This is a genomic window from Cobetia amphilecti, from assembly GCF_032923285.1.
In the GTDB taxonomy this organism is placed as follows: Bacteria; Pseudomonadota; Gammaproteobacteria; order Pseudomonadales; family Halomonadaceae; genus Cobetia; species Cobetia amphilecti.
Map to the genome: position 1 here is coordinate 3399258 of NZ_CP136695.1, position 115343 is coordinate 3514600.

Consider the following 115343-nt stretch of genomic DNA (forward strand, 5'->3'; position numbering starts at 1 on the left):
CTGATCACCCGCGCTGACATCCTGCACCGACAGCTTCATCAGATAGCGCAGCTCGGTCGGGTCCAGACGCGTTTCGCCGCTGTAACGGATATCGCTGGCGACCACTGGCGGCTGACCGGTGCCGTTGTCGATGGTCAGGGTGTCCAGCACGATCTTGTCGTCCTGGCGGAAGTCATTGTCCGCCCCGCGATAGATGCCGTTTAGACTCAGGGTGCCGACGCTGACCTTCTCGGCGCCATTGGTGATATCGAACGGCGTGATCTCGCCATCCACGGTAATTTCCGGCGTGTCACCGCCATCGTGGGAGGCCAGCAGCTCGCCGCCCTGGAAGTCGATGCGCGTGCCGCTCTCCGGGTCCTGCCAGTCGAAGGCCGGCAAGGTCAGGGTGGTGTCGCTGGCGCCGCTGAAGTTGTCGACGCTGCCATCGAAGGCGATCGCCTTGCCATCGCCGAGCACTTCGGCGAAGACGTCGCGTGACGGCGTACCGTACAGCACCTTGACGTTGCCCTGCATGGTGGTCGACAGCAGGCCGTGGCCGGCTTCATAGGGCAATACGATGCGCATGGGACCTTCACCGTCCCCGGTGGCGAGTTCCATCTCTACCCGGCCCGTGGAGCCGAACCAGCCGCTGTCGACATCCTCACGGGTCGCCTTGATGTCGGAGCTCCTGTCGAGCTCTGCCACCATGCGGGCCATCTCATCTTCAAAGCGCTGGCTTGAGTAAGCCACGCCGCCGACATAGCCGGCTGCCCCGATGACGACCACTGCCGTCGCGGTTACCAGTCCCTTGCCCATCGCATTAACCCTTGTCCGTTATTGGAGCATCACACCGTCTGCGCGGTGCCTCTTGTCGCATCTGCTTCCATCAGTGAAACACGTGCGTGAGCCTCGCCGCCAAGGCAGCGAAGCGTCAGTGCAACCACAGCCACAGATGCATCGTCGACCAGGCATAGATACCGGCGAAGACGTCATCCAGCATGATGCCGAAGCCACCGGCAACCCGGCGGTCGGCCCAGCGAATCGGCCATGGCTTGAGAATATCGAAGACCCGGAAGACCACGAAGCCCCATAGCGCTGCCTGCCAAGAGAATGGCACGGCGGCCATCGTGATCCAATAGCCGACGAATTCGTCCCAGACGATCCCGGAGTGATCATGCACACCGAGATCGCGCGAGGTGCGATCACAGATCCAGATCCCGACCAGCGACGCGACCAGCACGATGGCCAGATACGGCCACAGCGTGAGGTTGGTCATCAGCCAGTAGAACGGGATTGCCGCGAGAGTACCGAAGGTGCCCGGTGCAAAGGGCGCGGTACCACTGCCCAGCCCGAAGGCCAGGAAGTGGACGGGGCGCCGCCAGACACTGGCGGGAGCGCGATTCATGGTGCCACCCCGTTCGCGTTGCTTGACGACGCATCGCCGCCGGAGCCGTCTGGCCCAGAGGCCTGCGTGGCAGAGACCTGTGTGTCAGAGCCCTGTGTGACTGAGCCCTGTGTGACAGAAGCCTGCGAGGCAGAGAAATGCTGCCAGCTCTGGCCCGTCGCTGCCTGTTCAACGCCATTGTCCATCAGCATCACGCGCGGCGCATCGCTGCCCGCCGCCTGCATGCGACCGATGACATTCATGGACAGGTTGAGTGAGCGCAGGGCGAGCCTGGCCGCCTCGAGGTTCTCTTCGGGCAGCGTGAGCAACAGCTCGTAATCGTCGCCGCCATTGAGGACCGCCTCGCGGGCGCCCTGCTCACCCAGCGCCGTGACCAGCTCCGGCGCCAGCGGCAGTTCGCCAAGCTCCAGCGCCGCCGACAGCTGACTGGCACGACAGATGTGTGCCAGGTCGCCCATCACGCCATCGGAGACATCCAAGCCCGCACTGGCCAGCTCACGCAGCGCTAGCCCCGCATCGACCCGCGGCTCTGGTCGCAGGTAGGCCGCCAGGCAAGGATTCAGCACGTCGCGTACGCCTTCCTGCCAGGCCTTGAGGCCAGCATGCGCCAGCCCCGGCAGGCCGGTGACCGCGATGAGATCCCCCTCGCGGGCACCATCACGCCGCAGAATCGGGCGGGTCACGCTGTCGGCCTGCTGGGCAGGCTCGAGCACGCACGGCAACTCGCCATGCACGGTGATCGTGATGGAGAGCGGGCCGCGCGTGACGTCGCCGCCCACCAGCGCGATGCCATAGCGATCCGCCAGCGCGTGGAAACCGGCCGCAAAACCATGCAGCCAGTCTTCATCCACGTCCGGCAACGTCAGAGCCAGCAACGCCCAGCGCGGGGTCGCGCCCATCGCCGCCAGATCAGACAGATTGACGGCCAGGGCGCGATGGCCAATGGACGCCGCAGGCGCATCCGGCGGGAAGTGCACCCCCGCCACCGAGGTATCGACACTGACCGCCATCTGCATGCCATCACTGGCGGCAAGAAGTGCACAGTCGTCACCCGGCCCCAGCAACACGCCCGGTGCCCCGGACAGATCGCGCTGGAAGTAGCGGGCAATCAGCTCGAATTCACCTGGCATGTCAGCGCAGGCGGGCCTGGGTCACCTCGGCACTGCGCAGCTTGACTGCCAGCTTGTCGAGGATCCCGTTGACGTACTTGTGCCCGTCGGTGGCACCGAAGGTCTTGGCCAGCTCGACCCCTTCGTTGATCGCCACGCGATACGGCACTTCCATGCGCTTGGACAGCTCGTAGGCGCCCAGACGCAGGATGGCCAGCTCGATCTCGTCGAGATCCTGCAGGCGACGGTCGAGCAGCGGGCTGATGCTGGCATCCAGTTCTTTCTGGAAGCGCGGCACGTTGTGCAGCAGCTCGTGGAACAGGGCCTGGTCGGCGATGCGCATCACCTCGACCCAGTTTTCGTGCAGCTCGACGTCATCGTCGACCTTTTGACCACGGAACTCGGCTTCGATGGTGGTCATGTTCTTGCCGGTCATCTGCCACTGGTAGATGCCCTGCACGGCCAGCTCGCGAGCGGCGCGACGCGCCTGCTGCTGCTTGGACGGCTCGCGCTCGGTACGTTCCTTGCGTTCGCTCACGCGTCACCTCCCATGGCCTTGAGCAGGGAGACCATTTCCATCGCCGCCATGGCCGCTTCGGTACCCTTGTTGCCAGCCTTGGTGCCGGCACGCTCGATGGCCTGCTCGATGGAGTTCACCGTCAGCACGCCATTGGCGACCGGGGTGTCGAATTCGAGCTGCAGACGCGACAGCGCGGAGTTGCACTCACCGGCGACATATTCGAAGTGCGGCGTACCACCGCGGATCACCGCGCCCAGCGTGATGACGGCGTGCGGCTTGACCTTGGCCAGCACGGCCTTGACGGCCAGCGGAATTTCCCAGGCACCCGGCACGTGGATCAGGTCGATGTTTTCCTCATCGACGCCGTGGCGTACGAGAGAATCGACCGCGCCTTCCACCAGGCTGTCGACGACATGGTGGTTGAAACGCCCGACGACGATGACGTAACGGCCATCGACATTGGTGAAAGTGCCTTCGAGTTGAGCAATCGGTTGCATGGTCAGTCCACAATGCTAGCGCCCCGGAGAACCGGGGCGGGGATATCAATCATACCGGGGAAGGCCGCCAGAAGTGCGCGACCTCCCCCGCCATTTGGGGTGCCGAAGCGCTTACGCGCCTGCGGCGTCTGCGCCTGTCTCGCCTGCCGTGTCATCACTGCCGACCAGTTCGACCACTTCGAGGCCAAACCCGGACAGGGCAGAGAATTTCCACGGCGAGCTGAGCAGACGCATCCGGCCGACACCGAGATCCCGAAGGATCTGGGCACCGGTACCGGTGGTCAGATAATTGCCCGCACCATCGGATTCGTTGGTGCGCGGCGTACGACGTCGTCCGAGGAAGACATCGAGACGATCCTTGTAATCCATCGCGTCGCTGCCGGTGTCCAGCAGTACCAGCACGCCGGCATCGGCGGCGGCGACTTCGGCGAGCGCATCATTGAGCGCCCAGCTGCTGCTGCCCGGCTGACGCAGGGTCAGCAGGTCGCGCATCGGGTCCTGCACGTGCACACGCACGGTGGTCAGAGACTCGGCGTCCGGCGTGCCCTTGACCAGCGCCAGGTGGTGACGGCCCTGGATGCGATCGCTGAAGCAATGCAGCGTCAGCTCGCCGAAGGCGGTCTCGACCTGCTCGCTGTCCAGCACTTCCACGGTCTGCTCATTGTGGATGCGATATTCGATCAGGTCCGCAATGGTGCCGACCTTGAGGTCGTGCTCGGCGGCGAAGCGCTCGAGCTCTTCACGACGCGCCATGCTGCCGTCGTCGTTCATGACCTCACAGATCACGCCGGTCGCGCCAAAGCCCGCCATGGACGCCAGGTCACAGGCTGCCTCGGTATGGCCGGCACGACGCAGCACGCCACCCGGCTCCGCCATCAGCGGGAAGATGTGCCCCGGCTGGACGATGTCCTGCGGGCGCGCATTGCGCGCGGCGGCAGCCTGCACGGTACGGGCGCGGTCAGCCGCCGAGATGCCGGTGGTGACGCCTTCGGTGGCCTCGATGGAGAGCGTGAACTTGGTGCCGAAGCCGGAACCGTTGGCCTGAACCATCAGTGGCAGCTGGAGCTGTTCGCAATGCTCACGCGACATCGGCATGCAGATCAAGCCACGCGCGTGGCGTGCCATGAAGTTGATGTGCTCGGCTGTCACGGCTTCCGCGGCGATGATGATGTCGCCTTCATTCTCACGATCCTCGTCATCCATGAGGATGACCATCTTGCCTTGCCGGATATCCTCGACGAGTGCTGCGATGCCTGATAGCGCCATGCTTGCTCCACTTTACGGGCTGCGCCGGCCCATGCCGGACCCACGCGTATTATCAAAAAGTCGGGCGTCAGGGTACCCCGCCACCCCGTTTTGCGCCAGCACCCAGCGACGCCGCTGTCGCCAGACGGCGGCAAGTGCTTGCGTGACAAGAAGAAATCAGTCGCCGCTCTCCTGCGGGTCTGGCGATGCCAACGGCACTGCGGTGATGCGCCAATCACGCCCCACCGCCCGGATATCGCGAATCTCGACCCGGCGCTGCTGCGCCATGTGATCCAGCCCCGGCAGCGCCAGCAGCGGGCGAGCCTCGCCCCCCAGCAGCGTCGGGGCCATGAAGAGCTGCATCTCATCGACCAGCCCCGCATTAATCATGGCCCCGGCCAGTACCGCGCCGGTTTCCAGCAGTACCTCGTTGGCCTGCTCGTGCTCGGCCAGATAACGCAGCAGGGCCTCGAGGTCCACGCGGCCATCTTCGCCGGCCGGCAGCGCCAGCACCTTGGCACCGGCCGCCTCCAACAAGGTACGTCGCTCAGCCTGCGCCGCTGTCTCATCCGCGACACATACCAGCAGCGTACGACCGGATTGCGCCAGAATGCGCGCCGCCAGCGGCAGACGCAGATGGCTGTCCACCACCACGCGCAACGGCTGACGCGCCACCAGCGCCTTGAGCCCCAGCGGATGGTCTTCGAGCCCGAGCTGGTCGGCGCGCACATTGAGACGCGAATCATCGAAGATGACCGACTCGATGCCGCTCATCACCACGCTGGAGCGCGCGCGCAGACGCTGCACGGCACTGCGCGCTTCGGGGCCGGTGATCCACTGGGATTCGCCGGAAGCCATCGCCGTGCGCCCGTCCAGACTCATGGCCTGCTTGAGGCGCACGAAGGGCCGACCGCGCTCCATGCGTGACAGGAAGCCGGGATTGAGCGCTCGCGCCTCCTGCTCCATCACCCCGACCGTCACCGCGATGCCCGCGCCCTGCAGCAGCGCGATGCCGCGCCCGGCGACCTGCGGATTCGGATCACGCATCGCGATCACCACCCGCGAGACGCCCGCCGCGATCAGCGCCAGTGAGCAAGGGCCGGTACGCCCGGTGTGGGAGCAGGGCTCCAGCGTCACATAGGCCACGCAGCCCAGCGCGCGCTCACCCGCCTCTGCCAGCGCATTGACCTCGGCATGCCCTTCCCCGGCACGCACATGAAAGCCGCTCGCGATCACCTCGTCAGTCTCGGCCTCTACCAGCACACAGCCGACACGCGGATTGGGCTGCGTCGTGTAGCTGCCCAGTCGCGCCAGGCGCAGGGCGTGGGCCATGTGGCGCGCATCACGCGCCGAGGGAGCACTGCGGTCGCGAGAGTGGCTGTCACGGTGAGCACGAGAAGCACGGGGAGAAAGAGACATGCGATACCTTGGCGTGAAACGAGAGAAGGTCAGGCATTGCCCAGGCGGCGGCCAATACTTCGATGCCTGAGGCCTGGGCCCAAGATCCAAGGCCGAAGCCACACAGTGTGACGCGACAGAGCCAGCAGACACAGGCCTCGAGGTCATCTGCAAGGATGACCGTGTCGAGACATCAGGGCCGCGCGTCTTCCTCGCCCGGCAGGAAGCTGGGCTCCTGGGCGAGACGGTCGATCTCGGCGCGGAACTCATCAAGATCCTGGAAGCGACGATAGACCGAAGCGAAGCGGATATAGGCGACCTGATCCAGCCGCTTGAGCTGCTGCATGACCTCATCCCCGATGCGCCGCGCCTCGATCTCACGCTCGCCGGTGGCACGCAGACGCTGACGAATGCGCTCTACCGCGGCCTCGATCAGCTCGGAGGATACCGGGCGTTTTTCCAGCGCGCGCAGCATGCCAGCACGCAGCTTGTGCTCATCGAAGCTCTCACGCGAACCGTCACCCTTGACCACGCGCGGCATGACCAGCTCCGCCGTTTCGTAGGTCGTGAAACGCTCACCGCAGGCCGCGCACTGGCGACGCCGCCGCACCTGGTCACCCTCGACCACCAGTCGGGAATCCGTGACCTTGGTTTCATGAGTTCCACAGAAGGGACAGTGCATGTTGGAGAGCCTGCTTGGGTGCGAGGTGGCTGCGGCCCCGCGCGAAGCACAGCGAGGAAGTGGCGCAGCGCAGCCGAATGACAGCGAATGGCGGGTATTGTAACCGTTAAGGCCCCGCCACGGGAGCCTATGTCAGCACCGACCTATCTGAACTAGCCTTGGGGAGCGACCAAGGGGCGACAGGAGTTTCCTGCACTGTCGCCCCGGGGGGCGGACACCGCGGCGAAAGCGTCCATCAACCTGCCCGGCAGGCTTGAAATCCCCGCCCGATAACCGAAAGATGACATCAGGGTGCAGCGCCTCACAAGGACGCTTCCCCGAGCCGTGAAATCCTTTCACGACTGGCGGCGAATGATCTCTGCCGCGAGATTGATCACGATGACGCAAGGAGCTGCGACATGGGAATCATTGCATGGATCATATTCGGTCTTATTGCCGGCATCATCGCCAAGGTGATCGTGCCCGGCAAGGACCCGGGTGGCATCATCGTCACCAGCATCATCGGCATCCTGGGGGCCGTGGTCGGTGGCTGGGTCGGCACCCTGATGGGCTTCGGTGAAGTGACGGGATTCAATCTGGCCAGCTTTGTCATCGCCGTGCTCGGCGCCGTCATTCTGCTGATTCTGTATCGCGTGCTGCGCAAGTAAAGCATGTCATGAAGCGCAGTGGCGTCAGCTGGCCGCAGGCCACATGACGCCAGACAGGACGGCCAGCCGGCACATGCAGGCTGGCCGTCTTGCCTTGCAGGCTTGACGAATCTGGCCCAAGGCGTGCATGACTCATGAGTAAAGGCACCAGGCCGTCACCCACGGGCGCCGCTGAGCCGATGCGCCATTCAGGCATTTCACCAAGCGACGGCCAGCCGACTTCATCTGATATGTGATTTCCAGTCTTGCCACCGGCCCCGCAGGATTGCGCCGGCGGGCTTCTCGAAGATCACCCGCGACACGCTCTGCCCATTGCGGCTCACGAGGCAGAGTCTGACCGCTTTTGCTGCCACGAGGATTGCCCATGTCCGATACGTCATCTCCCGATCACTCGACATCCACTGCCTCCGACCCTGCGCCGAGCGAGGGCAGCGCCAGAGTCTCTCTCGCCAGACGCCTCTCGCAGGCTGACTTCCAGGCGCACGCCACACGCCTGCTCGCCGAGATCTACCCACAGCGTCATGAAGAAGTCCTCAGACGCCTGGAGACGGTGCTGGATTTCCATCGCACGCGCCTCAACCCCCGCGTACCGGAAGGCGAGCCGCTCTGGAGCGAGCGCGACCAGTGGCTGATCACCTACGGCGACAGCCTGCAGCAGGAAGGCGAGGCGCCACTGGCGACCCTGCACGACTTCCTCGCCAGCCGACTGGACGACAGCCTGTCCGGTGTCCACGTACTGCCCTTCTTCCCATGGAGCAGCGATGACGGCTTCAGCGTCATCCACTATCGCGAGGTCAATCCGGTCCTCGGCGACTGGCAGGACATCCGGCGCCTGAGCGAGCAGCGCGACCTGATGGCAGACCTGGTCATCAATCACTGCTCGCGCGAGTCACTGTGGTTCGCCGATTATCTGGCCGGCGTGCAGCCCGGCCGCGACTACTTCATCGAGATGGACCCCGACACCGATGTCTCCGAGGTCGTGCGCCCGCGCCCGTCTGCCCTGCTCACGCCGGTGCATACCCGCCGTGGCCTGCGCCATCTTTGGGCAACCTTCTCCGATGACCAGATCGACCTGAACTTCGCCAATCCCGATGTGCTGCTCGAATTCATCGGCATCCTGCTTTATTACCTCGAGCAGGGCGCGGGCATCATCCGCCTCGATGCAGTGGCCTTCCTGTGGAAACGCCAGGGCACCTCCTGCATCCACCTGCCGGAGACACACGCCGTGGTGCGCCTGCTGCGCGCCATCGTCGACCATCTAGCGCCGGGCAGCCTGTTGATCACCGAGACCAACGTGCCCCACGCCGAGAACATGTCCTACTTCGGGCTCGATCGCCTGTCACAGCACGACCTCACCGCCATCGAGGGCAGCGCCCAGGCCGATGAAGCGCACCTGATCTATCAGTTCACGCTGCCGCCGCTGACGCTGCACACCCTGACCTCCGGCGATGCCAGCGCCCTGACCCAGTGGGCCACCAGCCTGCCGTCCCTGCCTTCCGGCTGCAGCTACTTCAACTTCACCGCCAGTCACGACGGTATCGGCGTTCGCGCCCTTGAGGGCCTGCTGCCCGACCACGAGCGCGACACTCTGGTGCGGCTGGTGCATGACTTCGGTGGCTACGTCAGCATGCGCGCCAACCCCGGGCGCGCCGACACCCCCTATGAGCTCAACATCAGCTACTTCGATGCGCTCAAGGGCACGCGGCGCGGCCAGGACCCGTGGCAGATCGAGCGCTTCATCGCCAGTCAGACCCTGATGCTGAGCCTGCAGGGCATCCCGGGGCTGTACATCCACTCGCTGACCGCGACCCCCAACCACCAGGAAGGCGTCGAGCGCGATGGCCATCTGCGCGCCATCAACCGCCGCAAATGGCAGCGCGATGAACTGGAAGCGCTGCTGGCAAGCCCCAACACCGCGACCCATGAGGTCTTCCACGCCCTCAAGCGCCGCATGGCACTGCGCCGCAACGAACCCTGCTTCCACCCGGATGCCGACCAGAATGTCTTCGATGTCGGCCCGGATTTCTTCGTCTTCGAGCGCGTCACCCATGAAGGGCGTCGCCTGCTGTTCGCCCTCAATGTCACCGATCAGCCGCGCGTGCTGCCGCTGCCGGCAAGCTGGCAAGGCGTCGCGCTGACCGACCACCTGTGCCACGACAAGGCCTACGATCCCACCATGGCCCGCCGTCCCTATCAGGCGGCCTGGCTGATGGAGCAAACCGTGCGCCCGCCGGCCATCGAGGTCGTCTGACGCCCGCGCTTTCCCTTCCTCCAACGACAACGGGGCTGCCAGTGGCAGCCCCGTTGTCGTTGGTCTTGCTGTTTCCCGCCGCGAGCCTTACTGGTTGTCCAGCTCCACCGCTTCGTGCATGCGCTCGAGCAGGTCCGGCACGGCTGACTGCACCCGGTTCCAGCTCGGAATGAAGGGCTTGTCGCGTGGATTGTCGAGGAAGGCGCTGCCGGCATCCATGATGTTGGAGGCGAACAGCTCCACCGCCGCTTCCTCGCTGTGGCGGTCCACCGTCAGACCATTCATGACGGCATCGTTGTAGTAGGTCTCGATCAGGTCCAGCGCGATGCGGTAGTAGGTGGCCTTGATGGTGCGGAAGGTCTCGCCGTGCATCTCGACGCCCAGCGTGGCCAGCTTGCGATACATGGCCTTGGCGATGTCCAGACTCATGCGATTCAAGCCGCCCAGCGCATCTTCCTCGGACAGCGGCTGGTGCTTGTGATCGTAGGCATCGGCGATGTCCACCTGACACAGACGCTTGGTGGAATAGTTGCGATGGACCTCGGACAGCACGCCGATCTCCAGCCCCCAGTCACTGGGGATGCGGATGTCCGCCAGCACGTCGGTGCGCATCGAGAACTCGCCGGACAGCGGATAGCGATAGCTGTCGAGATAATCCAGGTACGGCAGCGGGCCATAGACCTTCTTGAGCGCACGGATCAGCGGCGTGACCATCAGGCGCGCCACGCGGCCGTTCAGCTTGCCCTGGGCGATGCGCGAGTAGTAACCCTTGCAGAACTCGTAGTTGAACTGCGGATGGGCCACCGGGTAGATCAGGCGCGCCAAAAGGCCGCGGTCATAGGTGACGATATCGCAGTCATGCAGTGCCACCGCCTCGGCGATGCCCGAGGCCTGCACGTAGCCGGAGCAGTACCAGACATTGCGCCCCTTGCCGGCCTCCATCGGCGCCAGGCCATGCTCGGTCAGCTCCTCATCCAGCGCCCGCAGACGCGGGCCGTCGTTCCACAGGATGCGGTGATGCTGCGGCAGATGTGAGAAGAACTCCTTGGCATGCTCGAACTGGTCACGGTCGGCGCGGTCCAGCCCGATCACGATCTCGCTGAGGTAGGGCACCTGGGCCAGCTCCTCGACGATATGCTTGAGGGCGGGGCCTTCCAGCTCGGAATACAGCGACGGCAGAATCAGGCTCATCGGTCGCTTGCGGGAGAAGCGCATCAGGTCCGCTTCGAGATCTTCCACCGGACGATCGGTCAGGTTATGGAAGTTGGTGATGATGCCATTCTGGTAAAAATCGCTCATGTCAGCTCCTTGTCATGCCGAAGACACGCATCAGGCAGGCGTCAGGCGCCCAGACCTCTGGATGTCCATTCTTCCGGCTGGCCATTGGCCAGCCAGTGACGCAATCCCTCGACCCATCCCTGCGGTCCGGGGAGATTGGCGCGAAAACAGCGGCGTTCATCCGCCAGTTGCGGATAGTCGGCAAGCTCCCGATCACGCTGAGAGGTATCACCGACGCCGGGAATCAGCACAGCGTTGTCGACGGCGGCCAGCAGCGGCAGGTCATTGGCGCCATCGCCGAAGCCCAGCGTCCAGGGACGCACCCGCTCGCAGAGCCGGTAGCGGGCGATCAGATAGCGTGCTGCCACGCCCTTGTCGCTGTCCCCGGTCACATGATGGAAGCGCCCACCACGTGTCAGCTTGAGGCCATGGCCGGCCAGGCGCATGCGAAAGTCCTCGAGACGCTCCGGCGCGTCGCGCCACACCAGCGGTTCACTGGCATCACGCTGTCCCGCCAGGACCGCGTCGCCCTCCCCCAGCCCCGTCAGCTCGCTGATTCTCGCCACCGGCATCGAGGCGAAGCCCTCGAAGGCGAACTCCCCGCTCAGCTCCTCCAGCACCGCGAGAATTCTGTCGCGGGGCATCGCCACCGCGATACGACACAGGCCGTGTGCGTCCGGGGCGCTGGCCTCCTCCAGCGGGTAGGCGCTCAGCCAATCGGCCGGCAGGGCCACCACGCCGCCGTTCTCGGCGATCCACGGCTGGCCCGCCAAGCCCAGCGAGTCCATCAGCGGTGCCAGTTCGGCCGCTGTCTTGGAGGTGTTGGGGACGATCCAGGCACCGCGCGCGCGCAGGCGGGTCAACCAGCTGCGCGCCGGGCCCGGCGAGTAATCGTGGTGATCCAGCAGCGAGCCATCCAGATCGGTCAGCAACAACAGCGGTGCTTGAGTCTCTGACATGTGAACTCTCCTCGTGAAGTGCTGCAGCGTGTCAGGGGTCACCTCGACAGGATCTCGTGGCACCGGACAGGCATTGCAAGAGCATTGCAGGGAATGTGCCAAGATGGTGCAGCTACCATGACCACCTACCCCTTCTCACCGTGGCTGTGTTTGTGCGCCCGCTCATTTGCACCATAAAAGAGCACAAAGCCTGCCTTGCATGATGCCTCGCCACACGACGGCGCAAATCTTTCGTCACCAACGACGACGCCCTCGCATCTGCGAGGGCGTCGAGTCTTGGGCAAGCGGGCAACGTCTGTAGAGCCTAGACCAGCCACAACGACAGTTGCGGCCACAGCAGCAACATCGCCAGCACGCACAGCTGGATGGCGATGAACGGCAGCAGCGAGACGAAGATATCCTTGAGACTGATGCCTTCCGGTGCCACGCCTTTCAGATAGAAGGCGGCAGGCCCGAAGGGTGGCGACAGGAAGGACACCTGCATGTTGACCGCGAACAGCACACCGAACCATACCGGGTCGTAGCCGAGCTGAACGATGATCGGCACGAAGATCGGCAGGGTCAGCATCGCGATGCCGATCCAGTCGAGGAACAGCCCCAGCAGCAGCAGGATCGCCATCATCACCATGATGATCGCCAGCGGCGGGATATCCAGGCCGAGAATCATGCTCGACACGAAGCGGTTGCCGCCCATCAAGTTGTAGACCCCGACCAGCGCCGCCGCGCCGATACCGATCCAGATGATCATGCCGCAGGTGTTCATGGTCTGGGACAGCGCACGCTGCATCAGGGTGATGGAGAACTCGCCGCGCAGCATCACCGCCACCAGCACGCCGAAGCTGCCCATCGCCGCGGCTTCGGTCACCGAGGCCACGCCACCGTAGATGGAGCCCAGCACCAGCCCCGCGATGACCGCCGGCACGCCGATGGCCTTGAGCAGCTCACGCTTGCTCTGGAAGCTGGCGCGGCGCTCCTCCTCGGGCATCACCGGCCCCAGTGAAGGGTTGCGCAGACAGCGGATCAGCACGTAGATGATATAGCTTGCCATCAGCACGATGGCCGGGGTGATCGCCGCGGTGAACAGGTCCGCGATCGACTGGTTGGCGATCAGGCCATAGATGATCAGCACGATGGAGGGCGGCATCATGGTGCCCAGCGAGCCACCGGCACACACCACGCCGATGGCGATGTGCTTGTCATAGCCGAGTCTGAGCATCTGCGGCAGCGCCAGAATCCCCAGCAGCACGATCTCGCCGCCGATGATGCCGGACATCGCGGCGAGGAAGAACGCCACCACGATGGTCTGGATCGCCACGCCGCCGGGCAGTCGCCCTGCCATCACGCGCATGGCATTGAACAGGTCCTTGGCGATCCCCGAGCGATCGAGCAGCGAGGCCATCAGCACGAACATCGGCACCGCCACCAGCGAATACTCGGTGACGAAGCCATAGACACGACTGGTGACCAGCGGCAGCGCCATCGGGCCGAACCAGCCGAAGGTGTAGGCCAGCGCGACCAGGCCGGTGACGAAGGCCAGCGGCAGGCCGGTGACCAGCAGCGCGAAGATGCCACCGACCAGCAGCATCGTAGCCGTTGCGATATCCATCAGCGCGGCTCCTTGTGGTCAGCTGTGGCGTCGGGAGCGGCATCGGAAGTGGCGTCGGATGCGCCACTTCCCTCACTGCCGCCCTCGGGCGGACGGGGCGAGAAGAATGTCTGATAGAGATGCCACAGCGCCTGCAGGGTCATCACCGCCAGCGCGAACAGGATCACGCCCTTGGTCAGTGCCGGAAACGGCGGATTCCATGAGGTGCCGGAACGCTCCAGCTGCCACTCGCCCAGCGGACTGTGCGAGGCACGCCAGAACATCACCCAGCCCGCATAGCTCATCGCCAGACAGAAGACGAACGTCATCACGTCATTGAAGCAGTCCAGCACGTAGCGAAAGCGCGTGCCGACCAGGTCGTAGAGCACGCGCACGCGAATATGACGATTGTTGGCCAGGGCCGCCGGGCCGCCCAGCGCGAAGCTGGTCGCGACCAAAAAGATCACCGTCTCGTGCACCCAGGAGGTCGGCGAATCGAGGCCATAGCGCATCACCACCTCGAACACGCTGATCGCCATCGCCAGCAATACCAGCCACGCCGCGGCGCGCGTGCCCTTGCCCACCAGGCGGTCCAGCGGTGTCCGCGTGCCCAGATTCGGGTCGTGGTCATCCGACGCCTCGGGTAGCCCCGGCGACGCCACATCATGTTCTGCCATATCGAATTCCTTGCTGACTCGCTGCCTCAAGGAGAATCGGCGCGCCCAGTGAGCACGCCGACCTTGATCTCCCGCGTCGTTATCGTTCTGCGATCGGTCGCCAAAAACGTGGCTAGCTGCCTCTTGCCACACGGCGGCTGGCGCCCATCCCGCGCGCCAGCGGGCTCACATCAGGTTGCGGTCGGTCAGGAAGCTGACCACGGACTCGTAGACCTTGCCGGTCAGCTCATTCTTCTCAGCCCACACCTTCCACTCCTGCTGCGCGATGCGACGGAACTTGGCGCGTTCTTCCGGCGCCATGTCGATCACCTCGATATCCGGATTGGCACGCGCCGCGCTCACCGCCTTGATGTCACGCGCCTTGAGGGTGAAGACCATGTCGTAGGCCATCGCATCGGTGGCGCTCTCCATGATCGCCTTGAGATCCGCCGGCAGGCCGTCCCAGATGCCCTTGTTCATCGACACCGCCACCATCGGCAAGGAGTGGAAGCCCGGGTAGGACGGGTACTTGGCGAAGCTGTGCAGGCCCTGGTCATCATTGGTGGCGAAGACGGTGTAATCCGCCGCGTCGATCACGCCCTTCTCCAGGCCGGTGTAGACCTCAGAGCCCGGCAGGTTGACGGGCGCCGCGCCGGCCTTCTGGAAGATGTTGTAGACCATGCCTTCCGGGGCACGCACCTTGAGGCCCTTGAGGTCATCGACGGTACGCACCGGCTTCTTGGAGACGAAGGACTCAAGCCCGGTGGCGCCCGCGCCGATCAAGTGCACGCCGTAGGGCTCGACCAGCTCGTTGTAGAGCTCCTCACCGCCGCCGTGCTGCATGTACTCGAGATATTCCAGCGGGTCACCCCAGGCACCCACCAGATTGCCCAGCATGCCGAAGGCCGGATTCTGGCCCGAGAAGTAGGATGGATCGGTCAGGTGGCCCTGCAGGATGCCGGCGCTGACGGCGTCCAGCGTCTGGTTGGCCTGCACCACGGCATTGACCGGCAGGATCTCGATGGCGATGCGGCCATCCGACATGGTCTTGATGCTGTCGGCCCAGGCCTTCTTGACCTCGAACTGCGGCTCCCCGGCCGTCTCGGAGGTCTGGAAGGTCCATTCGTACTCGGCGGCCCAGCTCGGTGTGGCGATCAGCGTGGCGGCCACGGCGGTGGACAGGGCCAGCGCCTTGAGCGTGACACGGGCGGGAGCGGCAGTGGTGAGCGGCGAGGTAGTGGTGAGCGACGAGATAGTGGAACGCGGCATGGTGAAACTCCTGGCTTGTTGTTATGACGTTCTAGGGTCGGTGGAAGACGTGCTGGCACTCCCCGGCGTGGCGAAACGCCGCGAGGTGCCGTTCACTCGCTTGATAGCGGTGCAGACAGGCTGGGCAGCTGGCCGAAGCGGCGCAGCAGCTCCAGCGGTTCCTGGGCGCGCCCGGCGGGATGGCTGCCTTCAGAGGCCGCAGGCATGGCAAGCCCGAGGTCCTGACCGGTGCGGTCCAGCACATGCAGGGTCGCGGCGTGGGCGGCATCGGGCTGGCGCAGACGAATCGCCTCCATCACCGCGCGGTGGCGGCCGAGGCTGTCACCCAGCTCCGAGGCATTGTGATTGGAAGTCGCCACCAGCAGGCTGATCGACGGCTTGAGCACATGGCCAAGCTGCGCCCAGATGACGTTGTGGGTCGCGGCGAAGATGGCGTCGTGGAAGGCGATATCGGCGCGGTCGAACTCCTCCATGGCGCTGCCGCCATGCACCGCTGCGGCCATGCCGTCGTAGGCCTGCTCGATGGCGGACAGGTCCTGGGCGGTGGCCTCGGTGGCCGCCAGGGCGGCGACGAAGGGTTCGATGGAGATGCGGAAAGCGTAGATGTCCCGTGCCAGCTGCGGATGCGGCATCGCGTAGCGCGTCATCCAGCCGGTGACGCGCGGATCGAGCAGATGCCACTCGCTGAGCGGATTGACGCGGGTGCCCTGGCCGGTGGTGCGGGTGAGAATCCCGGCATTGACCAGGCTCTGGATCGCGGTGCGCACGGTGGCGCGGCTCTGGGCGTGCTGATCGCACAGGTCCAGCTCACGAGGAATCAGGCTGCCCGGCGGGTAGCGATTCTCGAAGATGGCCTGTGCCAGCCATTCGGCGACATCGACACGCGCGGTCGCGGTGTCGCCAGCTGAGGCAGACGTTCCAGAAGAAGCATTGGCGCGCGGGCTGTCGCCAGCGGCACTCGTGGGAGGCGTGGTCATGATCGAACGTTCCTTGATGGCGTGGCGCGTCATTTGTTGCTCGCGCACATCCTTCATGGGATGCATCGCGGCGCGCTCTTGTCCGTCAAGGAATAGCCCATGTCAGACATGCCAACAAGACACCCTAGACCAAGGGTGAGACCCGACTTTGGTCACACCTTTACGCAACTCCCTGTTGCGAAAGGGCTATTCAGGCACTGGCAATTTCCCCGTGTGCTGGCATCAGGCCGTGAATCGCACGCGGCCGATCGACACCGTACGCTCGGCACCGCTGTCCGCCACCACCGTTCTCAGCGCTTCCTCGCCTGCCGGGCCGAAGCTTGCCGACAGCTCGATCTGGCTGACGCCCTGGGCGACCAGCTCACTGACCAGCCGCTCGGCGGCTCTCAGCGTCCCCAGCGTGGCGACGGAAATGCGGACCTCGCCGCTGCCCTGACTGCTCAGTGAGGTATTGCCGCTGTTCTCGACCAGGATCAGAAAGGCATGGTGCTGCATGACGGCCATGAGAGCCTCCTTGCACGAAGATGAGCAGAGTGTGTCCGGCATCGAGAATAGCGTAGCGCGTCCGCTCCCAGGCACAGGCTGATCTTTCTGAGCGCTGGTTGACCACTCTCCCACCCCGCTGTGCATCACGCCACTCGGCCTCGGCTGGCCGTGGTGCGGGCACAAAAAAACGCCTGCCGCTTGCGCGACAGGCGTTTCTTGTCTGGTGCATGACAGCGTTACGCCACTGTCAGCACTGCTGCGGTGAGGGCCAGCCGAGCTGGCACCTCGTCACGCCTCAGGCGTAGACCGGCAGACGTGCACAGACGGCGGAGACCTTGGCCTGCACCTCGGCTTCGGCAGCGGCGGAATCGCCAGCGACCATCGCATCGAGGATATCGCAGATCCAGCCGGCCAGTTCCAGACACTCCTGCTCCTGGAAGCCACGCGTGGTGACGGCCGGGGTACCGATGCGCAGACCGGAGGTGACGAACGGCGACTGCGGGTCACCCGGTACGGCGTTCTTGTTGACGGTGATGTGGGCACGGCCCAGCGCAGCGTCAGCGTCCTTGCCGGTCAGGCCCTGCTTGACCAGAGACAGCAGGAACAGGTGGTCTTCGGTGCCGCCGGAGACGACTTCGAAGCCGCGCTCCAGGAACACGGACGCCATCGCCTTGGCGTTCTTGACCACTTGCTTCTGGTAAGTGGTGAAGGCCGGGTCCATCGCTTCCTTGAAGCAGACCGCCTTGGCCGCGATGACGTGCATCAGCGGGCCGCCCTGGCCACCCGGGAAGACAGCGGAGTTCAGCTTCTTCTCGATGTCGGCATTGCCTTCGGCGGACAGGATCAGGCCGCCACGCGGACCGCGCAGGGTCTTGTGCGTGGTGGTGGTGACGACGTGGGCGTGGGGCAGCGGGCTCGGGTAGACGCCAGCGGCGACCAGACCGGCCACGTGGGCCATGTCGACCAGCAGGTAGGCACCCACTTCGTCGGCGATCTTGCGGAACTCGGCCCAGTCGATGATCTGGGAGTAGGCGGAGAAGCCGGCGATGATCATCTTCGGCTTGTGCTCACGCGCCAGACGCGCGACTTCGGCGTAGTCGATCAGGCCGTTCTCGCCCAGACCGTACTGCACGGCGTTGTAGTGCTTGCCGGAGAAGTTCGGACGTGCACCGTGAGTCAGGTGGCCACCCGCGTCCAGGCTCATGCCCAGAATGGTGTCACCCGGCGAGACCAGCGCCTGGAAGACGGCACTGTTGGCCTGGGAACCGGCGTGCGGCTGAACGTTGGCGTAGGTAGCACCGAACAGTTCGCAGGCACGATCGATGGCCAGCTGCTCGACCTTGTCGACGAACTCGCAACCGCCGTAGTAACGCTTGCCCGGGTAGCCTTCCGCGTACTTGTTGGTCAGCTGGGAGCCTTGCGCCTGGATGACGCGGGGGCTGGCGTAGTTCTCGGAGGCGATCAGCTCGATGTGAGCTTCCTGGCGAACGACTTCGTCGTCCATGGCGCTCAGGAGCGCATCATCAAAACCGGCAATCTGCATGTCACGGGTGAACATCGGGTGTCCTCGCCTGAAGGGTGATGACGACAGCGAATTCCGGCGCGGCCGGCTCGCCATCTGGGGGTAAGATCAGGACCAGCATGATACCTCAGCCAGCGGTCCGATTCACATGAATCAGCATCATTGTTAACGCAAGACGGCCCCATGACCGAGACAACGATCATGAGGCCGCAGGTTGACGTCGTCAGGCGTCATCATCCAGCGCTGCGATGACGAGGCCTGATGGCGCTCACTGCAGGGCGCGCAGCCCCGCCATCGGCGGCTGACGCCTCACTTCTCTCGACAGCCAGAAGCCCAGCCCGCCGATCAGCACGCCACCCGCCAGCGGCAGCAGCACCCACAGCCACGGATGCAGCACCACCGGCAGCCCCAGCCAGCCGGAATAGAGTCCGACCGCCGCGCCTTCGGCGAGCATCGCCGCCAGCAGCCCACTGAGCAGACCCAGCAGCACGAACTCAGCGGCCTGCAGGCGTGCCAGCAGGCCCTGACCGGCGCCGAACACCTTGTACAGCGCGCCTTCGTGCTCACGTGCCGGACGACTGGCTACCAGCGCCGCGTAGAGCACGCTGGCCCCCGCCAGCAGCACCAGCCCCAGAATCAGCTCCACCGCACGCGACACCTGGGCGATCAGCTCCTGCACGCGGGTCAGGATGGCGTCGATATTGATCAACGATACGCTGGGGTAGTCGCGCACCAGCGGCGCCAGCTTGCGCTCGTCCTCGAGATGAAACGCCGTCATGTAGCTGTGGGCGAAGCCCTCGAGCGCGCCGGGCGGGAAGATGACGTAGAAGTTGGGCAGGAAGCTGTCCCAGTCGACATGGCGCAGATTGACCACTTGCGCCTTGACGGTCTCGCTGCCGATGGTGAACGACAGGCTGTCACCGATGACCAGCCCCATGCGCTCGGCTAGCTCCTCCTCCATCGACACCGGCACGCCCTGCGCGGCGGCGAGGCGGCTGCGCGCCTCGCTGTCTGCATCGGCGAAGTCACTGATCGGCGCCCACTCACCCGCCGACAGGCGGTTGTGGCCCGGCAGATCACGATGCCAGGTCAGGTTCAGCTCACGCTGCGGGACGCCCTGCTGCTCGCCGTCTCCCTCGTCGCTGCGTCCTTCCTGCATGCCGCCTGCCGCCGGCTGATCCGACTGGGCTGTCTGCAGGCGCTGCTGAGTGCGTCCCAGCAGGGATTCGCCCTTGAGCGCCGTGATGCGTCCACGCACCATCGGGTAGAGCTCGCTCTGGCTGTCGCCGGCCTGCTCATCCACCATCGCGGTCAGCTGCTCGCCGAAGGCCTGCTGCTCTCCGGGCTGGATATTGATCGCGAAGTGATTGGGCGCATTGGTCGGAATCTGCGCCTGCCAGCGGGTGATCAGGTCACCGCGTACCAGCGCGATCAACGCCATCGCCGCGAAGGTCACGGCAAAGGCGACCAGCTGACCGAGGCTGGCACCGCGCCGCCTGGCCAGCATGCCGCCGGCGAGGCGAATCGGCCGGCTCCAGCCGCCCTGACCGCGCATGCGTGCCACCACCTTGAGCATCAGCGACAGCAGCAGTTGCCCCACCACCATCAGCAGGCCCAGCGCGATGATGCCACCGACCAGCAGGCCGGCCGCCAGCATGAGGTCACCCGAGTAGAGCCACATCAGGGCGCCGAACACCAGACTGGCGATCGCCACCACCACCCACGCCGAGGCAGGCAGCGGGGCCAGTTCACGCCGCAGCACCTTGAGCGCGCTGACCTGACGCAGACGCAGCAGCATCGGGCCGGCGAAGCCGACCAGCACCGCCAGCGCCGTCAGGATTCCCAACGCCAGCGGCAGCGGCCCCGGTGCGGGCAACTCCAGCGGCAGGAAGCGCTCCAGCAGCGCCACCAGTCCCATCTGCCCCAGCAGGCCCAGCACCGCACCCCCGGTACTCGCCAGCAGGGCCAGCCAGCCAAGCTGGGCCGCGAACAGCCGTGACAACTGACGCTGAGAGGCACCGAAGCAGCGCCACAGCGCGGCGCTATCCAGATGACGCTCCACATAGCGGCGCGTCGACATCGCCACCGCGACTCCGGCCAGCAGCACCGCCACCAGCCCGGCCAGACTCAGGTACTTGTCGGCACGCTCCAGTGAGCGCCCCAGACGCGGGCGGTCTTCGCGCACGTCCTTGAGCCGCACCTCGGCGTTGTCGGCACTCGCCAGCAGCGGCGCGATGGCATCACGTGCCTGCTGCACCGCCGCCGGATCGCCCGCCGCCAGCAGGCGATATTCCATCCGCGAGCCGGGCTGGATCAGACCGGTGGCGTCGAGGTCTTGCATGTTGAACATCAGGCGCGGACTGAACTCGGAAAAGCCGCCCTGCTGATCAGGCTCACGCGTGATCAGGCCACTGATGGTGAGCTGCTTGCGCCCGACCGTCAGGGTATCGCCGACCTCGGCCGACAGCGCCATGGCCAGGCGCGGCACGATCCACGCCTCACCCGGCGGCGGAATCTCCGCGCGCGAGCTGGTGTCTGGCGCCTGCGCCTCCTCTCCCGTGGCATCCGACTCCAGCTCCACCCCGCCGGCGAGCGGATAGCCCGGCGACACCGCCTTGAGACTCGAGAGCACGAAGCTGTCGCCGTGCGAGGCCATCGAGACCATGCCCAGCTGCGGCGACATCTCAAGCCCCGCTGCGCGGAAGGCTTCGGCGAAGCGCGGGTCGAGCGGGTTGCTGGACTCCAGCACCAGGTCTCCGCCGAGCAGCTGGCTCGCCTGGCGATTGAGTCCACGGTCCAGACGGTCAAGAAAGAAGCCGATCATGGTGGTCGCGGCGACCGCCAGCATCAGCGCCAGAAAGAGGGCGCGCACATCACTGGCGCGCAGGTCGCGCAGCAGGCCGCGCAGCGCCAGCGGCAGGCGCGCCGCACGCGGGCGCTGCGTATTGGCGGAAGATGTCGCCGCGCGGTCAGACACCCGGGACTCAGACATCGTCGCCTCCTTGTGGCGTCGCCACGGCCGGCGCACTCGCCTCATCCTTCCACTCCACCAGCTTGCCGGCCTCGAGATTCAGGCAGCGATCACAGCGCCTGGCCAGCGTCAGATCATGGGTGACCAGAATCAGCGTGGTGCCCCGCTCGCGGTTGAGGGTGAACAGCAGCTCCGCGATGCGCTCGCCGGTGGCGGTATCCAGATTGCCGGTCGGCTCATCGGCGAACACCAGCCCCGGCCCTGCGACGAAGGCGCGCGCGATGGCCACGCGCTGCTGCTCGCCGCCGGACAGATGACGCGGCAGGTGGTCGAGTCGCTCCGCCAGCCCGACCCGCGCCAGCCAGTCACGCGCCTGCGCCTCGATATCGCCCTGCGGGGCCAGCTCCAGCGGCATCAGCACGTTCTCCAGCGCCGTCAGCGTCGGCAGCAGCTGGAAGTTCTGGAACACGAAGCCGACCTGTCCCGCGCGCAGCGCCGCACGGCCATCCTCGTCAAGACCCGCAAGCGAGCTTCCGAACAGGCGAATATCGCCCTCGCTCGGGCTGTCCAGCCCCGCCAGCAGGCCCAGCAGCGTCGACTTGCCGGAACCACTGGCCCCGATGATGGCGACGCTCTCCCCGGCCTGCACGGCAAGCTCCAGATCCTCGAGGATGGTCAGGCGCCCTTCGCCACTGGTCACCCGCTGCGCCAGCCCGCTCACTTCCAGCACCGGCGCAGGCGTTGCGCTGGCCTGCGCGTCTGACGAGGTTTGATCCGACGCAGGGGTCACGTCGTTAATGGAGGCGTTATGTGACATCGTGTCTGCTCGCTTATGGTAGAGAACGGGGTGGGCACGAACTCCAGACCCCGAAACGGGTATGAATAGTGTGCAGATGATGGAGATGATGAATGCAGAAATGGCTAGTGAATCGCCGTGACACCCAGTGCCTGGCGAGCGGTGGCAAAGCCCCCGGCACGCCGGGACTCAAGCGGCTGCGCAATGCCCTCGCCAGTACGGCACTGAGCATCGTGGCCGTGCTGACGCCCCAGGTGACGCTGGCCGATGCGCCGGCCCCGTGGCTGGTGGTCGGTGACTCCATCTCGGCCGGCTACGGCATCGACAGCAGCCAGGGCTGGGTCGCGCTGCTCGACGAGCGCCTCGAGGACAGCCTGGGCAGCGATGCGCCTGAGGTCATCAATGCCAGCATCAGCGGCGACACGACCGAAGGCGGCCTCAACCGTCTGCCGGCCCTGCTCGAGCGACACGACCCTTCACTGGTGATGATCGAACTGGGCGGCAACGACGGCCTGCGTGGCCTGCCACCCGCCCGCATGCAGGCCAATCTGGCCAGCATGATCGAGGCCGTGGAGGACGCCGATGCCCAGCCCGTGCTGCTCGGCATCGAGATTCCGCCCAATTACGGCCCGTCCTACACCGATGCCTTCCGTCAGGTCTACCGGGACCTGGCCGACGAATATTCCGTGCCGCTGGTGCCCTTCATCCTCGAAGGCATCGCCACGGCCCCGGCCAGCGAGAAGCTGATGCAGCAGGACCGCATTCACCCCACCGCCAAGGCGCAACCGCAGCTGCTCGACACCATCTGGCCGACACTCGCGCCGCTGGCGCAACACGCGACGTCAGCGGAGTGATCAATATCAGGCGCGGCGCATGTCACGACAGCTTGCATGCGCCTACCTTGCCGCGAGATGACAATCCGCGCCTGCCTGATCAGTGCCTGTCAGGCAGGCCATCTGGGCCATGAGGCCTTGCAGCGCCGACGTCATCAGCCCGAGTCGTCGGCCGTCGGGGCCAGGCCCCATCCTCACAGGGAGTACTGCCATGAGTAAATCCAACAACAGGAAGGCGGATGCCGGCAAGGCGCATTCGAAGGCCAAGGATGCCAAGAGCAAGGACGCCAAGGGCAAGGCCAGCAAGAAGCACGCCACTGGCGATGCCCCGCGCATGACGCTAGGGCCGGTCTCCAGTGACGCCTACCCCTACGACGAGCGCCTCAAGCGCAAGGTCTATGAGGCCGAGAAGCGCGCGCTGCAGATCGAGCTGCTCAAGGTGCAGCATTGGCTGCGCGACAGTGGCGGACGCCTGGCCATCGTGTTCGAGGGGCGTGACGCCGCCGGCAAGGGCGGCACCATCAAACGCTTCATGGAGTATCTCAATCCGCGTTTCGCGCGCATCGTCGCCCTCGACAAGCCCAACGAGACGGAAAAGGGTCAGTGGTATTTCCAGCGCTATGTCTCGCGCTTCCCCACCAGTGGCGAAATCGTGCTGTTCGATCGCAGCTGGTACAACCGCGCGGGGGTCGAGGCGGTGATGGGCTTCGCCACGCAGGAGGAAGTCGAACGCTTTCTGGTGCAGGTGCCCCAGCAGGAGCGCCTGTGGGTCGAGGATGGCCTGCACCTGGTCAAGCTGTACTTCTCGGTATCCCGAGAGGAGCAATCGATCCGCTTCGCCAAGCGCGCCACCGACCCGCTGACCCACTGGAAGCTGTCACCGATGGACGCCGTGGCGCAGAAGAAATGGGATGAGTACACCGATGCCGCCGAGGCGATGTTCGCGCGTACGCACAGCGATCATGCGCCCTGGACGCTGATCCGCTCCGACGACAAGCGCCGGGCCCGTATCGGCGCGCTGCGCCATGTGCTCAGTCAGCTCGACTACCCCGGCAAGGACAAGAAGATGATCGGCACCCCGGACCCGCTGATCGTGGTGGATGCCGATCGCCTCATCCTGCCCGACGACTGACGATCGAGTGGCGGGCGGTGCGCTGACGGCGCGGCTCGCTCAGGTCGATTGTGACAGCTCCGCCGGCGCCTTCTGCAGCTGCTGCAGGCCGAGTCCGGCCAGAATCAGCACCAGCCCCGCCAGCGTCGAGGTCAGGATCGGCTCGCCGACGATGAAGTGCAGAAGCGTCAAGGAGATGGGCGGCGACAGGAAGATCAGGTTGGAGACCTTGGCGGTGCGCGACACCTTGTGCACCGCCAGCTGCCAGAGCACGAAGGCGATACCCATCTCGCACAGGCCGACATAGATGCCCGCCGTCAGCGCCTGGGGATTGGCGCTTGCGCCGATGAAGTTGCCAAAGCCCGGCCCGAAGGCCACCAGCAGCGTCAGCACCGGCAAGGCGATGCTGAAGTTCTGCCACTGGGCGACCAGCGGAGCACGAGGGTCGCGCGCATTGAGCAACCAGTAGAGCGCCCACAGCAGGGTCGAGCTCAGCGCCAGCCCGACGCCCAGCGGGTCGGCGAAGGCGACATTGAATATCTCGCCTCGCGTGGCGATGGTCCACACACCGGCGTAGGCGATCAGCCCCGCCGCGACGTCGATGCGCGTCAGGCGCTGCGCGAGAATCGGCACAGCGAGAAAGGCCATCGCCAGCGCCCAGGTGTAATTGAGCGCCATCGCCTCCTGGCCCGGCAGCCGCGCGTAGGCGCCGAACAGCACCAGATAGTAGCCGACCGGATTCATCAGCCCGGCCCAGAGTGCCGTACGCCAGCCACCCCGCCAGCCAGTGGTGAGCGCTTCACGCAGCTTGCCCTGACGCCACATCAGCACGCCGATCAACAGCCACGACACCAGTGCCGCCAGCCATACCAGCTCCAGCGGCGACATCTGCTCAAGCGCCAGCTTGAAGGCGGTCGCCACCGTCGACCACAGGGCCACGGCGCCCAGACCGTAGAGCATGGCTTCCCTATCCTGACTCATGGCATCCTTCCTCGCATTTCGGGTATCGCCTTCCTGGCGATGAGTGTCATGGCGATGGCAGCGACAATGCCCACGGCCTGACATTCGAGCATCGCGTGCCCTGCCCGCTGCTGCAAGCCGCGCCACCAAAAAGGAATTTCGTGAATGACTGATGCCACCGATCCGCAAGCCGCGCCGACACCTGCGCCCCCCGCGGGAGATGCCCCGACCACGGCACTGGTCAGCGCCTATCGCCTGGATGGCAAGGGCGGCGCCAGCCTGCTCGATGACGACAGCCTGCGTGAGCAATGGCAGGACCCAGAAGCGCTGATCTGGATGCACCTCGATTACACCCGCGGCGACGTCAATGACTACCTGGACGACCTTGCCCAGCTGGATGAGCCGAGCATCGAGGCCCTGACCGAGCTGGACACCCGCCCGCGCGTGGCGCGCTTCGGCGGCGGCATGGTCACCACGCTGCGCGGCATCAACCTCAATCCCGGCGCCGCGCCGGAGGACCTGCTGTCACTGCGCCTGTGGATGAGCCCGACCCGCCTGATCACCCTGCGCCGCCGGCCGTTCCAGTCGATCACGCAGGTGCGTGAGCAACTGGAGGCCGGCCAGGGCGCGGAAAGCATCTCCTGGCTGCTGGCGATGCTCAGCGATGCGCTGGTCGATCGCGTGGCGGAGCTCAGCCATCGCCTTGATGAGCAGCTCGCCATCATCGAGGAAGACCAGCTCAATGATGTCGAGATCGACCCCGATGACATTACCCGCCTGCGGCGCCCTCTGATCACCCTGCGACGCTTCATGGGGCCGCAGCGCGACTGTCTGGCACAACTCTCCCAGGGGCCGTTGTGGATCGATGAACAGGCGCGTCTGGACCTGCGCGAGATCGCCAACCAGCTGTCGCGCTACGTGGAGGATTTCCAGGCCATGCAGGAACGCGCGCTGATCATCCATGAGCAGCGCATGAGCGAGCACAACGAGCAGCTCAACCAGCGCATGTATCTGCTGTCGGTCATCACCGCCGTCTTCCTGCCGCTGGGCTTTCTCACCGGCCTGCTGGGGGTCAACGTCGGTGGCATACCGGGCAGCGACAGCCAGTGGGGCTTCGCTGCCTTCGTCGGCATCACGCTGGGCGTGGTGGCGATGCAGATGTGGCTGCTCAAGCGCAAGAAATGGTGGTGAGCGCGCCCATGGCGTAGCGGAGCTGCTTGCAAGCGCTGATTACGAACCCTGCTCACGACTGGCGCGGTCGATATGGCCCAGATCGCGCTCAGGGTCGAGCACATCACGCACGCGCTGCTTGAGGTCACGACTGTCGGGGAAGCCGCCGTCGCGCTTGCGCTCCCACAGTACCAGCCACTCCGAATCAGGAGTGGCCTGGCACAGCACCTCGAAATGGCCGCCGTGACTCGGCGCCAAGGCCACCTCACCGAGGTCTTCTCCGAAGGTGGACAGCAGTTCCTGTGCATACCAGGCCGCTCGCAACAGCCAGTTGCAGCCAGTGCAGTAGTGAATCCGGACTTTCAGCGTGGATGCCTGATCCATGGTGGTGCCTACTCCAATCAATGATGTAATGATCACTTCACTGCACTGTCGCGCAATGGTCAACACCAAAAACCTACACACAAACTGTACATAAACTATACTCGGCGCAGTCATTCCTTCAGTTGACGTCGCACTGCGATCGATCCTTCTTCAACCGGCGACACGGGCGTGATCTGTATCACGACTTCCCGTACACGACGCCGATAGCGGAGCCCTGGCCACATGTCACCCCTGTCTTCCTCTACCGAGGCCTCCTCACCGTCAGACGCTCAAGACCGCGAGACTGAGCGGGAGTCTGCAGACAAAGCCCACGAGAGGCCGTCGGGCAGCGGTCAGAGTCGCTTCTTCGAGCGCATGACCGGCGATGAAGATTCGCGCATGTGCAAGGACATCTCCGAGGATGCCTGTCACCAGCAACCCGGCAATTTCTGGCGTCATCTGATGGCCTCGCTGGGCACCAAACTGGCCGACAAGATGGCCAGTGCGCGGCTGGTGCTGCCGTGGCTATTGGGGTTGATCGGGGCGCCGGTGTGGATGGTGGGGCTACTGGTGCCGATTCGCGAGGCCGGCGCCCTGCTGCCTCAGCTGCTGGTGGCAGGCTTCATTCGTCCACTGCCACAACGCAAGTGGGTATGGGTCGCCGGGGCCTCCATCCAGGCGCTGATGGCACTGGGGCTGGTGATGATCAGCCTGCTTGCCGAGGGCAACTTCGCCACGCGTCATGGACTCGATGGCACCCTCGCGGGCAGTCTGGTTCTGATCCTGTTGATCCTGCTGTCGCTCGGGCGCGGGGTGGCCTCCATCGCCACCAAGGACGTGCTGGGCAAGACCATCGCCAAGAAGCGCCGTGGGCGCCTGATGGGCTGGAGTGGCAGTGTGGCGGGGGCGATGACCCTGCTGGCTGGCGTCGCCTTGATGCTGCTGGGCGAGCAGCCCGGTCAGCAGGTGCTGGCGATACTGATGGCCATCGCGGCGCTGGGCTGGACACTCAATGCCCTGTGCGCCGCCATGATCCGCGAGGACAGTGGCGCCACCAGCGGCGGCGCCAATGCCTGGGAGACAGTGCGTGACGGGGTCATCCAGCTCAAGCATGACGCCGCCTTCCGCAACTTCAATCTGGCGCGCGCCCTGCTGCTCTCAAGCGCGCTGGCACTGCCCTATATCGCCTTGCTCGGCCAGCAGCAGAGCGGTGAGAGCCTGGGCGGACTGGGCGTGCTGGTGGTGGTGTCAGGACTGGCCGGCATGCTGGCCAGTCCCATCTGGGGCAGGCTGGCCGACACTTCCAGTCGCCGCGTGATGCGCAATGCAGGGGCCGGCGCTGCCGTCTGCTGCGCCCTGGCCGGCAGCATGACCTGGTGGCCGCAGGCGCTGGCCGACAACATCTGGAGCTACGCGCTGGTCTACGGGCTGCTGGTGATCGCCCACGCCGGTATCCGCCTGGGGCGCAAGACCTACGTGGTCGATCTCGCCACCTCTGACAATCGCGCCCTCTACGTCGCGCTCTCCAACACCCTGACCGGCGTGCTGATGCTGGTACTGGGGCTATTGATCGGCGGGCTCGCCCAGTGGCTGGGCAGTGAATGGTTGCTGATGATTCTGGCGGTCGTCGCGGCCTGTGCCGCGCTCTGCGCACAGCGCCTGCCGGAGGTGGAGGACGACTGAACATGCCGGGGCGGGCGTGACGGCTCCCCTGTTACCCCTTTTACCCTTTTACCCCTGTCCCCCTCATTTATCTGATCGACTCTCACGCTGACAGGGCCTGACAACGATGTCGGGCCTGTCACATTAGCGGCTGCGATTGCATAAGCCGCGTCTCCCCGCCATAGTGAAACCGATCATGGTGCTGGAATGTCCGGGCACACGGACAGGCACCCTATACCCGTACTCTCGGGCTCGGTCTTCATGGCCGGGTTCTTAAGCCGCAAGGATCAGAGTCAGATGAAAAGACCCCACATGATCAGCCCCGAGCTGCTCGAGAGAGTCGTGAATGCCTCGGACGATGGCATCGTGGTGGCGGAACAGGAAGGCGATGAGAACATCCTGATCTACGTGAATCAGGGCTTCGAGCGCCTCACCGGTTACAGCGCCGACGAGATTCTCTACCGCGATTGCCGCTTCCTGCAGAATGATGACCGCGATCAGCCGCAGCTGGACAACATCCGCGCCGCGCTGCGCGACAAGCGCCCGTGCCGCGAGATACTGCGCAACTATCGCAAGGATGGCAGCCTGTTCTGGAATGAACTCTCCATGACACCGGTCTTCGATGAGCATGACAATCTGCAGTATTTCGTTGGTGTCCAGAAGGATGTCACCGGCCTGATGACCGCCAAGGAAGAGCTGGAACGCCTGCGTGCGGAGCACCCCAGCGAGTCCAACTGAGCGCCGGACGCTCAAGGCCGCTGAGTGAAGAACGGTCACTGAAGAGCAGTCACTGAAGATCAGGTGCCGCATGGCACCATCAACGCCCACCCCACCGGTGGGCGTTGTCGTTGTGGGCCTCTCGCCTTTGGCAATTGGCGAAAGCTCTGACAGGCTGAGCGAAAGGCTTGTCATCCTCGTCAACGGGCGGTATATAGCCAGAGAGCCTTCGGCGCATCGCCGCTGGCGGTGCCCGGTATCACAGGCCAGTCCAGGCGCTGGATATCGGGTAGGTCGTTCCAAGATCGTGAGGTCCGCCCATGGCCCGTGAACAATTCCTCGATGATATCGATGCCACGGCACTCGCCGAAGACAGCCCCACCGATGTGGACTTCGAGCTGTCGCCCTCCAGCGCACCTGCCAAGCCACAACGCAATGACTCCCGCCAACGTCTTGAAGCCCTGCTCGAGGAGCGCGCCCTGGCTCGCTCCATCCGCGAAGGCTGGGACGATGAAGCCGATGATGATCTGATCGACGCCAGCGACTGGGGCGAAGAGGAGTAAGCTCGCCTTCAGCGGCGTGCAGGGGAAGGGATACCAGGGAGCAGACAGGCCATGGAAGGGGTCGACGTCAGGACAGGGAATGTCATGCAGTGAGTCGCCGCGCTCGCCTGGCACAGGCTGCCCGGCTGGCCAAGCGTGACGCCGGGCACTATCATCTGCGCGTCATTCCATTCTCCAACCAAATTGGGATTCCATGGCGCAATACGTCTATACCATGAACCGGGTGGGCAAGGTCGTTCCCCCGAAGCGCGAGATTCTCAAGGACATCTCGCTGTCCTTCTTCCCGGGTGCCAAGATCGGTGTGCTCGGTCTCAACGGCTCGGGCAAGTCCTCGCTGCTGCGCATCATGGCCGGCGTCGATCAGGACTACAACGGCGAAGCACGTCCCATGCCGGGTCTGAATGTCGGCTACCTCCCCCAGGAGCCGGAACTGGATGATTCCAAGAACGTGCGCGAGTGCGTGGAAGAATCCCTGGCCCACATCAAGAACGCCCAGACCGAACTTGATGAAGTCTATGCCGCCTACGCCGAGCCGGACGCCGATTTCGACGCCCTCGCCGCGCGTCAGGCCAAGCTGGAAGACCTGATCCAGGCCTCTGACGCCCACAACCTCGAGCGCAAGCTGGAAGTGGCCGCCGAAGCGCTGCGCCTGCCGCCGTGGGATGCCAATGTCGGCGTGCTGTCCGGTGGTGAGCGCCGCCGTGTCGCACTGTGCCGTCTGCTGCTCTCGAGCCCGGACATGCTGCTGCTGGACGAGCCGACCAACCACCTGGACGCCGAATCCGTCGCCTGGCTGGAACGCTTCCTGCACGACTACTCCGGCACCGTGGTCGCCATCACCCACGACCGCTACTTCCTCGACAACGTCGCCGGCTGGATTCTCGAGTTGGACCGTGGTCAGGGCATTCCCTTCGAAGGCAACTATTCCTCGTGGCTCGAGCAGAAGGACGCTCGCCTGCAGCAGGAAGCCAAGCAGGAAGCCTCGCGCAACAAGGCCATCCAGCAGGAGCTCGAGTGGGTTCGTCAAAATCCCAAGGGCCGTCAGGCCAAGAGCAAGGCGCGTCTCAACCGCTTCGAGGAAATGCAGTCCGGTGATTTCCAGAAGCGCAACGAGACCAACGAGATCTACATTCCGCCGGGACCGCGCCTGGGCGACAAGGTCATCGAGCTGCACAACGTCACCAAGCGTTTCGACGACAAGCTGCTGTTCGATGATCTGTCCTTCACCATCCCCCAGGGTGCCATCGTGGGTATCGTCGGCGGCAACGGTGCGGGCAAGTCCACGCTGTTCAAGCTGGTGACCGGCAAGGACACTCCGGACAGCGGCGAAGTCGTGCTGGGCGAGACCGTCAAGGTCGCCTACGTCGAGCAGCTGCGTGATGGCCTGGAAGACAATCAGACCGTCTGGGAAGCCGTCTCCGGCGGTCAGGACATGCTCAACATCAATGGCCATGAAGTCTCGTCGCGCGCCTATGTCGGCCGCTTCAACTTCAAGGGCACTGACCAGCAGAAGCGTCTGTCGGATCTGTCCGGTGGTGAGCGTGGCCGTCTGCAGCTGGCCCAGACCCTGAAGCAGGCTGCCAACGTACTGCTGCTGGATGAGCCGTCCAACGACCTGGACATCGAGACCCTGCGTGCACTGGAAGAGGCCCTGCTGGCCTTCCCGGGCTGCGCGATGGTCATCTCGCACGACCGCTGGTTCCTGGATCGCATCGCGACCCACATCCTCGCCTACGAGGGTGACTCCAACGTGGTGTTCTTCGAAGGCAGCTATACTGAGTACGAAGCGGACTATCACGCGCGTGTCGGCAACGATGCACCCAAGCGCATGAAGTACAAGCGTATCGACGCCTGATGAGCCGGCGGGGTTAGCCACGCTGATCGACGCAAGCCGCTAGACGCCCTCACCGGTCATCCGGTGGGGGCGTCTAGCCGTCGGGCCCTGCTGTTCGTTCCAGTCTGTTCGTTCCAGTTCGTCCGCTCTGCCTGCCCTGTTCTGCTTCTTTCCTCCCCTCCTCGCCCCCTGAACCCTCCTGCCAGCACGTCATGCTGACTTGCAGTGCTCGGCGCGAGCCGTCATAACAGTAGCTTGCCAATCCATCCGTTCGGGAATCGTCTATGAATCGCTGGCTACAGCAACCCCTCATGTGGCTGCGAACCTGGACCACCAGCATCGCCTATCTCCCCAGCATGCTGGCCATGGTCTATACCCTGCTGGGACTGATCTCGGTGATGCCCTCCGGGCTGCCGGACCCTTCCTCGCTGCCGAATAGCGACTTTTTCGAAGCACTGACCTTCAAGCAACATGACACCCCGCGCACCCTGCTGGCGGCGCTGGTCGGCGGCCTGATCTCGCTGATGGTCTTCAGTTTCACCATGGTGATGAGCGTGCTCACCCAGGCCGGCGCGCAGTTCTCCCACAAGCTGCTGCTGGGCCTGGTGACCGAGCGTCATCACCAGCTGGTACTCGGCCACTACCTGGGCAGCCTGCTGTTCCTGCTGGTCAACCTGATGGTGCCCAATACGGGAGACTCCCCGACCCTGTGGCGCTCGCTGGCGGTCTATCTGGGCGTGCTGATGATGGTCAATTGCCTGGGGATGTTCGTCTACTTCATCCATCAGGTCTCGCAGTCGGTACAGATCAACGCCGTCGCGCGGCGCCTGTCCGGCCGCACCCGCCTCTCGCTGGAGCGCCTGCGTCAGCGCAATCGTGACGATGGCTTCTGCGAGCGCGAGGTCGGCCGTGACGACGACCAGTGCCAGCTGCTGCGGGCACGCCGGCGTGGCTACATCCAGCAGGTCGATTTCTCGGCGCTGCGCCAGCTGGCCATCAAGCATGACATGGTGGTGCATCTGGATTTCGCGCTGGGCGCCTTCATCGTCAGCGGCATGCCCTTGATGCGCATCGAGTGGCCCAACGGCCTGCCAGAGGGCGCGACGGCGGGGGAAGAACTCGATGCAGAACAGCAGGCCGAGTTGATCAAGAACCTGCGTGCCGCGCTTGGCTATCTGGATGGGGAGTCCGTCGAGGACCTGCACGAGCACGGCCTGACCCAGCTGATGGAAGTCGCCATCAAGGCACTGTCACCCGGCATCAATGACCCCGGCACGGCACGGCTGTGCATGCACCAGCTGACGGAGCTGCTCAGCGAGCGCATGTCAGTGCCGCTGTGCAATTGTTGCGTGGATGATCACAAGGCCGTTCGCGTCAGCTGGCAGATGGAGTCCTTCGCAAGCCTCCTCTACCGCTCCATCACGCCGATTCTGCATTATGGCCGTGATGACCTCTCGATCTGTCTGGCCCTGCTGGAGCTGTTGAAGACCCTGTCGCTGATGGGCGCGCAATACGGCCATCTGGTGCTGCTGCAACAGCATGCCGACAAGGTGGTGGAGGCGATTCTCGCCCAGGCCGAATTCGAGGTGGATCGTCGTTTCATCGAACACGGCCTGCAGGCCGGTCACCATCGTCTCAACCTGCCCAGCCCTCAGTGGTAAAAAAGGCCAGCGCCTGAACGAGCAACGCCCGCGACGGTCGATCACCGTCGCGGGCGTTGCTGTCTCTGAGCCGTACTATCCGATCACATGACGGCTTGCGGCCTGTTGCCGTCAGCCTGACCAGCGACAGGAAGTCAGAGCCTTACGGCTTGCGGCGGCTCTTGAAGAAGGACACCAGGAACAGCACCAGGAAGATCACGAACAGGACCTTGGCGATGGTCGCTGCGGTGCCGGCGATGCCGCCGAAGCCCAGTACGGCGGCAATGACAGCGACGATCAGAAAGATGATGGCGTAGTTGAGCATGTCAATTCCTTATGTCATGTGAGAGTTGTCGCGGCGGAGTCAGCCCCTGACGGATGACGCCTCAGGCGCACTCCAGAGTGCTGAAAGCGGCGATCAGGAGGCGTGTCAGCCACCTGACTCGTTATTGCCAAGATGGTAATAAACTAAAGCTTTGTCAACATGATGTCGCACTTCAGTAAAAGAATTTGCCTCAGCCCTTGTGATGGGTTGAAAGCCTGCTCCGTCATCCGCACGTCTTGTCATAGGCACACGATAGGCGGCACTCGGTTGACCGCACGCATGCAGCTCGGGCAGGTGATGTTGCTTGTCGGGTGCCGCTTTACACAGCAAAGGCCCCCGTTCGGCGAGATGCCGAACGGGGGCCTTTGCTGTGTGCATCACTCGCGTCATCCCCCTGACAACGGCGAATGATCGATGCAGGGGGATCGGTCGCTACAGCGCGGCGATCAAGGCCTCGGCGTAGGCGACGAGATCGGGCTCGCTCATCACCTCGACGCGGTTCAATCCACTGTCGAGACTCGCCGGCTGACCGTGGCGAACCAGCAAGGTGCGCGGATAGCCGGCACCACCGATGCGCTCACTCAGCTGTGCATGAGCATCGCTGAGATAGACCCCACGGGTCTGCTGCACGCATAAGGTCACCAGTGGCAGACCGCCACGGGCAAGCGCCGCCTCGAAGGCAGGCAATGCCGGACGCTGACGCTCGGTGCAATCCGGGCACCATTCCGCGACCTGATTGAGCACGAAGGTATCGCCAGCGGCCAGCCGTGCTTCCACCTCGGCCAGGGTGACGTGAGAAGAGATGTCGTTGCTCATGGTTCACCTCAGTACAGGGACGGATCGGTTTTCTCGGGACGTGTCTTGAAGCGACGGTGCAGCCACAGATACTGCTCGGGATGCTTGCGGATCGCCCCTTCGATGAAGGCGTTGATGCGCGTGGCATCGGCGACGTCATCGCCACTCGGGAAGTTGTCCAGCGCCGGCAGATACTCCAGCGTATAGGTACGATTGTCCGGATTGCGGTGGAACATCAAGGGCATCACCGGCGCACCGGTCATGCGGGCGATCTTGGCCGTCAGCTTGATGGAGGCGGCATCGATGCCGAAGAACGGCGCGAACACGCTGACCTCGCGACCGAAGTCCTGATCCGGTGAATACCACACGCCATGGCCGCTCTTGATGCGACGCACCACGCCCCGCAGGTCGTGACGATCGATGGCGGTGCCGAAAATTCCATTGCGCGCACGGGTCATGAAGCGCTCGAACAGCGGGTTGTCGTGGGGGCGATAGACGACATCGGCCGGGAAGAACAGCGAGTGCAGTGCGCCGCCCAGATCCAGGGTCGAGAAGTGGATGCCCACGATGAGCGCCCCCTTGCCCTGGGCCATGGCGCGCTCCATGTGCTCCTGCCCCTTGAAGGTCACGCGATCACGCATGTGCTCAGGATCACGACACCAGCCGGTAGCCGTCTCGAAGATACCGATACCGTTGGCGTGGAAGGTCTTGCGCACCTGACGCGCGCGCTCCGCCTCGCTCCACTCGGGAAAGCACAGCTTGAGATTGGTGTCGGTGATGTGACGACGACGCTTGCCGAAGCGCCACGCCAGCTCACCAAGGCCACGCCCCAGCCACAGCTTGGCGCACCAGGGCAGATAGGCCGAAGCCTTCATGGCACCGATGCCCAGCCAGGTCAGCCAGTAGCGGGGGTGTGCAAAACTCTCGGGATAGCTCTTCTTGGCCATGACTCTCTCGTTCGACGGGCAACGGCGGCCATTGTAGACCGCGCGAGCCTTGCCGTCAGGTCAGGCGTGCGTATCCAGCGGCTGAGCGCTGGCCAACTGCGCGACACCCTGGTCGTCCGCCGCACTGCCAACGCCGCCATGGTAGTGTCTGGGCACGCGCGGCAGCAGCCCCGTCAGCAGTGTATAGCTGATGGTGTCGCAGCTGGCGGCGACGCGATTGACCTCAAGCCCTTCGCCCCACAGCACCACACGAGAACCGACACCCGCCTCGGGCAGGTCCGTGATATCCACCGTCAGCATGTCCATCGACACCTTGCCGGCCAGCACCGTTTCCTGACCATCCACCAGCACTGGCGTACCATCCACGGCGTGGCGATCATAGCCATCACCATAACCGCAGGCGACGACACCGATACGCGTCGGACGCGTCGCCACGAAGCGCCCCGAGTACCCCACCGGCTCGCCGATGGCGATCTCACGCACGGCGATGATGGCCGAAGACAGCGTCATCACCGGCTTCAGGCGCCGGCTGGCGTCATTGGCACCTTCCAGCGGGTCTCCCCCGTAAAGCATGATTCCCGGGCGGTTCCAGGCCGCATGCGTCTCTGGCCAGGCAAGCGTCGCCGGTGAATTGGCGAGACACAGCGGCAATTCCGCCTGAGCCGCCAGGGCCGTCACCGCCGCCATCTGCTGCTGGAAGTAGTCCGGCGTCAGGCTGTCAGCACTCGCGAAGTGCGTCATCAGGTGCAGATCACGCGCCTTGCCACACGCCTCGAGGCGCGCCTTGGCGCCCAGCACCTGCTCGGCCGTGAAGCCGAGACGATGCATCCCCGAGTCGAACTTGATCCAGCAGGACAAGGGCTGCGCAAGCTCACTCTGTTCGAGGGCCGCCAACTGCCATTCACTGTGGATGGCGCACCAGAAGTCATGCTCGGCCGCCAAGGCGTACTCCGCGGCCTCGAACACCCCTTCAAGCAACACGACCGGATGAGAGATGCCGCCCGCCCGCAGCGCCAGCGCCTCTTCAATCGTGGCTACCGCAAAGGCGGGGGCGAGATCCGCCAGTGCCTGCGCGCACGCCACCGCACCATGCCCGTAGGCGTCAGCCTTGATCACGGCCAGGGCGCGCGAATGCGGCGCCAGCTCGCAGGCCAGCTGATAGTTGTGACGCAGTGCATCGAGATCAATATCAGCGCGCAGTGGGCGGGACATGAGAGGACTCCAGGGTGATCGGTGAAAATGACAGACAGCAGAGCAAGCCCCTCAATTATTTTCCATCATCGCCGTCAGGTCACGCTGAAAACCACCAAACTTTCCCCAAATCACCGATAGAAACCACTGCCTGTTAAAACACATGCAGGATTTTCGACCAATACCACCACGAAACTGCCTGCCTCGAGGCCGCGCTGCCCTTGCGCGCTGCTTTTTCGGCGCCTCCTGTCTGACCATCACTTGCCTGGTGAACACTTGCCTGACGATCAGTGACCTGACCCACTGATGCCCTCAAACGCATGCACCCCCGCAGGCCTTGCCTGCGGGGGTGCATGCAGCACGTGGCGTAAGCCAGCGCGGGACGATCAGGGCGTCACGTTTTCCAGCTCGTCGGGGCTCTCATCATTCAGCACCAGGGATACCTGACGATCTGCCTTGAGGCTCTCGTTGAGGTCACGCACGCTGTTGATATCGATGATACCTGCCGCCTGACGCAGGTTGAGCAGGTCAAGCACATAGGTGTAACGCGAAGAGGCGTAGTCCGCCAGCGCCTGATACAGGGCCTGCTCGGCGTCCAGCACGTCGACGATGTTACGGGTGCCGACTTCATAACCGGAGCGAGTCGCTTCCAGTGCGCTGCGGCTGGAGACGATCGCCTGCTTGCGCGCCTTGACGGTCAGGACGTCGCTGCGCACCTGGCTGTAAAGCGAGCGCACGCTCTGGGTGGTGGAGCGCTGCTGATCGAGCAGGTCGTACTGGCTCTGCTCGAGCAGATGGGTGCTCTGACGTACCTGGGCGGAGGTGCGGCCACCGGTATAGATCGGCAGGGAGGCCTGGATACCGATCTGGTTGTATTCCTGATACCCCCCGGCAGTATCGATGTCGGTTTCATCGTAGGAGTAGGTCGCGAAGGCGCCGACTTCCGGCAGATGGCCTGCGCGGGAGGTCTTCACATCGCCTCTGGCGACATCGACACCCTTCTGGGCAGCACCGATCAGCGGGTTGTTGGACAATGCCATCTCGACCCACTTGCCGCGGCTGGCCGGCACCGGCGCTTCGATCGCCAGATCTTCTTCCAGACCATCGATGGAATCGTACTGCTGGCCCGTCAGCTGCTGCAGGGCCTCGAAGCTGACCTGGAGATCGGCTTCGGCCGCGATGCGCTGGGCACGCGCATCATCGAAGGATGCCTTGGCTTCCTGCACATCCGTGATCGCGATCAGACCGACCTCGAACTGCTGATTGGCCTGGTCCAGCTGGCGGGAGAAGGCCTTTTCCTGGGCGATGCGCGCATCGAGCACATCACGATTGTTCAGGATGGTGAAATAGGCAGACGCCACGTCATAGAGCAGCTGCTGCTGATCGGAATCCAGCAGCAGTTTCTGCTGACGGGTGGTGTCCTTGCTGGTCGCGAGCTCATACCAGTCGGCGGCATCAAACAGCTGCTGGTTGACGTTGACCACGATATTGCTGTCGGTGTAATCGCCTTCGGTGCCGCTCTGGGAATTGCCGGTGACATCGGTACGCGACACGGTTCCCGTGGCAGTGATCTGGGGCAGCAGGTCAGCAAGCTCGATACGCTCATTGTCCTCGACGCTCTGATAGAGCGAGCGAGAGGAGGACAGGCTGGCGTTGTGGGTCAATGCATCACGCGTGATGTCGAGCAGATTGGCAGCCTGAGCCTGGGTCGCAAAACCCATCGCCAGCACCAGTGGCAGTATGCGAATGTTGGCCATGTATGCGTTGTTCCTGATCAGTGACAGTCGTGACCTGCATGGCGCCTCGAAAGCACCAGGACAAGGTAAAAGGTAGCTCACACATCGGCTGGACTACTGCCTCAGCCCTGCTCAAGCGGGTCGTGGAAAAAGTGGCCTTAGTCTAATCGTCGCTCTTTTGGGCGTCCAGTTAGTTGGCTAACTTTGTTGCACGATACAGCGTTTCCAAATTGACAACAGTGTCATGGGGCACCCTGCACTCGAGCGCAGTGCGTCAGAATGCCCCCACTCTGCCAGAATAATGATGACACAATATGAAAACGGCCCACTCGGATTACGAGCGGGCCGTTTTCACTGGCAACCTGCATCAGGGTATCGACAGCCATGACGACTGTGCCCGTGCATCATTCAAAGATGGATTCGAGCGTCAGCCCCTGCTTCTCGAGCATGCGCCGCAGCTTCTTGAGCGCCTCGACCTGGATCTGACGCACCCGCTCACGCGTCAGACCGATCTCCTCGCCCACTTCTTCCAGCGTCGCGGCTTCATGACCGCGCAGCCCGAAGCGGCGCACCACCACTTCCATCTGCTTCTCGGTCAGTTCCGCCAGCCACTCATCGACATGCGCCTTGACGTCTACATCCACCAGACTGGACTCCGGGCTGGTGTCATTCTCGTCGGCGATGGTCTCGATCAGCGGCTTGTCGCTCTCGCCGCCCATCGGGTAGTCGACGGATGACACGCGCTCATTGAGCCCCAGCATCTTCTTGACGGTATCGACCGGCTTGTCGAGGAAGTCGGCTATCTCCTCCGCGGTGGCTTCGTGATCCAGTTTCTGGGTCAGCTGGCGCGCGGCACGCAGGTAGATGTTGAGTTCCTTGACGACGTGGATCGGCAGACGAATGGTGCGCGTCTGATTCATCAGCGCCCGCTCGATGGTCTGGCGAATCCACCAGGTGGCGTAGGTCGAGAAACGGAAGCCGCGCTCGGGGTCGAACTTCTCCACCGCGCGGATCAGCCCCAGATTGCCCTCCTCGATCAGGTCGAGCAGCGACAGACCACGATTCAGATAACGCCGCGCGATCTTGACCACCAGACGCAGGTTCGACTCGATCATGCGCTGGCGACCGGCGGGGTCGCCCGCCTGTGCCAGACGCCCGAAGTAGACTTCCTCCTCGGGCTTGAGCAACGGGGAAAAACCAATCTCGTTGAGGTAGATCTGGGTCGCATCCAGGCTTTGGTAGTGCTTGCGCTCTTCACGATTCAAGGCGCGTTCGAATGCCGCCTCTTCCGCTTCTGCCTCAAGCGTATCGTCGTCCTCCTCGACATCCTCAAGGGACAACTCAACCTCAGCCTGATCGATATCCTTTTCCAGCATGCTCATGTCGATACCCCGTTGTCTCTGGTCTGGTGCCAGGAACTTGTTGTTGTGGCAGCGGTGGGAATCAGCGTTTAGGCAGGAATTTCAGTGGGTCCTTGGGCTGCCCATCCTCGCGAATCTCGAAGTGCAGCTGCGCACGTTCAGCGTCAGTGGCTCCCAGAGTGGCGATGACCTGTCCGGCGTCGATCACATCGTTCTCTGATACACGCAGAGTGTCGTTGTGGGCGTAGGCGCTCAGATAGCGGTCGTTGTGCTTGAGAATGATGAGGTTACCGTAACCACGTACTCCGCTTCCGGCGTAGACCACGATTCCCGGCCCTGCTGCCTTGACAGGTTGCCCCTTTTGACCAGCGATATCAATGCCGCCGGTGACACTCTCGGACTCGCCGAACTTGCCGATGATCTCGCCTTGCGTAGGCCACTGCCAGTCAACGTTTTTTACCGGAACATAGGTCTTCTTGGCCGGTGCAGCCTTGGCGGTTTCGCCAGCGACGTTGGTGCCCTTTTCAACCTTGGCAGCCTCATTTTTCACGCTAGCGGCCGCTTTCTCACGCTCTGCGGCGGCGGCAGCGGCGGCTTGCTCGGCCTTTTCCTTGGCAGCCTTGCGCGCCTCGGCCTGGGCGGCGGCCGCACTGGCAGCTGCCTCGCTGGCCGTCTGGCTGGCTGTCTGTGTAGCAGAGCTACTGGCCTGCGCAGCACTGCTGCTGGCCTGCTCTGCGCTGTCATTGGCGGCGTTGCGCGCGGTCTCGGCGAGTGCCTCTTCACTGCCCTCCTGGTAGACAGGCCCCAGTCCGGCAGCCGCCGCGGCGCCGGTGGCGGCCGATGACACGCCACCCGAGCCGGTCGTCAGCGACTGGGCCTGGCTGGTGCGCTGTTGCTGCTGAGCCATGGCGGATTCATCCGGTGCCAGCCAGTCAGGCAGTTCGCTGCCGCCTGCGATCGAGCTGTCGCTGCCCCCGCCCATCGGCGTGGCAACGACGCCACCACTCGAGGCGACGCTCGTGCCGGAGGTTCCCGCCGCACTGGCCGGCAGCTGGGTGTTGGGGTCCAGTCGCAGCGTCTGCCCCGGCTGCAGGGTGTAGGGCGGATTCAAGCCGTTCATGCGCGCCACATCCCGGAAATCCTGGCCACTCTGCCAGGAGATGCCATACAGGGTGTCACCGCGCTGAACGGTATAGGTGTCGGAGGTGATACGCGCATTGCCGGCGTTGAGGTCCTGAACCTGCGGGCGAGTGGTCGCCGTGCTGCAGGCTGTCAGCGCACCCAGCGCCAGACCTGCCAACGTCAGTTTGATTCCCTTGTCCATCCTGTCACGCATGTTCCTGCTCCTTGCGGGAATTGCTGGAGTCGTCATCCGGGCCGGAGCGCTCTCCGGCAAACCAGACAAGCAATACGCCGGCCAGCATCAGGGCGAGTGCCGCCCACAGCTGGGCAGGCTCACCGGTCACACTGGTGTAGGTATCCGGCATCATGAAGTGGTAATCCAGCGGAACCTGTTCACCCTCGGGTCCCAGACGATAATCGGTGATGGTGCGCCACGGCCACAATACCGGCAGCGAGCCGAGAATGAAGCCCGTCAGCAGCATCAGTGTCGCGGTGTGATGATGACGAAACAACCACGACAACAAACGCGAGAAGGTGAATAGCCCGATGGCGCAGCCGCTGCCGAACAGCATGATCAGCTGCAGATCGAAGCTCTTGATGCCAGTCATCACCGTGCCGTAGAGGCCCATGGTCAGCAACAGGAAGCTGCCGGAAACGCCCGGCAGCAGCATGGCACTGATGGCGATGGCACCGCCGACCACCAGCACCCAGGAGGCATCGGTGGCGGCAGGCAACAGGCTGGGCAATTTGCTGGCCAGCACCAGCCCCAGCGCCAACCACACCAGATAGCCCATTCGGAAGGTGGTGATACGCCGCGCGACCACCACCCCGGAGCACACCACCAGCCCGAAGAAGAAGGCGTTGAGCAGCAGCGGCTGCGCCTCCATCAGCCAGGTCACCAGATGCGCCACGCTGATCAGGCTGGCGAAGATGCCAGCGACCAGCGGCAGCAGAAAGGCCAGATTCAAATGCTGCCACAGCGCCTTGAAGCCCTGCTCACGCCATACGCCGATGGCGGAGGGGCCGAAGCGCTTGATGGACTCGATCAATTCTTCATAGATGCCTGTCACGAAGGCAATCGTGCCGCCTGATACCCCGGGCACGGCATCCGCCGCCCCCATGCCAGCGCCCTTGAAGAACACGCTCAAAGCTCGTTTCACCTGATCACTCCCTCGAGCAACGGCACGAAGCGCACGGCCTCGAACCGCTGAATATCCTGAGTGTCGCCGACGTGGCGCACTCGTGTCAGCCACTGACGATCACTGTCGTCCTCGGCCAATGGCACGATCATCACCCCCTGCGGGGCCAACTGCTTCAACAACGCCTGCGGCAGATGTGGCGCGCAGGCGGTCACCACGATCAGATCAAATGCCGAGTCATCGTCCTGCCAGCCATGCCCACCATCGGCATGGCGCAACTCGACATTGTCGAGCCCGAACCAGCCAAGGCGTTGAGCGGCCCTGGCATGCAGCACGGCGATGCGCTCGAGCGAAGACACCCGAGCGAACAGGCGCGCCAGCAGCAATGTCTGATAGCCCGAACCGGTGCCGACCTCCAGCACCCGACACTCCTCGCGCGGGCGCGGCGCTTGCGCCAGGGCAAGCTCCGTCATGCGGGCGTGCATGTAAGGCTGGGACAGGGTCTGCCCCTGCCCCAGCGGCAGCGCAGTATCTTCATAGGCACGGTGCGCCAGCGCCTCATCGAGAAACAGATGGCGCGGCTCACTGGCCATCAGTTCCAGCACCCGCTCATCGCGAATGCCGGCATCCTCCAGGCGCGCCACCATGCGGTCTCGCGTGCGCTGGGACGTCATGCCGATACCGCTCAGCTGCGCCGTGTCCGGTCGCCTGAGATGCAAGGGCCCGGCGATTCCCGCTGCGCTGTCTGACTGCGCAAGCGGGAAAGCGTTCTGATACACGTCCTTCATGGTCTTGATTCATATCCTTCGAACGAGGACTTCACAGCGAAATCTTGAGCCTTGGCTGGCGCTGCGTCGCTCAGGTCAGCGCCTCGAGCCACTGCGCCACATCGTGACGCGCCCCGTGGGAGGTGAGATCCGTCATCAACGGCGTGATGGACACATAGCCGGCCGCGATGGCGGCGAAGTCGGTGTCATCGCCATCATCGATGCCATCGCCGGCCAGCGCGATCCAGTAGCGGGTACGGCCACGCGGGTCCTTGACCTCGATCGGGGCACCCGCCGGGCCACGGTGGCCCTGACGCGTGACGCGAAAACCGCGAATCTCGCTCCACGGCACATCCGGCACATTGACGTTGAGCAATGAGCGCGGCGGCAATGCCAGGGTCTCGGCCGCGCCGACGAGGCTCGCCGCCACGCGTCCGGCGGTCTCGAAGTGGGTCTTGCCGCACAGTGACATCGCGATCGCCGACATGCCCAGCGAGCGCCCTTCCATCGCCGCCGCCACGGTGCCGGAATACAGCACGTCATCGCCCAGGTTGGCGCCATGGTTGATACCGGAAATCACGATGTCAGGCTTCTCGTCCCAGACGCCATTGACGCCCAGATAGACACAATCCGCGGGTGTGCCGTCGACGCTGTAGAAGCCGTTCTCCATCGCGGACAGCAACAACGGCCGACTCAGCGTCAGCGAGTTGCTGGCCCCTGAGCGATCACGGTCCGGCGCGACCACACGAATGCGTGCCTGCCCGGCCAGCGCGTCATGCAGCGCCTTGAGCCCCGGAGCGTGCACGCCATCATCATTGGAAAGCAGAATCCTGCGCATCATCTCACTCCTTTGCGAATCATCGGATAGTCGTCATGTCGCCTGACGGCACTACAGCAGCGGGTGGGCGATCAGCTCACGCAACAGGCCCGTCGCGAAGCTGCCGCGCGGCAGATCGAAGTGCAGCCAGACACTGGCCTCGCCACCTTCGGTTTTTGCCTGCTCTGGCGTGATATCCCACTCCAGACGCGGCTTGCCAGGCATCAGGCGCAGCGGACGACGCTCCGCCTTGACGCCAGCCTTCTCGAGCCCCTCGCACAGCTGCGGCCAACGCGTGGCCAGGACCTGCTCGAGTTGGGCGACCTGAGCATGAGCCTCCGCACGCCCGGTGCCCCACAGCGGGCCAGTGGGATGAATATCGCCACTCGCCAGGCGCTGCGCCAGCGTCTCGGCCGACTCGCTGCCGTCGGTGACGAAGCGCGAGCCCGTCCCGTTGAGCGCAAACACCTCGCCGCTCAACGCCGTCGCCCAGCAATTCGCCTTGAGGCGCGCGGCCAGCACCTCGTTGAACAGGAAGCTGCGCGCGGTCGACAGCAGCATGCCGCTGCGGTCATCGCGCTTGCGCCAGCCACGCACCAGCACGGCACGTGCCCGGCCGAGATTATGTCCCTGATGGCCGAAACGCTGCGGCCCGAAATAGTTGGGCACACCATCACGTATCAGCGTCTGCCAGCGCACCTCGAATTCGGGATGCGCAACGGCCTCACCACTGACACGCAGCGCGAAGCGGTTGCCGCGATGCACGCCACGCTTGAGCTTGCGCGGATGACGCACGCTGGCCAGCACGCGGACACCCTTCTCGGCCAGCGCATCGCTGAGATCCTGCGGCGCTTCACGCCCCGGCAACCACACGGAGACCCACTGCTGGGTGATCGCCTGCTTGTCCTTGAGACCGGCCACGCCGATATCACGCGGCGCGACCTCACACAGGCCGGCCAGTTCACGGCACAGGTCATCGGTGGTCAGGCCGCGTTTCTCGACCCACAGCCACTGATGCTCACCGTGGCCTTCGGGCACGAAGTCCATCAGCTCGGTGACCCGGAAGTCCTCGGGCGTGTGGCGGAAGTCGCCTGCTCCCAGCGGGCCGCCATGCGCATGCGGCCAGCGCTGCATCAATTCGGCTTCCTTGACCCACGCCTCGCTGCCCGCGGCGTCCAGTGCCGCCAGCGCCTCGGCAAACAGCGCATCGGCCTCGGGCGACTCAGACATGTCATTCACTTCAGACATGCTCGGCTCCGCCCGCGGTCGGCAGCGCGCCCAGCAGCACCACGGCCTCGGCGGCGATGCCTTCCTTGCGACCGGTGAAGCCGAGCCGCTCGGTGGTGGTGGCCTTGACGTTGACGACCGCCAGCGGCACGCGCAGGTCTTCGGCGATCACTTCCCGCATCGCCTGGATGTGCGGCGCCATCTTCGGCGCCTGCGCCATCACGGTGAGATCGACATTGCCGACCCCGAAACCGGCGGCATTGACCAGCCCGATCACGTGGCGCAGCAGGCCACGGCTATCGGCGCCGGACCACTCGCTGTCGGTGTCCGGGAAATGCTTGCCGATATCGCCCATGCCACAGGCGCCGAGCAGCGCATCACACAGTGCATGCAGCAGCACGTCACCGTCGGAGTGCGCCACGAAGCCATGCTCGTAGGCGATCTTCACGCCACCGATCATCAGGTGATCGCCATCGCCGAAGCGATGCACATCGAAGCCGTGGCCGATGCGCAGGGCGATCGGCACATGGCCAGCCTGCGGGGAAGAAGTCGCGGATTGCGCAGTGGGAGTGGCAGCAGCGGGTGTTGCAGATTGCTCAGTCATGGCAGGCAGACGTCCGGGGGCTATCGGGAAGCGCCTCGCGCGCGGCCAGCAGCAGGCGCGCCATGGCGAGGTCTTCCGGATGGGTGATCTTGAGATTGTCGCGTGCGGCGGCGACCAGCACAGGGGCACGGCCACAGGCCTCCAGTGCCGAGGCCTCATCCGTGATGAGCGCGGGGTTCTCCCCAAGCGCTTCACGCAGCGCCCGTCGCAACAGGCCCAGCGGGAAGGCCTGCGGCGTGAAGGCATGCCACAGGCCGACGCGGGATTCGGTGTGCGCGATGCTCGGCGCACGCTCTTCATCGCCATCGCCATGCGGGCGGGAGTCGCCGGCCGGCGCGGCGCGCTTCATGGTGTCACTGGCGGGGGCCGCGAGGATGGCGCCATCGGCACTGCGGCGAGCGGTCGCGACCAGCGCATGGATATCGGCTTCGCGAACGCAGGGACGCGCGACATCGTGCACCAGCACGAGGTCATCGTCATGGGCGTGGCGGCTCAGACAGTCCAGGCCCGCCAGCACGCTGTCGGCACGTTCGCTGCCGCCATCGGCGCGCAGCCAGTCCTGCCACGGCACCATCGACGGCGAGAAATAGTCATCATCGGCGCCCAGCACCAGACAGAGCCCTGCCTCGGGCAGCGCGCGCTTGAGTGTCGCCAGCGTCGCCTCCAGCACGCAGCCGCCGGGCGACAGCTCCAGATACTGCTTGGGGCGGTCGGCCTGCATGCGGCTGCCCACGCCGGCGGCCGGCACCAGATACCACAGACGGGGCTCGCGCGAGGCGTCTGTCGGCATCATGGCGTGATCACCTTGGGCAGCCCGCCTTCCAGGCCCTTGCCCTCCAGCGCACCGTCCGCCACTTCATCGGGTGATGGCGCCTTGCGTTCCGGCACCGCGACATTGGGCACCCACAGGAACTGCTCGTCCTTGCGCACCATGCCGAGGTCATTGCGTGCACGCTCCTCGATGGCCGCCAGACCATTCTTGAGGTCGACCACTTCCGCACCGAGCCGCTGATTGCGGTTGTCCAGCACCGCATCTTCCTTGGAAAGCTGCTGCACGCGTGCGCGAATATCGAATAATTCGGTGATGCCATTTTCGCCCCACCACAGCCGATACTGGAGCAGTGCCAGCAGCAGCAGCAGTGAGATATTGATCCATTTGAGCATGGCGATGTCCTTGGCCGTTGCAGCGCGCATTATGCCATCATCCGGGAGCGTGACGCAGGCACTGCCAGCATCCGTTGCCACGCTTGACGCACCCCTGTCGATCAGGGCCACCTGATGACAGCGCCCTCTCACCCTTCTGCCAGGAGTCATCCGATGTACAAGCTTGCGTTCTTCGTCCCGGAGAATGACGCCGAACACGTCAAGGAAGCCGTCTTTGCCACCGGTGCAGGGCGCATCGGCGACTACGAGGCCTGCTGTTTCGAGACACGCGGCACCGGCCAGTTTCGGCCACTGGCCAGCGCCAATCCGCATATCGGGACCTGCGGCACGCTGGAGCGCGTCGCCGAACTGAAGATAGAGCTGGTATGTGACGATTCGCTCATCGCCGCTGCCGTGGCGGCGCTGCGCGAGGCCCATCCCTATGAAGAAGTCGCCTTCGATTGCTGGCGACTGGAAACGTTCTGACCCCGCGCGCCCCGAAGAACGAGGCACGCGAGGTCAGCAATGGCCAGACGATCTAGCTCGCGGGCAGGAAGGTGGTGTTGAAGAAGTGCTCGCGGGTTTCCAGGTCGATCTGCTCGAGATGCAGCGGGAAATGCTCGTCACCCTCGCCGTGGCGGCGGTCCTCGAAGTAGCGGCGCAGCGTCACTTCCATGGTCGGGAAGGCCAGTGATTGCCAGGGGACCTCCTCCTCGGCGAACAGCGCCACCTCGAGGCTCTCGACGCCGGCCGAGTAATCGCTGATCAGCTCGGCCCGAAACAGCATGTAGACCTGATTGATGTGCGGCAGGTCGATCAACGTATAAAGCCCCTGCAGCTTGACCTCGGCACCGGCTTCTTCCCGCGTCTCGCGGGCAGCGGCGTCGCTGGTGGTCTCGGCGTTCTCCATGAAGCCGGCCGGCAGGGTCCAATACCCCAAGCGTGGCTCGATGGCACGCCGACAGAGCAACACCTTGCCATCCCGCACCGGCAGGGTGCCCGCGATGATGCGCGGATTCTGATAATGGATGGTGCCGCAGCTATCACACAGGTAGCGCAGACGATCATCGCCCTGCGGCACTGCCAGACGCACCGTTTCACCACAGTGACTGCAATAATTCATTCGCTCTCCCATGAAATCTCAAGGCGCCCTTCAGTGACATCCCGTCCCCGCTTCCTCGTTGCGCGGTGGGCCCAGCGGCATGGCGGTCGCCTTGACCGCCAGGACCCTCGCGCCACATGATGAATGCCTACGAGGAAACGACATGCTAGAAGCCCTGCGCCAACGCCTGCAAGCACATCAACCCCTTGCGACCGACCACCAGCTGCCACGCGCCGCCGTCCTGATCGCGCTGATCGATCGTCCCGAACCGACGCTGCTGCTGACGCGGCGTGCCAGCCATCTCAGTCAGCACCCCGGCCAGGTGGCCTTCCCCGGCGGCAAGGCCGAACCCGATGATAGCAATCTGTTGGCCACCGCGCTGCGCGAAGCCGAGGAAGAGGTCGCGCTGCCGCCCAGCGCCGTGGAGGTCTTCGGCCAGCTGAGCGACGTGATTTCCCTGCACGGCATGCGCGTCACGCCCTTTGTCGGGCGCATTCCCGCTGACCTGCCGCTGCGCGCAGACCCCGGCGAGATCGAGCAGATCTTCGAGATGCCGCTGAGCATGTTGCTCAAGGACGAGCGCGAGCATACCGACGTGATCACCGTCGGTGATGAGACCTGGTACGTGCCCAGCTATCGCGTGGCCGACCAGGTGCTGTGGGGGCTGTCCTCGATGATGCTGGTCGAACTGATGGCCATCGGCTTCGGCCATGCCGTGAGCCTCAAGGCAGCGCCACCGCCTGGTGCCCCGCTGCGCCATCTGCCGCCGCGCCCCGTGCCGCCTCGGCCCTGAAGCTCAAGACCCTGAACTCCTGAGCTCCTGAGCAGCTGAACCAGACAAGGTGTGTTCCCGCCGAGCGGCTCGCCATGGCCCGGATGTCATCGCCCTGATGGCATCGCACCGCTGCCATTGCACCGACGATATTGCACCGACAGTGGCACTGGACTATAACTCCTCGCCCACGATGCCACGCCACTTCCCGTTCGGAGCGCCTGATGCCCGCTGCACCTGCACCCGCCCCACTGCTGGACCCTGTCGCACTCAACCTGCTGATCGATGAACTGGTCGAGCATGGCTACAGCGTGCGCCCCGACTTCCTGCCGCGTCAGGTCATCGCTCAGCTCAATGATGAACTGACCGAGCTTGAGACACGGCAGCAATTGACGGCGGCGGGTATCGGGCGCGGACGCGAGCATGATCTGCGCCCGGACATCCGCGGCGACGCGATTCGCTGGCTGGACCGCAACTCGCGCGCCCAGCGCGCCTATCTGGAAGCGATGAACGTGCTCAAGGATGAGCTCAACCGCGCCCTCTATCTGGGCCTGTTCGAGTATGAGGCCCACTTCGCCCACTATCCGGTCGGCAGCTTCTACAAGAAGCATCTCGACAGCTTTCGCGGCCGCGGCAACCGCCTGATCTCCAGCGTGCTCTATCTCAATGAGGACTGGCCGCGCGACGGCGGCGGCGAGATCGTGCTCTACGACCCCGAGGATGACAGCCGCGAAATCGCGCGCGTCACCCCCGAGGCCGGCACCTTCGTGTGCTTCCTCTCCGAGCAGATCCCCCATGAGGTGCTGCCGACGCATCAGGCGCGCGCCAGTGTCACCGGCTGGTTCCGGCGCAACAGCTCACAGGGCAACCTGGTCGATCCCGCGCGCTGATTCCCGGGCAGGAAGGCCCGGCCAGCCAAGTCTGGACAGCGCCGCGCCAGCGGCCCTCAGTCGCGCGCCAGCGGCGCGTCATCGCGTGGTGGCACCTGCCGCTGCGCGTCCTGCAATGCTTGCTCGTCATTCAAGGCCTGCTCGTCATGCAGCGCCTGCTCCTCCTTGACCTCGATCTCCTCGAGGCTGTCCAGCGAGGCATCCGTGATCAGCTCCGGCATGTCAGCGACCAGCTCACGCGTGACCTCGACCAGCGGGTCATCGGCCTCGGCGTCTCGCAGGTGCTCCTCGGCGGCCTCGACCAGTTCAGGCCCGACCGCAAGCTCGGTGCCCAGCGGTGTCTGCGGGGCATGGGTCTCGAAGGGCGCCAACGGCTGCGGCGCCGGACGCATCACGCGTCGCCAGACGAAGAAGAGCAGCATGCCGCCCCCCATCACCGCCAGACTCAGCGCCATGCCGGGCATCGCGCCCATCTCGGCCATCGGCAGCGATACCGCCGGCGGGGACAGGGTCGACCCCACCGCGTTGATCAACAGCAGGCCCTGACTCATGCGCACCAGGGCGCCGGCGGGCGCACGGTCGGCGGCATGGCTGACCGCCACCGGATAGAGCGTGAAGGCGGCACCGCCAAGCAGGAACAGCACCGTCAGCTGGGCGATGCCCTCGCGCGCCGGCCCCATCAGCAAGGCGGCGAAGCCGACGATGGCGATCGACAGGATGATCAACACCTGCTGGCGATCGTGGCTGTCAGACCAGCGGCCGATGGGGTACTGCAGCAGCATGCCGCCGAGAATCACCAGCGCCATGCGCTGACCGATCTCCGCGGTGCTCAGGGTGCCGCCATCGCCCAGTGCCAGAGGCAGCAGGCTATAGATGACCGCCACCACCAGTCCCGAGGCCAGACAGCCGAACACGCCCGTCGGCGTGATGCGAATCAGGCGCCACGGGCTCAGGGGTTCGGACTGTTCGATCAGCGGCGAGACGCGCGGCAGCAGCACCAGCGGCAATACCGAGGCCGCCGCCAGCATCGCCACCAGCATGAAGGCCGCTTCGAGACTCAGCATGGCGGTCACGCCCAGCAGCAGCTGACCGAGCACCCCAGCGCCATAGAGCACGATCATGTAAAGCGCCAGCAGACGCCCACGCACGGCGGGGTCGGCGGCGCTCAGCAGCCAGCTTTCGATGACCAGATACACCCCGACCAGCGACCAGCCGATCATCATGCGCAGCAGGAACCACACCACCGGGTGGTCGCCCAGCCCCATGGCCAGAGCCGCGACCGCCACCAGCGAGGCGAAGCCGGCATAGGCGCGGATATGGCCGATGCGCAGTAGCAGGCGGTCGTTGACCAGCGCGCCGAGCCCGAGGCCCAGATAGTAGGCCGAGCTGATCAGGCCGATCGCCTCGCTCGAGACGCCGGCGGCAGACAGCCGCAACGGGACCAGCGAGGTCAGCATGGCGTTACCGATCCCCAGCAAGGCAAGGCCGAGCAGGGGCGCAAGGGACATCAACAGCAGATGACGGGGCATGACCAGATCCTCGGCCGGCCGCCAGTCAGCGATCAGCCAATGCCGCAAGGTGCGGATATCGTCGGGAGGGGGAATTTGCCCTGCGAGAATACGTCAAGGCGCGGGCAATATAGTGACAGTCCACGCCAAATCCAAGCCTTTTTGCGTCATTTGGCGACAATATCGTCTTGCGTGTCGCTGCGCCTTGCCCCGCGCCCTATCCATGCCCTGTCCCACGCCCTTGTCAGGCGGGTTGGGGCACGCGGAAGATGACGCTGTCGTTGGCGACCTGCTCAAGCTCGAGTCCGTACGTGCGCGCAAGCCAGGCAAAGGTCGCCGGGCTGAACAGGCACACATGCGTCGGATCACGCAGGTAGTGCCAGCGCCTGAGCGCCTCCGGGTCATCCGAGGCGGGCTGCGTCATCACCCCCAGCAGGCCGCCGGGCTTGAGGCAGCGCAACCACTGGCGGAAGACCTCGCCCGGCGCGTAGAGATGCTCGATCACCTCGGTGCTGACGATGAAGTCATGCTGGCGGGTGAGGGCTGCCGGGTTCGGATGATAATAGAGGTCGTGCAGCGCCATCGGATGGCCCGCCTCCTCGAACATCTGCGCCAGGGCAGGCCCCGGCCCACAGCCGAAATCGAGCCCGCTGGCACCGGCCGCGAGCCGCTCGCACATCGGCGTGAAGAGCTTGGCCAGGAAGCTTCGATAGCGCGGGTCTGCCGGGTCATTCTCGTGCTGGTCGTAGATGTCCTGCTCGGCCCTGGCATCCAGGCGCTGGGACGGCGCCAGATACAGCAGATGACATTCCGGGCAGCGCAGGTAATCGCGCTCGTCGGCGGGCGGTCGCTGACCGGTCTCGGGGCACGGCCTGCGCCGCTGTACCAGGTGCAGTACATGCTGGCTCTGGGGCGCCTCACACAGCGGGCAGACAGTATCCGCAGGCGGATAGGGAACGAGGGAATCAGGGGCTGACATCAGGGCTCCGCGGTAAGGGACACTGGCGATGAGGATCGACGTCACCACACGGCTGGCGGTGACAACTCGGCGCCACGCGCGACACCGCGACGGCACGGGCAATTCCGCAGCAGGTGAACGTATCGAAGGTGGCGACGGTCTGAGTGCTGAATGATACCCCGCGCCAGTGTATTGCGCCTGCCGCGATGGAGCCTGCAGGCACCGCCCCCCTCTGGCACAATGAGCATCATTCGAGTGCGGCACCGCGACACCTGACGATGTCACGGCGCCTGCCTTCGCGCCAGACAGGCGCGATCTTTCACGCCAGACCACCGGAACTTCACGTGTGACGATGGACAAGACTCTCAAGCGGTTCGAACAGGCCATGGAACAGCGCCTGACTCCTCTCAAGGCCAACTCCGTGGCCTGTCTGTGGCAACGACTGTCCGGGCTCAGCACCCGCCAGCTCTGGTGGCTGGCGCGCCCGTTGGCGCGTGTGGTGCAGCTGTGCAATCCCCGTGAGCGCCGGGTCACGCGCCAGAATCTTGGCCAGGCCTTCCCGCAGCTCGACAGGCAGGCGCGCGCGCGTCTGGCGAGCGACAGCCTCGCGCATTCCACCGCCACCATGCTGGAACTGGGCAAGGTGTGGCTGGGCGATGAAGACGTCGTGCGCGATTCGATTCTCGAGGTCCACGGCCGCAACCTGCTCGACGAGGCCCGCGCCGAGGGGCGCGGCGTCATCGTGCTGGCGCCGCACTTCGGCAACTGGGAAGTGCTCAATTTCTGGCTCTCCAGCCACTTCCCGTTCACCGCCATGTACGAGCCGCCCAAGTTCGAACGCCTCGACCCGATCATCCGCAACGGGCGTGAACGCATGGGCGCGAGCCTGGTGCCCACCAACTCGCGCGGCGTGGCCGCCTTGCTCAAGGCACTCAAGCGCGCCGAAGCGATCGGCATACTGCCGGATCAGGAGCCGGGCCGTGGCAGCGGCGTCTTCGCCGACTTCTATGGCCGGCCCGCCTATACCGCCACCCTGCTGCCCAAGCTGGTGGCGAGAACCGATGCGCGCGTCGTCACCGGTGTCGCCCAGCGTCTGGAAGATGGCCATGGCTTCGCCATCCACTTCCTCGCTGCGGATGAGGGAGTCTATTGCGAAGAGGAAGTCGCCTCGGCACGCGGGGTGAATGCCTCGGTGGAAGCGGCGATCGCCTTGGCGCCGGCCCAGTATCAGTGGGAATACAAGCGCTGGCGCAAGAGCCCGCAGGAAATGGAGCAACAACCGGGCTGGCAGGAAGCCCGCTTCTATGCGCGCACCTACTCCTTCTTCTCGCTCAAGGGCTGGCGCCGCTACTTCAAGCATCGCCGCAAGGCCAGCAAGCGCGGCTGAGGGCAGCACTGGCGCAACAGGCCATCAGCTCCCAGACTGAATGCGCATGGCGCAATGACAGGAGGCAAGGATGCCGATCGAGACTCACGCCGCTCACGTCGCTCACACCGCTCACCTCACAAGTGGCGCATCGCCCCGGCGCCCCTCCTTGTCCCGGGCGATATCGACACGCCTGCCGGCACGCCTGATGACAGGCTTGGCGACAAGGTTGGCAACAAGTGTGGCGACACGCCTGGTCACAGGCGCCGCGGCGGCCTGTCTCGCATTGTCTCTGCCGGCCCATGCAGAGACAGATGCCGCTTCCTCACTGTCGCTGGTGAGCGCTCAGCAAGTGCCCAGCGATGCCCCAGCGCTCAAGCTGCCTGAGGGCGCCACGCTCGAGCGGCTGGCCTCGCTCGACAGTCCACGCATGCTGCACCTCACTGATGCTGGCGAACTGCTTATCGGCTCGCGGGCCGAGCGTGTCTATCGCGCTCAGCTGACGCCGGACGGCAGCCTCTCTGCCGTGAAGACACTGGTCGAACTGTCGGGCTATCCACACTCGCTGGTGGTGCGCGGTGACAAGCTCTATGTCGCGACCACTGCAGCCTTGCTGGTCGCCGACTATTCACCCGGCGAGGCTCTCACCCGCGATGACTTTCGTGAGCTGATCGCCCTGCCCGGCGGCGGTGGCCACAACTCGCGCACCTTGAGTCTCGGGCCGGATGGTGGCCTCTATCTGGCGCTGGGCATCCAGGGCAATTGCTCGAATCAATACCTTGCAGGCAGCGACCAGGGTTACTCCTTCAGTGAACGCCGCGGTGGCGTGCTGCGCCTTGAGGAATCCGGCGATGCGCCGCACTGGCAGCCCTGGGCCAGCGGGCTGCGCAACCCGGTGGGCCTCGCCTGGCAGCCAGGTAGGGAAGGTGAGCCGCGCCTGCTGGCCACCAACAACGGGCCCGACCACTGGGGCTATGAGCAACCTCGCGAGCTGGTGGTTGCTGCCCGCGAAGGCAGCTTCCATGGCATGCCCTGGTATCAGTGGGTCGATGGCCGCTGGCAGGCGGATGATTGCATCACGAGCGATTCACCGCGTGAGCGTGACGAGATTGCGCCGCCGCTGGCCGAGCCCCCCGCTCGCAGTGCACCGATGGGAATCGCGGTGGTACCGCCAGAGCATCCATTGGCTGCAGACATGGATGTCGTGGTGGCAGTCCACGGCAGCTGGGGCACGGCGCCCTCCGGCAACGCCGCGGGAGACCCGGCCAGCCGCCGTGAGCCTCGCCTGCTGGGCCTCAAGCTGGCGACGCCAGACACTGAAGCACGCCTGGTGCCAGTGCTGACCGGTCTGCAGGACAGCAGCAGCGGTCAGCGCTGGATTCGCCCGCTCGATGTCCTGTTCGGCCCTGATGGCAGCCTGTACTTCACCTCGGATAGCGGCGCGGCTGGCCTCTATCGCCTCACCTTCGATTGATGGCCTGACCTCCAGCAGAACGGGCTTTTGAGAAGCGAGGCCCTGGCCCTTAGTCACGTGCGCTCTCCAAGCCCTCTCTCCAAGCCCTCTGTCCAGGCCCTCTCTCCAAGCCCTCTGTCCAGGCCCTCTGTCCAGGCCCTCTCTCCAAGCCCTCTCTCCAAGCCCTCTCTCCAAGCCCTCTCTCCAAGCCCTCTTCTCCAAACCCTCTCTTCAGGCTCTCTTTCCAGGCTCTCTTTCCAGGAGCTGCTTGGCAGAGGGCCTATGAATAGGGCCTGTGAATAGGGCCTATGTATGAATGCAGCGCTTGCCTGCTACAGATTCTGAAAACCTGCCTTGCATGCCCCGCCTTCGAATTACAGAAATGTAGTCCTGTGCCCTCGCATGCACCCAATGGCCAGCTAGGCATTGTGTGGCCATGGAGCGACACTGGGTCGACGCCAAGCGTTTAATGAACGATGACGCGTTGAGAGAGCGTCTCTCGCTCGTGCATCCAGCCTACGAACTCCTGCGTATGATCCAACGAATACGCCATCGTCGGAGCCTGCCGCCATGAACCAGCAGCCACCCCCAGCATCACGGACGTCCGCCAGCCGGGACTCCCTGCCGAGCATATGCACGCACCTGACGCGCGCTCCCTGGCTGAGCATCGTGATGCCGGTGCATGACGAGGCAGCCGGCATCGTGCAAACCCTGATTGCCCTGAGTCGCCTGCGCGCGGGCGGGGACTGTGAAGTGATCGTGGTGGATGGTGGCTCGACGGATGGCACCCCCTCACTGGCCCGACCGCTGTGTGATGCCGTGCTGAACAGTGAGCCGGGCCGGGCACGCCAGATGAATGCCGGAGCCGCGCGTGCACGCGGAGAATGGCTGCTGTTTCTGCATGCCGATACCGACTTGCCCGACAATGCGCTGGCATTGCTCAAGGAGGCCGTCACGACGCATCGCCGCAGCGACTGGGGCCGCTTCGATGTCAGCATCAAGGGCGAGTCGCCGTGGTTACCGATGATCGCCGCCATGATGAATCTGCGCTCGCGGCTGACCAGCATCAGCACGGGCGACCAGACCCAGTTCGTGCAGCGCTCGACCTTCGAGGCCATCGGCGGCTTTGCCGACATGCCACTGATGGAAGATATCTGGCTGAGTGCCCAGCTCAAGCATCTGACCCCGCCAATGAACCTGACGGCGCGTGTCACGACCAGCGGTCGACGCTGGGAGACCCACGGCGTCTGGCGCACCATCGTCAAGATGTGGGGACTGCGGCTGGCGGCCTGGTGTGGCATCTCCCCTGCACGCCTGGCACGCCTTTACGGCTATCGCGCCGCGGCGCAAGCCTGTGAGCAGCGCGGCATGCCCCATGCGTGACGCGCCGTTGCCTACCTTGCCCACAGCTGATGCCGCGTCAGAGGTGCGCCCGACTCTCATCATCTTCGGTCGCCTGCCCATCGCCGGCCACTGCAAGACACGCCTGATCCCCGCACTCGGCCCCGAGGGCGCAGCTCGACTCTATGCGCGGATGCTGAGCCATATCGTTGACCACGCCTGCGCCGCGCGCCTCGGCAAGGTCGTGGTGATGCTGACGGCCTCTGCCGAGCCGTCGAGCCAGGCACCTGAACAGGCGGCTCTGCGGGTAGCGCTGGAAGCCAGGCTGCGAAGCGTTGTCGATGCCTCTGCCGACCTCACCTTCGAGGCGCAGCCGCAGGGGGAACTCGGTGAGCGAATGTCCCGGGCCATGGCCCGACATCTGCCCGAGGGGCCGGTATTGCTGATGGGCTCCGATCTGCCGGCGCTGGACAGCCAGCGGCTGCGCGAGGCAGCCCATAGACTGCGCACTCACGACGCGGTGCTTCAGCCCACCGACGATGGCGGCTATGGCTTGATCGGCCTCAAGGCGCCCTGCCCGCAAGCCTTCCTGCTACCCCGCTGGAGTCATGCCCATGTCTGCCGGGACACTCTGGAGCTGCTGGCCCGAGCCGGGAGAACGGCCGCTTGCCTGCCGACCAGCTGGGATGTCGATGAGCCGCGTGACCTTGCGCGACTGTCGCGCCACCTGCCGGCGCTCATGGCCGACCTTGCCGCTTGAGGCTCTTTATAAGCCCGCTTGAGACTCTTTATAAGCCCGTCTGAGGCTCTTTACACGTTCGGCATGCCTCCCAAAGTCGTATGCATTTTTGCTCACACTGCCCTTCTTCTGCGCCGCAGGGCTGTTACACTCGCTGCATCGTGACTCATATGTCACAGCTTGACGGGGTGCCGGTAAGACCGGCTGAGATGTCATGCGCAGGCAATGTCCTTGCGTGAATGACGATCCCGCCGAACCTGATCCGGCTAGTACCGGCGTAGGGATCAAGCGCGAAGCGATGCCACTCGATATCGTCACCACTTTCTCACGGTGACTGTCGGCACCTCCCCCGCTTTTCCCCTGCTCCTGTTCCGGTACTGGCCACGCTTGCGCCAGAGACCTGCCGCCCCATCACGGGTCGTCAGCACGCTCACCGAGGGATGCGTCATGCCTAGTTTCAACGACCTGTCCAGTGCCTGCGCCGAGGAATGGCGTGACTATCTCGAGCACGACTTCGTTCGCCAGCTGGGCGAAGGTCGTCTGCCGGAGGAGTCCTTCCGCCATTACCTGCAGCAGGACTACCTGTTCCTGATCCACTTCGCGCGCGCCTGGGCGCTGGCCGCCTACAAGAGCCGCACCCTCGCGGAGCTGCGTCAGGCCACGGCCAGTCTCGACACCATCCTCAATACCGAGCTCGATCTGCATATCGGCTACTGCAGCGAGTGGGGCATCAGCGAGGATGACCTGAGCGAGCTGCCGGAATCCCGCGCCACCCTGGCCTATACCCGTTACGTGCTCGATTGCGGCCAGCGCGGCGACCTGCTCGATCTGCACGTGGCGCTCGCGCCCTGCCTGATCGGCTACGGCGAGATCGCCGAGTGGCTGCTCGATCAGGACACCACCGAGATCGAGAACAATCCATACGCGGACTGGATCGCGATGTACTCCAGCGATGACTTCAAGGAAGCCGTCGAAGCCGAGCGTGAATGGCTGGATGCGCGGCTCTCGGAGGTCTCGGAGCGTCGATTGGGTGAACTGGTCGATGTCTTCCGGGACGCCACGCGACTCGAGATCGACTTCTGGCAGATGGGCCTCGATCGCGCTTGAGTCATCACAGACTGACGTCCCGGCGCTCGCCATGAACCGCTCGGGATGACGCCATCCTCCATGGATGGCACGACCGACAGGCCAACAGAGCCTGGATGCGAGAATGCTCCCCGTGGCAAGCCTGACGCTTCGGGCAACACACTCTCGCATTGAAATCTGAACACGCTTGACGGGGTGCCGGTGGAACCGGCTGAGATCCTGCATGCATGCTTCGCCGCCCTGACGCGCGAGCTTGCCAGCAAGGGGTCCCGTGGAACCTGAACCGGTTAGGACCGGCGTAGGAATCAAGCTGATGGCCAGCCGCTGCGCGCGGCCGCCTCGCTCCCGGGCCACCTGTTGGCAAGGAGTCGGCGACGACCATCCTCTCCCTGCGCACGGTCTTCCCATGATGACGTCAGCCGTGACGTCGCCCTTTGAGGAGACCTGCATGAGCACTGCCCCGACGACACAAGACCCGCAAGCCACCAACGCCGCCGAGTCACCGCTCGCCTCGCAGCCTGATGCTGCCCCCAAGGCACGCGCGCGTGCCGGTCGCAAGGATGGCAGCCGCCATCTCGCCAGCGAAGCACAGGTCGACGCCGCCGCCATCGCACCGCTGAGCGGCTCGCGCAAGATCTATATCGAAGGCTCCCGCCCGGACATCCGCGTGCCCATGCGCGAGATCGGCTGCTCGCCGACCCAGACCTCCAGCGGTCTGGAAGAGAACCCGCCGATCGTCGTCTACGATACCTCCGGCCCCTACACCGATCCGGCGGTCGAGATCGACATCCGCCGGGGCCTGGCGCCGCTGCGCGAGAAGTGGATCGAGGAACGCGGTGATACCGAACAGCTCACTCAGCTGAGCAGTGAATATGGCCGCGTGCGCCAGGCCGACCTGCGCCTGTCGTCACTGCGCTTCGAGCTGGACCACCGCCCGCGTCGTGCCCTGCCGGGCAAGAATGTCACCCAGCTGCACTATGCGCGCCAGGGCATCATCACCCCCGAGATGGAATACATCGCGATTCGCGAGAATCAGCGTCGTATCGCGCTGCGTGAGGAATATCAGGGCAGCGAAGCCGTCGAGAGCATTCTGGGCCACCAGCACCCGGGCCACAGCTTCGGCGCCAACCTGCCCGACGAGATCACCGCCGAATTCGTGCGTGAGGAAGTCGCCCGCGGCCGCGCCATCATTCCCGCCAACATCAATCACCCGGAAAGCGAGCCGATGATCATCGGCCGCAACTTCCTGGTGAAGGTCAACGGCAACCTGGGCAACTCGGCGGTCACCTCCTCCATCGAGGAAGAGGTCGACAAGATGACCTGGGCGATCCGCTGGGGTTCCGACACCGTGATGGATCTCTCGACCGGCGCCAACATCCACGAGACCCGTGAATGGATTCTGCGCAACTCTCCCGTGCCCATCGGCACGGTGCCGATCTATCAGGCGCTGGAGAAGGTCGATGGCGTGGCCGAGAACCTCGATTGGGAGATCTTCCGCGACACGCTGATCGAGCAGGCCGAGCAAGGCGTTGACTACTTCACCATCCACGCCGGCGTCCTGCTGCGCTATGTGCCGCTGACCGCCAGCCGCGTGACCGGCATCGTCTCGCGCGGCGGCTCGATCATGGCCAAGTGGTGTCTGGCGCATCACGAGGAAAGCTTCCTCTATCGCCACTTCGAGGACATCTGCGAGATCTGCAAGGCCTACGACATCAGCCTGTCACTGGGCGATGGCCTGCGCCCGGGCTCGGTGGCCGATGCCAATGACGCCGCCCAGTTCGGTGAGCTCGAGACACTCGGCGAGCTGACGAAGATCGCCTGGCAGCACGATGTCCAGGTCATGATCGAGGGCCCGGGTCACGTGCCGATGCACCTGATCAAGGAGAACATGGACAAGCAGCTCAGCGAGTGTGACGAGGCGCCCTTCTACACCCTCGGCCCGCTGACCACCGACATCGCCCCGGGCTACGATCACATCACCTCCGGCATCGGCGCCGCGATGATCGGCTGGTTCGGCTGCGCCATGCTCTGCTACGTGACCCCCAAGGAGCACCTGGGCCTGCCCAACAAGGACGACGTCAAGACCGGCATCATCACCTACAAGATCGCCGCGCATGCCGCCGATCTGGCCAAGGGCCACCCGGGCGCGCAACGCCGTGACAATGCGCTCTCCAAGGCGCGCTTCGAGTTCCGCTGGGAAGACCAGTTCAATCTGGGCCTGGACCCGGACACCGCGCGCAGCTTCCACGACGAGACGCTGCCCAAGGACTCGGCCAAGGTCGCCCACTTCTGCTCCATGTGCGGGCCGAAGTTCTGCTCGATGAAGATCACCCAGGAAGTGCGTGATTACGCCAATGAGCACGGTCTGACCGGCGATGCCGACAGCGTGATGGCCGGCATGCAGGAGCAGGCCGACAAGTTCAAGCGTGAAGGCAGCCAGCTCTATCAGGAGGTGTAGGCAAGCGCCTGACACACAGGAAGGCTGACTTTCCGAGCGACACGAAAAACGCCCCGACCAGTGATGGTCGGGGCGTTTTCGTCACATCCTGCCAGGGGCCCATGACATCTCATGAGCGTGACAGAAGGCTCACGTGCGGCTGGTGACTTCCAGCAGGTGATAACCGAACTGGGTCTTCACCGGGCCCTGAACCGTGTTGATCGGGGCGCTGAACACGACTTCGTCGAATTCCTTGACCATCATGCCCGGGCCGAAGGCGCCCAGGTCGCCGCCACTGCGGCCGGACGGGCAGGAGGAGTGCTCGCGAGCGGCATCAGCGAAATCGCGGCCGTTCTCGATTTCGGTCTTGAGAGCTGCACACTGTTCTTCGCTGGAAACGAGAATATGACGCGCTGTGGCCTGTGCCATGTCTATCACCTGTCACTGATCGAATAAATGCCGTCGGCAATCACCGGCGGCGTGGCAGGTCATTGTGGCCCAAGGCAGCGCTCGCCGCTAGCGTCGCGCGCCTCCCCACCTGCTCAGCGATGCTCCAGACACGCGAACGCCCACCCGGAAGACCGGATGGGCGTTGGGGACGCTCGCCTGAGAGCGTCGGCAGCAGTCGCTTACTTGGCGACTTTCTGCATGGCCTCGGAGGCGGACTTGGCGTTGCTTTCTGCCAGTTCCTGACCTTTCTTGGCGTATTCCTGGTTCAGCTCGACCACTTTCTGGGTGTCGTTCTGCAGCTTCTCGCCCAGAGTCTTGACGGTTTCCTGCTGCTCCTTGACGAAGTTCTTCAGACCTTCGCTGTCCTTGATCTCGAGCATGGAACGCGCCTGGGTCAGGGAAGCATCAGCATAGGACTTGGTCAGTTCCATCTGTGCGCCGATCAGCTTCTCGCTGTAATCGATGCTCAGAGCGCTGAACGCACGCAGCGGAGACAGGAACATATCGTCGAACTGCTGAGCGGACTTCTCGAAGTTGGCATTGAACATGTAGGCACCCTCCAGGGTATTGGCATCACGCTGAAATGAACCGGAGCGTTGCTCCGTTCGGTTATCAGGACTGAACCGGGCTGGTGCACCGTAGTGACCGAGCCATCATTATCAAGCCGTCACTATCAAGCCGTCGCGGTCAGATAGTGCTATCGACCAGGTTCCATCCTCGCTGCAACGCAGCATAAGACAGTCTTTGTTGCACTGCAACATCAAAAACATCGCAACGACTGATCTGTACGCCCTTGCTGATGCAGTTGCTTGATTACACTGGAGAAAAACAATCAGAAGCCGAAAAGAAAATTGACGCCTTGGGGCCCGTCATGCCACACACCACGCCCCTGGAACGCCAGACTGGGCCAAAGTGCTGGGCCAAAGTGCTGGGCCATAGGGCTGGGAGGATTGAGGGCTAGGACAGAGGGCTGGAACAGAAGCCTGAAGCTGAAAGGCTGAACTTGAGGAGAGCGCCGTGCTGCTGCCTCACTGGCATGAGGCGTCGCGACAGCGTTTGCAGAGCAGACGCCCGCCCAGCGCGCGTGCCTGATCTGCCTGGCGACAGAAGTCGACACTCTGGGTGGAAAGCCATCGCCGACAGCCCTGACAGCGCGGCAAGCCTTCCTCATCCTGCGACTGGGCGGAAGACGCGCCCTGCTGATTGTCGGCCGCAGCCCCCGACTGCTCGCCTGTCGCCTGCGGGCTCGCGGGACCTTCTGGGCTATCCTGATCCGGGGCCTGGTGCCCGGGCTGCCAATGCGCAGCCTGCAGCCCTCGGCCCCCAAAACCGCACTGCCGTTTCAGGGCAGCCGTAGAGGTCACGCCACGCTGGACCGCCAGCGTCGTGTCATCCGACGCCCCTTCCATGTCATCGGACTCTGCCGCCATGGCAGCGCTTTCGCCTGAGGCCCGCGCCAGTTCTTCAGGCGATAGCGGCGGTTGCCATAGATAGGCCAGCGGGGATACCTGAGTGGCAGCGTCGCCCTCCGTCGCGCGCGTGCCAGCAGCCAGACCCAGCTCCGCCACCCAATCCGTATTGGGGGCCACATGCTGGGTCGCGATGGCGCGCCCCAGCTGGCGCAGGCGGCGTTGATCGAGGCGGTGGGTAAAACTGCGCAGCCGTGTCACGTAAGCGGTCTTGCCGCTCACCTGCAGGCATTGACGCTTGAGGCGCGCGAAGGACAGCAGCGCACGACTGTCGACGATGTCTTCCGGCGGCCGACTGACCTGAGCCGCATCAGCCACCACGATGCGATAGCGCAATTGCGGCTGCAGGGTCATCCCCAGGCGCACAGGCAACAACGAGGAGGCCTCCAGCCATTGCACGATGGCGCGACTACGCTCAGGGATCGTCTGCAAGGGACACGGCGTCACGGCATGTGCCATGACGCCATCTTCGCCTGAGGGTGTCTCGCCACCCTGCGCGAATCGCCCGCCATGGGCCAACAGCTCACCGAAGGGGGTGATCGAGAGCGTCAGATCAAAACAGGAGGCATCCAGCACCCAGACCTGCATGAGGCTGTTGATCAGCAGGTGATCGATCTCGATCACGCCCTCTGCCTGCGCCAGACGCACATCATGCAGCACGACCCAATCATCCCGCGTCCCCAACAAGGCATCCAGCTGGCTTGCCAGCGCACGGCGACGCGCCTGACGGGCACGTATCGCACGCAGGGCCTCCAGCACCTTGTGGCGCTCTGGCGCGGCAAGCGCAGCATCCTGCGCCAGCACCTCGAGCACCAGCAGGTCGTATTCCCGTGAATCGCAGTCCTTGATCAGCATGGGCGCCTCTGGATTAGAGCATTCATATATAACTCAGTGTAGTGCTCTATTCGCAATCTTTCTTGCCTCTGACTCCGCGGGAGAATACGCCAGCGGATAGCGGGTGACAGTGACGGAGACTGAGAGTCATCACTCCTGCGCTGTTTGAGGCGCGGCCTCCCGGTAAGGCAGCATTGCCGTCACCTGCTGACGCGCCTTGCTGAGCCAACGCGCCTCCTCCTCGACCGCCTCTGCCACCGCCTCCTGAAGTCCGGGATGCATCAGCCAATGCAACGACCCGGTGGCATACGCCGCGAAACCGCGGCTTATCTTGTGCTCTCCCTGGGTGCCGGGATCGAAGCGCTTGAGCCCTCGCTGCAGGCAGAATTCGAGCCCCTGGTAATAGCAGACCTCGAAGTGCAGACAGTCGGCATGGACTTCGCTGCCCCACCAACGACCATACAGGCAATCACTGCCGATCAGACACAAGGCTGCCGCCACCGGCGCGCCCTGCTCATCACGCGCCTGCACCAGCAGCAACCGCTCGGGCATGCTGCGCCTGAGCTGCTGGAAGAAATCGAGCGGCAGATAAGGGCGCTGGCCGCGCTCAAGATAGGTCATGCAGTAGCAACGGTAGAAGGCCTCGATGTCATCAGGGCCAATCTGCGCTCCCTCGAGCCTGGCCAGCGTGAAGCCTTGCTCGGCGACCTTGCGCCGCTCGCGACGGATCTCCTTGCGCCGTTTGGAGCGCAGACTCTCAAGCCAGGTGGCAAAGTCCGGCTCGCCGCGTGACTGCCAGTGATATTGCATCCCGGGACGCGAAATCAGCTCCGGAATCGCCGCCTGCCAGTCTTCCCGCTCCTGTGCCGAGACAAACAGCAGATGAAACCCGCTGTGCTCATAACGACGCAGCGCGCTACCCGGCTCAGCGGCGGGCGCGATGCCGGCCTTGAGATGCGGCCACAACCACTCAAGCAAGGCACGTCGGGCTGCGGGCGACGTCAACTGCGACGAGGTGACAAGGCGTGGGCCATCGCTGGGAGTGAACGGCACGGCAGTCAACTGCTTGGGATAATAGCGCCCACCGGCCTGCTCCAGGGCCTCCGCCCACTGCTGGTCGAACACATATTCGCCACGCGAGTGCAGCTTGAGATAGCGCAGCAGCCCCGCCAGCAAGCGGCCGTCGGCGTCTCGCACTACCAGATGGGCAGGATGCCAGCCACTGCCGGCGCTGGCCGCACCACAGCTTTCCAGCGCGCTCAGATAGGCATGCTGCAGAAAGGGATAGTCATCGCCTGCCAGCGCATTCCATTCACTGGCGGTGAGGGCGTCGAGGGAATCCAGCACCTCCAGGCGCCAGCCCTGCTTCTCTGCGGCATCTGCGGCGCTCACAGCCTGCTGCTGGTCTGTTACCGACCCTGGCGCCGCCGGTGCCGCCGCCCCTGTCGCTGCCTCATCCTCTGCCTGCCATTGCCCTGTCACCGTACTCTCCTCATAGTCTTGCCATGCCCACCGCTGGTGCAGACATGCCGCACATCCCAGGACATGCTAGTGTGTCGTCATGATGCAGGACAACGAGACCCACATGACAGAGACTCCCACGCCGCCGGACGACACGTCCACGAGCGGCTCACAGCCCCAGGGGCGCGCTCAAGAGTCCTCGCAAGGGCCCTCTCAAGGGCCTTATGCGCCGACCCCGCCCGCGCAGGACACCCACGCCAGCACGAATCTCATGGCAGTGGCCGCCTTTGCCCTGAGCGTGCTCGGCTGCCTGCTCGCGCCTGCGGCACTCGGCGGCGTCGTGTGCGGCCACATTGCGCGCAGCCAGATCCGCCGCAGTGGCGAAGCCGGTGACAGCTGGGCCCTGGCCGGACTGATTCTCGGCTATCTGCTGATCGCCCTGTCGCTGGCCGGACTGCTGATGTTCGGCGGCATGATGCTGACCATGTTCGGTATCATGGCCTTCAGCACCTGACCAGCGCCTGGGCACTCCTGCTTGAACGTGCAGCGCGCCTGCACGGATAATGCGTCGACATTGCTTCCCCGTGCCAGCGGGGCATGCTGCCTCTCGCAGCGCCTGCCCTGCCAGCGATTCCGGTTCCCCCGAGCCGCCTTGATACTGAGCGAGCCTCGATGTTGTACTCGATTCTCGATAATGATTTCTACAAGTTCACCATGCAGAACGCCGTGGTGAAACTGTTTCCGTATGCGCGCGCTCGCTACGCCTTCATCAACCGTGGCGAGCATTCGTTCCCGCCGGGGTTCGGCGAGGCATTGCGCATCGCGGTAGACAACATGGCCGAACTGGCATTGAGCGTGGAAGAGAAATCCTTCCTCGAGCTTCACTGCCCCTTCCTGGACCCGACCTACCGCGACTTCCTGGCGGGCTTCCGCTTCGACCCCTCCGAAATCACCATCACCCAGACCGGTGATGAGCTGGAGGTGCATATAGAAGGCTACTGGTATCGCACCATCCTGTGGGAAGTCCCGCTGATGGCTATGATCAGCGAGCTCTGGTATCAACTGGGCGGGGATCAACGCGACAGCGATCAGGCCCTGCGCGACAGCACCCTGGCCAAGATCGAGCACTACAAGCGTCTCGGCATCCGCGTGGCGGAATTCGGCACTCGTCGTCGGCACTCCTACGATGTGCACGACAAGGTGGTCGCGGGCCTCAAGGACCACGGCCGCGGCTGCTTCATCGGCACCAGCAACGTGCACATGGCGCAGCGCCACGGCATCAAGCCGATCGGCACGCACGCCCATGAGTGGTTCATGTTTCATGCCGCGCGCTTCGGCTTCAAGATGGCCAACATTCTGGCGCTGGAGAACTGGGTCAAGGTCTATCGCGGTGACCTGGGAATCGCCCTGTCTGACACCTTCACCAGCCAGGCCTTCTTCAAGAGCTTCGACAAGAAGTTCGCCAAGCTGTTTGACGGCGTGCGCCACGACAGTGGTGACCCCATCGACTTCGCCGAGACCACCATCCGTCACTATGAGTCGCTGGGGATCGATCCCAAGACCAAGACCATCGTGTTCTCCGATGGTCTGGACACCGACAAGGTCGATCGCATCGTGCGCTATTGTGCCGGGCGTATCGGCATGTCGTTCGGCATCGGCACCAACTTTACCAATGATGTCGGCCCGCAGCCGATGAACATGGTGATCAAGATGACCGAAGCCCGTCCCGAGGGACAGGAGTGGGTGCCGGTGATCAAGCTGTCGGACGTCTCGAGCAAACACACCGGCGACCCCGACATGATTCGTCTGGCGCACCAGGTGCTGTCGCTCAAGGAGCTGGATTGAAGCGCGCTCAGCGATCGCTGAACGCCTTGCCATGGCCTCCTGCCAGAGACCTTGAAACAGGCTCATGAAATAGCTGCTAGAAAAGGCCCCATGAAAAAGCCCGCCCGGAAACCTCCCGGGCGGGCTTTTTCATGTCGATCACCTTCAGCACCGGTGACGACGGCTCAGGTCTCGACGTCTCAGGTCTTGCAGCTCAGGCTTTGACGACTCAGGTCTTGACGGACTTCTTCGGTGTCTTGAAGACCTCATTGAACAGGTTGAGCATGACCTGCCAGGAAGCCGAATCCGCGGCCGCGTCATAGCCCAGCGGCAGATCGTACTTGGCCGCCTTGGCATCCGACTCCGGATTGGTGAAGGCGTGCCTGGCGCCCGGATACTGGATCAGGGTGGTGCGCGTCTCGAGTGACTGGAAGGTCGCGACCAGCTTGTCGAGATCCTCCTGCGCCACCAGCGTATCTGCCGCGCCATTCTGGATCACGACCCGGCCGGCAAACGGCTCGGGCTCCGTCACGGCAATCGACGGGCTGCCATGGAAGCTGACGACCGCCTTGAGCGGCGCTCCGGTCAGCGCCATGTTGAGCACCACGGCACCGCCGAAGCAGTAGCCGATCGCCGCCATGCGCTCGCCATCGACTTCCGGGCGTGAGCGCAGCACCGCCAGCGCCGAATTGAAGCTGGATTCGGCCTTCGGCCAGTCACTCATCACCGCAGAGGAGAAGGCACCGGCCTCCTTGGGGTGCTCGGCCGTGCGCCCACCGCCATACATGTCGACGGCCATGACCACGTAGCCAAGTCCTGCCAGCTGTTCGGCACGCTTGCGGGCGTAGCTGTTCAAGCCCCACCACTCATGCACCAGCAGGATACCGGGACGGCGCCCCTGCGCCTTGGCATCGCGTGCGATCAGGCCTACGTGCTCCTCACCGTTGGCCCGATAGGTCACCGTCTCCGTCACCACCTGCGGCCCCTCGAGACGATTGACCAGCGGTACATCCTCGGCGGCCATGGCCTGTCCGGCGGAAAATACCGACTGTGCAAACAACAGGGTGCCAACGCACCAGCCACGTAACATTCGCATCGCCTACTCCTTGTATGACGTGATCCACTTGCATGACGCGATCCACAACCCGAGACACCGGCTGCAGGTGTGCCCGATTGATCACCGGTATTGGCTCAATTGTCCTCGCTCAAGGACTGCGATGCCAGCACCACCCGATCGCGACCGCTGCGCTTGGCACTGTAGAGCGCCATATCGGCACGGTGCAGGTAGCCATCCCGGGTCTCCCCCGGCAGCGGTGTCGCCACTCCCATGCTGATGGTGCAGCGCAATGTCAGCGACTTGAAGCGCACCTCCAGCGCCGCGATCTGCTGTCGCAGGCGCTCGGCCATTCCGACACCGGTGGCGGTACCGGCATCGGTGAGCAGGACGGCAAACTCCTCGCCGCCCAGACGCGCAAAGCAGTCATCGCGCCGCAGCTGGGCACGACACGCTTCGCCAAGACTGATCAGCACCTGATCGCCCGCCGCATGGCCGTGAGTATCATTGACGCGCTTGAAGTGGTCGATATCAAACAGGATCAACGCCATCTGCTCCCGCGATGACGAGCTAAGCAGGGTATCGAGCGTGTCGAGGAAGCTGGCCCGGGTCATGGCGCCGGTCATGGCGTCCGTCATCGCCTCATGCTCGCGACGCTGTTCGACCAGCTTGCGCTCATGAATGTTGCGCGACACCGACAGCACGCGCTGATAACGCCCGGTGACGGGGTCCATCGAGGGCGTCGAGATCGACTCGAACCACAGCGTATGCCCAGCCTTGTGCTGAATTCTGAAGTCGATTCGAAATACCTCGCCGAGACAGGCGGCACGATGGACCTCCTGCGCGATGCGCAGCATGTCATCGGGATGGATCAGCTGCTTGATCTCCTGGCCGATGATCTCCTGCGGGCGATAGCCGCAGAGCTTTTCCACCGAGGGGCTGATGTACTGACAGATGCCGTGGGAGTCCTCGATGCTGACCAGATCGCTGACGGAGTTGAGGATGAAGCGATAGCGCTCCTCGCTCTGGCGCAGCTCATCCTCGATACGGTATCGAGCGGTGGCATCATCACAATAGCCATTCCAGATCACACCGCCCTCGGGGGAGTCGATCACCTGCGGCAGCCCGACACACGCCAGCCTGCGCTCCTGACCATCCGGATGCTGATAGCGTATCTCCGCCTCCCAGGGCGATTGCTGCTGGGCACTGGTCTGCAGTGACATGAGCAGCTGCTCACGCTCGCGACCCGCGATGCGTGCCAGCAGCAGCATGGGGTCGTCGATGACGGCCTGCGGGTCGAGCCCCAGCACTTGCGAGGCAACTGGCGAAAGGTAGGTATAACGCAGCTCGCCCTCCTGGCTCAGGCGACACTGGAAGACGACGCCGCGCATCTGCTGGACAAGGTTGTCCAATTGGCGCCGATGCGCTTCGCGCTGGGTGACGTCACTGAGCTTGCCGAGCACGGCGGTGACCTCTCCCGCAGGCGAGTAGCTCAGCTGCATGTCATCCTGGAGATAGCGCTTGCGCCCATCCACATGCACGAAGGCGTAACACAGACTCAGACGGCTATGGCGCTCCCGCACGGCCTCATCAAAGCGCTGCTGACAGATGGTCAGCTCATCCGGCGCCAACCGGGCCTGCCAGAGACCCGGGCTTGCCATCAGCAGGTCATGCGAGAGCCCCGTGAGCGCCTCGCTGCCTGCCGACAGATACTCCAATTCCTCTGGCGGCCATTCACCAGCGGTCGCGTAGTGCGCGCCGGGCGTCTCATCCACTCGCCGCGCCAGACGCTGCTGTTGATCGATCACATGCTCGAGACGTTGATGTACCTGGGTGATGTCGCGCGCCATCACGGCCACCTGACGCCCCTCGTCGGCGAGCGAGCGCCCCAGACTGACCATCTGCACGGACAATCTGGATTCCCCCCGCGGCAGCGACAGGCTGATATCGCATTGCCAGGGCTCGGCTCTCTCCAGGCTACGCAGGACATGAGGGAGGTAGAGGTGCTCAAGCGAGAGGCGAGAATGCGCACAGGCCGCATCGTGATAGAGATGCCAGGCCGGGTTGGCATGACTGATCACCAGGCTTTCATCCTTGAGCAGCAGGATCGCCATCGGGTCACGGCTGCGCACCATCATCAGACGATAGGCACGCGCCAGCTGCTGCTCCTGCTCATTGGCCTTGTCACGCTGCGTGATATCCGTCACTCGTCCACACAGCGGATGCCCCACACCGGAACTCCACAGGCATTCCTCGAGCAACAACAGCTGCCCGCTGCGGTCGCGCATGCGATACGTCGTTCGCTCGACCCGCCCCATCGAGGCGCGAAAGTCACTCAATCGCTGCCGATCGGCGGTGATCACCAGCGAAAGCCAGAGCTCCGGCTGCTTGAGAAAATCCCGCACCGTATATCCCAGCAGGCGTTCCGCCGCTGCATTCATGGCAATCAGGCGCTGACCATCAGCACTGAGCGTGAACAACACATCTGCCACGACAGCATAATGATGCTGCAGCAAACGACTATCCGCGAATGATTCAGGCAACGTGAAACCCCTTCTCTGTCATGCGGTTTGCTCAAGAATGCCCTATCCATGGCGCTGGCAGCCAGCAGTACCCCCAACGCTTGGTTGCGCGAAGATCCGGGCAGATGACGGCATATGAACGATTGCGACCTTTGCCTTTGCGTCTGACTATCTTATCGGCAGCGCACGCGCAATGTTGTGGGCGAATATCACGCAAGCGGCGCCGAAGGGAAAAACCCTGGATGCAAAAAGCCCGAAGCATAAGCTTCGGGCTTTTTGGGAGCTTGCCTTGATCAGACCTGGCCTTGAACAGAGCAAGCCTTGAACAGAGCAAGCCTTGAACAGAGCAAGCCTTGAACAGACTTGGCCTGAAAAGATCTAGCCTTGCGCGGAACGCGGCATGGCATCGTCGATGAGCGCGGAGGACGGGGCATCAGGTGCGCCGCTGCGGCCGTCGTTGCCCTCGCCAGCCGGCTGGGCAGTAGCGCGCGGAGCCTTGCGCTTGTGACGCCGCGACTGCCTGCTGTCCTTGTCCTGCTGGGCGGAAGGCGCCTTGACCGGCAGGCGCGCCCGCAGGTGCTCGAGCAACGCGCGAAAATCGTCCGGCTCCATGCCGATGCGCTCCGCTGCGGCACTTTCCTGCCATAGCACATAGATCGCCGGCTGCTCACGCCCCAGGTCCATACCCACGACCTTGCCCTCGCGCTGGGTACGCGGGTCGCGCAAGGTAGCACCGATCAATTCATGAGCTTCGCGGATGGCATCGTGCATCTGAGACAGCCTGCTGTGGAAGTCGAGATAACTGCCGGAGAGTGTGCGGCAGTGTGGCAATACCTTCCCTGAATTGCGCACAACAATGGATCACTCGCAGGCCATATGGCCGCCTGCATGATTTGACGTTGTCATGACCTGGCTCACCGATAGACGCAAGGCCAACAGGTGCGAAGTGTAACACACCGCCACAGTTTCGCTAATTTCACTCGACCGTGAATTACGATGACGACATGTTGACCACCTTTCTCGACGTATCAGTGCACGTTTCACACCACCTGACCCAACTCTGTCGCGATCGTGCTCAGAAAAGTTGCCATAAGGTCACGCCATTGACGCAAGACAACGACACTTTGCGCCTTGAAGCGCCTCCCGCACTTTCGTGGTGCGCAAAAAAAACCTCTCCCATTGGGAGAGGTTCAAAAATGGATGACGCGATGTCATTCCGAGCAGCATCGAAGCCGGTCTTGGCGCCAACCCTGACCGACCACCGATTCAAAGGGGACGAATGGCATTGCCTTGTCCGTGGAGCCTGAGCGCGACGCGAGAATCCTCGGGCCACTCATCCTCACCTGTTGGGAGCCTGCCCTCCTGTCTTGCCGACAGACTGACAGGCCCCCGAATTCTTGCTGTCCCGCGCGGCCTTGTCGGTTGATCAATGAGGGATCAAAGGCCGCACGGGACTCACCAAGCGCTTACTTGGCGGCTTGCATTGCCAGCGCAGTGTCGAGCATACGGTTGGAGAAGCCCCACTCGTTGTCGTACCACGCCATGACCTTGACCAGGCGATCTTCGCTGACGCGCGTGTGATTGCTGTCGAAGGTGGAAGAGTGTGCATCGTGGTTGAAGTCGATGGACACCAGCGGCAGCTCGTTGACCGCCAGCACGCTGGAGCCTTCGGCGGCCTTGGCCACGATGGCGTTGATCTCTTCGATGGAGGTATCACGCGACGCGGTGAAGGTCAGATCGACCAGCGACACGTTGATGACCGGCACGCGGATCGCCAGACCATCCAGCTTGCCGTTCAGTTCCGGCAGCACCAGACCCACCGCCGCGGCGGCACCGGTCTTGGTCGGGATCATGGAATGGGTCGCGCTGCGGGCACGGTACGGGTCGGAGTGGTAGACATCCGACAGGTTCTGATCGTTGGTGTAGGCGTGAATGGTGGTCATCAGGCCGTTCTCGATGCCGACTTCATCATTCAGCGCCTTGGCGACCGGCGCCAGGCAGTTGGTGGTGCAGGACGCGTTGGAAACGACCTGATGCTCGGCTTTCAGCACATCTTCGTTGACGCCGAACACGACGGTCGCATCGGCATCGCCGCTCGGCGCGGAGATCAGCACACGCTTGGCGCCGGCTTCGATGTGCTTGGCAGCGGCAGCACGCTTGGTGAACAGACCGGTGCATTCCATCACCAGGTCGATGTCCAGGCTGGACCACGGCAGCTGGGCCGGGTCACGCTCGGCCAGGATGCGGATCTTGTCGTCACCGACGAACAGATTCTCTTCGTCGTGCGAGACAGTCTCGGCGAAACGGCCGTGGACGGTATCGCGGCTCAGCAGGTGAGCATTGAGCTTCGGATCACCCAGATCATTGATGGCGACGACCTGGATGCGATCGTTGTACTGACCTTCATACAGCGCACGCAGCACGTTGCGACCGATGCGACCAAAACCATTGATGGCGACGCGTAATGTCATGACTCAACTCCTGTGGCGTATGGCGGGTGCAGGACCAGACCTGATCCAGGAACGAAAGCTTGCAATGTGTTCCGTGAAATTATCCTACACGCTTTTCCCATAATTTGGCCGAAAGTCGTCCAGTCTTCAAGCAGTTTTTTTGTTAAATTTACCGAATATTCCGAACAAAACCGTTTCTCGAGCGCCATGACGCGCTACTGTAGGCTACCCCGGTAACCGAACGACGCGACACGAGTGAGGCCAGAGGCTTTACACCGCCATCACCACTGGATAGCGTCGCCGGATAGCAGCACGCCCACACAGCGGGAAACGCTTTCTTTCGCCAGCCTCGGCGCCCTGCGCCGCCTGATACATGAGGTAAGAGCATGTCAGTCAACCAGACCGTAGAGCACGTGACCCAGCGCATCATCGACCGCTCCCGCGAACGCCGCGCCGCCTATGAGCAGTTGATGGAAAGCCAGCAGCGCCGCGGTGTACACCGCTCCGAGCTCTCCTGTGGCAACCTGGCGCACGGCTTTGCCGCCTGTGGCGAGACCGACAAGAATCGTCTCAAGCTGATGAACTCGGCCAACCTGGGCATTATTTCGTCATATAACGACATGTTGTCCGCCCACCAGCCGTTCGAGGACTATCCGCGCATCATCAAGGAAGCCGTCCAGGCGATGGGCTCCACCGCCCAGTTCGCCGGCGGCGTGCCCGCGATGTGCGATGGCGTGACCCAGGGTCAGCCGGGCATGGAGCTGTCGCTGTTCTCCCGCGACCTGATCGCCATGGCCGCTGCTGTCGGCCTGTCGCACAACATGTTCGATGGCGCCCTGTTCCTCGGCGTGTGCGACAAGATCGTCCCGGGCCTGTTCATCGCCGCCGCACGCTTCGGCCACCTGCCGACACTGTTCGTGCCGGCCGGCCCGATGCCCTCCGGCCTGCCCAACAACGAGAAGGCGCGTGTCCGCCAGCTGTTCGCCGAAGGCAAGGTCGGCCGCGATGCGCTGCTGGAAGCCGAGTCCGCGTCCTACCACAGCCCGGGCACCTGCACCTTCTATGGCACCGCCAACTCCAACCAGCTGATGGTCGAGCTGATGGGCCTGCACCTGCCGGGCGCGTCCTTCGTCAATCCGGGCACGCCGCTGCGCGAAGCCCTGACGCGTCACGCCGCCGAGCAGACCATCCGCAACAGCGAAGTCGGCGGCGACTACCGTCCCTTCTATCGCCAGATCGATGCCCGCGCCATCGTCAATGCCATGGTCGGCCTGCTGGCTTCCGGCGGCTCCACCAACCACACCCTGCACCTGGTCGCGATGGCCGGCGCTGCGGGCGTGACCATCACCTGGGATGACTTCACCGAGCTTTCCGCGGTGGTGCCGAGCCTGACGCGCATCTATCCGAACGGCCAGGCCGACATCAATCACTTCCAGGCGGCCGGCGGCATGAGCTTCCTGATCCGTGAACTGCTCAAGGCGGGCCTGCTCCACGACATCCCCACCCAGGATGGTGGCACCCTGGCCGGCTATGTCCGCGAGCCCTTCCTCGAGAACGGCAAGCTGGTCTGGAAGGACGGTCCTACCGACAGCCTCGACGAAGATGTGCTGCGTCCGGTGGCCAACCCGTTCGCCCCGACAGGCGGCCTGACCGTGCTGGACGGCAACCTCGGCCGCGGCGTGATCAAGGTCTCTGCCGTCAAGGAAGAGCATCGTCTCGTCGAGGCGCCGGTGAAGCTGTTCAGTGACCAGGATGAGATGAAGGCCGCCTTCGAAGCCGGTGAGCTGGAGCAGGACATGGTCGCCGTGGTGCGCTACCAGGGCCCGCGTGCCAACGGCATGCCGGAACTGCACAAGCTGACGCCCTACCTCGGCATCCTGCAGGACCGCGGCTTCAAGGTCGCACTGGTGACGGATGGCCGCATGTCTGGCGCCTCGGGCAAGGTCCCGGCCGCCATTCACATGACGCCTGAAGCGCTCGACGGCGGGCCGCTGGCACGCCTGCGCGAAGGTGACGTGGTCCGCCTGGATGCCAATGCCGGCACCCTCACGGCGCTGGTCGATGAAGCCGAATGGGCCGAGCGCGAGGCCGAGACCATCACTCGCGACAGCTATCATCACGGCCTGGGCCGCGAGCTGTTCTCCGGCATGCGTTCACTGGTCGGCGGTGCCGAGGAAGGCGCCTCCAGCTTTGCTGGCTACGGCGACCTGCCGGGCAGCGGCCACGACCTGATGTGATGGGCGCACCCTGTCACTCTCCTGAGGCACTGACGCAAAGGAAGGATGCCGGACGATGACCCGCGACACCTCCCATCGCCTTGCTCTGGTAGGCGATATCGGTGGCACCAATGCCCGGCTGGCACTCGTCCAGCCGGGCAGCCACACCCTGCAGCACATCCAGACGCTCGCCTGCGCCGAGCATGCCGGGCTTGAGGAGGCCATCCAGGCCTACTATCGGATGCTGGGCCTGTCAGAGGCCGAGCAACCCGTCGAGGCCTGCCTGGCCTTCGCCTGCCCCGTGCATGATGAACGCGTCAGCATGACCAACAATCACTGGACGTTTCTCAAGCGCGAGGTGCGCGAATCATTGAGGCTTGAGCGCTTCAAGTGCCTGAATGATTTCACCGCCATGGCGCTGGGCGTGCCCCACATCGAGGCCAGCGAACGTCTGGCCATCGGTGAGGAGCTCACCGAAGGTAGTGGCGATGCGGCCTCGCCACGCCTGGTGATCGGCCCCGGCACCGGCCTGGGTGTCGCGGGTCTGGTGCGCGGCACGCACAACTGGATTCCTCTCGCGACCGAAGGGGGGCATGCAAGCTTCGCCCCCACCGACGAGATCGAGGATGGCCTGCTCGGCATCTTCCGCCGTCGCCATGGTCGCGTCTCGGTGGAGCGCCTGCTGTGTGGCCAGGGCATGCTCGAGATCTATCAGGCCCTGGGCGAGCTTCGCGGCCTGCCGACTCCCCTCGACAGTGCGGCCAGCGTCAGCCAGGCAGCGCATGAGCACCTGCATCACGATGAACCGCAGAATGCCCTCGCCTTTGATGCCGTGATGCGCTTCATGAAGATTCTTGGCGCGGTCGCCGGCGATGCAGCACTCACGCTGGGGGCGCGCGGCGGGGTCTATCTGTGTGGTGGCGTGCTGCCGCGCAACCTGGATCTGCTGATACGCAGCGATTTCCGCCACGCCTTCACCGACAAGAATCGTCTGAGCCGTTACAATGCCGCGATACCCACCTGGGTGGTGACCGCGCCGTGGACCGGCCTGCTGGGCGCCGCCGAGGCTCTGCACAATGAAGAGGTGGCATGATGCATCGCAACCTCCTGAACCATCGAGGTAGCTCGAGATGATCCCCGAAAGTCTGCGCGCACTGATCGCCGACACCGCTGGCCAACGCACTGTCGAATGGCAGGGCCGCTCGCTGTTGATCCTCAACCAGGAGTGGGGCGAGCTGGTGGTCTGCCACCAGGGGGCTCAGGTGCTGCACTATCAGCCGACGGGCGACTCTCCCTGGCTGTGGGTGACGGAAACGCCCGCCGCCCTGCCGGGCAGCATTCGCGGCGGCATTCCGCTGTGCTGGCCCTGGTTCGCGGATGAGTTCCCCGAGGGCGAAAGCGAACTGCACGGCCCCGCTCGCAAGGCCGACTGGCGCATCGATGCGGTGGACGAGGAAGAGGAAGGCGTCGAGATCCATGCCTCACCGGTCTCAGCGCTGCATGCCGCCCTCTCTCCGCGCGTGGTGATCTTTGCCAGCCGCCGCTTCCTCAAGGTCGAGCTGATCACGGAAAACCGTGGCGAGGCTCCGATCAAGATGACCGGCGCGCTGCATACCTACTTCGCAGTGGCGAATGCCTTCGAGTGTCGCGTCACTGGTCTGGCCGGCGCCAGCTACCTGGACAAGAGCCAGGACTTCTCGCGCTTCGACCAGCAGGGCGAACTGGGCGTGCGCGGCCCGCTGGACCGCATCTACCAGACCAGCCAGGTTCAGGTGCTCGAGGACGGCAAGCGTCAGCTGCGCATCGCCAAGCAGGGCTCTGACTCCACGGTGGTCTGGCATCCCGGTGACGCGCCGCCGGCCGACACCAGCGTCGAGAATGCGCGCAGCTTCCTGTGTGTCGAGACCGCCTGCACGCGACTCGATCCGGTCTGGCTGCCGCCGGGCGCTCAGCATCTGCTGGCTCAGCACATCTCACCGCTGAGCGGTGATGAGGCAAGCGGCGAGTGAATGACAGCCGGCCACGCGACTCACGGCGTGGCCGGCACCTTGCGCACCTTGTCGGCCAACCGAGAGCTCTCGGCGCCTGAATCGTGTCATCCACACGACTCCCGACTGACAGTGACTTTCGCCTCGCCTGCAAGCGTGCGTCGGGCCGCCACAGAATGCGACCCGCCCCGATGAACTTCAACAACCCATACGATGGACACTTCCATGCTGCAATTGACCCGTAGTGTTTCCTGGCAGGCGCTGACCCGGCTGGGCGAGGTGACCCGCAACGACCGCATCCGCGATTACTTCGCGGCGGATCCCAAGCGCTTCGAGAAGATGAGCCTGCGCGTCGGCGGCCTGTTTCTCGACTACTCCAAGCACCACATCTCCGATGAGGTGATGGAGGCGCTGGTCGAACTGGCTGAGCACTCTGCACTCGTTCAACGTCGCGCGCAGATGTTCTCCGGCGACATCATCAACGTCACCGAGAATCGCCCGGTGCTGCACACCGCACTGCGCAGCCAGACCAACACGCCGGTCATCGTCGATGGCAAGGACGTGATGCCGGAAATCCACAAGACGCGCGAGCAGATCCGCGCCTTCTCGGAAGCCGTGCGCAGCGGTGAGTGGAAAGGCTTCGACGGCCAGCGGATTCGCGACGTGGTCAACATCGGCATCGGCGGCTCCGATCTGGGCCCCAACATGGCCTGCCGTGCGTTGCTCAAGCATCGCCACCCGGAAATCAATTTCCACTTCGTCTCCAACGTCGATGGCAACCACATCCAGAAGGTGCTCAAGCGCCTGGATCCTGCCACCACGCTGTTCATCGTCTCCACCAAGACCTTCTCCACCCAGGAAACCCTGCTCAACGCCAAGACGGCGCGCCGCTGGTTCCTGGAGCACGCCGGTCAGGATGCCGACGTCGGTGCCCACTTCGTCGCGGCTTCCACCAACCGCAAGGCGGCCAAGGAATTCGGCATTCGCGAAGAGAACGTCTTCGAATTCTGGGCCTGGGTTGGCGGTCGCTACTCCATGTGGTCTTCCATCGGCCTACCCATCGCCCTGTCCATCGGCTATGAAGGCTTCATGGAGCTGCTGGAAGGCGCCCATGAGATGGACCAGCACTTCATCAATGCGCCGATGGCCGAGAACATGCCGGTCCTGATGGCGCTGATCGGCATCTGGTACATCAACTTCATGGGCGCCGAGACCCAAGCCATCGTGCCTTACGACCAGGCCCTGCATCAGCTGCCCGCCTTCCTGCAGCAGCTGGACATGGAATCCAACGGCAAGTCAGTCGACATCTTCGGCCGTCCGGTGGACTACAAGACCGGCCCGATCGTGTGGGGCGAGACCGGCTCCAACGGCCAGCATGCCTTCTTCCAGCTGCTGCACCAGGGCACGCGCTACGTGCCCATCGACTTCATCGCCTCGCTGAAGCCGGAGCCGGGTACCGAAGAGCACCACTTCGCGCTGATCACCAACATGCTGGCGCAGGCCAACGCCTTCATGGAAGGCAGCCAGGATGGCAGCAACCTCGATCCGCACTACAATTGCCCGGGCAACCGCCCGTCGAGCACCCTGCTGCTGGATGAGATGACCCCGCGCAACCTCGGCGCACTGATCGCCCTCTACGAGCACAAGGTCTTCGTGCAGGGCGTGATCTGGAACATCAACTCCTTCGACCAGTGGGGCGTGCAGCTCGGCAAGCGCATCGCCGGGGAAATCAGCGCGCGTATCGATACCGACGTGAAGGCCTTCGATCCGTCCACCCAGGGCCTGCTGGCGCTGGTCCGCGAGCACTTCCCTGCCGGTGGCGCCACCCAGGCGGATGACAGCAACGACAAGCCGGGCAAGAAAGCCAAAGGCTCCACGACGACCACTCGCAAGGAAACCTCCTCCTGATGACTCCGGTAATCGCGTTCGGCGAAGCGCTCGTCGACATGCTCTCCAACAAGCTCGGCGGCCAGGCCGTCGAGCAGGAAACCTTCACGCCCTACGCGGGCGGCGCACCGGCCAACGTCGCGGTGGCCTGTGCCCGTCTCGGCCTGCCGAGTCACTTCGTCGGCATGCTGGGTCAGGACAGCTTCGGTGACTTCCTGCACGACGAACTGAGCGCTCATGGCGTGCAGATGGATCACGTCAAGCGCACCAGCCATGCGCGCACCGCACTCGCCTTCGTGTCTCGCGATGAAGAGGGTGAACGCCGCTTCGACTTCTATCGTCCGCCGGCCGCTGACCTGCTGTTCCGTCCGGAGCACGCCGGGCCTGAGCTGTTCGCGACCCCCGCCATCTTCCACCTGTGCAGCAACAGCCTGACCGACGCCGGCATCGCGGACACCAGCTTCGTGCTGGCGTCACGCGCACGTGCTGCAGGCTCTCTGGTCAGCGTGGATGCCAATCTGCGTCACAACCTGTGGCCAAACCAGCAGGTCGATGTGACCCTGGTCACGCGCCTGCTGGACAACGCCGATATCCTCAAGCTGTCCCAGGAAGAGGTCGAGGCACTGACCGGCAGTCAGCCGCAGACCGACTGGCTCGAAGCGCGCCTGAAAGCCGGTGTGCGCCTGATCGTGCTCACCGATGGCCCGGGCGTGATCCGTGCCCTGGTGCGCAAGCAGAGCGGCGACATCGAGACCGTCAGCATCACGCCGCCCACCGTCAAGGCGGTCGATACCACGGCCGGTGGCGACGCCTTCATCGGCGGCTTCCTGTCAGCCCTCAGCGAAGCCGGCATCAATGCCGACAACCTGAGCGACTGGTGCGAAGACGAGAGTCATCTCAACGCCGCACTGGAGCGTGCTGCAGCCTGCGGTGCCTTCGCCGTGACTCGCCCGGGCGCCTATGCCGCACTGCCCAAGCGTGAAGATCTCGACGCCATGAAATGATGGCCGGATAATTGCGCTGACAGGTTATCCGCCAGCGCCATCATTTCCCTGAGAGGCGCATGATAAAAGCCCCTTTGATCATCAGATCAAAGGGGCTTTTTTCGTGACCATGACGCTAATGCTTGCGCATTGGCTACCCTCCCTTCATCGGACAGGGAGTCAGTCATCACAGAAGAGACAGACGTAAAAAAGCCGGCCCTGAGGGACCGGCTTTCGTTAGCTTGCTAGACGATTGAAGACGTCTTAGAAGCCGTAGTAGATGCCGACTGCAGCGCCGTCACTAGCATCGCCAGAACGATCGTACTGGGCGTATTCAATGTAGGTGTACATCGCGGAAGAGATGTTGTAAGTCACACCCAGGTTGAATTCGTTGAAGCTGTCGTCGCCACCGTTTTCAGTAGCCACGGTGGAAGCGTCTTCAGCGTCGACATACTGGTAGCCGCCGTAGACGTCGCCCATGCCGTAGCCGTAACGCGCGCCGATACCGTAGTAGTCGACGTCGGTGTCATCTTCTTCACCCGCGAAACGCTCAGCCTTGACGGCGATACGCAGGGCATCGACGGTGTACTGACCGGTGATACCGTACTGGTCACCGATGTCGCTGCCGTTGGTGGCTTCGAACTGGTCCAGGTTGTCATACACAGCGGCGAGGGAGAAACCGCCGACGGTGTACTTGGCACCAGCGAAGAAGGACGCCTGATTGGAATCGGTGATGTTCTCGTCTTCGCCATCGCCTTCGAAGTTGGAACCGACGGCGAACTGCATGCCGCCCATGACCGGAGACATGTACTGCAGCTTGTTGCCTTCACGAGTCTGGCTGTCGCCAGTGATCTGGGAGCTGGAGTCAGTCAGGTCGAAGTATTCGTTGTTGGAGATCGGATCCTGGATCCAGTCATCCATCAGCTGATCCCAGGAACCGATACGCGCGTCACCGAAGGAGCCCTTGGCACCGACGTAGGACTGGTCGCCATCGTTCAGGCCGTTGCCGCCGCCCTTGGATTCGTCAGCGTCGTATTCCCACTCAGCCTTGAAGTAACCAACGATATCGTCGTTGATCTTGTGCTCGCCCTTGGCACCGAAGGTAGAACCGTTGTCACCCAGTTCGCTTTCCGGATCACCGCCGAGCTGGTCGACATAAGTGTATGCCAGCTGCACGTTACCGTAGATGTCCAGCTTGGTACCGTCCTGGTTGTAGACAGTAGCAGCGGAAGCAGAAGTAGCAGCCAGGGCAGCAGCGCCGGCGATGGCAGTAGCCAGAAGTGTCTTTTTCATCGCGATAGTTCCTTAACTAGCGTTAACTGTTCGATCGTGTCTGCCGATGGCAGTGACCAAGGTTCCGGGCGCTTGATGACGCCTCTAAAACTCTGTGGCCTAGTTATTATCCAATGCTCGCAGGGAAACCATATACCGGGCTTTCAGGATGTGCAACAGAAAAAAACACTGTTTTCGATCACCACTCCTGAACCTATCCATCGGTCGGTTGTCTGGCGTGAGCATACTCTAGGGCTCAAGAATGAAGGATTCATGACAACCATGCGTCTTGACGCGGATTCCTGCATCACCGAGCGCATCGCTGAGCGTTAATCCCGGATTCATTGTGGAAAAACCTCGCTTGCGACAAAAGTCGCAGAACGAATACCCGTCAACTGCTGTGCTTGTCTGATGCCAAGTTGTGGTTTCCTCTCAGCTTTATCTTCATGAAAGGCACCGTCCCTGTGCCAATGATTCATTCATGAGTCTGCTATCAATATCGGTCATCAAACTCAATCATCAAATCCAGTCAACAAGCCCAGTCGCCCTCCCTGTCATCAAGCTCTGTCATCAAGCTCTGTCATCAATCAATCTTTCCATCGCACCTTGTCAGCAGGCAGTGATCCTCAACTGCTCAACCAGTTGGGCAGGAACAGCGAGATAGCCGGCACATAGGTGATCAACACCAGGAACAGCAGCAACAGCGACAACCACGGCAATGCTGCCCGAATGACCCAGGTCATCGGCTTGCCGGTGATCCCCGCCGTCACGAAGAGGTTCAGCCCTACGGGGGGTGTCAGCATGCCGATCTCCATGTTGACCACCATGATGATGCCGAGATGGATCGGGTCGATCCCCAGCTGCGTCGCGATGGGGAACAGGATTGGCGCCATGATCAGCAGAATGGCCGAGGGCTCCATGAAGTTGCCCGCCGCCAGCAGCAGCAGATTCATCACGATCAAGAAGCCCCACGCCGGCAGCCCCCAGCCGATGATGGTTTCGGCGATGGTGTGCGGAATGCGCTCCGTGGTCAGTACATGCGCGAACAGCATCGCGTTGGCGATGATGAACAACAGCATCATCGAGACGCGCGCGCCATCCAGTACCACCTTCTTGACCTCCTGATCGGTGAAGGACCCCAGAAGCCCGGCAGGCACCTGCCACAGCGCGCGCAACCCCGCACTCCCCCAGGCTTCGTTGCCCTTGCGCCACGGCACGTTCTTCAACGGCCCCATGTCGCGATAGCCCACCACGGCGATGAACCAGGCATACACCGTGGCCACGGCCGCGGCTTCGGTGGGACTGGCCACGCCGCCATAGATCGAGCCCAGCACGATGAAGATCAACATCAGACCGCCCATGGCGATCAGGCCAGAGCGCGCAAGCACCCGTACGCCGGGGAAAGGCTGAGCCGGCAACTTCTTGATCCGCGCCGCGATATAGATGGCGACCATCAAAATACCGCCCATCAGGAGGCCCGGAATCAGACCTGCCATGAACATCTTGGCCGCCGAGACTTCCGTGGCGGCGGAATACACCAGCATCACGATGGACGGCGGAATCAGGATGCCCAGTGTCCCGGCATTGGTGATCACGCCCGCCGCGAAGGACTCGGTATAGCCCTGGCGCACCATGCCCGCGATCACGATGGAGCCGATCGCCGCCACCGTGGCCGGAGAAGAGCCGGACACGGCGGCAAACAGCATGCATGCCAATACGGAGGCCATCGCCAGTCCACCGCGCACGTGGCCGATGGCATCGGTGGCGAAGGTGATCAGGCGACGTGCCACGCCACCGGTCGAGAGAAAGGTGCTGGAGAGAATGAAGAACGGGATCGCCAGCAGGGTGTAGTGATGCGACAGGGCTTCGAACAGCTTGATCGCCACCGACCCCAGTGAGTCACTGGAAAACAGCAGGATCGTGGTGACACTCGAGAAGCCCAGCGCAAAGGCGATCGGCATGCCGAGAAAGATGCCGCCGAACAGCAGCGCAAACAGAGTGGCTATGGTCATCGTGGTGTTCCCTGATCACTGTCACGGCCAGCATCGCCGTTGTCTTGGCCATCCGGCGCGTCCGACTGCACCAGATGCATGCTGTCCTCGCCTTCGTCATGAAAGCCGAAGCCACTGGCATCGCCACGAATCACCTTCCAGCCCAGTACAGCAAAGCGCAGCATCAGCAGCAACATGGCAATGGGCAGAATGGTGAGGGCGTACCACTTGGGAATCGCGATGTCCTCAAGCTCGATGCCGATCATCTTCATCAGCGAGAGATATTCATAACTGCCGACCAGCAGCATCACGCAGTACGCCATGCAGATCGCCAGCGCCAGCAAGGTCGCCACGCGCTGCCAGAGCATCGGCAGCATCTTGACCACGACATCCACGCCGATGTGCGCGCCCTGCTTGACGCCCCAGGACACGCCGATCAGCACGAACCAGCCCGCCAGATACAGCGTGGCCTCCTGTGACCAGCTGATGCCGGTATTGAAGACGAAGCGCAACACCACCTCGACGAAGACCAGCAGCACCATCGCTACCAGCAGCAGCGAGAACAGCGTCTCTTCCGCCTTGTGAAGCCATCGTAGTGCCATGGCAAAAATCCTCATGTCGCTCAAGGACACTTGCCCCACGCGAGATCGCCGATGTCCTGGCGCTCAAGATGGGGCAAGTGATGGATGGCCTGATGGCTTACTGGTTAGCAGCTTCCGCGGCGTCGACGATGTCCTGACCGATGTCGTCGGCAAACTCGCCCCATACCGGCTTCATGGCGTCGACCCACTGCTGACGCTGGGCATCGTCGAGCGTGATGATCTCGCTCTGGCCTGAATCGATGATGGCCTGCTTGGCCTCCATGTTCTTGGCTTCGGAGAGCTGGTTGCCGTAGACGATGGCCTCATCGAGCGCCGACTTGACCTCACCACGCACGTCATCCGGCAGGCCATTCCAGAAGCGCGCCGAAGACACCACCATATAATCCAGCACGCCGTGGTTGGATTCGGTGATGTACGGCTGCACCTCGAAGAACTTCTGGGAGTAGATGTTGGAGTAGGTATTCTCCTGACCGTCGATGGCCTTGGTCTGCAGCAGGATGAAGACCTCGGAGAACGGCTTCTTCAGCGAGACGGCATCCACCGCGTCAAACTGGGCCTCGAGCACATCGGAGGTCATGATGCGGAATTTCTTGCCGTCGGCATCCCCCGGTGTCTTGAGCGGCGATGACGCGGACAGCTGCTTCATGCCGTTATGCAGATAACCGAGCCCCACCAACCCCTTGGATTCCAGCGACGTCAGCAATGACTGGCCCGTCTCGCTGCTCTGGAAGCGTTCGACAGCGCCCATGTCCTTGAACAGGAAGGGCAGATCGAAGACCTGCAGCTGATCGGTATATTTCTGGAACTTGGACAATGACGGTGCCGCCAGCTGCACATCGCCCAGCAGCATGGCTTCCAGCACCTTGTCGTCCCCGTACAGCTGCGAACTGGGGTAGAGCTCGACTTCCACCTTGTCGCCCAGTCGCTCCTCCACCAGTTGCTGGAATTTCTTGCCCATCTGGCCCTTGGGGGTATTTTCCGCCACCACATGGGAAAACTTGATGGTGATCGGGTCGGCCATGGCCGTCGCTGAGGCAAACAGGATGGCAGCACTCAGGGCGGTCAGGGCTGGCTTGATAAGGCGCATGGCGAATCCTCTTGAATTGCGGATATTGTTGGTCTTGTAGGGCATTCGATATCCCGTCTGCGCGGCTCCGACACGAAGCCGCGCAGAGGTGCGGCGCGAGCAGGGATAGCCGAGACCCTGCGAGCATTGCGCCACAGCCGCCAGATAGACGAGACAATCCAGACAATTCAATAAGTTGAAGACGCACAGTTCGCATACAACTCGCGCACAAGTGAGCCGAATTCCGCGGGCCGCCGGCGATCTGTGAGGAGTTGTGCGGATTTCCGCCCACCAACGACAAGGCCCCTGTGCGGGAATCCGCACAGGGGCCTTGTCTGTTAGCACCGATCATTGTCGATCGAGCGTCTTCACCAGCTGTCACATCACCTGCCAACACATTCTCAGGAACGGTTCTCAGGGACGGTTCTCGAGGACTGTGTTCAGGGGCGGTGCTTGGTCATCAGCTCGCTGAGCTTGTGGCTGATACGCTGATCGGTCGCCTGCTCTTCCCGCGCCTTCTGTTGACGCGTCAGCTCATCGAGCTGCTGACGGGCATGGCGTGCCTCATCTTCCGTCACGGCACCCACCGACTGACCCGAGAGGTCCACGCGCTGCGTGCCCGCCCGTACCGCCTTCAGATACCGCGGCAGATGGACATAACCCGCCAGCGCGCGTCGCACCAGCTTGTCATCCCAGGGCTCGTTTTCCAGCAGCTCGATATGGATGCCGATCTTCAGCGGCCGGGTGTGGCCCTTGAAGAAGGTATCCGGATAGCGCTTGTACCACTGCTTGAGCAGCGCATGGGGAGAAGGCGCCGACTCAGGCTGAGAAGCCTGCTGTGCTTGCGGGGCCTCGCCCTGCTCAGCCTCGTTCTGCTGCTGCGCTTCCTGCTCCTGCGGTACCTGAGCTTGCGGCGTCTGGGCTTGCGACGCCTGAGCCTCGGACGAATCAGCAGCCGTCGTTGTCTGCGCGGCAGCTGCCGGCTGACTCACGTTCAGGCGCTCTGAGGCCAGGCGTTCTGCCTGCGCCTCCTGCTGCGCTGTCAGACCCGCCTCCGCATTCGTGGAGAATTGCGGCGCAGAAGCCTGCTCGACCAGTTCACGCAATTGCGCATCTCGCGCCAGCAACGCCTCATTCACCGCGCTTAACTGCGCCTGCTGCTCCTGCAGTGTCTGGCGCGCCGCCGCGAGTTGCTCAGCGAGCTGCTCACGCTCATGACGCTCCGCGGCCAGTGCACGCTCGGCTTCTGCCAAGGCACGCTGATGCGCATCGGCATCTGCCGTGGCTGCAGACGTTCCCTGCTGCTCCAGCTGGGCCAGCGCATCGCGCAGGCGGGCATTTTCCGACTCCAGGGCCGCACGGGCCTGGCGCTCTGTGTCACGCTGCTGTCGCTGTGTGTCGGCTTCATGTTCAAGCGCAGAATACAGCGCTTCGAGGCGATCCATCGTCAAGGCCTGAGCCTCCCTTGCACGCTATGGGCAGTTCCGTTTGGCACCAGTCTGTGTCAGTACCTGCTGACTGTAAAGGTCACGCCGGCCAGCCAGTGGCTCAGACGTCGCGGCGCTCGAAGCGCACGAAGTCATAGGCCGGCAGACCCTCACCACTCTCCCCCGGGACGCGCTGCGCTTCCTGCCAGCTCGCATCCAGCGCCGGGAAATGGGCATCGCCCTCGATCTCGACCGCAACCTCGGTGAGATAGAGGCGCGTCGCCACCGGCAGCGCCTGGGCGTAGATCTGACCGCCACCGATCACCATGATCTCGTCCACGCCTTCGATCATCGCGTGGTGGTCCGCCATGCTTAGCGCGGCGGCCAGGTCACTGCAGACCCGCACGCCATCGTGACTGAACTCGCTGTCACGCGTGACCACGATGTTGAGGCGGTTGGGCAGCGGCCTGCCGATGGAGGCGAAGGTCTTGCGTCCCATGATCACCGGCTTGCCCTGGGTGACATGCTTGAAGAACTTCAGGTCTTCCGGCAGATACCACGGCAACTGGTTGTCGACGCCGATCACGCGGTTGACCGACATGGCGGCAATCATCGCGACGGGCACGACGGTGTCAGCCGCCGCCGTCAGCGGAGAGAATTCATTATCGCTCATACAGCCACCTGCGCCTTGATATGCGGATGGGATTCATAGCCTTCGATGGCAATGTCATCGAAGGTGAAGTCGAACAGATCCGTGACTTCCGGATTCAACACCAGCTTCGGCAGCGCCAGCGGCTCACGCGTCAACTGCTCACGCGCCTGCTCGAGATGATTGCTGTAAAGGTGGGCATCGCCGAGGGTATGGATGAACTCGCCCGGCTTGAGGCCACACACCTGCGCGACCATCTGGGTCAGCAGCGCATAGCTTGCGATGTTGAACGGCACGCCGAGGAAGATGTCCGCGCTGCGCTGATAGAGCTGGCAGGACAGGCGACCATCGGCGACGTAGAACTGGAACAGTGCATGACAAGGCGGCAGCGCCATCTCATCCACCAGCGCCGGGTTCCAGGCCGAGACCATCAGGCGGCGCGAATCCGGGTTGGTCTTGATCTGCTCGATCAGCTGGCTGATCTGGTCGACGGAACCGCCTTGCGGGTTCGGCCAGCTGCGCCACTGGTAACCGTATACCGGCCCGAGGTCGCCATTCTCATCGGCCCACTCGTCCCAGATACGCACGCCGTTTTCCTTCAGGTAGGCGATGTTGGTATCGCCCTTCAGGAACCACAGCAGCTCGTGGATGATCGAGCGCAGGTGCAGCTTCTTGGTCGTGACCAGCGGAAAGCCTTCGGCCAGATCAAAGCGCATCTGGTGGCCGAAGACACTCAGGGTGCCGGTGCCGGTGCGATCGCCCTTTTGTGTGCCGTTTTCCAGCACATGGCGCATCAGATCTAGATAGGGTTGCATGGTGGCGAGTCCGTACGGCGTGTCAGAGGCTGGCGCGGCGAGCGGAGCCGTGGATCGCCCTGCACCAGCCTCTTCATGAATTCGAATCGTTCACTTGACGATATTTGACGCTGCCAGATACGCAAGAACGCGGCCCGATGGCCGCGTTCTTGCGTATCTGGCAGGGGGCCAGTTTACACCGAATGCCCCCTGTATTCACGCCTGCATTGCCCCTCAGGAGGCGCGAGGCACCGGCGGCTGCGCCACTTCCTGACCGCGCGACCAGGCCATCAACAGCAGCCCGAACAGCACCATCGGCAGCGACAGCAGCTGGCCCATGGTCAGCCAGTCGAAGGCGATGAAGCCGAGCTGGGAGTCCGGCTGACGGAAGAATTCGGTGATGAACCGGAAGCAGCCGTAGCAGAGCAGGAACAGACCGGAGATCAAGCCCTTCTGACGCGGTTCACGCGAGACGAACCACAGGATGGCGAACAGCGCGACGCCTTCCAGTGCAAACTGATAGAGCTGCGAGGGATGACGCGGTTCCGGCCCGTAGAGCGGATAGACCATGCCCCAGGAGACATCGGTGATGCGCCCCGGCAGCTCCTGATTGATGAAGTTGCCCAGCCGCCCTGCGCCGAGACCGATCGGCACCATCGGCGCGATGAAATCGGTCAGCTGGAAGAAGGTCAGCTGATGGCGACGCGCGAACATCAGCATCGCGATCAACACGCCCAGCAAGCCGCCATGGAAGCTCATGCCGCCATCCCAGACCTTGAAGATCCACACCGGGTCCGCCAGCAGCTTGTCGAAGCCATAGAAGAGCGCATACCCCAGGCGGCCACCCAGCACCACACCCAGGGCGCCGAAGAAGATCAGGTCGCCTACCGCGTCCTGACTCAGGCCGACGCGTGCGCGACGTGCTCGTGCCAGCCCCCAGGCCGCCGCGAAACCGATCACGTACATCAACCCGTACCAATGAATCTTGAAGGGCCCCAGCGCCAGCGCCACGGGGTCGATCTCAGGATATTGCAACATGTGAAAACCTTGAATGAGGAAGTCGGGCTCTACCAACGCACTGGGCGATGCAGTCATCGCCTCTCAGGCGGGCAGAGCATAACAGTCAAAGCATGAACACGACCTGCCTGAGGCAGCGTATTCCCGCTCACGCCAGCAGAAACCGCAGTCCGACGACGACCAGGATCAGCGCGAACAGGCGCTTGAGCAGCAGGGCCGGCAAGGCATGCGCCAGCCGCGCCCCGAGGCGCGCAAACGGCACGGACGCCAGCACGATGCCCAGCCACGCCACCCAATGGACATAGCCGATGGCGTGCTCCGGCAGATTGGGGGCATGCCAGCCGACCACGATGTTGGTCAGTGCGGCGGTCAGCGCGATGGGGAAGCCTGCCGCGGCGGCGGTCCCCACCGCTTCGGTCATGCGCGCCTGCCAGCTGGAGAGCATCGGCACCATCACCGTGCCGCCACCGATGCCGAACAGCGAGGAAATCACGCCGACGGTACTGCCGCCCACGAACTGGCCGACCCGCCCGGGCGCCTGGGCCATCTGGCCCACCTTGAGATCCAGCCCGAGCTTGGCCGCCACCAGCAGCACGAAGACGCCGAACGCCAGCTTGAGCGTCTCGCCGCTCAGTTCACTGGCCAGCACCACGCCGAGCCCGGTGCCGACCACCAGCCCCGGCAACAGCCGCTTGAGCCAATCGAGGCGCACCGCACCGCGCTCATGATGTGCCCGTGCCGACGACAGCGAGGTCACCACGATGGTGGCCAGCGAGGTGCCGATCGCCAGGTGCATCAACACCTCCGGCGCGACGCCTTGCAGCACGAAGGCCGCGGCCAGCACCGGCACGATGACAAGCCCTCCGCCAATCCCGAACAACCCCGCAATCATGCCGGCGACTGCGCCCAACAAGGGATACCACCACCACATACCCGACTCCTTTCATGCTGCATTGCGGTGACTGTCTGCCGAGAGTGGCCCGGGCCTCTCAGCGCCATGACCGTCAGCCGTCTGTTGATACTTGACCTTCGCCGCTGCCGGACGCGCGTGGCGTCAGCGTCACGTCAGGCAGCCACATGCTGACCTTGTCGATCAGCGCCTGAGGCCGGTAGGGCTTGCCCAGATAATCATCCAGCCCGGCGGCGAAGAAGCGCTCGCGATCGGCCTCACTGGCATTGGCGGTCAGCGCGATGATGACACTGCGCCGCTCACTGCCGGCGGCGGCTTCCTGCTCGCGCCAGCGCTGGCTGACACTGACGCCATCCATGCCGGGCATGAAGATATCCATGAACACCAGCGCGTAGAAATGCTGGCCACGTGCGGCCAGCGCCTCTTCGCCGCTGCTGGCGGTATCGACCAACAATCCCTGACGACCGAGCACCGTGCGTGCCAGCATCGCATTCACCGGCCCGTCATCCACCACCAGAATGCGGGTTTCGGTCGGCTTGCCCGGCCATGTCATCGGCAGCAGGATTTCCAGCGCCTGCTCGTCGTCCAGGTTGATCTGGCGATAGCTACCACCCAGCTCGTCGATCAAGCGCCGCGCCATGACAAGGCTCGAGGGCGATTGATGACCGATATCGAGCCCGACATGTCCACGCAGCTCGAGTCGCAGACAGCAACAGCCAGCGCCCTCGTCGTCGGAACCCTCTGCAGAGAACGCTGCATCGCGACAGGCCGGCAGCTCACAGGCTTGCTGCAGCTCAAGCAGCAGAGATTGATGACTGGCGCTTTCGTGGCGCATGCAGCCTTCCGCCAGATGCTCGAACAGCTGCGCGAGGCGGCGCACATCACCGCGCAATGCCTCCGGCATCGGCCCCAGCTGCCACTCGAAGGGGCAACCGACATCATGATGGCGCTGCTGCATGTCCTCGAGCAGCGCCCCCAGCGTCTCGGTTGGCGAGAAGTCATTCTCTTCCAGCGGCGTTCGTACCACTTCCTCGCGCTCGGTCAGGGCGTCCAGCAGTTGCGCCACGCTGTCGAGGCGACCCTGCAGCAGGCTGAGCTCGGCATCCTCGATATGACGCTCACGCCTGAGCTGACCAAGCTTGCGCACCAGGCCTTGCAGCGGCGGCGTCAGCTCAGCGTGCAGCATGTCCAGATAATCACTCTTCAGACGCGCCTCTTCGCGGGCACGGTCACGCGCGACCAGCAACTGCTGGCTGGCCTGATCGTGCTCCGACTCATCGATCATCACGCCGAGCACCTGCGCCGGGTCATTGTTGAAGCGACATAGCTCCAGGCGCATGCGCCGCATGCGCCCCTCGGCGTCATGTACCCGGAGTTCACGACTGCTGGGCACGCTGGGATTGGGCTCCAGCATCAGCAAGCTGCCCACCGACCGCCCCAGCGCCTCATGCAATAGCAGCCCGAACAGCTTCTCGAAGGCCGGGTTGGCCATCGCCAACAGTCCATGGCGCATCACGAAGGCCGGCAGCGGCAAGGCATCCAGCTCATGGCCGCGACCACGACGCAGCAAGGCCACGGCCCCACGGTGACGCCGCAGGATGTCATCCGCCGGATAGGCCTGCCGCCCCACCGGCGGGTACTCCTCCATCACCTCACCGTTCTCGATACGCTCGCTCTGGCGCGCCAACCACTCCAAGGGCTGCCCCAGGCGCTGGTCCATGCGCCTGAGCCGCCATTGCAAGATGAGCATGACGACGGCAAACACCAGCAGCAGCGCGCCACCACTGCCCAGCAACAGGGTCAGCAGCGGCACCTGGCCGGGCACCTCGAGTCGCGTGCTGGACACCAGGCGCCAACCAGTGACCGGCAAGCTGTCCCACACCACCACCTGAGTCCCGTGCGGGTCATCCAGCGTGGCACCGCGCAGGCTGGTATCCATCGCGCGGGCGATATCCGCGGGCAGCTCCCGGGAATGGCCGTCGCCGACATTGCTGCTGGCCGCCCAGACGTTCAGGTGGTCATCGACCAGCCAGAAGGCATCCGAGGGGGCATGCCCCGGCAGCAGCAGGCGCGCCTCCATCTGCGGCAGCGCGAGATCCAGCCCGACACGCGCCTTCTGGCCATTGCTGAGAGAGACCTCCGCCAGCGCCGTGATCTGCGGCAGACCGGCAGGCCCCGGATGCGGCGGCAGCCAGACCACGCGCGCCGCACCATTGTCGGTGTTCTCGGCAAGCTGACGCACGGTGTCCGGCAACACCCCGGTATAGGGCATGAAATCGCTGCCCGGCGCGAAGGCATCCAGCACGTTGAACCAGGGATAGAGCATGACCATGCTGTTATCGAGGCTCACGAACAGGCGTGAGATCAGGGGGTCCGACGAGTAGAGGTCCGACAGCAGCCACTGCATATGCATCAGTCGCCGCCCGGCATCGCGATCCTCATCGCTCAACGGCCCTGCGAATTCGCCGTAGAGTGCGGCTCCCCCACGCGATACCGGCCTGAACAGCTGGCCCTGCTCGGTGAGCGAGAACTGGTCCAGGCCAGCGTCATAGGCGCTGCTCCCGTTGGCGCCGAAGTCGAGATGGCGCCGTGCATAGCGCGCCAGAATCTGCAGGCGACGCTGCTGGGTTTCCAGACGCTCGCTGACCAGCGCCGTGGCCAGCGCATGCTCCTGCCTGAGCTCCCCCAGCGCGCTATCGACGGCGGCATGCTGCGTGCTGTCCCAGACCACGGCGGCCCCGACCAGAAAGCTCAACGCCACCGCCAGCTCCGCCAGCAGCAGCGGGCCAGCCGTCAGCCGAATCATGCGCGCCCAGACCTTCTCCAGGCCACTGGCGGGATTCTGGGCATTCGAAGCCACCGCCACCGCAGGCGGTGGCTCGACAGAGGAAGCACGGCGCGAGAACATGATCTGAAAGCATCCTGTAGGTGAGGCGTCGGCAAGCCCGACCGCTGACCAGCGCAAGCTGTCGAGACAAAGCAGCAGCATACGCAAGCCGCCGTCAGGCGTCATGCAGTGCCAGCGTGACAGAGGCGCTATTTTCTCCCGACCCCCTGATGGAGTGGCGACATGTGCCTGATGGCATTTGACTGGCAACCGGACTCGCCGCAGGGCGAATGCCTGCTACTGATCGGCAACCGGGATGAGTTTCACGCACGCGCCACCGCCGGGCTCTGCGTGTGGCCGGATGGTGTCCTGTGCGGCGGACGCGACCTGGTGGCCGGCGGCGGCTGGCTGGTCATGCACCCCGCCGGCAGCCTCGCCACGCTGACCAATGTGCGCCAGCTGGACCACCCTGCCCCGACGGCCAGCATCAGCCGTGGCCAGCTGGTCGCGGCCGCGGCGCGTCAGGCGCTGGGTCGATGCTCGCGCTGGCGCCTTGAAGACTGGTTGCGCGCACTGGTCGCGGGAGAGAGCGTGCCCGCGGCACTGGAGCGAGCGGACGCACAGAAGCTGTCTGCGCTGACGCTTGAGGCCGTGGACTGGTGCAACCTGCTGGTCTGCGATGGCAAGGCGTTGTGGCGCCTGCATCATGGCCCGCAAGGGGCCGAGGTGAGCCGCCTCGGCGCGGGCATCCATAGCCTGAGCAATGGCCATCCCGAGACCGGCTGGCCCAAGCAACGACGCCTGAGTGGCCGCCTGGCAGCCCTCCTCGACCCGACAGCCCGTGCTGGTCAGACAACCGCACGGCCATTGAGCGACGACGCGCTGCTCGACCTGCTCAAGGATGACTGGCGGCCCGCGCCGACTCAGCTACCGGCCACCGGGCTCACGCCCGAACGCGAAGCCCTGCTGTCCAGCCCGTTCATCGTCAGCGCCGAATATGGCACGCGGGCCTCGACCCTGGTGCGCTGGCAACGCTACCCGACAAGGGACACGACTGATCCGTCTGGTATGGTGCAGACATTGACCCTGCTGGAGCGCCGTTTCAGCCCTGAGGGCCATACCATCGCCAGCCGCAGGGCCATGACCCGCTTGCTCGCCACGGGGAGCGACGAGGAAGGAGATATCGGCAGCTGGCGACTCAGCTAGTCGTCTCACCAGCCTTCTGTGCCACAGGCGCGTTGTCGCGCGGCGGCAGCAGATGGGCCAGATCCCAGGCCTGCAGGCGGTGGAGCAACAGGTCATGAACCTCATCGGCGGTGGGCTGACACAGTACCTCGTCCACCAGTCCCTGCGCCGCACTCAGCGACACCCGCCGAATGGCCGCACGCACGCGAGGCAGGCTCGGGGCATTCATCGACAGACTGTCAAAGCCCATGCCCAGCAGCAGCAAGGCCCCGGCGGGGTCGCCCGCCAGCTCACCGCAGACGCTCACCGGCATCTTGAGCGCACGCGACTCTTCCGCCAGACGCGCCAGGGCGCGCAACACCGCCGGATGGCAGGCATCGTAGAGACTCGCCACGCGCGGGTTGTTGCGGTCCACCGCCAGCAGATACTGGGTGAGATCATTGGAGCCTACGGAGAAGAAGTCGACCCGGGTGGCGAGCGCTTCCAATTGGTAGAGCGCCGCGGGCACCTCGATCATCACGCCGACACTCGGCCGCGAGACGTTGATGCCCTCTTCGGCCAGTTCGACCAGCGCCCGATTGACCAGCGCCAGCGCCGCATCGACTTCCTCGATTCCCGAGATCATCGGCAGCATGATGCGCAGGTTGTCCAGCCCTTCCGCGGCACGCAGCATGGCCCGCAGCTGCACCATCAGCACCTCGGGGTGATCGAGCGTCACCCGGATGCCCCGCCAGCCCAGGAAAGGATTGGCCTCGTTGATCGGGAAATAGGGCAGGTCCTTGTCACCGCCGATATCCAGCGTGCGCATGGTGACCGGCAGCGGCGCAAAGCCCAGCAGCTGCTCGCGATACAGACGCGCCTGCTCCTGCTCGCTGGGGAAGCGATCACTCATCATGAACGGCACTTCGGTGCGGTAGAGCCCGACCCCGCCGACCCGCGACTTGAGCGACGCGACGGAATCCAGCGCCAGGCCGGTATTCACCATCAGCGGCAGAACATGACCATCCGGGGTCACGCTTGGCAGATCCTGCTCCTGTTCCAGCAGCGCACTCAACGCCTGCTCCTCCTCGATCAACCGTGAATAGTAGGCGCCGAGCTCAAGCTCGGGACGCACTACCAGTCGACCACGGTGACCATCGAGAATGACCGGTGCACCGCCCAGTCGCGACAACGGAAGATCCACCATGCCCAACACGGTGGGAATCCCCATCGCACGCGCCAGGATGGCGACATGCGAGGTACTCGAGCCACTGACCGCGACCAGCCCCTTGAGGCGTTCCCGCGGGACTTCCCCCAGCGTGGCGGGGCTGATCTCGTGACCGATGAGGATGGTGTTTTCCGGGTATTCGATCGGACCACTGTCACCCTCTTCCTGCAGGTGTGACAACACGCGGCGCCCAAGATCCCGTATGTCGGCGGCTCTTTCGCGCAGATAGTCATCATCGACACGCTCGAGATACTGCACATGGCGGCGCACGATATCGGCCAGCGCCGCCGGCGCCCACTGTCCTTCACGGATGCGCTTCTCGACTTCCTGCCCCAGCGCCGCGTCGCCCAGCATCTGCTGATAGACCTCGAACAGCGCATGTTCCTGGGTGGAGATACGACTGGCGAGACGCTCCGCCGCGACGCGGATCTCTTCGCGCACGGCGTTGATCGCCTCCTTGAGGCGTGCGATCTCGAATTCGATATCGGTGGGGATCAGATCAGGGACGGCGTCCAGGTCGGCAGGCGGAGACAGCACGAAGGCCTTGCCGATGGCGATACCGGGCGAGCCGGCCACGCCGGAGAAGGTCGCCTGACCGCTGGTACCAGCCAGCTTGCCCAACGCCCCGGTGGCCAGCGCGTGGGCCAGCACTCCCGCCAGCTGCGCGCCGAGGGTGACAAGGAAGGCTTCCTCACCTTCATCGAAACGGCGCTTCTCGTGCTGCTGGATGACCAGCACCCCGAGCACACGACGCTGATGGATGATGGGGACACCGAGGAAGCTGGAGAAACGCTCTTCTCCGGTCTCCTCGAAATAACGGAATTGGGGGTGTGCGGGCGCATCCTCGAGATTGAGCGGCTCTTCTCTGAGCGCCACCATCCCGACCAGGCCCTCGCCACGTGCCAGACTGACCTGCCCCACCGACGACGAGCGCAGACCGATGGTGTCCTTGAGCACGAAGCGATCGCTTTCCGGTGCCAGCAGATAGACGGAGCAGACGTCCGTCTTCATGGCCTTGCGTATGCGCAACACCATGGTCGCCAGTGCCGCGTCCAGAGAACGTGCGCCATTGACCTCCTGAACGATACGACGTAGCACCTCAAGCATGGAGTACCTCAAGCATGGTGTATCTCGCGCATCGAAGACGTCGAGAAGGTGATTGCTCAGCCAAGGCGGCGTGACCCACGCTCAGCCACCCGCGCCCATCAACGCCATCAGCCGGACGAATGTCGCCCGTGACCCTCGGAGCTGGCGCCATCGGCCCCGGGGTCACCGGCACCTGTGCCATCGAGCCCCTTGGCCGCCGCGTTGGCAGTAGCGACCGGTGAGCCACTGGCGCCAGACGGCCCGCAGGCACCCCGCGCCTCATGCAGCGATGGCCCCTCGGCGAGCGCCTTGAGCCGCTCGGTGTCCACCAGACGCTGCAGACGCGGCGCCAACTCACGCAGGGCGCGTCGATAGACCTCACGCTTGAAGGCCACGACCTGCCCCAGCGGATACCAGTAGCTCACCCAACGCCAGCCATCGAATTCAGGATTGGGCGTGGTATCCACACTTACACGGTTGTCCTGACAGCGAATCTGCAACAGGAACCACTTCTGCTTCTGACCGATGCAGATCGGTCGGGAGTGCGTTCTTACCATGCGTCTGGGTAACCGGTAGCGCAGCCATCCACGGGTGCAGGCCAGTATCTCGACGTCCTCAGCTTTCAGGCCGATCTCTTCTTCGAGTTCACGAAACAGCGCCTGTTGCGGTGTCTCGTTTGGCTTGATGCCCCCTTGCGGAAACTGCCACGCATTCTGTCCTACCCGGCGCGCCCAGAGCAGCTGGCCCTCACAGTTGGCAATGATGATGCCAACGTTGGGGCGAAAGCCGTCAGCGTCGATCACGGATGTCACCTTTGATTCGTTAATTGAAACCATTCTTCCACAAAGGCTGAAAGCGCTTCAATACGCGGTTTGGCGGTGTGAAAGCCCGAGCACCTCTGCAATAATCGCTGCCTTCACGCTATTGCAGTGCAACACGGCCGTGCGAGACTGCTCGTCGGCCACCGTACACCCGCGCAAACACTGGGCCGGCACCCTATCGTGCTCTGTTGTCCGTGTCTGTCGCCCAGCCGAGTGTGGCTGGGCAGAGCAAGGAGTTTTCCGTGAGTCTGGCCATCTTTGATCTCGACAATACCCTGATCGCCGGGGACAGTGATCACGCCTGGGGCGAATTTCTGGTCGAACAGGGCGCTGTCGACGCCAACGTTTATCGTGAAGCCAACGAGCGCTACTACCAGCTCTACCAGAGTGGCGAGCTGGACATTCACGAATACCTGGCCTTCTCACTCAAGCCGTTGTCCGAGAACAGTCCGGAGCAGTTGGCGGCCTGGCACCAGCAGTTCATGGCCGCCAAGATCGAGCCCATCATCCTGCCGCGGGCGGAAGAACTGCTGGCACGTCACCGGGCACGCGGCGACACCCTGCTGATCATCACCGCCACCAATCGCTTCATCACCGCTCCCATCGCGGACCGCCTGGGCGTCGATGAGCTGATCGCCATCGAGCCCGAGATCGTCAACGGCCGCTACACCGGACGCGTCAGCGGCGTCCCAAGCTTCCAGGCCGGCAAGGTGACCCGCCTCGAGAGCTGGCTGGCCGAACGTGACCACACCCTGGATGGCAGCACCTTCTACAGCGACTCCATCAATGACCTGCCGCTGCTGGAGCGTGTCGATACTGCCATCGCAGTGGACCCGGATGAGCAACTACGCGCCGCCGCTGACGCGCGCGATTGGCGTATCATTTCGCTTCGCGACTGATAACAGACTGATTTACATGGATTTTATCGATCCATAAGGTCGAGCAGCTTCAGCTATAAGGTTTTCATGTGGCTACAAGCATTCACCATAAAGTCGACCTTATTTGCTGAATCATTTCGCACAAGATGTGTCTATAATGTGTGTCCATCGAACCGTCGAGCCTGGTGCGGCAACTTTTGCCCCGTCACGGCAGGACGGCCTCCGGAATCCCGGTCGGGTCCGGGGGATGTCCCTCACCAACCTTGAGCGTGAGCAGCCATGTCCTCAACGACATACGATGTCCTGATTGTGGGTGGCGGCGTGTCCGGCACCGCCCTTCTCTATGAACTCGCCCGCTACACCGACCTCAAGTCGGTCGGCCTGGTGGAAAAGTACGACCACGTCGCGATCGTCAACTCGCACGGTCGCAACAACTCCCAGACCATTCACTGCGGCGACATCGAGACCAACTACACGGTCGAGAAGGCGCGTGTGACCAAGCGCACCGCGGGCATGGTGGTCAACTTCGCCACCAAGCTCAGCGAGAGTGAGCGCGATCACATCGTCTACAAGTATCCGAAGATGGTGCTGGCGGTCGGTGCCAAGGAATGCCAGTTCCTGCGCAAGCGTTTCGACACCTTCAAGCAGCTGTTTCCCAACCTGAAGCTGCTCGAGCGTGATGACATCGCCGAGCTGGAGCCGAAGGTGGTGGAAGGTCGTCGTCCTGACGAGGAAATCGTCGCGCTGGGTTCCACCGACGAATATACCGCCGTCAACTACACCACCCTGTCGGAAGCCTTCGTCAGCGAAGGCGAGAAGGCAGCGGCCGAGAAAGGCATGAACTTCGACGTTCGCCTCTCGACCGCCGTGGAAGACATCCGCAAGGAAGGTGACGTCTACAAGGTCAAGACCGACAAGGGCGAGCTCAGCGCACGCTATGTCGTGGTCAGCGCCGGCGGTCACTCCCTGCTGTTCGCCCACAAGATGGGTTACGGCCTGGACAAGTCCTGCCTGCCGATGGCCGGCTCCTTCTACTTCACCCCGAAGGTGCTCAACGGAAAGGTCTACACCATCCAGAACGAGAACCTGCCGTTCGCCGCCGTCCACGGCGACCCGGACGTGCTGGTGGAAGGCAAGACCCGCTTCGGTCCGACCGCCCTGATGCTGCCGCTGCTCGAGCGCTACAACGGCAAGACCTTCTGGGAGTTCCTCAAGGTGCTGCGCATGGACCGTAACGTCGTCAAGGCCCTGTGGGACCTGATGAAGGTGCGCGACATCCGCAACTACATCTTCAAGAACTTCATGTTCGAGGTGCCGGTGCTGCGTGAGCGCCTGTTCCACGGCGACATCAAGAAGATCGTGCCGAGCCTGGACGTCAAGGACGTCAGCTTCGCCAAGGGCTTCGGTGGCGTTCGTCCGCAGTTGATCGACAAGAGCAAGCAGAAGCTCGTGATGGGCGAAGCCAAGATCAATCCGGGTACCGGCATCGTCTTCAACATGACGCCGTCACCGGGTGGCACCAGCTGTCTGGGCAACGCCGAGAAGGACATGTATCTCGCGCAGGAATTCCTTGGCTTCAACATCGACAAGGAAACCTTCGAGCGTGATCTGCTGACCGGCGAGATCGAACTGACCGAGATCGAGCGTCCGGAAGCCTCCTCACTGATGTAAGCCTCTTTCGAGACACGCATCGGGATGAGCATCAAAAAGCCCCGCCAGCGAATGCTGGCGGGGCTTTTTGATGGGCGCCTGTTGATGGGTGCCTGGCGGGAGGCGGCCTCAGGACACCGACTGGCCCGACGGGGCCGACTGGGCCATGGGCTCGTGCACCGCATGCAGACGCTGGATCAGCTGATCCTCCAGCGCGAAACGCTCGGTCAGCCCCTGCTGCAGGCGGGCCAGCCATTCCGGCAGTCGTGCGCGATAGTGCTGGCAGCGGGTAGGACTGGAGAAATCCTCATCGAAGGACAGCACCAGCTCGGTGGAGGGCTCCAGACGCTGCATCAGCTGCTCGCAGACCGCCAGCGCCGCGGTGTCCTCGAAGACACGGCCTTCTTCCTTGAGCTGAGGATAGACCTCGAAATGCCCCGCCGAGATGTAGTCCATCAAAAGCTCGATGAAGCGATTGACGCGTGTCATCTCGAGCTGCTCGAGGTCATTGACGCAGGCCTCGTGCAGATCCATGAAGCAGACCAGCATCTCGCGTCGCTGGTCCAGCCAGCGATCAACCAACTGATGAACGCCACGAAAGCGTTCCGCCGCAGTGGTGCATTCCTCCAGCATGGGCGCCTCCTCTGGCATGACCCGAACGATAGGGGCTGACATCCGGTGCTCGCCCCGCTGCCAACCCACTATCCTCCATGCCGTGCACGCTGCCAACCCCCCACCATGGTGGCAGGGCATATTGCCTCAACGGCGGAAGCTGCTCCACAGCATCGCCAGCGGCACCAGCGCCAGCCCACAGAAGCCGATCAACGACCACTGCGGGATCGAGAGCCCCAGCCATTGCGCACTGATCTGGGCGCACTCACCGGAGGCGTTGAGCACCTGGGTGATCACGTCCCATACCGGCAGCACTTCCAGCATGTAGTTGAGGCCCGGGCCACAGGCCGGCACCTGATCCGGCGGCAGTGACTGCAGCCAGATATGGCGACCCGCCAGCACGACCGCGCCAATGCTGCCGGCCAGTGCGCCCAGCGCGTAGATACGCGTGCCGATGCGTCCGGGGCCATGCAAGGCGCCCAGCAGGAAGAAGACGCCGGCCACGGCCACCGCCACGCGCTGGAAGATGCACAGCGAACACGGCGCCAGATCGAAGGCGAACTGCAGCACGAAGGCCACGCCCAGCAAAAAGGCGCACCCCAGCGCTCCCAACAGGCACCATTGACGCCCGCTCCAGCTCGCCAGGCGGGCAAGCCCGCCCTTGCGCGCTACCGGCGGCTGCCCCGATTGTTTGTCCACTTGTGTCATTTGCCGTCCTTGCCGGTGGAACTCCAGTGGAGTCATGGGTGAGAAATGACACAGCCGCAAGACCATCAAGGTCCTGCGACTGCATTGAGGCTTGCACCGCGTCGTGCCCCGCAGCCGCGCTCAGTCTGGCTGCACAGGCCACATACATCATCGGCGCCTCAAGCCTGAGGCGCCGATGATGAAGCGATAGCCGAATCCGTCACTATCAGCGACTGATGCCTATCATGCCGTGTCGCGATGACCTGAACATGAATTGGCGTTGCGTCACGAGATCACGCCGGTTGCGTGCCATGGGCGGACGCGAAGTACTCGGCCATGAAGGTGTCGAAATCCTGATGATCGCCCTTCTCGATATCGCCCTGCTGCTGCAGCGAGGTCTCGACCAGCTGATCGAGCAGATAGCCGCGCGCACGCTCCGTCGGCTCTGACTTGAACTGCTCGGCCTGACCCTTGGCCAGTGCCAGCACTTCGTCGACGAAGTTGCTGCCGTTGTCGAGCATGCTGGTCAGCAGACGGCCCGACGGTGTGGTCTGGGCATCGTCGAAGCGCGGCGCGAGCGCTGCCAGCGCATCACGGTGCGCGCTGCCTGTCTTGTCACCACTGTCGAGCAGGCCCGCGACTTCGCCCAGCTCATCCATGATGCTGGCCGCCAGATCGCGCAGGCGACGCTCTTCACCATTGACACTCAGGGTCAGTTCCGGATCACGCCCGGCCTCGACCACGCGACGCTTGCTGTTGTCGAGCGTGGCGCATTCCTCGTCGTCGATCCACGGGCTCTCGGTCAGCAGACACCAGATCAGGAAGGTATCGAGGAAGCGGATCTGCGTCTCGTCGATCCCGACCGGCAGGAAGGGGTTGAGATCCAGACAGCGCACTTCGATGTACTCGACACCACGCCCTTCCAGTGCCTGGCTGGGCGTCTCGTTCTGCCGGGTGACACGCTTGGGACGGATGTCGGAGTAGTACTCGTTCTCGATCTGCAGGATGTTGCTGGAGAGCTGCGACCAGCTGCCATCGGCCTGCTTGACGCCCAGCTTCTCGTAGTCCTTCCACGGCGTGACGATGGCGTGACGCAGGGTGCCGACGAAGTTGTCCAGCGAGTTGAAGCAGATCTTGAGCTGCGCCTGCACCTTGTTCTGATAGCCCAGGTCCGACATGCGCAGGCTGGTGGCGTAGGCCGAGACCAGGCTGCGGTCCGCCTGACGCTTGAGGCGATCATCATTGCCGCCGTCAAGGAAGCTCTCATCGATGCCCGGCGAGGCGCCAAACAGATAGAGCAGGATCCAGCTGTGACGACGGAAGTTGCGGATCAGCTCGAAATAGCGACGCGAGCGGAAGTCGCGCGCATCTTCCGCCTCTGCCCCTTCCAGCCCCTGCAGCAGGCTCCAGAAATCATCCGGCAGCGAGAAGTTGTAATGGATACCGGCAATCGACTGCATGATGCGTCCGTAACGGACATCCAGCCCCTTGCGGTAGATATGCTTCATGGTGCCGCTGTTGGAGGTGCCGTAATCGGCGATCGGCACGCTGTCATTGCCGTGCAGACGCGGCGGCATGCTGGCCGGCCAGATCAGCTCATCGCCCAGGTTGCGATAGCTGAAACGATGCAGGTCAGCCAGAAACTCCAGCGACTCCTTGGGACGAGTGAACACCGGGGTGATGTACTCGAGCAGAGACTCGGAATAGTCCGTGGTGATGTACGGGTGGGTCAGCTTCGACCCCAGAGAACGCGGATGCGGCGTCTGGCTGATGTCACCGCCAGCGGTAACCCGCAGGCCTTCCTTCTCGATACCACGGCGCAGGCGCCCGAAGAGACCCTGACGGGCCTGGGGCGTGAGTCGCGCAATGGCGGACGCGAGTTGCTCGGACAAGGTATGAACCCTTTCGCATGGGGAGAAGCCCAGCCTCTCCGGTCGAATTGGATGACCATGGCCCGCGTGCTGCACCGGATGCCATGCAAGACGCGAACGGCAGCTACCGTTCGCGTCAGGTCAGTATGCCCACATTATGGGCGCGTAAAAAATGCTTTCAAGGCTTATGATTTCGACTTGCGCGCATTGAGCAGTGCTGCTGCCATCGCATTGTTGGCCGGTGCCGCGCCGCCGCTCGCGCCAGAATTGCTGCCGCGACCGCCGCGCTCCTGACGGCCACCGCCGCCTTGCGAGCGCCCACCGCGACCACCCTCTGCGCCGCGTCGCGCCTCGCCTGCCGCGCCTTTCTCGGCGGGAGTATCGCTCATGCGCATGCTCAGCGCGATGCGCGCGCGCGGGATGTCGACTTCCATCACCTTGACGCTGACGATATCGCCTGCCTTGACCACCTCACGCGGGTCGGCAACATACTTTTGCGACAGGGCAGAGATGTGTACCAGGCCGTCCTGATGCACGCCGATGTCCACGAAGGCCCCGAAGTGAGTCACGTTGGTGACGACGCCCTCAAGCCTCATGCCCGGCTCGAGGTCCTTGAGGGTCTCGACACCTTCCTTGAACTCGGCGAAGCGGAATTCGGGGCGCGGGTCACGTCCCGGCTTGTCCAGCTCACGCAGGATGTCGGTCACCGTCGGCAGGCCGAAGTGCTCATCGGTAAATTCCGTCGGCTTCACGGTGCGCAGGAAGGCGCTGTCACCCAGCAGACTCGGCAGATCACGCCCGTGCGCCTTGGCGATGCGCTCGACCAGCGGATAGGCCTCCGGGTGGACGGCACTGGCATCCAGCGGATTCTTGCCGGAGGCGATGCGCAGGAAACCGGCACACTGCTCGAAGGTGCGCGGGCCCAGCCGGCTGACCTTGAGCAATTCCTGACGCGAGGCGAAACGGCCGTTGGCATCACGGTGCGCGACGATATTCTCGGCAAGCGTGGTGTTGAGGCCGGCGACGCGTGACAGCAGCGCGCTTGAGGCCATGTTGAGGTCGACGCCGACACCGTTGACGCAATCCTCGACGACGGCTTCCAGACTGCGCCCCAGCTGCACCTGACTGACATCGTGCTGGTACTGACCGACGCCGATGGACTTAGGCTCGATCTTGACCAGCTCACCCAGCGGGTCTTGCAGACGGCGGGCGATGGAGACCGCGCCGCGGATGGTCACGTCCAGGTCCGGGAATTCGCGGGCCGCATACTCCGAGGCGGAATAGATGGATGCACCGGCCTCGTTGACCATCACCTTCTGCAGACGACGGCCGGACAGGCGCGTCAGCACGTCGGCGGCCAGCTTGTCGGTCTCGCGCGAGGCGGTGCCGTTGCCGATGGCGATCAGCTCGACGTCATGCCGCTCGACCAGCTTGACCAGCTCGGCCACCGAGGCGTCCCAGCGATTGTGTGGCGCATGCGGATAGATGGTGGCCTGATCGACATACTTGCCGGTGGCATCCACCACCGCGACCTTGACGCCGGTACGCAGCCCCGGGTCCAGCCCCAGCGTGGCCTTGGGCCCCGCCGGCGCCGCCAGCAGCAGGTCCTTCAGGTTATCGGCGAAGACCTGGATGGCCTCCTGCTCGGCGCGCTCGCGCAGGCGGCCGATCAGCTCGCTTTCCAGATGGGTATAGAGCTTGACGCGCCAGGTCCAGCGCACCACTTCCTTCAACCAGCGGTCCGCGGCGCGCCCTTGATCCTCGATGGAGAAATGCGCCGCGATGGCGCCTTCCATCGGGTGACGCGGCAGGTCGTCCTCGCCTTCCAGCTTGAGCGCGAGACTCAGCACGCCTTCATTGCGACCACGCAGCATGGCCAGCGCACGGTGCGAGGGCGCCTTGTGCAGTGGCTCGTCATGCTCGAAGTAATCGGAGAACTTGGCGCCCTCCTGCTCCTTGCCCTTCATGACGCGCGCACTGAGGATACCGTCGTCCCACAGACGTTGACGCAGGCGACCGACCAGCGCGGCGTCCTCCGCGAAGCGCTCCATCAGAATCTGCTTGGCGCCATCCAGCGCCGCCTTGGTATCGGCCACGTCCTTGTCGGCAGCGACGAAGCCGGCCGCCTGAGCCTCCGGCTCCAGCGTCGGGTCCGCGAGCAGCGCATCGGCCAGAGGCTCAAGCCCCGCTTCACGCGCGATCTGGGCCTTGGTACGGCGCTTCTTGCGATACGGCAGATAGAGATCTTCCAGGCGCTGCTTGCTGTCGGCGGCCAACACATCCCGCTCAAGCGCGGCGCTCAGCTTGTTCTGCTCGGCGATCGACTCGAGCACTACCTGACGCCGCTCCTCCAGCTCACGCAGATAGCGCAGGCGCTCTTCGAGCTGACGCATCTGGGTATCATCGAGCCCGCCGGTGGCTTCCTTGCGGTAGCGCGAGATGAACGGCACGGTCGCGCCGCCATCCAGCAGCTCGACGGTGGCGGTGATCTGTTCTTCGCGCACCCCAAGCTCACCGGCCAGCGCCTGTTGAATACGGCGAGTGGTGGCAGCGGGCGACAGCGTCGGTGCAGGACGGGAGGTGGTAGCGTCAGTTGCAGTAGCGTCCATGAAACGTCAGTCCCTTACAGCAGAATTCATGCGGCAATATACAGACGGCCCGGTCGTGGAATCGACCGGGCCGTCTGTATCACGATGTCGTCACGTTACCACAAAGCGGCAAGATTGCTTTAGCCACTCACTGCGCCAACCGGGATGCCTCCCAAGCGCCTCACGCGGGCACGAAGCGCAGCGCGACACCGTTGTTGCACCAGCGCAGGCCGGTGGGTTCAGGGCCATCCTCGAAGACATGCCCCTGGTGCCCGCCGCAGCGCGCGCAGTGATATTCGGTGCGCGGCCAGATGAGTCCGTAGTCGGTCTTGGTCAGAAGGCGGCCTTCGATATGATCGAAGAAGCTGGGCCAGCCGGTGCCGGACTCGAACTTGGTGGCAGAAGAGAACAGCGCCAGATCACAACCGGCACAGCGATACTCCCCCTCGCGATGCTCCTTGTTGAGCTCGCTGGAGCCCGCACGCTCGGTACCCTCCTCGCGCAGTACGCGATACTGCTCCGGGCTCAGGCGGGCACGCCATTCGTCTTCCTCGAGGGTCAGCGGCGTGATGTCCGCGCCACGCTCGAGCTCAAGCTCCGGACGCGCGGCAGACAGTCTGGGCAGCGCCAGCATCGCTCCCGCCCCCAGCACCAGCCCCATGAATTGGCGACGTTGCATGACGTGTCTCCTTGTAGCAATGAACGGCAATACTGACTTGTACGCGCAGCGGCCTGCGCTGGATGCATCGCCTCAAGAGAAAGCCCCCACGATGCTGCCATCGCGGGGGCTTGGGTCTCATCGGCTGACGCCAGCCATCGGGTCAGATGCGCAGACCACCATCACATTCGATCACCCGCCCGGTGAAGTAGTCATTGTCGAAGATGAAGGCCACGCTGCTGGCGATATCTTCCGGGCGCCCCAGGTCGCGCATCGGGATGCCACTCTTGATCTTGTCGAGCATCTCCGGCTTCATGCCGGCGGTCATCTCGGTGGCGATGAAGCCCGGCGCCACGGCTCCGACGCGAATCCTGTAGCGTGCCAGCTCCTTGGCCCAGGTCACGCTCAGTGCCGCAACACCGGACTTGGCGGCGGTGTAATTGCTCTGCCCCATGTTGCCGGCGCGCGAGATGCTGGAGATATTGACGATCACGCCCGGCTGGCCGGCCTCGATCATCTGGCTGGCCGCTTCACGGGTGCACAGGAAGACACCGGTCAGATTGACATCGATGACCTGCTGCCAGCTGGACAGCGACATGGTCTTCTCCACCACGCCATCGCGTGCCTTGATCAGCAGCCCATCGCGGGTGATGCCGGCATTGTTGACCAGACCGCTCACCGGCCCCAATGCGCTCTTGATGGCCGAGAAGGCCGCCGTGACGGAGTCCTCTTCCGCGACATTGGTCACGAAACCCTGCGCCTTGATGCCTGCAGCCTCCAGACTCGCGACGGCGTCATCCAGGCCGTCCTGTTCGATGTCCAGCAGCGCCAGTACCGCTCCCTTCTCGCCCAGATAGCGCGCCATGGCCAACCCCAGCCCACGAGCGCCGCCCGTAATCGCGATGACCTTGTCGTCAAGCTTCATGTCCCGTCTCCCAGGTTGTCTGCCGGCAGTGAGGAACGTCTGCCGGATGCGAGGCCCGCATGCCGTACGAGCGTCACGATCTATGTGTCGAGTGTCCCGCACCGCGTCCTTCAGTGTTGAGCGTCATCGTGACAGAGAATGCCTCGGGATGACGTCCGCTGCCAGCTCGCGGTGAATTCTCATGATGCAGTGCAACAGATCGCGGCGTGTCCTGCCTCAACGCAGGCGAGATCCGCCAACGCAACCCACTGACGGCGTCAACGCACGCCAGCAACAGCGTGCGCGAAAACAGAGAATGCTGATGAGTGAGCCTCGGCCCGCCCCCTGCGTACGCCTGGGCTCTGCCTGTCCGACACTCTCTGCCTAACTCTCGCTGTCCAGCTCTCTCTGCCCAGCCCCTCTATTGTGCACTGCAACATGCAGCATGGCACCGCTACTCCTACAGCGCCAGCCATCCGCGCCGCCGACCCTCAGCAGCTCATCAGCAGATCATGGCCCGTTCATGAGCCCGATTCGACTGTTCCCCATCCGGCGGCTGGTTTACCCTTGACGCATTGGCGCAACCTGCCATTTACCTGCTTCGGGAGAGACGATGCCCATACTGTTAGTGATTACCCTGTTCGGGTTATTGGATTTCGTGGTGCTGTTCAGTCTTGGCAGCCAGATCGGCCTGCTGCCGACCCTGGCGCTGGTGCTGATCACCGGCGCCGTCGGCCTGCATCTGATTCGCCGCGAAGGTCGCGCGACACTGATGCGCGCCCAGGAACGCCTGCAACGTGGTGAGATGCCTTCCGGCGAGCTGATGGAAGGCGCAGCACTCATCTTCGGCGGCGCCCTGTTGATGGCACCGGGCTTTCTGTCTGACGCCTTCGGCCTGCTGTGCCTGCTCCCCGCCTCACGGGGACTGTTGACGCGCGGCCTGAGCGGCAATGGCGCGATCGCGCGCTTCTTCAAGGGGCGCTTCTCGGCTGCGGGAAGCTCGCGCAGCACCCGCACGGGTGACTGGGAAGCCGACGCCCGTGCTGACAGCGCATCACGCAACAGTGGCGATCAGCAGCACGCAAGCGGCAACCATGCGGGGCAGCAAGGCAGCAGCCAGCAGACCGGCGAGCCGCTGGAAGGCGATTACATCAGCCGTGACGAACCGCGCCTCTAGCGCCTTCTCACGCACAGGCACCACGCGCAATCGTCTGCCTGGGAATCATGCTTGAAAGCGATGGGCCCAGTACTGGAACGCCAGTGCCGGGCCTTTTTGATTCGTGATATCTCGCTTCACAGGCTCCATCACTCTGTGTCCTGTTCTGTCCCGACCGGCCCTGCACAGCCTTGCACCGTCTGTCCCTACCCTGCATCACCCCCGCCCCAGCGCCTGTCACTGACCGGAGTCGCGCTCTGTGAGCTGCCCGCCCGAACCCTTGCGCCTTGCAACGACGCTCACCCTGGCCGATGACCACCCTCTGGCGTCTTGTACCAATGGACACCGTCTGGAGGCTGACAGCTATATGCCAACGGTGAATGGCTCGGATACACTCAAGCCGTTGATTCATCTAGCGGAACCTTGCGGAAGACAGGCTGCAGCCAGGGCGCGTAGCTTTCATGCGACGCACAAGATGCGCCGATTTGAAATTTTTTTATGATCGCCTACTTGAAAGCTGTCCCCCCGCCACCATAAAAGCGGTGCAATGGATAACGGCCACGCCCCCAGCGGCGGGGCCCAACACTCGGTAGGCAACCCCATTGAACGCCAGACTCACCGACAAAGAACGGGAGCTGGCGGGATTTACCATCAGGAGAACGTGAGCAATGAACATTCGTCCCTTGCACGATCGCGTCGTGGTTCGTCGCGTGGAAGAAGAACAGAAAACTGCAGGTGGCATCGTTCTGCCCGGCAGCGCCCAGGAAAAGCCGACCCGTGGCGAGATTCTCGCTGCCGGTAACGGTCGCATCCTCGAAAACGGTGAAGTTCGCCCGCTGGACGTGAAAGTCGGCGATACCGTGATCTTCAAGGATGGCTACGGCGTCGAGAAGCAGAAAATCGACGGCGAAGAGGTGCTGATCATGAGCGAGAGCGACATCCTCGCCGTGGTGGAAGGCTGAGTTTCAGCTTTTTCGGGTTCCAACGCTTCGACTTACTGATTAAAGGTAGAGATAAACATGGCTGCAAAAGACGTTCGTTTCTCCGATGATGCACGCAAGCGCATGGCGCGTGGTGTCAATGTCCTGGCCGACGCGGTCAAGACTACCCTCGGTCCGAAAGGCCGTAACGTGGTACTGGAAAAATCCTTCGGCGCCCCGACCGTCACCAAGGACGGCGTTTCCGTCGCCAAGGAAATCGAGCTGAAGGACCGCTTCGAGAACATGGGCGCCCAGATGGTCAAGGAAGTCGCTTCCAAGACTTCTGACGTGGCTGGCGACGGCACCACCACCGCCACCGTGCTGGCTCAGTCCATCGTCAACGAAGGCCTGAAAGGCGTGACCGCGGGCATGAACCCGATGGACCTGAAGCGCGGCATCGACAAGGCCGTCATCGAAGCCGTCAAGGCCGTGCGTGAGCTGTCCGTGCCGTGCACCGATACCAAGGCCATCGCCCAGGTCGGCACCATCTCCGCCAATGGCGACTCTCGCATCGGCGAGATCATCGCGGAAGCGATGGAGAAGGTCGGCAAGGAAGGCGTCATCACCGTCGATGAAGGTCGTGGCTTCGAAGACGAGCTGGAAGTGGTCGAAGGCATGCAGTTCGATCGCGGTTACCTGTCTCCGTACTTCGTCACCAACCAGGACACCATGGCGGTCGAACTCGAAGACCCGTACATCCTGCTGGTCGACAAGAAGATCTCCAACATCCGCGAACTGCTGCCGGTGCTGGAAGGCGTTGCCAAGTCCGGCAAGCCGCTGGCGATCATCGCCGAAGACATCGAAGGCGAAGCGCTGGCGACTCTGGTCGTCAACACCATGCGCGGTATCGTCAAGGTCGCTGCCGTCAAGGCACCGGGCTTCGGTGACCGTCGCAAGGCCATGCTGCAGGACATCGCTGTCCTGACCGGTGGCACCGTGATTTCCGAAGAAGTCGGCCTCAACCTCGAACAGGCCAACCTGGACCACCTGGGCACCGCCAAGCGCGTGACCATGTCCAAGGAAAACACCACCATCATCGATGGCGCCGGCAACGAAGGCGATATCGAAGCACGCGTTGCCCAGATCCGTGCTCAGATCGAGGAAACCTCCTCTGATTACGACCGCGAGAAGCTGCAGGAACGTGTCGCCAAGCTGGCCGGCGGCGTTGCCGTCATCCGCGTCGGTGCTGCCACCGAAGTCGAGATGAAAGAGAAGAAGGCTCGCGTCGAAGACGCCCTGCACTCCACTCGTGCAGCCGTCGAGGAAGGCGTCGTGCCTGGCGGTGGTACTGCCCTGGTTCGCGTACTGGGTCAGCTGGTCGACCTGAAAGGCGACAACGAAGATCAGACTCACGGTATCGCCATCGCACTGCGTGCCATGGAAGCGCCGCTGCGTCAGATCGTCACCAACGCCGGTGAAGAAGCCTCTGTCGTGCTCAACAACGTCAAGGCTGGCGAAGGTAACTACGGTTACAACGCCTCTACCGGCGTCTACGGCGACATGTTCGAAATGGGCGTGCTGGACCCGGCCAAGGTGACCCGTTCTGCACTGCAGTCCGCGGCCTCCATCGGCGGTCTGATGATCACCACCGAATGCATGATCGCTGAAGATCCGGAAGACAAGGCCGCTGCCGGCGGCGGCGACATGGGTGGTATGGGCGGCATGGGTGGCATGGGCGGCATGATGTAAGCCAGCCTCACCCCACGACTCACCCCACGACTCACCCGTCGTGACCCGAACCGCTCCTGCGCAAGCAGGGGCGGTTTTTTCATGCCTGTCATTCGGCGAGCGCTGCGAGTTCCATGCAGTGAGCAGCGCGAGACCCATACAGTGAACGCCGTGGCCCTCATACAGTAAGCGCCGCGGCTCTCGGCACCTGACGCCTCCCGCTCACCACGCTACACTAGGCGCCACTTTTTGCCGCGACCCGAGACATGGCGCCTGGTGATGACAGTGCATCGAGGCTGACGATGTATTGAGGCTGAAATGCCTACGGTCACGACCGATGACGCCAACCGCTCAGGCCGCGCGCCTCGCTTGCCCAGGACCTTCTCATGACTGATACCCCCGCCGCTTCCCCGACCACTAGCGCCCTCGACAATGTGCGTGTCGTACTGGTGCAGACCTTCCATCCCGGCAACATCGGCGCCACCGCTCGCGCCATTCTGACCATGGGCATCAAGGACCTGGTGCTGGTCAATCCGCGCTGCTTCCCCGACGAGGAAGCGACACGCATGGCCAGCGGTGCCGCGGAACTGCTGGAAAATGCGCGCGTGGTCGAGCGCCTGGAAGACGCCGTCAATGACTGCCAGCTGGTCATCGGGGCCAGTGCTCGCCTGCGCAGCGTCCCGCTGCCCCACTTCGATGAGCCACGCGAGATGGCGGCGCACGCCATGGATATCGCGCGCGATGGCAAGGTGGCGCTGGTATTCGGCCGCGAGCGCTTCGGGCTGACCAACGAGGAAATCGCCTGCTGCACGCATCAGGTATCGATCCCCACCAACCCGGACTACGGCATCCTCAACGTCTCACAGGCCGCCCAGGTGCTGGCGCACGAGTGCCGCAGTGCATGGCGCCTGACGCTCGACAAGCCTCAGGAGGCGCCTGTCGCGCGCCGTGAGGATGATCAGTTGCCGACCCGCGAACAGCTCGGCTACTTCCATGAGCATCTCGGTCGCGCCCTGCAGGGCTCCGGCTTCCTCAACCAGCCCCACTCCCAGACCGAAGAGCGGCTGCGCGCCCTGTTCGCGCGTGCCGAGCCGACACGCCGCGAACTCTCCATCCTGCGTGGCATGCTGTCCAATCTTGAGCGCCAGACGGCAGCGGCGAACGCTGGCGCAGACAGCGAGCAGAGCGATCACGAGGCGTCCTGAGTCGCGCACGGCCGCCCCGTCCTGCACTGAGGCTCGGACTGTTGCTACTTGGCTCTCGCCACTTGGCAACAGCCTGTCAGCGCAACGTCATCCTTCTGACATGGATCAAGGTGCACTGTAGACCTTCCGCTATGCTTGATAGGCAAGACGTCAGGCACCGCAGAACCCGTCACACAGCTTAGGTATAGAAATACCGGTATAGAAATACCGGCATAGAGATACCGACATAGAGATACGGCACAGACCCATGCAGTAGCTGCAGCCCAGCAAGGAAGTCATGTGCGAAGGCTGCAGTGTCAGGCAAAGGCTCCTTTGCGACCTTGAGACCTGCCACGCAGGTCGAGAACTGCCGCAAGAGCAGGCAGAGACGCCGCCACGCCAACACACGAAGGGCCATGACAGGCCAGCGTGGCGACGCACCTCGAGACACCCACAAGAAGAGCCGACCCTGATCCCATCCACGACCATGGACTCACGGAGCGCCTTTACATGACTCAGACAGCCGCACGACAGACTCAGACCCCGGACGCGGAACAGCTGGCCAGCGACATCCACCAGCTGGAAGCTCGCCTGCTCAAGACCGACCCGACGCAGGAACCGACGCTCTACCGCAGCCTGTACTGCACGATCTCGCTACGCCAGATGCAACTGCTGGCCAAGGTCAGTCAGCCCGCAGCCTCGCAGGCACATTGAGCGACGCCAGATGAGGTGGTTGGCAGGTGGCGACTGGTAATGACCAGCAGCCACCCGTAACGACCAGGCATGAAAAAACCGCCACCCCGAAGGGTGGCGGTTTTTCTCGTCCCCGCATATGACATGCGTCTCATGCAGGATACCGATTCGGAGACGCTGAGGTGACTACCAGAGGCATGTCACCTCGGCGTGGATCCGGACACCCCACCTCACGAGGAGGCGGAGTGTCTCGGGATCACTCCTGACCCAGCTGCTGCTTGATCAGATCACCGATGGTAGTCGGGCCGTTGCTCTCGACTTCCTGGGTACGCGGCTTGGCAGCATCGCGACGCGGTGCTTCAACCTGGTCCTTGGACTTGACGGACAGGTTGATCAGGCGGCTCTTGCGATCCACACCGACAATCTTGGCTTCGACAGCATCGCCGACGCTCAGGACGTTGCGTGCGTCTTCGACACGGTCAGCGCTGATTTCAGAAGCCTTCAGGATAGCGATGACGTCAGTCGCCAGCTCTACCTGAACTTCCTTGGCATCGATGTCGACAACACGACCGGACACGATAGCGCCCTTGTCGTTGACGGCCAGGTACTCGGAGACCGGATCGCTCTCGAGCTGCTTGACGCCCAGAGAGATGCGCTCACGTTCCGGATCGATGGACAGGATGACCGCTTCAGCTTCTTCGCCCTTCTTGTAACGACGCACGGCTTCTTCGCCAGCTTCGTTCCAGGAAATGTCGGAGAGGTGAACCAGGCCGTCGATGCCGCCTTCCAGACCGATGAAGATACCGAAGTCAGTGATTGACTTGATGGTACCGGAGACACGGTCGCCCTTGTTGTGCTTGCCGCTGAAGTCTTCCCACGGGTTGGTGGTGCACTGCTTGATACCCAGGGAGATACGACGACGCTCTTCGTCGATGTCCAGAATCATCACTTCCACGTCATCGCCGACATTGACGACCTTGGACGGGTGGATGTTCTTGTTGGTCCAATCCATTTCGGACACGTGGACCAGACCTTCGACGCCCTCTTCCAGCTCGGCGAAGCAGCCGTAGTCGGTGAGGTTGGTGACGCGTGCGTTGATCTTGGCGCCTTCCGGGTAGCGAGCCTTGATGTTGACCCACGGATCTTCGCCCAGCTGCTTGAGACCCAGAGACACGCGGTTGCGCTCGCGGTCGAACTTCAGCACCTTGACATTGATCTCGTCGCCGACAGCAACGATCTCGGACGGATGCTTGATGCGCTTCCATGCCATGTCGGTGATGTGCAGCAGGCCGTCAACGCCGCCGAGGTCGACGAAGGCGCCGTAGTCGGTCAGGTTCTTGACGATACCCTGAATCTGCTGACCTTCCTGCAGAGTGGCCAGGAGGGCTTCACGCTCAGCGCTGTTCTCGGCTTCGAGGACGGCACGACGGGACACGACAACGTTGTTGCGCTTGGCGTCGAGCTTGATGACCTTGAAGTCCAGTTCCTTGTTCTCGAGGTGGGCGGTGTCGCGCACAGGGCGGACATCGACCAGAGAACCCGGCAGGAAGGCACGGATGGTGTTGATGTCGACGGTAAAGCCACCTTTGACCTTGCCGTTGATCACGCCCTTGACGATCTCGTCTTTCTCGAAGGCGGCTTCCAGCTCTTTCCACGCTTCGGCACGCTTGGCCTTCTCGCGGGACAGGCGGGTCTCACCGAAGCCATCTTCCACGGCTTCCAGTGCAACCATGACTTCGTCGCCGATGCTGATGGACAGCTGGCCACTTTCGTCACGGAACTGTTCAGACGGAATCTGACCTTCAGACTTCAGACCGGCATTGACAGTGATCCAGTCGCCATCGATATCCACGATGGTAGCGGACACGATTGCGCCCGGCTCCATGTTGATGTCCTGGAGTGACTGTTCAAATAAATCAGCAAAGCTCTCGCTCATGGTATTCCTACATGATCAACGTTTGGGGCGGCTTGCACCGCAGTCTCCGTACCACCAGCAAGCACGGGCCATATCTACATATCCCCGGGGGCGTTGACGCTGGTTCGAGATACACCGGCTTTCCGCTTGCCGCCGATGCACCCCATGACACCTTGCCGGGGGGTTGATGACACCTCGGTGTCATCTGGGTTCTGCATCATCACTCGCGAAGCGAGCGAAACCCGCTGCTGCCCGACCCGGAGGCCGTATTGCAACAGCAGGCGATCAATCCGTTGTTCTGACGACTTACAGGCTGAGACTCGAGTCTCAGCGCGCCGCTACCAGGCCGTATTCGACCAGCAGCTGCTGGATGCGTTCGATCACCTGGTCGATGTCGAGATCCGTCGTATCGAGGATCACGCCGTCGTCTGCAGGCTTGAGCGGGGCGACTGCCCGGCCCATGTCACGCGCATCGCGCGCCTGTATTTCTGTCAAAAGGCTCGAAATATTAGCATCGACACCCGCTTCCTGCAACTGGGCATGACGACGACGCGCACGTTCCTCGGCGCTTGCCGTCAGGAAGATCTTGAGCGGCGCACCGGTGAAGACCACCGTGCCCATGTCGCGACCATCGGCCACCAGGCCCGGCGCACGCGCAAAGGCACGCTGGCGCGCCAGCAGTGCAGTCCGCACGCGCGGCTGGGCCGCGATGATGGAGGCATTGTTGCCGACCGACTCGAGACGGATGTCACGGGTGACGTCCTCGCCTTCCAGAATCACGCTGGTGGCGTCGCCTTCGGCATCGAACTGCACATCGAGGTGCTCGGCGATGGTCGCCACGGCGTCCTCGTCTTCCAGCGCCACGCCATGACGCTCGGCGGCCAGTGCCGTCAGGCGATACAGCGCACCGGAATCCAGCAGATGCCAGCCCAGGCTCGCCGCGACCAGACGACTGATGGTGCCCTTGCCTGCCCCACCGGGGCCATCAAGAGTCAGCACCGGCGCGTCGCAGATCTGGCTGTGATGAGGTGTCGCTTCCCCGCTCATGAAGCCTCCTGGCCGGGTGCCACGGCACCGAGGTTCTCGACCTGCATGCCGACTTCCGCGGCCAGCGCCACGAAGTTCGGGAAGGAGGTCGCGACATTGGCGCAGTCGTCGATCAGGATCTCGCCCTGGGCGCGCAGCGCCGCGACACTGAAGGCCATCGCGATGCGGTGATCGCCGTGGCTGTCGACCAGGCCGCCACCGTAGGCGCCACCACGGATGTCGATACCGTCCGCGACCACTTCGTGCTCGACGCCGATCTGCGCCAGACCATCCGCCATCACCTGGATGCGATCGGATTCCTTGACGCGCAGCTCCTCGGCGCCACGCAGACGGGTCATGCCCTCGGCGTTGGCGGCGGCGATGAACAGTGCCGGGAATTCGTCGATGGCCAGCGGCACCTGGTCTTCCGGAATGTCGATGCCCTTGAGCGGCGCATAACGGATGTGCAGGTCTGCCACCGGCTCGCCGCCGACTTCGCGCTCATTGGAGACGCTCAGGTCGGCACCCATCGCCTTGAGGATGTTGATCACACCGATGCGCGTCGGGTTGATACCGACGTGCTCCAGCACCAGATCGGAGCCCGGCGTGATGGCCGCGGCGACCAGGAAGAAGGTCGCGGAGGAGATGTCGGCCGGCACGTCGATCGGGCAGGCTTCGAGGCTGCCGCCACCGTTCAGCCATGCCTCGGCGCCCTGACGCTCGACCTTGTAGCCGAAGCCATTGAGCATGCGCTCGGTGTGGTCACGCGTCGGCGCCGGCTCGATGGCACGCGTCTCGCCTTCGGCGTAGAGACCGGCCAGCAGCAGGCACGACTTGACCTGCGCGGACGCCATCGGCATCTCGTAACGGATGCCCTTGAGCGGCTGACCACCGTGGATACGCAGCGGCGGACGACCGTTGTCTGCGGTATCGATCACCGCGCCCATCTCGCGCAGCGGATTGGCGACGC

Annotated in this window: 99 protein-coding genes, 1 pseudogene and 2 riboswitches (2 of these 102 cut by a window edge); of the genes and pseudogenes, 34 read left to right on the forward strand and 66 right to left on the reverse strand. The window is 63.7% G+C overall.

All coding sequences use genetic code 11. The features are described from left to right. The 8 genes from R1T44_RS14485 to nrdR form a co-directional block, all read right to left on the reverse strand. On the reverse strand, positions 1–795 hold the 5' portion of the coding sequence (locus R1T44_RS14485) for a DUF945 family protein (protein WP_043331371.1). Its footprint begins 486 nt before the window's first position; only the first 795 of its 1281 coding nucleotides appear in the window; it begins with the start codon at positions 793–795; the stop codon falls past the left edge of the window. Between the two features lie 115 nt (positions 796–910). After that, positions 911–1384: a phosphatidylglycerophosphatase A family protein gene (locus R1T44_RS14490; protein ID WP_043331372.1), complete on the reverse strand. Its 474-nt coding sequence runs from the start codon at positions 1382–1384 to the stop codon at positions 911–913. After that, complete coding sequence (thiL, locus tag R1T44_RS14495) at positions 1381–2514, reverse strand: thiamine-phosphate kinase (protein ID WP_284726605.1); 1134 nt, start codon at positions 2512–2514, stop codon at positions 1381–1383. Before thiL ends, R1T44_RS14490 begins: the two co-directional genes overlap by 4 nt. Position 2515: 1 nt before the next feature. Further along, positions 2516–3031, reverse strand: coding sequence for a transcription antitermination factor NusB (nusB, locus tag R1T44_RS14500; protein ID WP_054555539.1), 516 nt, complete (start codon positions 3029–3031; stop codon positions 2516–2518). After that, on the reverse strand, positions 3028–3510 hold the full coding sequence (gene ribH / locus R1T44_RS14505) for a 6,7-dimethyl-8-ribityllumazine synthase (protein ID WP_043331374.1): 483 nt from the start codon (positions 3508–3510) through the stop codon (positions 3028–3030). Before ribH ends, nusB begins: the two co-directional genes overlap by 4 nt. A gap of 111 nt (positions 3511–3621) precedes the next feature. Next, on the reverse strand, positions 3622–4776 hold the full coding sequence (ribBA, locus tag R1T44_RS14510; protein ID WP_054555540.1) for a bifunctional 3,4-dihydroxy-2-butanone-4-phosphate synthase/GTP cyclohydrolase II: 1155 nt from the start codon (positions 4774–4776) through the stop codon (positions 3622–3624). 156 nt (positions 4777–4932) lie between these two features. After that, entirely contained in the window at positions 4933–6087 is a 1155-nt protein-coding gene (ribD, locus tag R1T44_RS14515; protein ID WP_317292953.1) for a bifunctional diaminohydroxyphosphoribosylaminopyrimidine deaminase/5-amino-6-(5-phosphoribosylamino)uracil reductase RibD, read from the reverse strand. 259 nt (positions 6088–6346) lie between these two features. Further along, complete coding sequence (nrdR, locus tag R1T44_RS14520; RefSeq protein WP_043331377.1) at positions 6347–6835, reverse strand: transcriptional regulator NrdR; 489 nt, start codon at positions 6833–6835, stop codon at positions 6347–6349. A 398-nt stretch (positions 6836–7233) separates the two neighbouring features. On the opposite strand from nrdR, the gene R1T44_RS14525 reads away from it, so the two are divergent. Both R1T44_RS14525 and R1T44_RS14530 read left to right on the forward strand, forming a co-directional pair. Further along, the gene (locus R1T44_RS14525; RefSeq protein WP_043331379.1) at positions 7234–7482 is read left to right on the forward strand and encodes a GlsB/YeaQ/YmgE family stress response membrane protein; all 249 of its coding nucleotides are present in this window, start codon (positions 7234–7236) and stop codon (positions 7480–7482) included. A 364-nt stretch (positions 7483–7846) separates the two neighbouring features. Further along, the gene (locus R1T44_RS14530) at positions 7847–9733 is read left to right on the forward strand and encodes a sugar phosphorylase (RefSeq protein ID WP_284726606.1); all 1887 of its coding nucleotides are present in this window, start codon (positions 7847–7849) and stop codon (positions 9731–9733) included. 87 nt (positions 9734–9820) lie between these two features. Here the strand turns inward: R1T44_RS14530 and R1T44_RS14535 are convergent, their stop codons facing one another. The 10 genes from R1T44_RS14535 to R1T44_RS14580 all read right to left on the reverse strand — a co-directional run bounded on the left by R1T44_RS14535 (position 9821) and on the right by R1T44_RS14580 (position 22253). After that, positions 9821–11032, reverse strand: a complete 1212-nt coding sequence (locus R1T44_RS14535) for a glycosyltransferase family protein (protein WP_107336217.1) — start codon at positions 11030–11032, stop codon at positions 9821–9823. Positions 11033–11073: 41 nt separating this feature from the next. Continuing rightward, complete coding sequence (locus R1T44_RS14540) at positions 11074–11970, reverse strand: HAD-IIB family hydrolase (RefSeq protein ID WP_284726607.1); 897 nt, start codon at positions 11968–11970, stop codon at positions 11074–11076. 304 nt (positions 11971–12274) lie between these two features. Next, entirely contained in the window at positions 12275–13576 is a 1302-nt protein-coding gene (locus tag R1T44_RS14545) for a TRAP transporter large permease (protein WP_043331381.1), read from the reverse strand. Then, the gene (locus tag R1T44_RS14550) at positions 13576–14232 is read right to left on the reverse strand and encodes a TRAP transporter small permease subunit (RefSeq protein ID WP_153636355.1); all 657 of its coding nucleotides are present in this window, start codon (positions 14230–14232) and stop codon (positions 13576–13578) included. The genes R1T44_RS14545 and R1T44_RS14550 overlap by 1 nt, the downstream gene beginning before the upstream one ends. Positions 14233–14397: 165 nt before the next feature. Then, positions 14398–15480, reverse strand: a complete 1083-nt coding sequence (locus tag R1T44_RS14555) for a TRAP transporter substrate-binding protein (RefSeq protein WP_216061349.1) — start codon at positions 15478–15480, stop codon at positions 14398–14400. A gap of 92 nt (positions 15481–15572) precedes the next feature. Further along, a complete protein-coding gene (locus R1T44_RS14560; protein WP_284726608.1) occupies positions 15573–16457 on the reverse strand; it encodes a FadR/GntR family transcriptional regulator in 885 nt (294 codons plus the stop codon). Between the two features lie 222 nt (positions 16458–16679). Further along, positions 16680–16961, reverse strand: coding sequence for a hypothetical protein (locus R1T44_RS14565; RefSeq protein WP_284726609.1), 282 nt, complete (start codon positions 16959–16961; stop codon positions 16680–16682). A gap of 277 nt (positions 16962–17238) precedes the next feature. Beyond that, positions 17239–18501, reverse strand: a complete 1263-nt coding sequence (gene glyA, locus R1T44_RS14570) for a serine hydroxymethyltransferase (protein ID WP_054555546.1) — start codon at positions 18499–18501, stop codon at positions 17239–17241. Positions 18502–18733: 232 nt separating this feature from the next. Further along, on the reverse strand, positions 18734–21457 hold the full coding sequence (locus R1T44_RS14575) for an ABC transporter permease (protein ID WP_284726610.1): 2724 nt from the start codon (positions 21455–21457) through the stop codon (positions 18734–18736). Further along, a complete protein-coding gene (locus tag R1T44_RS14580; RefSeq protein WP_284726611.1) occupies positions 21450–22253 on the reverse strand; it encodes an ABC transporter ATP-binding protein in 804 nt (267 codons plus the stop codon). Before R1T44_RS14580 ends, R1T44_RS14575 begins: the two co-directional genes overlap by 8 nt. Before the next feature lie 92 nt (positions 22254–22345). Between R1T44_RS14580 and R1T44_RS14585 the strand changes: the two genes are divergently transcribed. After that, positions 22346–23086 carry an arylesterase gene (locus tag R1T44_RS14585; RefSeq protein ID WP_284726612.1) on the forward strand — a complete coding sequence of 247 codons (741 nt, stop codon included), beginning with the start codon at positions 22346–22348 and terminating at the stop codon, positions 23084–23086. Between the two features lie 190 nt (positions 23087–23276). Then, a complete protein-coding gene (gene ppk2 / locus R1T44_RS14590) occupies positions 23277–24197 on the forward strand; it encodes a polyphosphate kinase 2 (RefSeq protein ID WP_284726613.1) in 921 nt (306 codons plus the stop codon). 39 nt (positions 24198–24236) lie between these two features. On the opposite strand, the gene R1T44_RS14595 is transcribed toward ppk2, so the two are convergent. Further along, positions 24237–25157 carry a DMT family transporter gene (locus R1T44_RS14595; RefSeq protein ID WP_284726614.1) on the reverse strand — a complete coding sequence of 307 codons (921 nt, stop codon included), beginning with the start codon at positions 25155–25157 and terminating at the stop codon, positions 24237–24239. A 144-nt stretch (positions 25158–25301) separates the two neighbouring features. On the opposite strand from R1T44_RS14595, the gene R1T44_RS14600 reads away from it, so the two are divergent. After that, complete coding sequence (locus R1T44_RS14600; RefSeq protein WP_054555550.1) at positions 25302–26327, forward strand: zinc transporter ZntB; 1026 nt, start codon at positions 25302–25304, stop codon at positions 26325–26327. 39 nt (positions 26328–26366) lie between these two features. Here R1T44_RS14600 and R1T44_RS14605 read toward each other — a convergent pair whose 3' ends face one another. Beyond that, entirely contained in the window at positions 26367–26690 is a 324-nt protein-coding gene (locus tag R1T44_RS14605) for a SelT/SelW/SelH family protein (protein WP_054555551.1), read from the reverse strand. Between the two features lie 354 nt (positions 26691–27044). Between R1T44_RS14605 and R1T44_RS14610 the strand changes: the two genes are divergently transcribed. The 5 genes from R1T44_RS14610 to R1T44_RS14630 all read left to right on the forward strand — a co-directional run bounded on the left by R1T44_RS14610 (position 27045) and on the right by R1T44_RS14630 (position 33106). Beyond that, entirely contained in the window at positions 27045–28352 is a 1308-nt protein-coding gene (locus R1T44_RS14610) for an MFS transporter (protein WP_317292954.1), read from the forward strand. A 276-nt stretch (positions 28353–28628) separates the two neighbouring features. Next, positions 28629–29069, forward strand: coding sequence for a PAS sensor domain-containing protein (locus tag R1T44_RS14615; protein ID WP_043331389.1), 441 nt, complete (start codon positions 28629–28631; stop codon positions 29067–29069). Positions 29070–29368: 299 nt separating this feature from the next. Then, a complete protein-coding gene (locus R1T44_RS14620; protein WP_317292256.1) occupies positions 29369–29611 on the forward strand; it encodes a PA3496 family putative envelope integrity protein in 243 nt (80 codons plus the stop codon). A 193-nt stretch (positions 29612–29804) separates the two neighbouring features. After that, positions 29805–31466: an energy-dependent translational throttle protein EttA gene (gene ettA, locus R1T44_RS14625; protein WP_043331392.1), complete on the forward strand. Its 1662-nt coding sequence runs from the start codon at positions 29805–29807 to the stop codon at positions 31464–31466. Positions 31467–31756: 290 nt separating this feature from the next. After that, positions 31757–33106 carry a DUF2254 domain-containing protein gene (locus tag R1T44_RS14630; RefSeq protein ID WP_317292257.1) on the forward strand — a complete coding sequence of 450 codons (1350 nt, stop codon included), beginning with the start codon at positions 31757–31759 and terminating at the stop codon, positions 33104–33106. Between the two features lie 142 nt (positions 33107–33248). Here R1T44_RS14630 and R1T44_RS14635 read toward each other — a convergent pair whose 3' ends face one another. From R1T44_RS14635 to ftsB, 14 genes are all read right to left on the reverse strand, one after another. Next, a complete protein-coding gene (locus tag R1T44_RS14635) occupies positions 33249–33410 on the reverse strand; it encodes a DUF1328 domain-containing protein (protein WP_043331394.1) in 162 nt (53 codons plus the stop codon). 432 nt (positions 33411–33842) lie between these two features. Then, positions 33843–34226 (reverse strand): TlpA family protein disulfide reductase, encoded by a 384-nt coding sequence (locus R1T44_RS14640; protein ID WP_043331395.1) that lies wholly within the window; start codon positions 34224–34226, stop codon positions 33843–33845. A gap of 8 nt (positions 34227–34234) precedes the next feature. Continuing rightward, positions 34235–35152 carry an LpxL/LpxP family Kdo(2)-lipid IV(A) lauroyl/palmitoleoyl acyltransferase gene (gene lpxL / locus R1T44_RS14645; protein ID WP_107336203.1) on the reverse strand — a complete coding sequence of 306 codons (918 nt, stop codon included), beginning with the start codon at positions 35150–35152 and terminating at the stop codon, positions 34235–34237. Positions 35153–35212: 60 nt separating this feature from the next. Then, positions 35213–36364: an alanine racemase gene (gene alr / locus R1T44_RS14650; protein ID WP_284726615.1), complete on the reverse strand. Its 1152-nt coding sequence runs from the start codon at positions 36362–36364 to the stop codon at positions 35213–35215. Positions 36365–36729: 365 nt separating this feature from the next. Then, positions 36730–38100, reverse strand: a complete 1371-nt coding sequence (locus R1T44_RS14655) for a TolC family outer membrane protein (RefSeq protein WP_153636370.1) — start codon at positions 38098–38100, stop codon at positions 36730–36732. Positions 38101–38483: 383 nt separating this feature from the next. Continuing rightward, the gene (gene rpoS, locus R1T44_RS14660; protein WP_043331399.1) at positions 38484–39461 is read right to left on the reverse strand and encodes an RNA polymerase sigma factor RpoS; all 978 of its coding nucleotides are present in this window, start codon (positions 39459–39461) and stop codon (positions 38484–38486) included. A gap of 61 nt (positions 39462–39522) precedes the next feature. Further along, complete coding sequence (locus R1T44_RS14665; RefSeq protein WP_284726616.1) at positions 39523–40776, reverse strand: peptidoglycan DD-metalloendopeptidase family protein; 1254 nt, start codon at positions 40774–40776, stop codon at positions 39523–39525. After that, entirely contained in the window at positions 40769–41722 is a 954-nt protein-coding gene (locus R1T44_RS14670) for a DUF368 domain-containing protein (RefSeq protein ID WP_284726617.1), read from the reverse strand. Before R1T44_RS14670 ends, R1T44_RS14665 begins: the two co-directional genes overlap by 8 nt. Then, complete coding sequence (locus R1T44_RS14675; protein ID WP_054555732.1) at positions 41719–42375, reverse strand: protein-L-isoaspartate(D-aspartate) O-methyltransferase; 657 nt, start codon at positions 42373–42375, stop codon at positions 41719–41721. Before R1T44_RS14675 ends, R1T44_RS14670 begins: the two co-directional genes overlap by 4 nt. Positions 42376–42559: 184 nt before the next feature. After that, positions 42560–43306 carry a 5'/3'-nucleotidase SurE gene (gene surE, locus R1T44_RS14680; RefSeq protein WP_043331401.1) on the reverse strand — a complete coding sequence of 249 codons (747 nt, stop codon included), beginning with the start codon at positions 43304–43306 and terminating at the stop codon, positions 42560–42562. 51 nt (positions 43307–43357) lie between these two features. After that, positions 43358–44533, reverse strand: coding sequence for a tRNA pseudouridine(13) synthase TruD (gene truD, locus R1T44_RS14685; RefSeq protein WP_317292258.1), 1176 nt, complete (start codon positions 44531–44533; stop codon positions 43358–43360). Continuing rightward, positions 44526–45026, reverse strand: a complete 501-nt coding sequence (gene ispF, locus R1T44_RS14690; RefSeq protein ID WP_054555734.1) for a 2-C-methyl-D-erythritol 2,4-cyclodiphosphate synthase — start codon at positions 45024–45026, stop codon at positions 44526–44528. Before ispF ends, truD begins: the two co-directional genes overlap by 8 nt. A gap of 82 nt (positions 45027–45108) precedes the next feature. Next, complete coding sequence (locus R1T44_RS14695; protein ID WP_284726618.1) at positions 45109–45909, reverse strand: IspD/TarI family cytidylyltransferase; 801 nt, start codon at positions 45907–45909, stop codon at positions 45109–45111. Further along, positions 45906–46310 (reverse strand): cell division protein FtsB, encoded by a 405-nt coding sequence (ftsB, locus tag R1T44_RS14700; RefSeq protein ID WP_225347115.1) that lies wholly within the window; start codon positions 46308–46310, stop codon positions 45906–45908. Before ftsB ends, R1T44_RS14695 begins: the two co-directional genes overlap by 4 nt. 123 nt (positions 46311–46433) lie before the next feature. Here ftsB and R1T44_RS14705 point away from each other — a divergent pair, with 123 nt between their 5' ends. Continuing rightward, a complete protein-coding gene (locus tag R1T44_RS14705) occupies positions 46434–46745 on the forward strand; it encodes an NGG1p interacting factor NIF3 (RefSeq protein ID WP_153636372.1) in 312 nt (103 codons plus the stop codon). 52 nt (positions 46746–46797) lie between these two features. Here R1T44_RS14705 and R1T44_RS14710 read toward each other — a convergent pair whose 3' ends face one another. Continuing rightward, the gene (locus R1T44_RS14710; RefSeq protein ID WP_054555560.1) at positions 46798–47382 is read right to left on the reverse strand and encodes an NUDIX hydrolase; all 585 of its coding nucleotides are present in this window, start codon (positions 47380–47382) and stop codon (positions 46798–46800) included. A gap of 142 nt (positions 47383–47524) precedes the next feature. On the opposite strand from R1T44_RS14710, the gene R1T44_RS14715 reads away from it, so the two are divergent. Together R1T44_RS14715 and R1T44_RS14720 are read left to right on the forward strand one after the other, a co-directional pair. Continuing rightward, entirely contained in the window at positions 47525–48154 is a 630-nt protein-coding gene (locus tag R1T44_RS14715; RefSeq protein ID WP_054555561.1) for a CoA pyrophosphatase, read from the forward strand. Between the two features lie 203 nt (positions 48155–48357). Further along, entirely contained in the window at positions 48358–49023 is a 666-nt protein-coding gene (locus R1T44_RS14720) for a 2OG-Fe(II) oxygenase (RefSeq protein WP_284726619.1), read from the forward strand. Between the two features lie 56 nt (positions 49024–49079). Here R1T44_RS14720 and R1T44_RS14725 read toward each other — a convergent pair whose 3' ends face one another. Together R1T44_RS14725 and R1T44_RS14730 are read right to left on the reverse strand one after the other, a co-directional pair. Then, a complete protein-coding gene (locus tag R1T44_RS14725) occupies positions 49080–50552 on the reverse strand; it encodes an MFS transporter (RefSeq protein ID WP_284726620.1) in 1473 nt (490 codons plus the stop codon). Between the two features lie 223 nt (positions 50553–50775). Beyond that, complete coding sequence (locus R1T44_RS14730; protein ID WP_284726621.1) at positions 50776–51510, reverse strand: class I SAM-dependent methyltransferase; 735 nt, start codon at positions 51508–51510, stop codon at positions 50776–50778. A 331-nt stretch (positions 51511–51841) separates the two neighbouring features. Between R1T44_RS14730 and R1T44_RS14735 the strand changes: the two genes are divergently transcribed. From R1T44_RS14735 to thiC, 6 genes are all read left to right on the forward strand, one after another. Further along, positions 51842–52876 (forward strand): lysophospholipid acyltransferase family protein, encoded by a 1035-nt coding sequence (locus R1T44_RS14735; protein ID WP_284726622.1) that lies wholly within the window; start codon positions 51842–51844, stop codon positions 52874–52876. A gap of 220 nt (positions 52877–53096) precedes the next feature. Continuing rightward, on the forward strand, positions 53097–54329 hold the full coding sequence (locus tag R1T44_RS14740; RefSeq protein ID WP_284726623.1) for a PQQ-dependent sugar dehydrogenase: 1233 nt from the start codon (positions 53097–53099) through the stop codon (positions 54327–54329). 651 nt (positions 54330–54980) lie between these two features. After that, positions 54981–55691, forward strand: coding sequence for a TIGR04283 family arsenosugar biosynthesis glycosyltransferase (locus R1T44_RS14745; RefSeq protein ID WP_284726624.1), 711 nt, complete (start codon positions 54981–54983; stop codon positions 55689–55691). Next, complete coding sequence (locus R1T44_RS14750) at positions 55684–56409, forward strand: TIGR04282 family arsenosugar biosynthesis glycosyltransferase (protein WP_284726625.1); 726 nt, start codon at positions 55684–55686, stop codon at positions 56407–56409. Before R1T44_RS14745 ends, R1T44_RS14750 begins: the two co-directional genes overlap by 8 nt. Before the next feature lie 153 nt (positions 56410–56562). Beyond that, a riboswitch (TPP riboswitch) is annotated at positions 56563–56689 on the forward strand. A gap of 146 nt (positions 56690–56835) precedes the next feature. Beyond that, positions 56836–57495 (forward strand): thiaminase II, encoded by a 660-nt coding sequence (gene tenA / locus R1T44_RS14755; RefSeq protein WP_284726626.1) that lies wholly within the window; start codon positions 56836–56838, stop codon positions 57493–57495. A gap of 160 nt (positions 57496–57655) precedes the next feature. Then, positions 57656–57796, forward strand: a riboswitch (TPP riboswitch). A gap of 126 nt (positions 57797–57922) precedes the next feature. Then, positions 57923–59932 (forward strand): phosphomethylpyrimidine synthase ThiC, encoded by a 2010-nt coding sequence (thiC, locus tag R1T44_RS14760; RefSeq protein WP_284726627.1) that lies wholly within the window; start codon positions 57923–57925, stop codon positions 59930–59932. A 129-nt stretch (positions 59933–60061) separates the two neighbouring features. Here thiC and R1T44_RS14765 read toward each other — a convergent pair whose 3' ends face one another. The 4 genes from R1T44_RS14765 to R1T44_RS14780 form a co-directional block, all read right to left on the reverse strand. Then, positions 60062–60340: a peptidylprolyl isomerase gene (locus R1T44_RS14765; RefSeq protein ID WP_043331408.1), complete on the reverse strand. Its 279-nt coding sequence runs from the start codon at positions 60338–60340 to the stop codon at positions 60062–60064. A gap of 200 nt (positions 60341–60540) precedes the next feature. After that, positions 60541–60909 (reverse strand): phasin family protein, encoded by a 369-nt coding sequence (locus R1T44_RS14770; RefSeq protein ID WP_043331409.1) that lies wholly within the window; start codon positions 60907–60909, stop codon positions 60541–60543. A 480-nt stretch (positions 60910–61389) separates the two neighbouring features. Continuing rightward, complete coding sequence (locus R1T44_RS14775) at positions 61390–62685, reverse strand: nuclease-related domain-containing protein (RefSeq protein ID WP_317292259.1); 1296 nt, start codon at positions 62683–62685, stop codon at positions 61390–61392. Positions 62686–62814: 129 nt separating this feature from the next. Further along, a complete protein-coding gene (locus R1T44_RS14780; RefSeq protein ID WP_284726629.1) occupies positions 62815–64056 on the reverse strand; it encodes a GNAT family N-acetyltransferase in 1242 nt (413 codons plus the stop codon). A 193-nt stretch (positions 64057–64249) separates the two neighbouring features. Between R1T44_RS14780 and R1T44_RS14785 the strand changes: the two genes are divergently transcribed. Further along, positions 64250–64639, forward strand: coding sequence for a DUF4190 domain-containing protein (locus R1T44_RS14785; protein ID WP_225347126.1), 390 nt, complete (start codon positions 64250–64252; stop codon positions 64637–64639). Positions 64640–64797: 158 nt separating this feature from the next. Further along, positions 64798–65970 carry a nicotinate phosphoribosyltransferase gene (gene pncB / locus R1T44_RS14790; protein ID WP_043331412.1) on the forward strand — a complete coding sequence of 391 codons (1173 nt, stop codon included), beginning with the start codon at positions 64798–64800 and terminating at the stop codon, positions 65968–65970. 208 nt (positions 65971–66178) lie between these two features. Here the strand turns inward: pncB and R1T44_RS14795 are convergent, their stop codons facing one another. From R1T44_RS14795 to gap, 4 genes are all read right to left on the reverse strand, one after another. After that, entirely contained in the window at positions 66179–67045 is an 867-nt protein-coding gene (locus tag R1T44_RS14795; protein WP_284726630.1) for a dienelactone hydrolase family protein, read from the reverse strand. A 95-nt stretch (positions 67046–67140) separates the two neighbouring features. Beyond that, complete coding sequence (locus R1T44_RS14800) at positions 67141–69495, reverse strand: PAS domain-containing protein (RefSeq protein ID WP_284726631.1); 2355 nt, start codon at positions 69493–69495, stop codon at positions 67141–67143. Between the two features lie 408 nt (positions 69496–69903). After that, positions 69904–70296 carry a hypothetical protein gene (locus R1T44_RS14805; RefSeq protein ID WP_284726632.1) on the reverse strand — a complete coding sequence of 131 codons (393 nt, stop codon included), beginning with the start codon at positions 70294–70296 and terminating at the stop codon, positions 69904–69906. 695 nt (positions 70297–70991) lie between these two features. After that, positions 70992–71996 (reverse strand): type I glyceraldehyde-3-phosphate dehydrogenase, encoded by a 1005-nt coding sequence (gene gap, locus R1T44_RS14810; RefSeq protein WP_043331416.1) that lies wholly within the window; start codon positions 71994–71996, stop codon positions 70992–70994. A 365-nt stretch (positions 71997–72361) separates the two neighbouring features. On the opposite strand from gap, the gene edd reads away from it, so the two are divergent. The 5 genes from edd to R1T44_RS14835 all read left to right on the forward strand — a co-directional run bounded on the left by edd (position 72362) and on the right by R1T44_RS14835 (position 79070). Then, entirely contained in the window at positions 72362–74212 is a 1851-nt protein-coding gene (gene edd, locus R1T44_RS14815; protein WP_054555569.1) for a phosphogluconate dehydratase, read from the forward strand. A gap of 55 nt (positions 74213–74267) precedes the next feature. Then, a complete protein-coding gene (glk, locus tag R1T44_RS14820) occupies positions 74268–75284 on the forward strand; it encodes a glucokinase (RefSeq protein ID WP_153636384.1) in 1017 nt (338 codons plus the stop codon). Positions 75285–75321: 37 nt separating this feature from the next. Then, positions 75322–76200, forward strand: a complete 879-nt coding sequence (locus tag R1T44_RS14825) for a D-hexose-6-phosphate mutarotase (RefSeq protein ID WP_153636385.1) — start codon at positions 75322–75324, stop codon at positions 76198–76200. Between the two features lie 204 nt (positions 76201–76404). Continuing rightward, positions 76405–78087 (forward strand): glucose-6-phosphate isomerase, encoded by a 1683-nt coding sequence (pgi, locus tag R1T44_RS14830; RefSeq protein ID WP_054555572.1) that lies wholly within the window; start codon positions 76405–76407, stop codon positions 78085–78087. Beyond that, on the forward strand, positions 78087–79070 hold the full coding sequence (locus tag R1T44_RS14835; protein WP_054555573.1) for a carbohydrate kinase family protein: 984 nt from the start codon (positions 78087–78089) through the stop codon (positions 79068–79070). Before pgi ends, R1T44_RS14835 begins: the two co-directional genes overlap by 1 nt. 243 nt (positions 79071–79313) lie before the next feature. Here the strand turns inward: R1T44_RS14835 and R1T44_RS14840 are convergent, their stop codons facing one another. The 10 genes from R1T44_RS14840 to R1T44_RS14885 form a co-directional block, all read right to left on the reverse strand. After that, a complete protein-coding gene (locus R1T44_RS14840) occupies positions 79314–80342 on the reverse strand; it encodes a porin (protein WP_153636386.1) in 1029 nt (342 codons plus the stop codon). A gap of 605 nt (positions 80343–80947) precedes the next feature. Further along, complete coding sequence (locus R1T44_RS14845) at positions 80948–82333, reverse strand: TRAP transporter large permease (RefSeq protein WP_043331424.1); 1386 nt, start codon at positions 82331–82333, stop codon at positions 80948–80950. Beyond that, positions 82330–82914, reverse strand: coding sequence for a TRAP transporter small permease (locus R1T44_RS14850; protein ID WP_153636387.1), 585 nt, complete (start codon positions 82912–82914; stop codon positions 82330–82332). The genes R1T44_RS14845 and R1T44_RS14850 overlap by 4 nt, the downstream gene beginning before the upstream one ends. Before the next feature lie 97 nt (positions 82915–83011). Further along, positions 83012–84001, reverse strand: a complete 990-nt coding sequence (locus R1T44_RS14855; RefSeq protein WP_225347130.1) for a TRAP transporter substrate-binding protein — start codon at positions 83999–84001, stop codon at positions 83012–83014. A gap of 419 nt (positions 84002–84420) precedes the next feature. After that, the gene (locus tag R1T44_RS14860; RefSeq protein WP_225348166.1) at positions 84421–85425 is read right to left on the reverse strand and encodes a ProQ/FINO family protein; all 1005 of its coding nucleotides are present in this window, start codon (positions 85423–85425) and stop codon (positions 84421–84423) included. A gap of 103 nt (positions 85426–85528) precedes the next feature. Further along, complete coding sequence (locus R1T44_RS14865) at positions 85529–86080, reverse strand: dihydrofolate reductase (protein ID WP_054555577.1); 552 nt, start codon at positions 86078–86080, stop codon at positions 85529–85531. Then, positions 86077–86871, reverse strand: coding sequence for a thymidylate synthase (locus tag R1T44_RS14870; RefSeq protein WP_131432578.1), 795 nt, complete (start codon positions 86869–86871; stop codon positions 86077–86079). The genes R1T44_RS14865 and R1T44_RS14870 overlap by 4 nt, the downstream gene beginning before the upstream one ends. Positions 86872–87084: 213 nt before the next feature. Further along, complete coding sequence (lgt, locus tag R1T44_RS14875) at positions 87085–87888, reverse strand: prolipoprotein diacylglyceryl transferase (RefSeq protein ID WP_054555578.1); 804 nt, start codon at positions 87886–87888, stop codon at positions 87085–87087. A 127-nt stretch (positions 87889–88015) separates the two neighbouring features. Continuing rightward, on the reverse strand, positions 88016–88798 hold the full coding sequence (locus R1T44_RS14880; protein WP_107336182.1) for a sulfite exporter TauE/SafE family protein: 783 nt from the start codon (positions 88796–88798) through the stop codon (positions 88016–88018). Between the two features lie 73 nt (positions 88799–88871). Next, the gene (locus tag R1T44_RS14885) at positions 88872–91685 is read right to left on the reverse strand and encodes a response regulator (protein ID WP_284726633.1); all 2814 of its coding nucleotides are present in this window, start codon (positions 91683–91685) and stop codon (positions 88872–88874) included. 162 nt (positions 91686–91847) lie between these two features. On the opposite strand from R1T44_RS14885, the gene R1T44_RS14890 reads away from it, so the two are divergent. Continuing rightward, positions 91848–92810 (forward strand): NRDE family protein, encoded by a 963-nt coding sequence (locus tag R1T44_RS14890; RefSeq protein WP_284726634.1) that lies wholly within the window; start codon positions 91848–91850, stop codon positions 92808–92810. Here the strand turns inward: R1T44_RS14890 and ptsP are convergent. Beyond that, a complete protein-coding gene (gene ptsP, locus R1T44_RS14895; protein ID WP_052384254.1) occupies positions 92803–95103 on the reverse strand; it encodes a phosphoenolpyruvate--protein phosphotransferase in 2301 nt (766 codons plus the stop codon). The two genes, R1T44_RS14890 and ptsP, sit on opposite strands and share 8 nt — an antisense overlap. A gap of 308 nt (positions 95104–95411) precedes the next feature. Further along, positions 95412–95885, reverse strand: a pseudogene (locus R1T44_RS14900) (RNA pyrophosphohydrolase); the annotation flags it as partial. Between the two features lie 260 nt (positions 95886–96145). Between R1T44_RS14900 and R1T44_RS14905 the strand changes: the two are divergent. Both R1T44_RS14905 and R1T44_RS14910 read left to right on the forward strand, forming a co-directional pair. Then, the gene (locus R1T44_RS14905) at positions 96146–96802 is read left to right on the forward strand and encodes a histidinol-phosphatase (protein WP_107336179.1); all 657 of its coding nucleotides are present in this window, start codon (positions 96146–96148) and stop codon (positions 96800–96802) included. Between the two features lie 258 nt (positions 96803–97060). After that, on the forward strand, positions 97061–98452 hold the full coding sequence (locus R1T44_RS14910; RefSeq protein WP_043331433.1) for an FAD-dependent oxidoreductase: 1392 nt from the start codon (positions 97061–97063) through the stop codon (positions 98450–98452). 108 nt (positions 98453–98560) lie between these two features. Here the strand turns inward: R1T44_RS14910 and rsd are convergent, their stop codons facing one another. The 6 genes from rsd to R1T44_RS14940 form a co-directional block, all read right to left on the reverse strand. Beyond that, a complete protein-coding gene (rsd, locus tag R1T44_RS14915; protein WP_043331434.1) occupies positions 98561–99064 on the reverse strand; it encodes a sigma D regulator in 504 nt (167 codons plus the stop codon). Between the two features lie 126 nt (positions 99065–99190). Beyond that, the gene (locus R1T44_RS14920) at positions 99191–99751 is read right to left on the reverse strand and encodes a disulfide bond formation protein B (RefSeq protein ID WP_284726635.1); all 561 of its coding nucleotides are present in this window, start codon (positions 99749–99751) and stop codon (positions 99191–99193) included. A gap of 272 nt (positions 99752–100023) precedes the next feature. Then, positions 100024–101622 carry a glutamate--cysteine ligase gene (gene gshA, locus R1T44_RS14925; protein ID WP_284726636.1) on the reverse strand — a complete coding sequence of 533 codons (1599 nt, stop codon included), beginning with the start codon at positions 101620–101622 and terminating at the stop codon, positions 100024–100026. A gap of 164 nt (positions 101623–101786) precedes the next feature. Continuing rightward, positions 101787–104210: a Tex family protein gene (locus R1T44_RS14930; protein WP_284726637.1), complete on the reverse strand. Its 2424-nt coding sequence runs from the start codon at positions 104208–104210 to the stop codon at positions 101787–101789. Positions 104211–104370: 160 nt separating this feature from the next. Next, positions 104371–104868 carry a peptide-methionine (R)-S-oxide reductase MsrB gene (msrB, locus tag R1T44_RS14935; RefSeq protein WP_107336174.1) on the reverse strand — a complete coding sequence of 166 codons (498 nt, stop codon included), beginning with the start codon at positions 104866–104868 and terminating at the stop codon, positions 104371–104373. Between the two features lie 142 nt (positions 104869–105010). Then, the gene (locus R1T44_RS14940) at positions 105011–105772 is read right to left on the reverse strand and encodes an SDR family oxidoreductase (protein ID WP_153636394.1); all 762 of its coding nucleotides are present in this window, start codon (positions 105770–105772) and stop codon (positions 105011–105013) included. A 592-nt stretch (positions 105773–106364) separates the two neighbouring features. Here R1T44_RS14940 and R1T44_RS14945 point away from each other — a divergent pair. The 5 genes from R1T44_RS14945 to R1T44_RS14965 all read left to right on the forward strand — a co-directional run bounded on the left by R1T44_RS14945 (position 106365) and on the right by R1T44_RS14965 (position 111453). Continuing rightward, a complete protein-coding gene (locus tag R1T44_RS14945; protein ID WP_284726638.1) occupies positions 106365–106928 on the forward strand; it encodes an FxsA family protein in 564 nt (187 codons plus the stop codon). Between the two features lie 647 nt (positions 106929–107575). Next, complete coding sequence (locus R1T44_RS14950; RefSeq protein ID WP_043331438.1) at positions 107576–107869, forward strand: co-chaperone GroES; 294 nt, start codon at positions 107576–107578, stop codon at positions 107867–107869. Positions 107870–107926: 57 nt separating this feature from the next. Beyond that, complete coding sequence (gene groL / locus R1T44_RS14955) at positions 107927–109576, forward strand: chaperonin GroEL (RefSeq protein ID WP_043331439.1); 1650 nt, start codon at positions 107927–107929, stop codon at positions 109574–109576. A gap of 365 nt (positions 109577–109941) precedes the next feature. Continuing rightward, complete coding sequence (locus tag R1T44_RS14960) at positions 109942–110760, forward strand: RNA methyltransferase (protein ID WP_284726639.1); 819 nt, start codon at positions 109942–109944, stop codon at positions 110758–110760. A 489-nt stretch (positions 110761–111249) separates the two neighbouring features. After that, positions 111250–111453, forward strand: a complete 204-nt coding sequence (locus R1T44_RS14965) for a hypothetical protein (protein WP_043331440.1) — start codon at positions 111250–111252, stop codon at positions 111451–111453. 235 nt (positions 111454–111688) lie between these two features. Here the strand turns inward: R1T44_RS14965 and rpsA are convergent, their stop codons facing one another. From rpsA to R1T44_RS14980, 3 genes are all read right to left on the reverse strand, one after another. Continuing rightward, positions 111689–113368: a 30S ribosomal protein S1 gene (rpsA, locus tag R1T44_RS14970; protein ID WP_043331442.1), complete on the reverse strand. Its 1680-nt coding sequence runs from the start codon at positions 113366–113368 to the stop codon at positions 111689–111691. 306 nt (positions 113369–113674) lie between these two features. Further along, positions 113675–114394, reverse strand: a complete 720-nt coding sequence (gene cmk / locus R1T44_RS14975) for a (d)CMP kinase (protein ID WP_043331443.1) — start codon at positions 114392–114394, stop codon at positions 113675–113677. Continuing rightward, on the reverse strand, positions 114391–115343 hold the final stretch of the coding sequence (locus tag R1T44_RS14980) for a bifunctional prephenate dehydrogenase/3-phosphoshikimate 1-carboxyvinyltransferase (RefSeq protein WP_284726704.1). Its footprint extends 1279 nt past the window's final position; only the last 953 of its 2232 coding nucleotides appear in the window; the start codon falls outside the window, past its right edge; its stop codon occupies positions 114391–114393. The genes cmk and R1T44_RS14980 overlap by 4 nt, the downstream gene beginning before the upstream one ends.

Excerpts from the sequence above, each read along its gene's own strand:
- R1T44_RS14665 (WP_284726616.1), bottom strand. The coding sequence starts at position 40,776 with ATGCGTGACAGGATGGACAAGGGAATCAAACTGACGTTGGCAGGTCTG.
- R1T44_RS14540 (WP_284726607.1), bottom strand. The coding sequence starts at position 11,970 with ATGTCAGAGACTCAAGCACCGCTGTTGTTGCTGACCGATCTGGATGGC.
- rsd (WP_043331434.1), bottom strand. The coding sequence starts at position 99,064 with ATGCTGGAGGAATGCACCACTGCGGCGGAACGCTTTCGTGGCGTTCAT.
- R1T44_RS14705 (WP_153636372.1), top strand. The coding sequence starts at position 46,434 with ATGTACAAGCTTGCGTTCTTCGTCCCGGAGAATGACGCCGAACACGTC.
- R1T44_RS14560 (WP_284726608.1), bottom strand. The coding sequence starts at position 16,457 with ATGACCACGCCTCCCACGAGTGCCGCTGGCGACAGCCCGCGCGCCAAT.
- R1T44_RS14835 (WP_054555573.1), top strand. The coding sequence starts at position 78,087 with ATGACTCCGGTAATCGCGTTCGGCGAAGCGCTCGTCGACATGCTCTCC.
- R1T44_RS14940 (WP_153636394.1), bottom strand. The coding sequence starts at position 105,772 with ATGAAGCTTGACGACAAGGTCATCGCGATTACGGGCGGCGCTCGTGGG.
- R1T44_RS14845 (WP_043331424.1), bottom strand. The coding sequence starts at position 82,333 with ATGACCATAGCCACTCTGTTTGCGCTGCTGTTCGGCGGCATCTTTCTC.
- R1T44_RS14910 (WP_043331433.1), top strand. The coding sequence starts at position 97,061 with ATGTCCTCAACGACATACGATGTCCTGATTGTGGGTGGCGGCGTGTCC.
- R1T44_RS14860 (WP_225348166.1), bottom strand. The coding sequence starts at position 85,425 with ATGGATCGCCTCGAAGCGCTGTATTCTGCGCTTGAACATGAAGCCGAC.
- gap (WP_043331416.1), bottom strand. The coding sequence starts at position 71,996 with ATGACATTACGCGTCGCCATCAATGGTTTTGGTCGCATCGGTCGCAAC.
- truD (WP_317292258.1), bottom strand. The coding sequence starts at position 44,533 with ATGTCTGAAGTGAATGACATGTCTGAGTCGCCCGAGGCCGATGCGCTG.
- pgi (WP_054555572.1), top strand. The coding sequence starts at position 76,405 with ATGCTGCAATTGACCCGTAGTGTTTCCTGGCAGGCGCTGACCCGGCTG.
- R1T44_RS14640 (WP_043331395.1), bottom strand. The coding sequence starts at position 34,226 with ATGAGCAACGACATCTCTTCTCACGTCACCCTGGCCGAGGTGGAAGCA.
- R1T44_RS14710 (WP_054555560.1), bottom strand. The coding sequence starts at position 47,382 with ATGAATTATTGCAGTCACTGTGGTGAAACGGTGCGTCTGGCAGTGCCG.
- R1T44_RS14930 (WP_284726637.1), bottom strand. The coding sequence starts at position 104,210 with ATGGACGCTACTGCAACTGACGCTACCACCTCCCGTCCTGCACCGACG.
- R1T44_RS14655 (WP_153636370.1), bottom strand. The coding sequence starts at position 38,100 with ATGGCCAACATTCGCATACTGCCACTGGTGCTGGCGATGGGTTTTGCG.
- R1T44_RS14840 (WP_153636386.1), bottom strand. The coding sequence starts at position 80,342 with ATGAAAAAGACACTTCTGGCTACTGCCATCGCCGGCGCTGCTGCCCTG.
- R1T44_RS14715 (WP_054555561.1), top strand. The coding sequence starts at position 47,525 with ATGCTAGAAGCCCTGCGCCAACGCCTGCAAGCACATCAACCCCTTGCG.
- tenA (WP_284726626.1), top strand. The coding sequence starts at position 56,836 with ATGCCTAGTTTCAACGACCTGTCCAGTGCCTGCGCCGAGGAATGGCGT.
- thiL (WP_284726605.1), bottom strand. The coding sequence starts at position 2,514 with ATGCCAGGTGAATTCGAGCTGATTGCCCGCTACTTCCAGCGCGATCTG.
- ribH (WP_043331374.1), bottom strand. The coding sequence starts at position 3,510 with ATGCAACCGATTGCTCAACTCGAAGGCACTTTCACCAATGTCGATGGC.
- R1T44_RS14490 (WP_043331372.1), bottom strand. The coding sequence starts at position 1,384 with ATGAATCGCGCTCCCGCCAGTGTCTGGCGGCGCCCCGTCCACTTCCTG.
- R1T44_RS14920 (WP_284726635.1), bottom strand. The coding sequence starts at position 99,751 with ATGACACAAGTGGACAAACAATCGGGGCAGCCGCCGGTAGCGCGCAAG.
- R1T44_RS14525 (WP_043331379.1), top strand. The coding sequence starts at position 7,234 with ATGGGAATCATTGCATGGATCATATTCGGTCTTATTGCCGGCATCATC.
- cmk (WP_043331443.1), bottom strand. The coding sequence starts at position 114,394 with ATGAGCGGGGAAGCGACACCTCATCACAGCCAGATCTGCGACGCGCCG.
- R1T44_RS14535 (WP_107336217.1), bottom strand. The coding sequence starts at position 11,032 with ATGAGCGATTTTTACCAGAATGGCATCATCACCAACTTCCATAACCTG.
- R1T44_RS14595 (WP_284726614.1), bottom strand. The coding sequence starts at position 25,157 with ATGAGTCAGGATAGGGAAGCCATGCTCTACGGTCTGGGCGCCGTGGCC.
- R1T44_RS14945 (WP_284726638.1), top strand. The coding sequence starts at position 106,365 with ATGCCCATACTGTTAGTGATTACCCTGTTCGGGTTATTGGATTTCGTG.
- R1T44_RS14675 (WP_054555732.1), bottom strand. The coding sequence starts at position 42,375 with ATGACGTCCCAGCGCACGCGAGACCGCATGGTGGCGCGCCTGGAGGAT.
- R1T44_RS14885 (WP_284726633.1), bottom strand. The coding sequence starts at position 91,685 with ATGTTCTCGCGCCGTGCTTCCTCTGTCGAGCCACCGCCTGCGGTGGCG.
- R1T44_RS14720 (WP_284726619.1), top strand. The coding sequence starts at position 48,358 with ATGCCCGCTGCACCTGCACCCGCCCCACTGCTGGACCCTGTCGCACTC.
- R1T44_RS14950 (WP_043331438.1), top strand. The coding sequence starts at position 107,576 with ATGAACATTCGTCCCTTGCACGATCGCGTCGTGGTTCGTCGCGTGGAA.
- R1T44_RS14565 (WP_284726609.1), bottom strand. The coding sequence starts at position 16,961 with ATGGCCGTCATGCAGCACCATGCCTTTCTGATCCTGGTCGAGAACAGC.
- R1T44_RS14795 (WP_284726630.1), bottom strand. The coding sequence starts at position 67,045 with ATGCGAATGTTACGTGGCTGGTGCGTTGGCACCCTGTTGTTTGCACAG.
- pncB (WP_043331412.1), top strand. The coding sequence starts at position 64,798 with ATGTTGTACTCGATTCTCGATAATGATTTCTACAAGTTCACCATGCAG.
- R1T44_RS14785 (WP_225347126.1), top strand. The coding sequence starts at position 64,250 with ATGACAGAGACTCCCACGCCGCCGGACGACACGTCCACGAGCGGCTCA.
- R1T44_RS14850 (WP_153636387.1), bottom strand. The coding sequence starts at position 82,914 with ATGGCACTACGATGGCTTCACAAGGCGGAAGAGACGCTGTTCTCGCTG.
- R1T44_RS14550 (WP_153636355.1), bottom strand. The coding sequence starts at position 14,232 with ATGGCAGAACATGATGTGGCGTCGCCGGGGCTACCCGAGGCGTCGGAT.
- R1T44_RS14865 (WP_054555577.1), bottom strand. The coding sequence starts at position 86,080 with ATGAGCGATAATGAATTCTCTCCGCTGACGGCGGCGGCTGACACCGTC.
- R1T44_RS14765 (WP_043331408.1), bottom strand. The coding sequence starts at position 60,340 with ATGGCACAGGCCACAGCGCGTCATATTCTCGTTTCCAGCGAAGAACAG.
- R1T44_RS14750 (WP_284726625.1), top strand. The coding sequence starts at position 55,684 with ATGCGTGACGCGCCGTTGCCTACCTTGCCCACAGCTGATGCCGCGTCA.
- R1T44_RS14770 (WP_043331409.1), bottom strand. The coding sequence starts at position 60,909 with ATGTTCAATGCCAACTTCGAGAAGTCCGCTCAGCAGTTCGACGATATG.
- R1T44_RS14775 (WP_317292259.1), bottom strand. The coding sequence starts at position 62,685 with ATGCTGATCAAGGACTGCGATTCACGGGAATACGACCTGCTGGTGCTC.
- R1T44_RS14960 (WP_284726639.1), top strand. The coding sequence starts at position 109,942 with ATGACTGATACCCCCGCCGCTTCCCCGACCACTAGCGCCCTCGACAAT.
- R1T44_RS14880 (WP_107336182.1), bottom strand. The coding sequence starts at position 88,798 with ATGTGGTGGTGGTATCCCTTGTTGGGCGCAGTCGCCGGCATGATTGCG.
- R1T44_RS14890 (WP_284726634.1), top strand. The coding sequence starts at position 91,848 with ATGTGCCTGATGGCATTTGACTGGCAACCGGACTCGCCGCAGGGCGAA.
- R1T44_RS14745 (WP_284726624.1), top strand. The coding sequence starts at position 54,981 with ATGCCGGTGCATGACGAGGCAGCCGGCATCGTGCAAACCCTGATTGCC.
- R1T44_RS14630 (WP_317292257.1), top strand. The coding sequence starts at position 31,757 with ATGTGGCTGCGAACCTGGACCACCAGCATCGCCTATCTCCCCAGCATG.
- R1T44_RS14730 (WP_284726621.1), bottom strand. The coding sequence starts at position 51,510 with ATGTCAGCCCCTGATTCCCTCGTTCCCTATCCGCCTGCGGATACTGTC.
- rpsA (WP_043331442.1), bottom strand. The coding sequence starts at position 113,368 with ATGAGCGAGAGCTTTGCTGATTTATTTGAACAGTCACTCCAGGACATC.
- R1T44_RS14695 (WP_284726618.1), bottom strand. The coding sequence starts at position 45,909 with ATGATGCCGACAGACGCCTCGCGCGAGCCCCGTCTGTGGTATCTGGTG.
- R1T44_RS14855 (WP_225347130.1), bottom strand. The coding sequence starts at position 84,001 with ATGCGCCTTATCAAGCCAGCCCTGACCGCCCTGAGTGCTGCCATCCTG.
- R1T44_RS14965 (WP_043331440.1), top strand. The coding sequence starts at position 111,250 with ATGACTCAGACAGCCGCACGACAGACTCAGACCCCGGACGCGGAACAG.
- nrdR (WP_043331377.1), bottom strand. The coding sequence starts at position 6,835 with ATGCACTGTCCCTTCTGTGGAACTCATGAAACCAAGGTCACGGATTCC.
- lgt (WP_054555578.1), bottom strand. The coding sequence starts at position 87,888 with ATGTTGCAATATCCTGAGATCGACCCCGTGGCGCTGGCGCTGGGGCCC.
- R1T44_RS14530 (WP_284726606.1), top strand. The coding sequence starts at position 7,847 with ATGTCCGATACGTCATCTCCCGATCACTCGACATCCACTGCCTCCGAC.
- ettA (WP_043331392.1), top strand. The coding sequence starts at position 29,805 with ATGGCGCAATACGTCTATACCATGAACCGGGTGGGCAAGGTCGTTCCC.
- R1T44_RS14545 (WP_043331381.1), bottom strand. The coding sequence starts at position 13,576 with ATGGATATCGCAACGGCTACGATGCTGCTGGTCGGTGGCATCTTCGCG.
- R1T44_RS14600 (WP_054555550.1), top strand. The coding sequence starts at position 25,302 with ATGACTGATGCCACCGATCCGCAAGCCGCGCCGACACCTGCGCCCCCC.
- R1T44_RS14555 (WP_216061349.1), bottom strand. The coding sequence starts at position 15,480 with ATGCCGCGTTCCACTATCTCGTCGCTCACCACTACCTCGCCGCTCACC.
- thiC (WP_284726627.1), top strand. The coding sequence starts at position 57,923 with ATGAGCACTGCCCCGACGACACAAGACCCGCAAGCCACCAACGCCGCC.
- R1T44_RS14725 (WP_284726620.1), bottom strand. The coding sequence starts at position 50,552 with ATGCCCCGTCATCTGCTGTTGATGTCCCTTGCGCCCCTGCTCGGCCTT.
- ftsB (WP_225347115.1), bottom strand. The coding sequence starts at position 46,310 with ATGCGCGCTGCAACGGCCAAGGACATCGCCATGCTCAAATGGATCAAT.
- ribD (WP_317292953.1), bottom strand. The coding sequence starts at position 6,087 with ATGGCCCACGCCCTGCGCCTGGCGCGACTGGGCAGCTACACGACGCAG.
- groL (WP_043331439.1), top strand. The coding sequence starts at position 107,927 with ATGGCTGCAAAAGACGTTCGTTTCTCCGATGATGCACGCAAGCGCATG.
- R1T44_RS14870 (WP_131432578.1), bottom strand. The coding sequence starts at position 86,871 with ATGCAACCCTATCTAGATCTGATGCGCCATGTGCTGGAAAACGGCACA.
- R1T44_RS14735 (WP_284726622.1), top strand. The coding sequence starts at position 51,842 with ATGGACAAGACTCTCAAGCGGTTCGAACAGGCCATGGAACAGCGCCTG.
- surE (WP_043331401.1), bottom strand. The coding sequence starts at position 43,306 with ATGCGCAGGATTCTGCTTTCCAATGATGATGGCGTGCACGCTCCGGGG.
- ribBA (WP_054555540.1), bottom strand. The coding sequence starts at position 4,776 with ATGGCGCTATCAGGCATCGCAGCACTCGTCGAGGATATCCGGCAAGGC.
- R1T44_RS14615 (WP_043331389.1), top strand. The coding sequence starts at position 28,629 with ATGAAAAGACCCCACATGATCAGCCCCGAGCTGCTCGAGAGAGTCGTG.
- edd (WP_054555569.1), top strand. The coding sequence starts at position 72,362 with ATGTCAGTCAACCAGACCGTAGAGCACGTGACCCAGCGCATCATCGAC.
- lpxL (WP_107336203.1), bottom strand. The coding sequence starts at position 35,152 with ATGGCCAAGAAGAGCTATCCCGAGAGTTTTGCACACCCCCGCTACTGG.
- R1T44_RS14580 (WP_284726611.1), bottom strand. The coding sequence starts at position 22,253 with ATGTCACATAACGCCTCCATTAACGACGTGACCCCTGCGTCGGATCAA.
- R1T44_RS14620 (WP_317292256.1), top strand. The coding sequence starts at position 29,369 with ATGGCCCGTGAACAATTCCTCGATGATATCGATGCCACGGCACTCGCC.
- R1T44_RS14635 (WP_043331394.1), bottom strand. The coding sequence starts at position 33,410 with ATGCTCAACTACGCCATCATCTTTCTGATCGTCGCTGTCATTGCCGCC.
- R1T44_RS14605 (WP_054555551.1), bottom strand. The coding sequence starts at position 26,690 with ATGGATCAGGCATCCACGCTGAAAGTCCGGATTCACTACTGCACTGGC.
- R1T44_RS14585 (WP_284726612.1), top strand. The coding sequence starts at position 22,346 with ATGCAGAAATGGCTAGTGAATCGCCGTGACACCCAGTGCCTGGCGAGC.
- ppk2 (WP_284726613.1), top strand. The coding sequence starts at position 23,277 with ATGAGTAAATCCAACAACAGGAAGGCGGATGCCGGCAAGGCGCATTCG.
- R1T44_RS14825 (WP_153636385.1), top strand. The coding sequence starts at position 75,322 with ATGATCCCCGAAAGTCTGCGCGCACTGATCGCCGACACCGCTGGCCAA.
- alr (WP_284726615.1), bottom strand. The coding sequence starts at position 36,364 with ATGTCCCGCCCACTGCGCGCTGATATTGATCTCGATGCACTGCGTCAC.
- R1T44_RS14575 (WP_284726610.1), bottom strand. The coding sequence starts at position 21,457 with ATGTCTGAGTCCCGGGTGTCTGACCGCGCGGCGACATCTTCCGCCAAT.
- glk (WP_153636384.1), top strand. The coding sequence starts at position 74,268 with ATGACCCGCGACACCTCCCATCGCCTTGCTCTGGTAGGCGATATCGGT.
- R1T44_RS14805 (WP_284726632.1), bottom strand. The coding sequence starts at position 70,296 with ATGCACGATGCCATCCGCGAAGCTCATGAATTGATCGGTGCTACCTTG.
- glyA (WP_054555546.1), bottom strand. The coding sequence starts at position 18,501 with ATGTTCACCCGTGACATGCAGATTGCCGGTTTTGATGATGCGCTCCTG.
- msrB (WP_107336174.1), bottom strand. The coding sequence starts at position 104,868 with ATGCAACGTCGCCAATTCATGGGGCTGGTGCTGGGGGCGGGAGCGATG.
- rpoS (WP_043331399.1), bottom strand. The coding sequence starts at position 39,461 with ATGAGCATGCTGGAAAAGGATATCGATCAGGCTGAGGTTGAGTTGTCC.
- R1T44_RS14610 (WP_317292954.1), top strand. The coding sequence starts at position 27,045 with ATGACCGGCGATGAAGATTCGCGCATGTGCAAGGACATCTCCGAGGAT.
- ptsP (WP_052384254.1), bottom strand. The coding sequence starts at position 95,103 with ATGCTTGAGGTGCTACGTCGTATCGTTCAGGAGGTCAATGGCGCACGT.